We start from the raw sequence: 115343 nt of genomic DNA, 5'->3' as shown, positions 1-115343 counted from the left end.
ATGGGCTCGATACCTTGCTTGATATAGTCCTGATAAGCTTTGGTTAATCCGGTATCAAGCGAAGAGTCATATTCGGTTTTTATCGGGCGATTTTCGTACAGTTCAAAGGCTTTTCTTGATTGCTCAACGCGTTGTGCTGCTTGCTTCAGGTTGTCATTGTAGACTGCAGAATCACCAATACGCGCAGCGGAAGACGCCTGAATCAGGAGCAAACGCGCAGATCGTAGGTGATTGGAACTGTTGGAAAGCCCCATGCGCACGTCGATCTCTTGCGTGACGTCGGCGAGGTATTGATTGCTGCGTGCCAGAAAATAGCTGGAAGTCCCTATCGACAAGGCAAACATCAACATGATGCCACCAAGAATGATGACGAATAAAGGCACTAAGCGTAAATTATTCAACACACCTGTTTTCCCCTGCTGTTCAGATTGTGAAGTTATTTTCATGTCCATTCGCTCATTTTTCAGGAAAAGTGATTACAATTTACCAAACAACAAGACACATCACGCATCTTTGGTATTCAGCACCCTTACAGTAACAACGAGTGTTCCTTTTAGTGACAACCAATATAAAAGATAATCGGCATATAGTGAAAAATCTTAATTGTAGTCGTCGGGATCTCGATCACAATTTTTGCTTTTTAAAACGTATTTTCATTTTGGTTGCTGATAAAGTAGCTTGTGGAATTTCGTAACGTCGTTGTAAAAATTTTTGTTGTGAAAAAATAAATGCCGATCTGCCTACTTTTATTGTATCAGTGGGCTGTTTCTATTGGAGTCTTTTTTGAAGAATACAACCACATTTTTTACCAATGAAAAAATAGTCTTTGCGCTGGCAACACTTTGTTGCCTGTTGTGGGGAAGCGCCTATCCGGCCATCAAAAATGGCTATGCCTTGTTCCTGATTGCGGAGGGAGACATCGCCTCAAAGCTGGTGTTCGCCGGTTATCGCTTCGTGCTGGCGGGTGTGTTGCTGCTGCTGTTGGCGCTGGTAAGTGGTAAGGCGATTGCGCGGTTTAAGCCAGGGCAAATTCGGCAATTGGCGGTGCTCGGGGTCACGCAAACCACGTTGCAGTATATCTTCTTTTATATTGGACTCGCTTATACCACAGGGGTAAAAGGGTCTATTATGAATGCCACCAGTACATTTTTTAGCGTACTGATTGCACACTGTATTTATGCTAATGATAAAATAACACCGAATAAAGCATTGGGTTGCTTGTTGGGTTTTTTAGGCGTCACGATTGTTAATATAAAAGGGCTTGATGATTTCAGTTTTACACTAATGGGTGATGGTTTTGTTGTGATTGCTGCATTTATTTTGTCAGCGGCAACAATTTATGGAAAGCGTATTTCTCAAACTATGGATCCTATTGTCATGACAGGGTATCAGCTGGCGGTTGGCGGTATCATCCTTACCCTGACGGGCTATTCCAGCGGTGGCTCACTGAGTGTCCATGGTTGGAATTCTGTCCTGATTCTTTTTTATCTGGTATTACTTTCATCGGTCACCTTCGCGCTGTGGAGCCAGCTGTTAAAATATAACAAGGTCGGTACTGTCGCCCCTTTCAATTTCTTAATCCCGATTGCTGGTGCCGTACTCTCTGCGCTGTTTCTCGATGAGAGCATTCTTGAGTGGCGCTATGCTGCTGCTTTGGTGCTGGTGTGCCTGGGGATTGGGTTGGTAAACCGGGTTCCCCAGAAAAAATAAGCGGATATCCCCTTCGTGTGGCACTGTTGGTTGGGGTGGTACAACACAATATGCCGATGGGGCAAGCGGCAGAAAGCTATACGCTGCTGACCATCGGTGATGGTCTGGTTGCCCAGATACCGGCGTTGGTCATCTCCACGGCGGCGGGTGTAATAGTGACGCGCGTTAGCACTGACCAGGATGTTGGTCAGCAGATGGTCACCCAGTTATTCAACAACCCACGGGTTATGATTCTGAGTGCGGCAGTGCTGGGGCTCATCGGTATGGTGCCGGGCATGCCTAACTTTGTGTTCCTGCTGTTCACCGCCGCGTTGCTGGGATTGGCTTGGTGGATGAAGCAGCGGGAAAACACGGCGCCTGCCGTAGGGGCTGAGCCACAACAGCATGAGAAGCCGAAGATCATTGAAGCTACCTGGTCTGATGTGCAATTAGAAGATCCGCTGGGCATGGAGGTTGGCTACCGGCTGATTCCGATGGTCGATCACCAGCAGGATGGCGAGTTGTTGGGGCGCATTCGCAGTATTCGCAAAAAATTTGCGCAAGAGATGGGTTTTCTGCCACCAGTGGTGCACATTCGCGACAACATGGAATTGCCGCCTGCCAGCTACCGCATCCTGATGAAGGGTGTAGAAGTGGGGCACGGTGAAGCCTATCCTGGTCGCTGGATGGCGATTAACCCCGGGAATGCGTTTGGCGAGTTACCGGGTGACAAGACACAAGATCCCGCCTTTGGCCTGCCGGCCGTGTGGATTGAAGGTGTATTGAAGGAACAAGCGCAGACGCAAGGCTATACGGTAGTGGAAGCGAGCACCGTGGTGGTCACACACCTTAATCACCTGATTGGTCTCTATGCGAGCGAGCTGTTTGGTCGTCAGGAAGCGCAGCAACTGATGGAACGCGTTTCGCAGGAAATGCCGAAGCTGACCGAAGATTTGATCCCTGGCGTTGTTACACTGACCACCTTGCACAAGGTGTTGCAAAATCTGCTTAAAGAGAAAGTGTCTATACGCGATATGCGTAGCATTATTGAAACGCTGGCCGAACATGCACCGGTTCAACCGGATCCTTATGAACTCACCACCGTAGTACGCGTTGCCTTGGGCCGTGCTATCACCCAACAATGGTTTCCGGGGGAAGGCGAGTTGCAAGTGATTGGTTTGGATAGCTCGCTGGAGCGTATTTTACTGCAAGCGCTGCAAGGCGGAGGCGGTCTGGAGCCAGGATTGGCCGATCGCCTGTTGGTGCAGGCTAAGCAGGCACTCAGTCGTCAGGAAATGCTGGGGGCTCCGCCGGTACTGTTGGTCAACCATGCGTTGCGCGGTCTGTTAGCGCGCTTTTTGCATCGCAGTTTGCCGCAGATGGCGGTGCTGTCCAATCTTGAAATCAGCGACAGTCGCCAGATAAGGATGACCGCGATGATTGGGGAGACGCAGTGATCTTGAAACGATTTTCAGTGTTGGCCGTACTGCTTGTGCCCTTGGCTGTTTCTGCAGGGCAAGGCGGATGGAATGCCAGTAAAACCGGAGTGACGTTGACTTATCGCGGTCAGCTGTTTAACTCGGCACCTCTGGCACCAACGCCCGTTCAGGGGGGCAACCCGCAAAATTCAATCACTGTGGTTTATTGGCGTTATACCGTTGATGGGATATACGATCCTGGTTTGCGCGTTAAACTGTGCACCGTGCAGCGCTGCGTAGACATTGAAGGCGGCAGTGGAGCAACCCAAGCTTTCCGAGGGCTACCTGCCACCAGTGAATTCCGCTTTACCTATTTTCTGGAAGGGAAAGGGCGTGTTTATCGCCCGATAGACATAAGGCAAGTCGAGATCGCTGTTAATTATGAATGATGGGTTATGCGCAAGAGGTAGCGCTAGAGATTGATTTTCCTACCACCCATCACCAATCCCGCCGATTGTCCGTCAGGTCCATACAGGCTCTGACCGTGGCGCGGTTTCAATATGGCAATGGCTTCATTTGTATAACTGATATGTTGGTTTAACAGCATACCGTTGTGCTTGTTCATGTCGTGCAAGCGAGCGGTGAGTGTCTGAATCGCTTGCCAACGCTCGAACAGTTCGGTATCGGCCTCATAGGGAGCCTGAAGTTGCAAGCGCACTTCAATTTCTTGCCGGTTTTTATCAAGGTATTGCACCGTCGCTAGCGTAGCACTTTTGATATCAGTGACTTTCTGTAGTGCAACACTGTTGATATGACCCGCGCAGAGCAAAGTTTGCTCTTCAGATAAAATACCGCTCAATTGGTTCAGGTTCTCCAGAACCGCATCGAGGGTTGCTTGCAATTTTTCCATAAGTATCAATTATTCGCTAAGAAGTCTTGAGTATCTTTAATCAGCGCATCCGCGATTTTACCCGCATCAATCTGCAAAGAACCATCACGGATCGCTTGCTTCAGCGTTTCCACGCGGTTCATATCGATATCTTGCGTGCCAGGCTGCATTAAACGCGCTTGTGCGTCGCTCAGCTTAACCTGGGTCCCGGCCACTTCGCTCTGCGCAGGCGTCTGCACACGTTTTTGCTTCCTCGCTTCACTGGCATCGCGAGACTGTACTTGACTAACGGGCTTCAGCGGCTGGGTGCGTTCAATGCTCATAATGTTACCCTCTAAAATGAGGTGTCAAAAGGTTAAATAATAACCTGATTCCACTCAGGTTTACATAAACGCCACACGAAAGGAAGGGGCGACGCAAAATTTACTCTGCTTGTATCATCGGCAACAACGGCAAATACTTTAATTTATTATTGCGCAATATAAATAACACCGTCTTCACCTGCAATGCCACTGACAATTTGTCCTGATGCCACGCGCACGCGCACCGATTGTCCGGCAGCGGCGTTGCCCATCGCTTTCCCTTCGCTGTTGATGCTAAAACCCACGCCCTGTGCCAGCACCTGCACCGTTTGGCCAGACTTGACCACCCAGGCGCGACGCAGCATCGCACTGGTGAGCGGTTGGCCGGGAGGCAGGTCGCGCAATAATACCGCACCCATGGCCTCTTTGGGGAGCAACAAGGCGAGCGGTGGCAGGAGATCCAATCGTCCCGTGGATTGGCGCAGATCGGCCGCTGCCAACGTAACGCCGCGCCGCAACGGGCGGGCGCTGACCAGATAATGTCCCGTTACCTGAACTTCCGCCTGAATGAAGCGGCGCTGCTCGCCACAGCGCACGGAGACGCTGACGTTACCCCATACGCGGGTATTGTTCGCTAGCGCCAGCACCGGCGCTGCGCACTGGGGCCATTGTTCTTGTGGCGTTTTAATCTCTACCGCAAGGCTGGTCTGCTGGTCAGGGAAGCGGGCATGAAAAAACTGCTCGAGCTGCGCCTGCAAATCGGCAGCAGCAGCGACGTTTACCCCCCCGATCAGGCTGGTCAGTAATGCAAAAAAGAGAGAGTAAAACTTGGTTTTCACTGACATCACCTCTTGATAATCACGGCCCTGCCTAGTGTAAAGCTCTTGGGGGCGGCTTAAGGCAACAAATAGCGTCGCATTTTGCGCTTATTCTCGCGATGACGTTATCAGAATCGGAATTATCCTACCCACTCCAAATTCTCATTTGCGGAGGGAGCATGCTTGACAAACTTGACGCCTCATTCCGGTTTCAACAAGAAGCGTTGAATCTGCGTGCCCAACGACAGGAAATCCTGGCGGCGAATATCGCCAATGCTGACACGCCCGGCTATCAGGCACGAGATATCGATTTTGCCAGCCAACTCAATAAAGTGATGGATCAAGGCAGAGTGGACGGCACAGGTATTGCGTTGAAAACCACCTCCACTCGCCATATTCCAGCACAGAATTTTCAGCCACCAGAGCTGGATATGCTGTACCGCGTTCCCGATCAACCTGCGCTGGATGGCAACACGGTGGATATGGATCGCGAACGTACCAATTTTGCCGACAACAGCCTGAAATATCAAACCAGTCTTACCGTTTTAGGCGGTCAGATTAAAGGCATGATGTCCGTACTGCAATCAGGCTCGTAATGAGAGCGATGGAAGAGGAGGCTAAGTCGTTATGTCACTGCTAAGCATATTTGATATTTCCGGTTCCGCGCTCTCCGCGCAATCTCAGCGTTTAAACGTCAGCGCCAGTAACCTGGCTAACGCAGACAGCGTGACCGGTCCAGATGGGCAGCCCTATCGCGCCAAGCAGGTGGTGTTCGAGGTAGCAGCACCCGCAGGGCAGGCAACCGGGGGCGTGAGGGTGGCAAATGTCATCGAAGACACGTCACCCGCGCGTCTGGTGTATGAACCCGGTAATCCGTTGGCCGATGGACAAGGTTATGTGCGTATGCCAAACGTAGATCCGGTTGCAGAGATGGTCAACACCATTTCTGCATCACGCAGTTATCAGGCCAACGTTGAGGTGCTTAATACCACCAAAACGATGATGTTGAAAACATTGACTATCGGACAATAACCGGGAGATACGTGCATATGTCGGTCACGATTGGTGATACCACTTCCGCCAGCAAGACGAGCAGCACCAGCAGCAGTTCGTCAACGTCAGTAACGGCAAACACCAGTGCCGATCTTCAGAATCAATTTCTGACGCTGCTGGTCGCTCAGTTAAAAAACCAGGATCCCACCAACCCGATGGACAACAACCAACTGGTTAGTCAGTTGGCGCAGTTGAACACGGTCAGCGGCATTGAGAAGCTGAATACTACGCTGGGGTCCATTTCCGGGCAGATCAACAATAACCAATCCATTCAGGCAACATCGTTGATTGGCCATGGTGTGATGGTGCCGGGTAACGAGATTCTGGTAGGCAAAGAGACCAGCACGCCGTTTGGTCTCGAGCTGGAAAGCGCCGCGGAAAACGTGACGGTCACCATCAGCGACAGTACCGGTAAGGTGGTACGCACGCTGGAGCTTGGCGCTCAAACTGCGGGTGTACACTCCTGGGGATGGGATGGCAACGTGACCGACGGTACAGCGGCGCCTGACGGTTCATACACCTTTACTGTTGCCGCCAGCACCAGCGGCGCGCAACAAACTGTACAGCCATTACGTTATGCCCTGGTTAATGGGGTGGTTCGCAATGACTCTGGTGCCCAGCTGGATCTGGAGCTGCAAGGCAAAGCGACGTTAGATGACGTGCGGCAGATTTTGTAACTGAAAAATAACGTTGCGCACAGAATTTGGCTGACCATGAGACCTGTTCTGAAGCATGATTTAACCGATTCATCCGGAGAGCACCATGAGCTTTTATCAAGCGGTCAGCGGCTTGAATGCCGCATCGAAACAACTGGACGTCATTGGTAACAACATTGCCAACTCGTCAACCGTGGGTTTTAAAACAGGCACCATTGCCTTTGCCGACTTGTTTGCCGGCGGTACGGGCTTAGGGACTAAGGTCTCTTCCACATTGCAGGATTTTGGTGACGGTCCGTTAAACTCGAGCTCACGTGCGCTGGATGTGGCGATCAGCGGTAACGGCTTCTTCCGCCTACAGGACAGTGCTGGTACAGTCCTTTTCAGCCGTAACGGTCAGTTTACGCTGGATGGTGCGACCCGTAATATTGTCAATATGCAAGGTATGTTGCTGACGGGCTATCCGGTTGTCGGCACGCCGCCGGTTGTTCAGCAAGGGGCTGATCCAGTACCGTTGACGATTCCTGAAACGCCGATGGCTGCCCAGCAGACCACTGTAGCGTCCATTGTTGCCAACCTGAACTCCTCCGATGACGTTAAAACTTTTGACCCGGATAACCGTGAAACCGCGAACTACAAGGGCTCCATTACCGTTTACGATACCTTGGGTAATCCGCATAACATCGGGCTGTATTTTGAGAAAACGGCGGCGAACAAGTGGACCGTAAACGTGCAGGATGGCTCGGTGGCCGGATCGCCGTTTACTGAAATTGCCCTGGAGTTTTCGTCAAGTGGTGCGTTGATATCACAAACGCCAGCTGCGGATCCTACTGCCACTACGGGGGCGAGCACCATTCCTCTGCCATCACTGGATGGCTCTCTGGCATCGTCGTTTACCCTTGATTTTGCGGGCAGCGTGCAGCAGAACTTTGGCGGCAACAGCAACAAAGCGCCGGTCCAGAATGGTTACGGTCCGGGTAGCCTGATCGGCTATAGCGTCAGCGATGGCGGTGTGATCACCGGTAAATACTCTAACGATAGAACCCAACCTCTGGGCCAGATTGCATTGGCCAGTTTCTCCAACCCGGAAGGCCTGTCCATTCAAGGCGATAACACCTGGGCCAGTACCGATAAATCCGGTCAACCGGTTATCGGTCAGGCGGGCGTGGGGAGCGTGGGCACGTTGCTGGGCAATATGACAGAAAGCTCAAACGTCGACATGAGTAAAGAGTTGGTGGATATGATCGTTGCCCAACGTTTCTACCAGTCTAACGCGCAAACCATTAAAACGCAGGACTCCATCCTGCAAACGCTGGTCAGCATGCGTTAATCGATTAGCGGGGAGACTCCATGGATCACGTAATTTATACAGCGATGGGTGGTGCCAGCCAGTCACTTGAAAAGCAGGCGATTACGGCTAACAACCTGGCGAACGTCAGCACCAATGGCTTTAAACGCCAGCGTGCCGTGTTTGAAGATTTGCTGTATCAAACCATTCGTCAACCGGGTGCACAGTCTTCTGAGCAGACGACCATACCTTCCGGGCTTCAATTAGGGACAGGGGTTCGCCCGGTGTCCACTGAGCGAATCCATACTCAGGGTGGGATGACTGAAACCGGTAACTCCAAGGACGTGGCTATCAATGGCCAAGGATTCTTCCAGGTGCAGATGCCTGATGGCACCACGGCTTACACCCGCGACGGTGCGTTTCAGTTGGACGGTAATGGACAGTTGGTGACCTCAAGCGGCTATCTGGTTCAGCCGGCCATCACACTCCCTGCTAACGCCATTGAACTGGCAATCGGTCGTGACGGCATCGTCAGCGTGAAATTGCAGGGTCAGACGGCGATGAACCAGATTGGGCAAATGACGTTGGCGACCTTTATCAATGACAGTGGTCTGGAAAGCGTCGGTGAAAACCTCTATCTGGAAACCACCAGTTCCGGTGCGCCGAATGAAACCAACCCTGGTCTGAACGGTGCTGGGTTGTTGATGCAAAAGTATGTCGAAACGTCTAACGTCAACGTGGCGGAAGAGTTGGTCTCAATGATCCAGACGCAGCGTGCGTATGAGATCAACAGTAAGGCGATCTCCTCTTCCGATCAGATGTTGCAGAAACTGACCCAGTTGTAAAACCGGGCGATTGACGGGGCGGTGACAAGGATAAAACGGTGATGCTTCGGTTACCCGCTTTACCCCTGTCATTGCCCCGTTGAGCATGAATAAATGGGCAACCTTTTAAGGCGATATCCGTAGTGATGATGATGCAAAAGCCGGTTATCAAACCGTTGTGCCAGCCGCGTTCGCTGGCGTTGGTCGTGATGTTGACGCTAAGCGGTTGCGCCTATATTCCTCATGATAAAGTGGTTACCGGGCCCACGTCGGCAAATCCCGCGCCGCCAACGGCAGCCGCGCCCAACGGCTCTATCTTCCAGGCGGTTCAGCCGATGAATTATGGCTATCAGCCGATGTTTGAAGACCGGCGTCCGCGTAACGTCGGTGATATTCTGACGATTGTGTTGCAGGAAAACGTCAGCGCCAGCAAAAGCTCTTCCGCGTCTGCCAGCCGTGACGGTTCCACCTCGTTTGGTGTGACCACGGTGCCACGCTATCTGGAAGGGCCGTTTGGCAATAATCGCGCCGATCTGGCCGCCGAGGGTAAAAATGACTTCGCCGGTAAAGGCGGTGCCAATGCCAATAACACCTTCAGTGGTACGATAACGGTGACGGTGGGACAAGTGTTGGCTAACGGTAACTTGCAGGTTGTGGGTGAAAAGCAAATTGCCATTAATCAGGGAACTGAATTTATTCGTTTTTCCGGTATCGTGAACCCGCGAACCATCAGCGGTGCTAACTCAGTACCGTCCACGCAGGTGGCGGATGCGCGTATTGAATATGTGGGTAACGGTTATATCAATGAAGCGCAAAATATGGGCTGGTTGCAGCGTTTCTTCCTCAACGTTTCTCCGTTCTAAGCTAAGTAAAGAGGTACAGAATGCGGATCGCGTCGTTTTTTAGCCTGATGTTAGCCTTGGTGGCTTTCTTGCCTGCGTCTTCGCAGGCCGACAGGATCCGTGACCTTGTTGATATACAAGGCGTGCGGGAAAACTCGTTGATTGGTTATGGTTTGGTGGTCGGGCTCGATGGGTCGGGTGACCAAACGATGCAAACCCCGTTTACCACGCAAACCCTGACCAACATGTTGTCACAGTTGGGGATCACCGTGCCGGCCGGCACCAACATGCAGTTGAAAAACGTGGCGGCGGTAATGGTCACGGCAAAACTGCCTGCTTTTGGTCGTGCCGGACAAGCCATCGACGTGGTGGTTTCTTCGATGGGTAATGCCAAAAGTCTGCGCGGCGGTACGTTATTGATGACTCCGCTCAAAGGGGTGGACAATCAGGTTTACGCGCTGGCGCAGGGTAACGTTCTGGTCGGCGGTGCCGGTGCCGGTGCCGGTGCTGCCGCAGGTGGCAGCAGCGTACAGGTTAACCAGTTGGCGGGTGGGCGTATTACCAACGGAGCGGTGATTGAGCGTGAACTGCCTTCCACTTTTGGTTCTTCTAACTTGATCATGCTGCAACTGAAGCAGGATGACTTCTCTATGGCACAGCGTGTCAGTGATGCCATTAACCGCTCAGGCTTGGGCGGCAGTGCGACGCCGGTCGATTCACGCACCATTCAGGTTATTGCGCCGCGTGGAAACAGTTCTCAGGTGCGTTTTCTGGCGGATGTCCAGAATCTGGATGTTAACATTGGCGTTCAGGATGCCAAGGTTATCGTTAACTCCCGCACCGGTTCGGTGGTGATGAACCGCGAAGTGACCCTGCAAAGCTGTGCTATCGCGCAGGGTAATCTCTCTGTCACTATCAACCAGCAAAATGTGGTTAGTCAGCCGGACACCCCGCTGGCCGGGGGGCAAACGGTTGTGACGCCGCAAACCGAAATTTCGCTCCAGCAGGGTGGTGGTGCATTGCAACGGGTTAACGCCAGCGCCAACCTGAACAATGTGGTGCGTGCATTGAACTCCCTGGGTGCAACGCCGATGGAGCTGATGTCCATTCTCCAAGCGATGCAGAGTGCAGGTTGCCTGCGCGCTAAACTGGAAATCATCTAATATGGCCGATATTCAGTCGCTCAATAATGCTGCGTATGACGCGCAGTCATTGAATTCACTCAAGCGTGAAGTATCTTCCGATCCGCAAAGCAAAGAGGGAATTCGAGCGGTTGCGCGCCAGATGGAGGGTGTTTTTGTTCAGTTGATGATGAAAAGCATGCGGTCGGCGTCATTTGACGATGGGTTACTGAATAACGATCAAACGCGGCTTTATACCTCGATGTACGATCAGCAGGTCGGGCAGCAAATTGCGTCCGGCAAAGGGCTGGGTCTGGCGGATGTGATGGTCAAACAGCTGACGGCGGCGCAACATGCGGGCGTGCCTAGTGCGGCAGCGGCGGCAGAAGAAAACGCGCCTGCGGTGCCATTGCGTTTTGACGGTGCCTTGGTCAGAACCATGCCGACAGCCGAAGTGGAGCAAATGGTGCGCAAAGCGGTGCCGAAATTGCCTTCCATGGGATCGGCGTTGCCGCTGTCGAGCAGCAATTTCGTTTCGCAGCTTGCCGTGCCTGCGCAGATAGCCAGTCAGCAAAGCGGCATTCCCCATCATCTGATCATGGCCCAGGCGGCGCTGGAATCGGGCTGGGGGCAGCGTGAAATTCCGACGGCGGATGGTCGCCCCAGCCATAACCTGTTTGGTATTAAAGCGGGCAGCAACTGGGATGGGCCTGTCACCGAGATCACTACCACGGAGTATGAAGATGGCGTGGCCAAGAAGGTCAAGGCCAGTTTCCGCGTGTATGACTCCTATATGGACGCGTTGGGTGATTACGTCAAATTGCTGACCAATAACCCACGGTATAGCAACGTCGCCGCGGCGGGCACGGCTGAGCAAGCCGCCCATGCCTTGCAGCGTGCGGGCTATGCCACCGATCCGCAATATGCGCAAAAGCTGATCAATATGATTGCGCAGATGAAGAACTCCAGTGAAAAAGCGGTTAAAGCTTATACCCATGATTTAAGCCAACTGTTTTGATTTTTTCCTGAAGGTTTTCTCGGTCTTGCCGATAACTGTTATTAGCGATGAAAGTGGGCAAATCACTTTCTGTATAAAGTTTATTTGTATGGGATTCACGCCCGAGGAAAGGATGTTTACATGGCCAATTTAGTAAATACTGCGATGAGTGGGCTGAAGGCAGCGCAAGCAGCATTAAGCGCGGTCAGTAACAATATCAGTAACCAAGCGGTGACTGGATATAGCCGACAGACCGTACTGCTTGAACAAGCGTCAGGCACCATGAGCGGTAATGCTTACATTGGTAACGGTGTGAATTTGGTTTCAATCAATCGAGATTATAACGAATTTATTGCGAGCCAGTTGCGTTCAGCACAAAGCACTAGCAGTTCAGTAACTACCAGCTACGAGCAGATATCGAAAATTAATAACTTGCTGGCAACCAGTACCACCAACCTATCATCTTCTTTGCAGGAGTTTTTTACTAACCTGCAAAACGTGGCCAACAATGCTGGCGACTCTGCTGCGCGTCAAACCATGATCGGTAAAGCGCAAGGGTTGGTGAACCAGTTTCAGGTCACCGATAAATACCTGCGCGACATGGATTCCAGCATCAACGGAGAAATCCAGAGTGTACTCGGACAGATAAATACCTACTCCAGCCAGATAGCCAATCTCAACAAAGAGATCACCCGTTTACAGGGTGCTAATCAGGGAGCTCAACCCAACGATCTGCTGGATCAGCGCGATCTGTTGGTGGATGAACTTAACAAATTGGTCGGCGTGGATGTTACGGTGCAAGATGGCTCCATTTATCACGTCTCGCTCAAAAATGGCATGAACCTGGTTCAGGGTACGCGCAGCTTTGATTTGGTTCCGCTTGCTTCCAGCAGCGATCCTCAGCGTGTTTCCATAGGGTATGACGATCCTACTGTGGGCGTTAGTGAACTTCGTGACACCACCTTAACCGGCGGTAAGCTCGGGGGATTACTCTCTTTTAGAAACGATACCCTCGACACGACACGTAATCAGGTCAACCAATTGGCGTTGGCATTCTCTGATGCGTTCAATACCCAGCATAAAGCCGGCTATGACTACAACGGCGTTGTGGGCGATGACTTCTTCGAATTCGGCGGTCCGGTAGCCTATGATAACAGCAGAAATACCGGCAATGCGGTTGTAAGCGTCGCGTATACCGATACCTCCGCCGTGCAGGCAACAGATTACTCGATGCGCTTCAACGGCACATCGTGGGATGTGACTCGCACAGCGACCAATACCACGATGACGGGGCTGACGCCGGATCCTGTTACCGGCAAACTGACATTCGACGGGCTCGAAGTCACGGTTACGGCAGGTAGCACCCCCACGGCGGCTGGTGACACTTATCTGCTCAAGCCGGTTAGCGACGTTATTATTGATATGAAGGTCGCCATCACTGACCCGAATAAAATCGCGGCTGCATCGACTAAGCTTGACGCCGATGGCAATGAAGTGCCTGGCGAGTCTGGCGGCCCGAGTGATAATACCAATGCCAAGGCGCTGCTGGCCTTACAGAATCAGAAGATTGTTGGCGGCACTGCCACCTTTTCGGGAGCCTATGCGGGCATCGTGGGGGATATCGGCAATCAGACCAGCGCGCTGAAAATTAATAACACGTCACAGTTGAATGTGGTGAAACAGTTAACGGCCGAGCAGCAGTCTGTCTCCGGGGTAAACCTGGACGAAGAATATGGCGATTTGATGCGTTACCAGCAGTATTACATGGCGAATGCTCAAGTGATTCAAACTGCACAGGCACTTTTTGACGCGCTGCTCTCCATGCGCAGCTAATTGGCGATCGAACAAAGAGGAATTTATACCATGCGTTTAAGTACCAGCATGATATATCAGCAGAATATGAACGGTATTCTGAATGGTCAGTCTGCGTGGCAAAAAGCGGGTGAGCAGTTGGCCAGTGGTACGAAAGTGTCGGTACCTTCAGATGATCCGATTGCCGCTTCGCAGTCCATTATGATTGATCAAGCACAAGCGGAAACCTCGCAATATGCCTTAGCTAGAACATTTTCGCGCCAGAATATGTCGTTGGAATTGACCGCTCTGGACAGTATAGTAGTAGCGGTGACATCAGCATCTACTGCAGTGATCAGTGCGGGTGGCGTGAAAAGCAATGATGACCGCAATACGCAGGCTGAAGTATTGGAAGGTATAAAAGCTCAGTTACTGAACATCGCCAATATGACAGATGGTAACGGTAACTATATTTTTGCCGGGTTCCAGACGACAACAGAACCCTATGTGCAAGATGCCACCACCAAAGCAGTTAGTTATGTTGGGGGTCACACAGCAATTTCTCAGCAAGTTGACTCAAACCGTAGTATGGCGGTAAGTAGTACGGGGCCCCAAGTCTTCGATAGTGTGACAGGAGATGCAATAAAATCTCCGGATGGTACTATTCAGAAAGATTTATTTGAGGCTCTGGATATTTCTATTAAGGCACTAAGAACACCGATTGATGACGGAGATACTGCCGCGTTGCAAGCACTTCAAACCGCACTAGATACCACTAACAGTGGGCTGCGCAATTCGCTTAATAATGTTTCATCTGTTCAGTCAATGCTCGGGATTCAATTAAATGAACTCGATCAACTTGATGCCATCGGTGCCGATCGCAAACTGGCTAATGCGCAGGCAAAAAGTGCGTTAGTGGATACCGACTGGGTTCCCGCCATTTCGACCTATATTATGCAGCAGGCCTCTTTACAAGCGGCTTACACCACCTATCAAAATATGCAGGGACTGTCACTGTTCCAGATTAACAAGTAAAAACAGTGATGCGGCACCGATTTGAATACGCTTAAACCGGGCGTGTTCTTTGGGCATGTCATTTTTTAAATGGCGTGCCATTTTTTGTTTCTATTCTGTTATCTGTCTCAATTCATGGTCCCCCTCAAAATTGATCACTGTGCTGGCAATGCCTGAAATGATAGCCAGCCTGGGTATCAAGGGGGGCCGTGTCAGTTTAGTCAACACGTCAGCGAGAAGGTTGAAGATTTCACTGAACAGGTGCTCGGTGAAAGGGGCTAGCAGGAAAAGCAGCATACCGAGCGTCATGATTCCCACGGTCAATGTCAGTGGAAAACCAATCACAAACACGGTGAGCTGAGGCGCAACGCGGTTTAACAAACCGAGCGAGATGTTGAGTGCCAGCAGTAAGGTAATCAACGGCAGAGCCAGCATCATACCGTTGATAAATATCATGCTTCCTGCTCGAGCCAGCCCTAAAAACCCATCACCATTGAGCGGCGCGGTGCCAATTGGCAAAGTATAAAAGCTGTCGGCAATCAACGATATCATCCATAAATGGCCGTTGAAGGCCATAAAGAGCAACATCGCCATGATATTGAGAAAACGCGCAAGTACCTGCATGTTTGGCCCACCGGTGGGGTCAAAAAAGGTGGCAAAGGCCAGTCCCATTTGCATACCAATGAGCTCGCCCGATAACCTCACGGCAGCAAAGGCCAATTGCATGGTGAACCCGAGTGCCGCGCCGATAAGTAGCTGTTGCAGGATTATCCAGACGCCACCTGCGGAAAATATCGGTGTGGTATTCACCGGCAAATAGGGGGCGACCAGGAGGGTAATGACAATGCCGAGGCAGATCTTCACGCGAGCCGGGATTGCACGCTCATTGAACACCGGGCATGCAGTAATTAACGCCAGAATGCGTATCAAGGGAAACAGGAACTGATTGACCCATATCTCCCACTGTGTGCTATCAAGCGTCAGCATGGTTAGCCAATGATCGTTGGCAGTTGGCCGAACAAGGTGCGCATGTAATCCAGCATCAAGCTAAGCATCCAGGGTCCCGCAATCACCAGCGTGAAAAACACCGTCAGAATTTTCGGGATGAAGGAGAGCTTCATTTCGTTGATCTGTGTTGCAGCCTGCAACAGACTGATAATCAAGCCGCTGAACAGCGCTGAGAGCAGAGGTGGGGCTGCGAGCGCCAATGCGACCTTCATTGCTTCATAGCCTAAAGCCATTACGGATTCTGGCGTCATCGGGCGACCTTAGTAGGAATTAACTGTAAAAACTTTGCGCGAGTGAACCGAGCAACAATTGCCATCCGTCTACCAGCACAAATAGCATAAGCTTGAACGGCAACGAAATGGTGGCCGGCGGCACCATCATCATACCGAGCGCCATCAGCACACTGGCAACCACCAGGTCAATAATTAAAAATGGGATAAAAATGGTAAAGCCAATCTGGAAGGCGGTTTTCAACTCACTGGTGACAAACGCAGGAACCAACACACGCATAGGAACCGCTTCTGGCCCCTGAATTTCGCCCATCTGCGCCAGACGGGTAAACAAGGCCAGGTCGGATTGCCGTGTCTGGCGTAGCATGAATTCTCGTAAAGGTTGAGCACCGCGCTCGATGGCCGTTTGCATGCTGATCTGATCCTGACTGAACGGCACATAAGCCTCATCGTAAACCCGGTTTAGCACCGGAGACATGATGAAAAAAGTCAGAAACAGGGTCAAACCCAACAACACCTGGTTGGGGGGCGCGGTAGGCGTACCTAATGCGTTACGCAATAGGCCCAGTACGATGATGATACGCGTAAAACAGGTCATCCTCAGCATGGTTGCCGGAATAAACGTCAATGACGTCAGGAACACCAGCGTTTGAACCGGCAAGGTCCAACTCTGGCCGCCGTTGGCGAGCGGCTGGCTGATTATGCCCGGCAACTGAGCCCAGACCGCAGGTGTAAACAGCACCAGAACGGCGGCGAGTGCCGGCAATCCGCGCTTTAATGCTGATAATGGTGGAACAGGAAGACGCACTTTCATTCCGATTTTTCCGGACGTTTGATAACTTTATGTAATAATTGCCGGAAATTGGCCGGTATGGCCATCTCGCCAGCAGGCGCGTCGTCCATTTCTTGAGCGGGTAGGGTATGCAACGGCGTAATCTGCTGTGCCGTTACACCCAATACCAGCCAGGTATCCTCAATTTCGACCACCACAACGCGTTCGCGTTGTCCAACCTGGCAGCTTGAAACCACCTTGACCAGCTTATTTTGTCTGACTGGGGGGGTTAACCCCAGCTTACGCACCACCCAGGCAATCGCCAGAATGAGCATCAAAACGCCCACCAGCACAGTGCCTACCTGGGTAAGCAACGAACTGGCGGGAAAGGGAGCGGTGGCAACCTGCGTCGTGGCATGAGAGGCAGGTACCGACGGCGCAGGAGTAAGAGGTTGGGTATCGGCCATTAGCGACTCAAACGACGCATCCGCTCGGAAGGCGTAATAATATCGGTAATACGTACCCCGTATTTATCCGATACCACCACCACTTCACCCTGAGCAATCAGATAACCGTTAATCAGAATATCCAAGGGTTCACCCGCCAATCCATCTAACGCCACCACAGAACCTTGCGTTAAACGCAGCAGTTCTTTGATGGTCATCTTGGTGCGGCCGAGTTCAACGGTCAGTTTTACCGGGATATCGAGGATCAGGTCAATATCCTGCAAGCTGCCGAGTGCATCGGTAGGGTCCAGACTCTTGAAGATATTGTCCGTTGCGCTTGGTTTTTCTGCGGCTTGTTGCTCGTTAAACGCATCAGCCCACAGATCGTCCACGAATTCCTTGTCGTCGGACGGTTGCTTGGTGTCACTCATTGGGCTGTTCCTCATTATTTAGAGAATTCAAAATAGGGTTAATCAAATGTTCGACGCGTAACGCATATTGCCCATTCAGCGTACCGTATTGACTGGTCAGTACCGGAACGCCATCAACGTGTGCAATGATGCGATCGGGTTTATCAATAGGCAGCACATCACCCGGCTGAAGTTTTAATACTTTGGAAAGCCGCAGCGGTATGTCAACAAAATTGGCCACTAACTCCAACTCAGAATGTTGCACTTGCGTGGCCAGCGTTTCGCGCCAATTCTTATCTTCCTGGCGGGAGTTTTCCAAGGGGGGATTGGTTAGCACTTCGCGCAAGGGTTCAATCATCGAGAAGGGGATGCAGATGCTGAATTCACCCAATAGCGTACCGATTTCGACATGAAAAGGCGTAGTTACCACAATATCGTTCGGTGATGTCGTGATGTTGGTAAATTTTACCTGCATCTCAGAACGCACATACTCGATGTCGAGTTTGTAGATCGCATTCCAAGCCTCGCCATAGGCGTCAAGCGCCAAACGCAACATACGTTTTACGATACGCTGCTCGGTATTGGTGAACTCACGACCTTCTACTTTGGTGGGAAAGCGTCCATCCCCGCCGAACAGGTTGTCTACCGCAATGAATACCAGGCTTGGCGAAAACACGAACAGAGCCGTGCCACGCAAGGGTTTCAGGTGGATCAGGTTAAGGTTCGACGGCACCGACAAGTTGCGTGCAAATTCATGGTAAGGCTGTATTTTAATGGCACCAACGGTGATGTCCGGGCTACGTCGTAGCAGGTTGAACAACCCCATACGGAATTGACGTGCAAAGCGTTCATTGATGATCTCCAACGCTTGCATACGTTCATGGACAACACGTCGTTGCGTGTTGGGATCATAAGGCTTGACATCGCCGTCCGATTTCGCGGAGGCGTTGGCACTGCTGGCGTCATCACTACTTCCGCCATTGAGCAATGCGTCAATTTCTGCTTGAGAGAGAATGCTATCGCCCATAAGGATTACCGCAAAATAAAGGCAGTGAATAACACGTCAGTAACGACCTGATTCGGCTGTCCGGGGACAAGTGGGGGGCTTAGCACCTGCTTGATTTGTTCAATCAGCTTCTGCTTACCCTGCTCATTTGCCAAGGAGATGGCATCCTGACGCGACAACAGCAATAATAAGCGGCTACGCACCTCAGGGAGGTAATTCGTCAAACGTGTTCTGGTTTCTTCGTCTGACAGACGCAAGGTGAAACCGACATAAAGCACCCGATCCGGGTTATTGTCTGCATTGACCAAATTGACAGTAAACGTGTCCAACGGCATAAACACTGGCGCTGGGGGCGGTGGAGCCACTTGCTGCTCAGCAGAAGAGGACTTGTGGTACAAGATCCACCATGCTACGCCCGCAGCTCCTGTTGCCGCCAGCGCAATGATAATAAGCAGTATCACCCAGATAGATCGCTTACGCCGTGAACCAGCTTGCATGTCAGACATAGCCAAAGAGAATTCCTGTTATTAATCAATATCTAATGCCAATATCGTGCGGCACTAAATGAATATATGATGTTAATGATTATCCGGTCTATTCGTCTATTCAATACAAGGAATAAACCAGAAAAATCGCGCTAACTTGTTCGTTTACCTAATGTTTATGCAAAAATATCGACGCCGCTCACTGGCCTTGTGCGGACTGCGCTTGACATATCAATCTCGTTTGCTTCGTCGCCATAGGGCACGGAGGACGCAAATTGCTGCCGATAAGATGCGTTGTTATCACCGGTATCGTTGTTATTACCCGCCATGTGCTGTTGGGCCTGTTGCCAACCGCTATTATCACTCGCTACGCTGCTTTGACCGAGGTTGATACCGCTTTCTGCCATGGCGGTACGCAGATGAGGCAACGCCGCCTCAAGGGCACTACGCACCTGGCTGTTTGCCGATGCTAAATGGATTTGAGCCTGATTATCATCCAGTCGTAGCGAAATATGCAACGTGCCCAACTCTTCAGGGTGCAACCGCAATTGTACGCTTTGCTGTCCGTTACGGCTGAGCATGATGATTTGCTGACCCAGAGAATCCTGCCACTGGGTTGTGCCTAACTGTGCATTTAACTGTGCGCTGGCACCCGGTTGCGCAATGTTGTTGGTCATTGAGGTCTGCGCATTAGGTGCCAGACTCACCGGCGTCGTATGTGCGGTCAACGGTAGTTGGCCGCTATTGCTATCCTGTTTGGCCACATCGGCAATTGTGTGACTCACCAAAGCCGATTTATCCTGCATGCTGCTGTCATCCAGCTGTGCCTGTGCACGAGACGGATCGTTTGATGCCGCACGGCTGTTCTTGGCGTTGGATATCGCTGTCGCCAGCGTATCATTTGCGCTGGTTAACCCATCGCGCGGGGCGAGTGTACCGAACAAGGCTGTAGACGCGGTTGCATCGTCAGGCGTGTTCTGCTGTGCCGCCTGACTCAGGCCCGATAATGACAGCGATTGTGCTGCCTGGAGCAAAGACGACATCTCACTGCTTGATGGTGCCGCAGCCGGTGTTACTACTGGCGATAGCATCGCCATCAGCGCTTGCACCGCTTGAGTATCGTTTGAAGAAGTGCCGTCGCCACCCTTTTCCAGGGAAGTGTTTTTGCCTTGAGCAAAAGACTTGCGTAATGACGTCACCAGTTCCGACAATGTTTTGTCATCCAGATTGTCTTGCCCATTAACGGCTTTAAGCAGCGTATTCAGATCCTGCTGGCTAAGATCAATATCCTGTGCAGACAACGCATCCAACAGCTTTTGCTTACTGTCTTTGCCGCTCAGCGCCGAAGTGTTGTCAGTCGGCACCGCGGTAGTGGCTGCTTTTTTCGGCAGGTGTAGCGATAACAGTTGAACGAAATCCTGAGGCAACTGATCCGTTGCAAGTAACCCCGAAGCCGATCCTGCGGTGTCACTGGCGCCAGTGCTTGCTGTTGTGGTAACGATTGGCAGCATCATAAATCTGTTTTCCTCAGAGAGGCCCGTTGGGCAAATTCATCCATCCGTTTTTGATCGAGGCGGTTCTCGTGCGCGAGCTGCCTGATATCTTCTCTTTCTTGTAGCGTCTCAAAAGCATTGAGGCGCTTCTGCTTTTCCTGCCAGGTTTTCATCGCCAGATCCAGACGCGAATTCCAGTGTTGCAGTTGTTTCTGATGCTGATCAATAGCAACGTCCAGCGTTTGAATGAACTGCTGGAAATTCTGCCAACTGGTGTTGGCCATGCCCTCAGACATCGTCACTTGTAACCTTCCGCGATAATCTTCCTGATAGTTTAACAGCATATTCAGTTGTTGTTCAGCTTGTTGATAGGCTTTACGTACTTGCCCCAATTGGGTCGCTGCTTTTTCGACCTCTTTTTGGGCCAATTCACGTAATGTAACCAGCGGTGACTGCGTTTTCATCTGTCCTCCTACTCGCTACGGGGAAAAATGACGTTTAAAGCCTGACAAGCGGCTTCATAACCACTGCGTTCAAACATGCCCTGCTGCAAAAAATCCTGAAGTTGTGGGTAGAGGCGAATGGCTTGGTCGAGCGTCGGATCGCTGCCGGGCGCTTAAGCCCCCACGTTTATCAAGTCCCGGTTACGTTGGTAACTGGAGAGTAACTGCTTAAACAGCCTCACGGAGGCGTAGTGCTTTTCATCAATGAGCGCGGTCATGGCACGGCTGATTGATGCTTCGATATCGATAGCCGGATAGTGACCGGACTCGGCCAATTGGCGCGACAGGACTATATGTCCGTCCAGAATCGCACGCGCTGAGTCGGCAATCGGGTCCTGCTGGTCATCACCTTCGGTCAGCACCGTATAGAACGCAGTGATCGAACCGCCGCCGTGAATGCCATTGCCTGCGCGTTCAACCAGTGCAGGGAGCTTGGCAAACACCGACGGTGGGTAGCCTTTGGTGGCCGGAGGTTCCCCGATAGCCAATGCAATTTCGCGCTGCGCCATGGCATAACGTGTCAGCGAATCCATGATCAACAATACGTGCTGACCGCGATCGCGAAAATCTTCAGCAATACGCGTTGCATAAGCGGCTCCCTGCATACGCAGCAGGGGAGAGACGTCCGCCGGCGCGGCGATGACCACTGAACGGGCACGCCCTTCGTCACCCAGAATGTTTTCTATAAAATCTTTCACTTCTCGACCGCGTTCGCCGATCAACCCGACGACAATCACGTCTGCTTTGGTATAGCGTGCCATCATACCCAGCAGCACGCTTTTACCCACACCGGAACCGGCAAACAAGCCCATACGTTGGCCACGGCCCACCGTTAACAGTGCATTGATAGCGCGCACACCTACATCCAGCACATCTTCAATCGGTGTACGCTGAAGTGGGTTAAACGGCGCCGTCATCAGTGGGGCGCGATAGCCGGTTTCCGGGGGCGGTAAACCATCAAGCGGTTTGGCGCTGCCATCAAGGACGCGACCGAGAAGTTCCGGCCCTAAAGGTAATTGCTTCCCTTGTACCACACCCTGCGTCGCCGCCCGGGCATAGACTCGTGCACCTGGCGTGATGCCTTCCATCTCTTCCAGTGGCATCAGGAACAGGCTTTGCCCGTTAAAGCCGACCACCTCGCACTCAACTTCATCCGTTTTGGTACCCATGTGGCGTTCAATCAGGCAGGTAGCACCCAAGGGCATTTGCAGCCCGGTCGTTTCCAGCACGAGCCCGGTCGCACGCTTTAAACGCCCGTAACGACGCACAGACGGTGTCTCTTTGATGCGCTTTTCAAAAGCGTCCAATTCGGCAAACCAACGTGCGAGGTGATGGGTCATCATAACTCTCCCGGCGCGGCCAATCGGCATAGTTCATGCCAGCGTGTGGCAAGGCTGGCATCGAGATCGCCTTCCTCAGCGCTCACTTTGCATCCGCCGGGATGCAGTTGACTGTCGGCTAGCAACCGCCAGCCGTGCTGTTCCAGCGTTGGCCCAAGGGATGCCTCTATGCGCTCGAGATCGCTGGGGTTGACCCGCAATTGCGCTTTCCCACTGAACAGCGGTTCTTGCTGGATCAGCTGTTGAATCTGATGCTGCAACGCCGTGCCATCGCACAGCGGAGCCTGACCAATGATCTGTTTCGCCACGGTCAAGGCTAATTGCGTCAAGCGCGCTGGAATAGCACTGTCCATGGTATCCAATGTCTGCTGGAACGCGCTAACCATCTGCTGCATATGCTCAATCATCGGCTGCTGTTGCTGCAAGGCGTCTTGCGTCCCTTGTTGCGCACCGGCAGTTAGTCCTTCCTGATACCCTGCGTCATAGCCTTGTTGGCGTCCTTCGGCAAAACCTGCTTCGCGCGCTTGTCGCATGGTCTGCTCACGCATGCGTTCCAGTTCCGCCTCAAACGAGCGGAATTGATCCACCGACTCTGGTGCCGCCTCTTCCGGTTCGACGGCGTCAATTACCGGTTCAGGTTCGACATCAAACGGGGATGCCAGGTCTTTTAGCTTCCAGGGCTTCCAGGCCATGTTGTCAGCGGCATCAGACATATGAATCCTCGCCGCCACCGATGATCATCTCGCCGCTGTCGGCCAGACGACGCACAATAAGCAGGATGGCTTTCTGCTCGTTTTCCACTTGAGACATGCGAACCGGTCCACGCGTCGAGAGGTCGTCGCGCAGAATTTCTGCTGCACGTTGCGACATATTGCGCAGGAATTTCTCGCGCAATGGCTCGTCGGAGCCTTTCAATGCCAACAGCAGCGATTCCGACTCCACTTCCTGCAACAGACGTTGGATGCTGCGATCGTCCACATCGATAACCGCCTCTTCCTGCTGACTCTTCATCAGGTTGATAATCTCGGCTGCAGTACGTACACCACCCATTTTGCTGCGTTTTACGTTCTGACCATCCAGCAAGCCATTCAATACATCGGTCAGTTCTGCCAAGGCTGAAGGTTGCACGCCGCCGAAGGTAGCAATACGCAGCATCACATCGTTACGCAACCGTTCGTCGAACAGCGCCAGAATATCCGCAGCCTGTGCCCGTTTTAAATGCACCAGGATAGTCGCGATGATTTGTGGGTGCTCGTCGCGGATAATATCCGCAGCCGTTTGCGGTTCCATAAAGTTGAGGGTCTCGATGCCGCCGGTCGTTTCGCGGCTTTCGAGAATATCTTCCAACAGGCTGGATGCACGCTCTTCGCCCAGCGCTTTTACCAGCACCGAGCGCAGATAATCACCGGCATTGACGCTCAGCGCGGCGTATTGCTCTGCTTCCATTTCGAACTCTTTGAGCACTTCCGCCAACTGTTGCGGTGAGACCTGGCGCAGATTCGCCATCGCTGTACTCAAATGTTGCACTTCACGCGTAGAGAGGTGGGTAAATACCTCTGCGGCGCGATCTTCGCCCACGGTCATCAACAAGATGGCGCTCTTTTCTGTGCCTGTCATACTCATAGTTCAGTACTCATCCATTGGCGAATCACCAGGGCGACGACGCGCGGATCGTTTTCTGCCAGATCGCGGATACGCTGGCTTTGCAGCTCGGTATTGATGCGTTGTTGTGAACGACGTTGCAGTTCCTCTTCGTCTTTACTCAACTTGACCACAACATCGTTGGTGGCATTGCGCATTTGCGAGGCGGCCTGAGCCGCAGCCTGCTGTTCTTCCCGTTTCTTGATTTGCGGTCTGACCAGCTTACGCCACAAGATCCATGCGACCAGCAGTACCAGCAGCCAACGACCGGCTTCAATCATCAACTCAAAGAAGGCTTGTTTCTGCCAGAAGGGCAGTTCACTGGCCGTATCGTTGGTGGACATGAACGGTGTGTTGACCACGTTTAATGAGTCACCACGCTCTGTTGAAAAGCCCATGGCTTCACGCGTGACGCTGTCAATTTGCTTGATCTGGTCTTCCGATAACGGAATAGGTTTGCCATCTTCTCCAGGCGGTAGATAGTTGACAATCACGGCAACGGAAAGGCGTTTTACACCTCCGGTACTGTGTTTGGTATGCAGAATCGTCTTGTCAATCTCGTAGTTTGTGGTTGCATCGTTACGTGAGTTTGACGTTTGCACCACCGCATTCCCTTGGGTGCCAGCAGCGTTGTTCTGCTGATTGGCCTGAGGGTTTTGGTTGGCATTCTGATTCTGGTTTGCGTTATTGGCATTCGCGGCGTTATTGGCCGGTGTGGCAATCGGTGCCGTTGGTGCTGGGGCAGGCTGGTTAGAGAGGGCTCCCGGTACACCACCGACGTTGGGGCCGCCACGTTGCTCGCTCTGACTGGTTTGTTGCGAACGGATGGCCGCCTGATTGGGCGCAGAGTTGGGTTGATACTGCTCATCCGTTTGTTCACGCGCTGAAAAATCGACTTGTGCAGTGACCTGCGCATGTACGTTACCACCACCAACGATCGGGGAGATAATCGCCTCAATGCGCCGCTGATACATGGACTCTATTTCGGTCACGTATTTCAGCTGTGTGGCATTGACATCACGTCCTGCGGCGCCAGCCGAGGTCAGCAGGCGGCCCATCTGGTCTACCACTGTGACGTTATCTGCCGGTAAACCGGACACGCTGCTGGAGATCATGTAGACAATGGAATTGATTTGACCTTCGTCCAGGGCCCGACCCGGTTGCAAATTCAGGGTAACGGAAGCTGAGGGCGCTTTTTGTTCTCGCACAAACAATGACGGTTTCGGAATGGCCAGATGCACCCGGGCAGTTTGCACCGGTCCGAGGGTTTCAATGGTGCGTGACAGTTCACCTTCCAGTGCGCGCTGATAATTGATCTGCTCGCTGAACTGGCTGATGCCAAATTTTTCCTGATCCAGCAATTCGAAGCCTACCGCGCCGCCTTTGGGCAAGCCTAACTGTGCCAAACGCAAACGGGTTTCATACACGTTTGTCGCGGGGATCAGTATCGCATTGCCGCCTTCAGCAAATCGGTAAGGAATGTTCATTTTTGTCAGTTCACTGACAATGGCTCCACCGTCACGATCGTTGACGTTATTGTAAAGCACACGGTAATCGGGCCCTTTGGCCCATAACACCATAGCAACGACGAGGGCAACCGCAGCTGCCGCCGCAATGAGCAGGGGTATTTTAGGATTGCGCGCAAGCGGTTAAGTATCTCGCCAAACCCTTTCCCACCGGACGCAAAACCGGTTGTGGCGTTCATACTCGTTCTCTGCTTGGTTGTTGAGCGATAAAATTAACGTTGGTACGTAACAAAACAGCACTCCCTGATTGCGCAATCGTTAAGACATGCACCTACTTTTGTCGGCATAGTATTATTTTCCGTAACGGTAAAAACGATGCCCCGATAAGGTGGCATTTTCCCCGTCTTTTACGCCTTTTAGGATAAGGCTGATATGGTAGTTTAGTGCACTGTGTTAATCGGGTGATTTTTGTGCGGTGGGGAGTAAACCCTCGCGCGAGGGTTTACGGTGTCTTACGCATATGCCAAATAGCGATGCCGTCGGAAAAAGGTGAGCGATAATGTCAGTTCAAGGTATTGAGAGCGTAGTGCAGCAATTGCAGGCTACCGCGTTACAGGCGAGTAATTCCTCTGTCGCGAAACCGACTATCGAGCCTGGTTTTGCCAGCGAGCTCAAATCCGCATTGGATAACATCAGTGGTACTCAGCAAGCCGCGCGTGAGCAAGCACAGAAATTTACCTTGGGTACGCCGGGCGTTGCATTGAATGATGTGATGGTGGATTTGCAGAAATCATCAATTAATATGCAGATGGGGATCCAGGTGCGTAACAAACTGGTTTCTGCCTATCAGGAAATGATGAACCTGGCTATTTGACTTTCAGTCTTAACTATTGAGTTGTTTATATTTCCACACATAAAAAACCTTTAAAATGCTGTTTTTTTAAAGGTTTTGTTCTGCAATGTTAACTATGTGGCTCCTGAAGCCCAAGGTCGCCTGGCAGAAGTCGCTTCTCTGCAAATTCACCATATGTGGTATTGATAGATCTTTGTTTTAGTGACTGTTCCATAAGCGAGCTAATTTCTTCCATCCGCATCTGTAAAAGATTTTTTATTTGCGCTTCATTGTCAAGAATCTCTTGCAATATGTGACGAAACTGTAGTCGCATTACGCTATCAATGTCATCAGCGATGGTGATATTGGTTATGCCCTCTACCGCTCGTACGTAAATGATTTCTTGTTCAACCAACGCATCCCACTGACCACTTACGGCCAAATGCAGGATTTTATTACTTAGAGCCAACAACTGTTGATAATCTTTTAACAGAAGAGATAAAGAGCTCATCAGCGTGTTTCCTGCTCTTGAGAGCCGTTGGGGCCAATTTGCCGCCAAGCGCCAGCAATATTTTCCATTAATACTTCAACTTCCTGAATGACGTTAACATCATTGTGCAAGTTGGCTATTAATAAGCGCTGCGACATATAATCGTAAAGGGCAGACAAGTTCTCGACCAGCTCTCCACCACGATCTTGATCTAAACCGGCTTTAAGGCCGTTGTTAATGATATTAATCGCTTTAGATAGTGCCATTCCTTTACCAGCAATGTCACCCTGCTGCATAAGTATGCGTGCCCGTACCATAGCGCTCTGTGCACCATCGAACAGCAACACAATCAACGAGTGGAAAGTCGCTTTCCTCAGAGGAAGTAGCAAAAAGCATTTATAATGGATTTGAGCAAGCGGCTGAATATACTCGGAAGCGTTCAGAATATTATAACAAAACCTGGAGATTAGCATATACCTTACCATTATTGCTGGAGAGTTTACCGAAACCAACACTTAAAACGATAACCGATCAGGAACTGCAACGACTTGCTCTGCATGATTTAACGCTGAGGGATAAAACAAAGCCATTTTACTCTGTGGATAAGTGGTTAAGCGAACGTTTGATTAGCACAGCTCGTCGCGATTTTTTACACGCCTTTATCCAAGCTTATCCTGATAGCGGCAATATAAGTATTGTCATTTTGGCTCAGTCCAATGATAGTAATTCCTTAAAGATTTCATTAGCGAGCATTGCAGAGCAGTTTTATTCGCCCCGTGAAATTTACGTGTTGACCTCTAACGATTTCATTGATGCGGACACCGATGAAGGTGTTACCTGGTTATCATCTGAGCGTTCAGAAGAAAGTCCGCTCAATACTGTGCTGGCTCGCACATCAGCCTCTTATTTGTTAGTGCTACGTGCAGGGGAACGCCTTTTTCCTCATGCATTGCTGCTTCTCGCAGAGTACCGCCTACGTTTGCCTTCGGTAAAAGCCTTTTATTTTGATGAAGTGATAATGAAAGACGGCAAAGCAGAAAACCCCATGCTTAAGCCAGAGTGTAATATTGACATGTTACGTAGCTTCCCCTACATCGGGCGTAACCTGGCTGTTGATGTATCCGCCTTGCGGCAGCAAGGTATTGTTCCTGCCGTAGGTGAATTGCTTGAACTGCATGATTTTTTTTGGCAGCGCATAGAGCAAGAAGGACCGCAAGCTGTTGGTCATATTCCTGAAGTGCTGGTTTACACCACGGATGCTCTGTTTGACTGGATGAACAGTGAAGAAGTGATTCAGCACTATCCAGATATCATTCGACGCCATCTTGAGCGTTGCCATGTTGAAGCCGTGGTTTCAGCAGATGATAATCACGGAATATGCCGTATTCAATATCGTCACCCAAGTGAGCCTCTTGTCTCCATTATTATTCCTACTCGTGATCATTTGCCCGTTATCAGTCGTTGTATCGAAACTCTTATGGAGCGTACGCAATATGCCAAGTATGAACTGTTAATTGTCGATAACCAGTCAACAGAGGCAGGTGCTTGCCAATTTTTGAGTCAACTTGCTGAGATGGGATTGGCACAAATTCAGGTTTTGTCTTGGCCGCATCCCTTCAATTTTTCAGCAATAAATAATTTTGCTGCTCAAAAAGCGAAAGGCGATATTCTGCTATTTCTAAATAATGATACGGAAATTACTCATGGAGATTGGCTGGATGCTTTATTGAATCATGCATTACGCCCTGAGGTTGGAATTGTAGGCGCTAAGCTGGTATTTGGTGATGGCCGCATCCAGCATGGTGGCATTGTATTAGGTATGAGTGATAGTGCCGCGATCTCATTCCAAGGTATGCCAGAAGAATCAAAAGGTTATATTAGTCGTCTGCGTACAACTCACAATGTGAGCGCCGTCAGTGCAGCTTGTATGATGATGCGACGCGACGTTTTTATTGAACTTGGTGGATTCGATGAGCAGCAGTATCCTACTTATTTTGGTGATGTCGATCTGGCACTTAAAGCGCGGCAACAAGGGTATTTGATTGTGTGGACTCCAGATGCTCAAGTAATGCATTTAGGGGGAGCTTCGCGTTTATTTCAGCAGCACTTCAAGCTCCACCCGTTACCGCAGCAGTCTGATATTGACTCACTCTATGAGTGCTGGTTACCTCAGTTAGCTAACGATCCTTGCTACCACCCAGCCTATGGTAAGCATGCTCCTGGATTTTCTCTTACACCTGAAATGGCAAGGTGTCATCGCGCATTACCAGGGCGACCTCTGCCTGTAATTATTGGTAGTCATAGCGATTGGCATGGATGTGGCCATTATCGTGTTATTTTTCCTTTCCAAGCATTAGAACGAGAAATGCATATAGAAGGGGGATTAAAATATGGTGTACCAAAATTGGTCGATGCTGTTGATATGGAACCCGATGTAGTAATTGTTCAATCCGCAGCTGGAGCACAGACACCCGAAATGGCGGCTCGGTATCGCAAATATACGCGTTCATCGATTGTTGCGGAATTTGATGACTACATCCTTAATATCCCTATCAACAGTGGTAATAGAAGTGCGCATTCGCAAAAATTAATTAAAAATTTTCGTCGTTCTCTCGAGTCTGTCGACTGGGTTGTTGTTTCTACTCCGGCTCTGGCTGATGCTTATTCCGCGTACCATTCAGATATTCGGGTTGCTTACAACCGCCTACCGGCCTCTTGGTGGAAAGGTTTGACTAGCCTACGTCAGCAAGGGCGTAAACCTAGAGTGGGGTGGGCAGGAGGAAGCAGTCATAAAGGTGATTTGGCCATTCTCCGTTCAGTAGTGAAAGCGCTAGAAGATGAAGTTGAGTGGGTTTTTATGGGGATGAAGCCGGAAGGTGTTAAATGTGAATTTCATGCAGGTGTTCCCATCGAATATTACCCACAAAAAACGGCAAGCCTTAACTTGGATTTGGCTCTGGTACCTCTGGAACACAATCTGTTTAATGAATGTAAAAGTAACTTGCGACTCATGGAGTTAGGTGCGTGTGGCGTGCCAGTAATTTGCACTGACATAGAGCCTTATCGCTGTGGTTTACCTGTCACACGAGTCGATAATCGTTTCAAAGATTGGATGGATGCCGTGCGTATGCATATTGCGGATATGAATGCAACAGCCAGACTAGGCGATCAATTAAGAGATGCAGTGTATAAAGATTGGATACTTGAAGGTGATGGCTTGAACGATTGGATACAGGCTTGGCTGCCTAAATAGCCGACTAGCGTCATGGAACAATATGAAGATGTGATAGCGCATTGGTTGCTGAAAAGCCAAGGGCGGTAGCATGTTTCTTTTGGGTGATGATGATTGATTTTGTAAAACTTGCCAAAATCCGTTTGATTTTTAGGATAATAGATGGATAAAAAATTTAAATATCCCTATGTAATTGCTGCCCCTGGTTACACTGAATCTTCTCTAGGCATTCAAGTTGTGCATCGTCTTTGTCATCTTATCAACCAACATGGTGGTGAGGCATACCTTGTTTCTCAGGAAACTAATACTGACTGGAACACTCCACAATTAACCACTGAGCAATTAAATGAGTATAAAAACTCGGGGAGAATATTTATTGCAGTTTACCCCGAAATATATTCAGGTAACCCCTTTGATGCCCCCATTTGTGTCAGATATATGCTGAACAGAGAAGGAATCCTAAATGGTAATGCTATAAATGCTAATTTCGAAGATCTTTTTTTCTTTTACCGAAAAGAGTTTGCTGAAAATGAAGCAAATGTAAATTTGTTGATGTTATCAACTTATGATTTGTCATTGTTTTGTGACGACGTAGATGAAAAAGACCTCGACCTTTTATATTTAAACCGAGTTCCACGTAGTTGTGTCGATTTTTCAACATTGCCCGAGAATATAACAGTTCTGTCAATGGAACAGCCTTTATCGCTTAAAGAACTTGCTAATGTGCTCAAGCGTGGGCGTGTGATGTATTCTTATGAAACATCAGGCACTTGTTTTTTAGCAGGATTATGTGGCTGCCCTGTGGTTGAAAAAGTTGCTGTTGGGTATGAAAAATATGCCATAACTGAGAACACATCTAAGGATGTTGGTAATGCAGATGTTGCTTGGAGCGATGATCCCATTGAATTGCAGCGAGCAAAAGCAAGCCTCTATAAATATAGAGATTTTTATGAAAATTTAGAAGATGTTTCAACTCAACAATTTTTCAATTTTCTAGAACTAACACAAGAAAAAGCAAAAGTACTTTTCAATAAAAAGCACAAAGAAAATATCTTAGAGTGGATTAATCAGCGTAGGCTTTCCCCAGAAAACTTATCACTAATATCTCAAAAACTTAATAAAATAGAATCACCTGAAATTATTTATGTTTGTATTTATGATCAATCAAATTCATGGAGTGACGTTTTAATTACATTAAAATCGCTGTTACCTGTAAAAAGAGTGTATTCAAACATAAGTTGCATTGTTGTTAGTGCTAGTGAGCACGTTTTTCCAGAAGAGTTTAAGTGCTGGGTCTCATTGTGCTCCCCTGAAAAGATGAGTTCAGTGATAAATAATATAGCACTACAGCAGCTCTTTGACTGGCTTCAATATGTGAGAGCTGGTGCCGAAATTATTCAAGATGGATTTATTTCAGCGATAATTTATCTAAATAAGAAAAATACATATAGCGCAATCTACCCTGATAAGATATTTATTGATGAGAATAATGAATTAAATTCAGCATTTTTGCCGGACTTTAGTATTGATTTTTTTATTGGTTTTCCCAGTGCTTTTTTTGTTGGTTGTTTTTTTTATCAGGATTTTTTAAAGATTTAAATTTCTATAACGATATTTCGCCTGATTTGTTCGATTTTGATGTTATGATGAGACTTGTTATAGCAAAAGGCAATGAAAGTATTGGTCATATTTCTGAGCCAGTGTTAACAACTAAGTTGAAAAAAATAATTGATAACAGCGACGCAGTGCAATTGATTAATAGCTATATAAATGCAAAAGGGTATTCCGATAGCTTGTTTTTTAAAAATAACCTCGGCGGCGGAAGAATTGTTTATGCTCACAATAAAGCGTTACCAAAAATTAGCATCATCATTATTGATGACGGCGATGTGAGTGTATTGCAACGTTGTGTGATGGGGGTGTTGGAAAAATCTAAATATACGAATTATGAAATTCTCATTCTAAGCTGCTTCGGCGAAAATAAAGAAAATCGCTACTGGTTAGAAGAAGTTAGTACTGTTGACCCCAAAAGAATAAAAGTGACTATTTTTCCACATATGGAAAGTCGTGCAAGATTGCATAATATTGCAGCCGAGCGCGCATCAGGTGATTATTTGCTGTTGCTCGATACAACTGTTTTCCCCGCGCATGATGAATGGCTGGAAAATTTAGTTAATCATGGTCTGCGTGATGAGGTTGGGTGCGTTGGCAGTAAAATAATCAATGTTAATGAAAAAATTTATTCTGCAGGTATGGTTCTTGGACTCAATGGTGTCGCTGACAATGTTTTCGTTGGAAACCATTATTCTGCATCAAGCTACATGCACCGCCTTGAAATCGAACAAAACTATAATGGGCTTCTCTCGCTATGTTTGTTGATAAGGCGCACGATTTATCAAGAGGTTGGTGGATTCGACGCGTTGCTGCCAGAGGGATATCTTGCTGATATCGATTTAAGTTTGAAAGTGCGCAAAGCGGGTTATCTTTCTGTTTGGACTCCTTTCTCAATTGTTGCCACTACTCTTTCTCCAGAGAGAAAAAATCCTAGCAAAGAATCGTATTCTGAACAAGAACTGTTTATATTTCATAAATGGAAAAACGTCATTGCTCATGATCCTGCGTATAACAAAAATTTGTCTTTAACTAAGGATTATATCATTGAGCAACATATCAGGCCGCGAGAGTTATCTATAGGATCTCATCACCAACCACGCTTGATGGCATTCACTAGCAGCAACAGCCCACTGAGTATATATCGGTTAGAAGAACCCTTGCATAGTCTACGAGATAATGGATTGGTTGATGGAGCCGTGATATCACATTCCGCTGCAGTATCGGACTTTCTCCAGATAGAACCCGACGTAATTATTACTCAAAGTCATAAACAAAGTGAAAATATAGTTAATATTAAGTCGTTCAAAGCGTGTTTTTCGATCTGTGACATGAACTACTATGACTCCAGGAAGTTTGAAGAGGGTAAAAATAGAAAAGAACATTTAACTAAAATACAAGAGGAGTTAGCTGTTTTCGATCGTGTGATTTTCGGGTCTGAACTATTAGCTGAGCAATATAGCAAGGTACATCGAGATATTCACGTATTGCCGACGTATTTACCCTCTATTTGGAATGATCTTACCTTGACTCCAAGGTCTGATGCCAAGCCTCGCGTTGGTTGTGTGACTTTGGACCTGAGTGAGGAAGACATTGAGTTAGTTGCTAACATTGTCCGTGATTTTTCTCACCAGGTGACATGGGTTTTTCTGGGCGTTTATCCCCCTAAACTAAAACCTTTCATTCATGAATATCATCGATATAAAGGCATTACCAGCTACCCTCAACAACTGACTTCTCTTAACTTGGATTTCGCGATTGCTCCATTGGTTGATAATCATTCTAATCGCTACCGCGGCAATATCCTTTTATTAGAGTTTGGTATCTGTGGAGTGCCGATTATATGCAGTGATGTTGTTTGCTATAAAAGAAAACTCCCTATATTAGCTGTAAAGAATAGATACAAAGATTGGTCATCTGCAATGAATCAATACATCGATAATATCGACTCAACCAGAATGGTAGGCGATATGTTGAAACGTGAAATTCAAAAAAATTGGATGCTTAACAAAACAAATCTTGAAGCTATAAAGAAAATTTGGCTGCCGGATTGAAAAATATTTAAGGGATGTGTATGAAAAAAGAAATATATGTTACCAGTCCACTGCTTCCCCCTCTTGAGGAATTTATTCCTTATTTGGAAAAAGTATGGGAGAATAAAAGATTAACTAACGGTGGACCATTACATGAACAGCTTGAAAAAGAACTGGCTAATTATTTAGGTGTAAAGTATATCAGTCTTTTTTCGAACGGCACTTTAGAATTGTTGACGGCATTACAGACCTTACGTATCACCGATGAGGTTATCACTACGCCGTATTCGTTTGTTGCCACATCGCATTCACTATTATGGAATGGTCTTAAGCCGGTTTTTGTCGATATTGATCCTCTCACGTGTAATCTCGACCCAGATAAAATTGAACAAGCAATTACGTCGCACACTACAGCTATTCTGCCTGTTCATTGTTATGGGATTCCAGCCGATGTCGATAGGATTCAATCTATTGCAGATAACTATGGTTTGAAAGTTATCTATGATGCTGCTCATACTTTTGGTGTAACTAAACAGGGGCACAGTATTTTAAATTACGGTGACTTATCAATCCTTAGCTTTCATGCGACTAAAGTATTCAATACGATTGAGGGAGGGGCCATTATTTCACAAGATGCTAAAACTAAAAAACGTATTGATTTCCTTAAAAACTTTGGTTTCGCTGATGAAGTTACTGTGGTAGCACCCGGCATCAATGGGAAAAGGAACGAAGTACAGGCCGCATTTGGCTTAGTGCAATTAAAGCATATTGATGCAGCGCTTCTGAAAAGAAAGGTAATTTATCTTCGTTACAGTGAACAGTTAAAAAAAGTAGCAGGTATCCGAGTTATCAATATTCCTAAAGAGATAGAATGGAATTACTCTTATTTTCCCGTTTTTTTCGATAAAAGCATTTCATATAAAAGGGATGAGATCTATACAGCCATGAAAGGCGTCGGTATTTTAACGCGTCGGTATTTTTATCCGCTTATTAGCTCATTCCCTATGTACCGTGGTCTTGATAGTGCTAATTTTAATAATTTATCAGAAGCGAATATTTTATCTAACTCTGTATTATGTCTGCCAATATATCCTGATCTGAGTGATTTTGAGCAAGATAATATTATCTCAGTGTTTATTTCTTTATTGGTGAAGTGATTTATTATTAATAAGGCCGACAAGGGGAATGGATTAAGATATAGTAGTTCTTGCTGTGAAAATAGATAAATATTTTTTATGGTTAAATCTGTAAAAAAACTTCAATTTTAGTGGCTCATTCAATTTATTTAAATTTATAACTGATTATATCAGACGTACTAACTCTTTTTTTACTTGGGCAAACAATTCGGTATATTGAAATTAATTGAGAATAGTGCCTTGTGTATAATAATCCTACTATAAATATTTTTATTTTCCGGTGTTTTCTTGAGAAATAGAAGTGTCATTAATGCTAAGGTATTGACTTGGGACTACAAAATTATGGTATCTGATTCAACCTAGCATCGACCTTGAGAAAAGATCCCATAGAAAGATAAAAACGTATTTCATCAGTATAACGAACTTAGAATATAATTTTCACTATGATTAGAGATAATGCTAATGGGTTATACACAGAAAGATACATATAAATATCATATGAAACGACCAATACAGAGATTACTCGTTATTTCTGAAAATCAGGAACTTTCCCTTTTTTGAAAGCTGAGCTTGAAAGAAATATTTTTAGCCATCCTTTAAAAGTTGACTTTTGCTACACATCATTCAATCTTAATCCCCAACCGATGAACGATATCGGAGCAAAAAAAATTAACGTTAAAGATGAGGAAACAGTAAATAAAATTTTAGAATTCTATGATTTGGTTTTCAGCTTACACTGCAAACAAATATTCCCTAAGCGACTTGTTGATAATATGTGTTGCATTAATTTTCATCCAGGACTTAATCCATATAATCGTGGTTGGTATCCTCAGGTTTTTTCCATAATAAATGGTTACCCTGTCGGCTCAACTATTCATTTGATGGACTCGGAAGTTGATCATGGTGAAATAATTTCACAAAGAGCTGTTGAGGTAAAAATATCAGATACTTCTTTTGATGTTTATAGAAAAATAATCTCTGTCGAAAAAGATTTGATTCGTGAAAATGTTTTTAACCTTATAGAAGGTGTTTTTAATACTACAAAACCTGAGCGAAATTGTAATTATAATGGCATAAGAGAGTTCAACAATTTGTGCAAATTAAATTTAAATTCTGTTGCTACGCTCGGTGAGCATTTAAACATATTACGAGCGACTACACACGAAAACTTAAAAAATGCATATTTTAGAGACGAGAATGGTAAAAAATATTTCGTAAGAGTAGTAATTGAAGAAGATGTTTGAAGATTCTGACTTGCATCGCACAAACCGATTTTTATGTCAACAAAAAACTATTAAAATTATGGCTATTTGGCGGAGTAATTTGGGCTGGAGCCAGCCGGTGGTATCTCGACCGTTACCACTGAACAGGGCGTAATTCACTGGTTCGAGCTCGTTAGATAGGTCAATGCTTTTGATGCTGGCGTACTATACTAATATTTATTCAAAGACTTATTCAAGATGTTACACTGCTGATGGCATTCATATCACCATAAACAATCTATGATATTCTCTGGTTGTTTAAGCCAAATTCCACTGTCATGCATTGCTATGAAATTTGGAGTTTGCATGCACTGAAACCTGATTTAGGGTGGTTTGATATACGTCTCAATGTTTTATAGGCATTTTGGATACACACGCAGTTGATGATTTCAATCGTGATGATATGGACATTAAACCTAACTTGAACATCTTTTCAAAATGTAGAGTTATTATAGTCGTTAGGATAGTAGCTAGTTGTGTTCAATGGTAAGAATTTAATATATTTGATGCTAAAATAATAGGGGGAGTATAATTAAATCATGAGACTTATTAATATGACTAAACGAATACAGAATATATTTTTTTTATGAGTTAAACGAAATTCCAATATTTTTGTCGAAAATTTTTAAAAGTGAAAATATTGAATCTTGATTAAACAAGTATGACGCTAGGTGCTTCTAATTCTTTAATGATTTGACTGAATATCAATCAGTGAAAAGAATTCGAAATTTTCTTAAATATGTTGTGAGGAAAATAAATATGCTCGCAAATCAACATTCTGTTAAAAATAGGCTTTGGCGGAATTACTCTCAACATAAAGATAGCTTATTGTCACTATTTATATTTTTCGATACAATGAATAAAACTACTCTTAGTGGCTTATTAGAATCAGCTCACTCTAACTAACATACTTTACGATTTGATTCTATTTATCCCCTCAAGCGCTAACTTATAATCTCCGCATCGCTGGTAATAATCGAGAGCTTCTACTTTCATACCAACACATTCAAGTATAACTGCAATATTATAATTGGCTTTAAACGTCCCAACCCCTTGTTTCCGACCTGGCCCCATCCTTATGCATAACTGAAATGTATCGACAGCACCCTGGAAATCTGCGTTATTCATTAGTATTAATGCTTTCAAAAACATATAATCAGTTGAAGAGCAGAACGCTTCGTATTGCAAGATATCTAATGCTTTTTCATATTGCGCAGTGTTGATTAAACAGTATCCGTAGCATTCGATCAGAACTAGATTATAATCATTATGTATGTCTTTTTGTAGACGCAGTGATGTTTTAAAACTTTCAGCTGCTCGTTCGTAATCTTTTCCTAAGTAATAGCTTTTCCCTAGCTGATAGTGCAGATAGGCGTCCTCACGTGTTTTATCGATAGCTCCTTGCAATAATGAAATATTTCTAGCTATTTTATTCTTATTTGCTAAAACTTCGTTCGTGTAACCACTGTGCATTAGTGCTAATGGAGTCGTAAATCGGCCATCCGGCGCTTCACCCGTATTTTTTTTGCATATCTGTTCATGAATAGTGCCAAAAAACTCATAATATTGCCTGTTGAAGACTCGGCTTATGTGCTCATGAATTAATTCGGCTTCTCCAGAAACTTCATCATCAGTGATGCTGGCAATCTCAACAGTTCCGACTTGGGTCGGATACATCTTTATAAGATTTGAAAACGTTGTTACATCAAAGTGATTAATCACTTCATCAGCATCAATAGCTAAAACCCAATCATATTTTGCAAATTGTAGTGAATAATTTCTGGCAGCGGAGAAGTCAGCTATCCACTCGAAGTCATAAACTTTGCCAGTGAAACGTTTGGCAATATTTTTCGAATCATCGGTCGACCCAGTATCGACGACAACAATATCGTCAAAATATTTTGAAATTTCTTTCAGGGAGCGGTGCAAACTCAACGCTTCGTCTTTCACTATCATGCAAACTGATATCATCGTCCACCGCATTCCGGGCACGTAAATATATTAGGATACTATAGTATATTGTAGGCAGTATCAATCTCTGGTGAGTTTAGAACATTAGACGCTAAGGTTCATCGTGGAGGATGCCGCCGCGATAAAGAAATTTCCGTAGTAACTTTTGCATATGTGTAAAAATCTTAACGATCTGCACGCTAATGCTGCTGTATGCGAGCCTAAGAGCAAAACGTGGTTACCTTTGCGGTAATTTTGACAGCCATGATGACTGTGCTAGCGTGTCTCCGCCATCACATACCCCAAATAGCCCCCCTTTTACACCCCTATTCGCAGCATTGGACACTCTACGCAAACGCATAATAGTGTCGATAACATTATCATCGTAGGTATTTGTCACTGTGAGCGATCTGTATACCGCCGAAGGCACAATGGATAAAAATTCCCTGTGGCAGCGCTATGTTCCTTTAGTGCGCCATGAAGCCTTGCGTTTACAGGTTCGCCTTCCCGCGAGCGTTGAGTTGGACGATCTGCTGCAAGCAGGAGGCATTGGCCTGCTGAGTGCTGTTGAACGCTTCGACTCGTTGCAGGGAACCGCCTTTACCACCTATGCCGTGCAGCGCATCCGAGGCGCGATGTTGGATGAGTTACGCAGCCGGGATTGGGTGCCGCGCAGTGTGCGGCGTAATGCGCGGGAAGTGGCACAGGCGATGCAACAGGCGGAACAGCAACTTGGCCGTGCGCCCTCGGAGCAAGAAGTGGCGCAATCGTTGAACATCACGCTGGAAGATTATCGTCAGATACTGCTGGATACTAATAATAGCCAGCTGTTTTCTTATGATGAATGGCGTGAAGAACACGGCGACAGTGCTGAAGCGCTTCTGGAAGGCAATGAAGAAGCGAATCCGCTACATCAGCTGATGGAAGGCAGTTTACGCCATCGCGTGATGGACGCTATCGAGAATTTGCCAGAGCGTGAGAAATTGGTTCTGACGCTCTATTACCAGGAAGAACTCAACCTGAAAGAAATAGGGGCCGTTCTTGATGTGGGTGAATCTCGTGTCAGCCAGTTGCATAGCCAGGCGATAAAGCGACTGCGCGCGAAGCTTATGCAGGAACAGTAACCACTGCGTGCAGGAATAGTGTTATCAAAGGATATCAGGCTTTACGTATAAGCGTGTCTTGCAGCGTCATTGGCAGGTAATGTCGCCGTTGCACGTTGGTCTGCGTAAAAAGGATATCCACTCTCATGGAATGGATTCATGTTATCTACACCGCGAAAAAAACAGCTTCTTAGCCGCTATCTGAAAGACTTCAAACACAAGCAAACCCATTGCTCAAATTGCAGGAAACCCCTCGATCGCGTATCACTGGTATTTCGCAATCAGCTTATTAATAAAAAAAGCCTGGGTGATTTCGATCGCTTAATTGAAGAGGATGTATGGCTGTCGCTGCAAGATGAACTTATTCCGGTGTGTCGTTTTTGTAGCGAAGTTTTTTGTAACACACATGCCCGTTATTTCAAGATCAAGGATTTCACCCAGTATCTGATCGACCAAACGGATGTGCGCCACAGCACGATGCGCGAATATGTTATCCGGCTGCGGCGGTTGGATGACATTCTTCTGGCGAAAAATCATCCAGCAGAGACGTTTTCCCCCACCGGTGTGCAACAACGATTAGGTGACTATTTACCCGAGAAAGAGCACATGTTGTATCGTAGTGCGCTGCGTAAATATGACCAATATCTCTCCTGGCAACGCCTTTATTGATCGCATCTCGATGCCGGGTAAGTCGCCATGCTGCCCGGCATCTTGCTCTGCGTCAGGCGGGCAGGGCGGTGTCCCTGCCTAAACGCCTATCGGGTTCGTAAAAAAAATGAAGCGCTAAAAGTCTGTAACGGCAAAGGGTTATATTTATTTGTCATAGATAAATGTTATGGAACTGTAAAAAATGCTTGCCAATGCCAGGCGTTTTATTGCAATGTCATCATACTGACATCAATCCACGTTATTTTTTCCGGGTGATGAGCGGGAGTTCTAATACGGTCAATCATTATTCCGGGGAATAGTTGTTGCCACAGTGAGGAACGCACATGGTAATGTCCTTTTGGGGACCCAATGAGCAACTTCGAACATGTCATTTTCAATATCACCTCTGCTGTCGCCGTCATCAAACGCGATGGTTGATAAAGGGAGGTGAGGGGCTAACTCCCCGTGTGAATTTCTCCCGCAGCCTATCTTGTCTTTATTCTTCTCTCCTGCTTCATCGTTTTTTCACCCATGCGCCCCTCTTTTGGGACGATATTATCGTCCGCCGCGGTTATTGGCGGTGCGCTACTCATGTCTCCAGTATCGGCTTAATAAGGAAGCCAACCTCGTTTGTGAGTGAAACGTCACGCACAGTGGTTATGTGCGGTAAGTGAAACAAACTGTAAGGTGCCACTATGGGAAGACAAAAAGCAGTGATCAAAGCGCGTCGTGAAGCTAAACGCGTTATTCGTCGTGATTCACGCAGTCATCGTCAGCGTGAAGAAGAATCGGTCACTTCTCTGGTTCAGATGGGGGTAATTGAAGCTATCGGTATGGCGCGAGAAAATCGCGATACGTCACCGATTGCCGCGCGTACCATCGCCCAGGAGCATTACTTGTCTGCAATAGAAAATAAACAGTTAATCTTTGCCACCGGTGAGGCGGGGTGTGGCAAAACGTTTCTCAGTGCGGCCAAAGCGGCTGAAGCGCTGATTCATAAAGAGGTTGAAAGGATAATTGTTACCCGGCCGGTATTACAGGCTGATGAGGATCTTGGTTTTTTACCTGGTGACATTACTGATAAGTTTGCTCCCTATTTCCGCCCGGTATATGACGTATTGCAGCGACGCCTTGGCGCATCGTTCTTGCAATACTGTTTACGCCCGGAGATTGGAAAAGTGGAAATCGCGCCGTTTGCCTATATGCGCGGGCGTACATTTGAAAATGCCGTGGTCATTCTTGATGAAGCACAGAATGTCACGGTAAATCAGATGAAGATGTTTCTGACCCGTCTGGGTGAAAATGTCACGGTGATTGTTAATGGGGATATTACGCAATGTGATTTGCCCGTTGGGGTGAAATCCGGTTTGCAGGATGCATTGGATCGTTTTCAGGACGATGACATGATTGGCATTGTTTCGTTCCGCGCATCGGATTGCGTTCGCTCGTCATTGTGCCAGCGCACGCTGTTCGCCTATAACTGATATATCCTGCCGTCACGTAGTGGCTTACGCTGACGGCAGCGTTTCCTCTCTTGCTGTGCGGTCCTCCGCTCCTACGTTGATAGACCTGTGCGTCTGAAACGCCAGCGTCTTTTTTCTGTCATCACGCCGTCGCATTGCTTTCTTACCCTACGGATTCCGATATAAAGTCCCAAAGAGGATGCCCGTATGTTTATGTCTTTCCTGCTTTATTGGCAGGCGGTTTTTACACGCCTGTTCTCCCCACTGCGTTATCTCGCGTTGCCGTCATGGCAATGCCGGGTTGCACCACATCTCTATCGTGTATCACGCGGAGCAGAGCGATGAACCGCTCGGTTGATATCACGGTTAGCGGCCTTTGTTTCCACATTGCGCAGCAACCGATTCTGCGTGACATCGATCTGCACGTACCTGCCGGGACGGTGCTTGCGTTGTTAGGCCCATCCGGTTGTGGCAAAAGCACGCTGCTCAAACTGCTGGCAGGGCTGCTGCAACCGACGGATGGCAACATTGACTTCGCTGGCGTTCGGGTCGCTGAGGCGCGTTTTAGCGCACCGCCGGAGCAACGTGATTTAGGCATGGTGTTTCAGGATTATGCGTTATGGCCGCATATGACGGTGCGTGAGAACGTTGCCTTTCCGTTGAAGATGCGCGGACTAAACGCGGCGCGCCGTAAAGAGAAAACGGATGCCGCTTTGGAGCGTGTTGGGCTGGATACCTTGGCCGATCGCTATCCCGCTGCGTTGTCGGGCGGGCAACAACAGCGCGTCGCTTTGGCGCGTGCCGTCGTGGCCGAGCCACGAATCCTGCTGTTCGATGAACCGCTTTCCAATCTTGCTCGCGATCTCCGCGAGTCGCTCAGTAAAGAGATGTCGGTGTTACTTCGTCAGCTAGGCACGACAGCGGTGTATGTCACGCACGACCGCGAAGAGGCGAACACCATGGCGGATGCGATTGCGACCTTATCCGCGGGTCAACTGGTCTCCGTTTCCACCTTAAATGCAGAGTAGGGGAGTTATACGATGAACATGAACACAATAAACAGCAGCACAGTTTATCTCAGTAAAACGTTAACATCAGGAGTATTCACAGGTATGGCGCTTTCTTTGGTCATGGCAAGCAGCAGTGCGCTGGCATTGACGGTGTATACCGCAGGGCCAGGATCGTTGAGCAGTAAGCTGGCTGCTGGGTTTGAAAAGGAAACTGGCGTTAAAGTCGATATTTTTCAAGCCACCACTGGCAAAGTCATGGCCAGGCTTGATGCTGAACAAGCAAACCCACGTGCTGATGTGTTGATCTCTGCCTCATGGGATACCGCAACGGATTTGCAGCAGCGTGGCTGGTTACTGCCCTATGAAAGTAAAAATGCAGCCCAGGTGCCTGCACCGTTTAAAACCCCTTATTACGTTGCTCAGGGCATTTCTGCATTGGGCATTGTGTGGAACAGCAAGAGTGGCACTCCAGAGCCGAAAGATTGGCAGGATTTGGCACAGCTTGCATTCAAAGATAAGGTGACAACCCCCGATCCGGCACTGTCAGGGGCTTCGCTAGACCTGATTATCGGTTTACAAAATGCGCAAGGCGAGAACGCTTGGAAGCTGTTTGATGCCTTGAAGAATAACGGCATGATCGTGGCGGGTCCTAACGCGCAAGCGTTGACACCGGTGCTGCAAGGGGCCAAGGCTGCCGTGTTTGGTGCAGTGGATTACGTGGCCTATAACAGCGTTGAGCAGGGGGAGTCGATCAAAGTGATTTTCCCCACCAGCGGCACGGCGATTGCACCGCGTCCGATGATGATTCTGAAAAGCAGTCAGCATCAGGACCAAGCAAAAGCGTTTGTCGATTATGTGCTTTCACCTGCGGGGCAGGAGGCGGTTGCAGAGGCCTGGTTGATGCCTGCGCGTCAGGATATTGATGCCAAACGCCCTCTGTTTAAATCCCTGACGTTACTCCCAGAAGGCGATGCCGCCAGCACTTCACGAAACGCTATTCTGGCGCGGTTTGCGAGCCAGTTCGGGCAACGTTAAGGATCAACAGCGCCAGCGCAACGCTGGCGCAGGAGTAAAACATGAGAGGTTTTGCATTATTGCCACTGGTGACGGTGGCAATACTTTTCGTGCTGGTGGGGGTTCCCGTTATCTTTGTGGTGCTGCAAGCCGTTTTCCCTGGGCTGGATGAAGGCTCGATGCGTGAGCCGTTGAGCGCATTTGTTGCCGTGGCGCAGGATCCGCGTATTGGTCCCTTGCTCTCAAATACTTTCGGCATTGGTATCGGTGTGGCGTTGCTGAGTGGCTTATTAGGAGTAACGCTAGGCACTTTGCGCGGGTTGTTCCATATTCCCTGTGCTCGGGTGTGGGATTTGTTATTTTTAATTCCCTTTTTGATCCCTCCATATATTTCGGCGCTGTCGTGGATGCTTGCCTTGCAAACGCGCGGCTATCTGGAACAGATTTTCTCGTTCAAGTTTAATACGCTGCTGTTCTCATTGCCGGGCATGGCGATAGTGATGGCGTTGAATATTTTCCCTGTCGTCTACTTTGCCGTCTCGCGCAGTATGGCGAGTCACGGTGGGCGCCTTGCGGATGTTGCTCGGGTACATGGCGCGGGTCCGTGGGCGGCATTTTTTCGTATTACCTTACCGCTGGCATTACCGGCGATTGCAGCCAGTTGTCTGCTGGCGTTTGCGCTGGCAATCGAGGAGTACGGTGTGCCAGCCGCGATTGGACCGCATGCGGGGAATCCAGGCATTGACCACCGGTATTGAGCAGCGCCTTGCTGATTGGCCCATTGATCTTTCCGGCGCAGCCGTATTGTCGTTGCTGTTGGTTGCATTGGCATTGACGGCCTATACGGTTCAGCGCGCACTCACGGCGGCAAAAGACGTGGGCACCATTACTGGGAAGCCTGCGACGATTGTGATTCGCAATCCGGGCCGCTGGACGTTGCCTATCGTGGCGCTGTTCTCTTGCGTGGCGCTGATTGCGGTAGGCATTCCCGTGAGCGCTATGCTGGCAACCGCCTTTTCCGGCACGCTATCCGGTGGGTTATCGGCAGACAATGTGACGCTCCGGCATTTCAGTGCCGTGCTGAGTGGTGAGAATCAAGCGTTGAGTGCGCTCTCAAGCAGCATAGGGTTGGCAAGTGGCACTGCGCTACTGACAGGGATTGTCGGCACATTGGTTGCCTGGCTGGTAACGGTGAGACGCGTTCGCGGTGCAGCGCTATTGGATGGCCTCTCTCTGTTGCCTGTGGCGCTTCCTGGCATTGTGGTCGGTGTGGGGCTGATATTGGCATGGAACCGAAGCTTTTGGCCGGTTACGCCCTACAACACCTGGGTGATTCTCCTGTTGGCGTACAGTTGCTTGCTGTTGCCTTATCCCATCCGCTATGTGAGTGCGGCATTACGCCAACTTGGCCCTAACCTGGAAGCTGCTGCACGCGTTCACGGTGCCTCGACGCTGAGGGCATTGCGCTATGTGGTGGCACCGCTGGTCTTCCCCAGCGTGCTGGCGGCGATGTTACTGGTGTTTGCCGTAGCCGTTCGTGAGTTGGTGACCTCATTACTTTTGGCTCCGGCAGGGGTGCAAACCACTGCGATCTTTATCTGGCGACAGTTTGAGCAAGGGTCTGTAGGGCAGGGAATGGCGATGGCAACGGTGGCAATGACGGTAAGTCTGGCAACCATGCTGTTGGGGATACATTTGTATCAGCGCTTTCAGCCGGGGTAATAAGAATCTGGCTGTACGCTAAAAGCAAAAACGCCCCTGATTGCTCAGGGGCGTTCTTTTATATGGCGGTGAGAGAGGGGTTCGAACCCTCGATACGCTTTCACGTATACACACTTTCCAGGCGTGCTCCTTCAGCCACTCAGACACCTCACCGGGGGTTACCGTTCAAGGGCAACGGGGCGGTACTATAGGGAGTCGGCTGCTTTCGGTCAAGCAGAATTTTATGGATTTCACGCATCTGATTACACAGTGAACGCCTAAGGGGAAATGGGCTGGATAGAATGTGATAACACGGCGGTCGACATGTAAAAGCACTGGCTGGTGCATAAAAAAACCGCAGGTGTTTCCACCTGCGGTTGATAAACCGGTACCGCAATTTTCCCTTTAGGGGAATTATGCCAGCAGCGATTTGATAAAGCTGGTCAGTTCTGCATCTTTGCTGTTGGCAAAGAAGTATTCCTGGAATTTAGCACCAGAAATAGCACCTTTAACCAGATCCTGATCCAAGCCTTTCAGGATGGAGATCAGATCGTTATAGGTAACTTCTTTCACTGCGTCCAGGATCTTCTTGTTACGCTGTTGCGGAACAACGCGGTCGCTCGGGTAGCCACGGCCACCTTCTTCTTTGAACCGTTGAGTGAACAGGTTTTCCAGGTTCAGCTCAGCGCCCCAGCCGAAGCCTTTGGCATACGGCAGAGAAACGGCGTTACCGTTGTTGATCTGGGAGAACAGGTAGGCATCGGACGGGTCAACAACCAGACCACAGATCACACCCGGGAAAGAGTTACAGGCCAGCATCGCCCCCTGGCCGGTACCGCAACCGGTTACCACGAAATCAGCAGCACCAGAGTTCAGCAGGATAGCTGCCAGAATACCGTTCTGGATGTAGGTCAGTTGTGCAGCGTCATCAACGGCGTACTGACCGTAGTTGTATACGGTGTGACCTTGCGGTGCAACGGCTTTAGTCAGCGCTTCGGCAATGATAGCGTTCTTGGCAGCCTGGCTGTTCTCGTTAATCAATGCAATTTTCATGTTCGTTCCTTTATTGTGACGGACAACTAAAAATACTAAAACACTATTTCATTTCTATGGGTGCAGTATACCTTGTCAAAAATAAAGCGCAAATCATCCCAGCGCAGAATTGCCTTTCCAGTGGCAAAACCGGGCCTGTGCCACATTTTCATTGTTATACATTACCTGACAAACAACCAGCACAAGAGGCTCTACTATGCATAGATACAGGTACCGCTCGCCTGACGAGCGCAGATGATAATGATACCGACATCGGGGAGACGGCAATGAGTCAATGGATGCAACAGATACAAACACTCCTGGGGGCTGCGGGAGCAAAAACGGGCTCGGCAGCGAGCAGCGCTAAAAGTGGCAATCTGGGGGATATGCTAAAACCTGCAGCGTTTGGTGGGTTGGCGGGGGTGTTGCTGTCGAACAAATCTACAAGAAAGATGCTGGGGTCACTGGGTAAAAATGCCTTGATCATCGGTGGAAGCGCTGCGGCTGGCGTTATGCTGTGGAACCAATACAAAAAGCGGGTGCGTGATACCCACGTCGAGGATGCCGACTTCGGCGCGCAGTCATCCAGTGACAACGTGCGTGCCCGTCGTTTGATCATGGCATTGGTTTTTGCGGCCAAGAGCGATGGGCATATCGATGCTACAGAGCAGCAACGCATAAAAGAGAACGTCCATGAACTTCAACTGGGCGCAGAAGCTGAAACCTGGATACAAGACGCTATCGACCAACCGCTAGATCCCGCACGGTTAGCTAATGGGGTTAAGAATGAAGAAGAAGCGTTGGAGGTCTACTTCTTAAGCTGTGCGGTAATAGATGTCGACCACTTTATGGAGAAAAGTTACCTTAATGCCCTCGCGCAGGAACTGAAAATCCCGGCAGACGTGTGCGAGTCGATTGGTCATGAAGTGCAGATAAAGCGAGCCGCATTGTAGCTGAGCGAGGAAGGTGTGGACGGTGGGGAAACCCGTCCACATGTTGCGATTAGAACGCGGTAGTGTCTTTGAACAGGCCCACTTTTAATTCGTTAGCTGTGTAGATCTGCTTTCCATCAACCAACACTTCACCATCGGCAATGCCCATCACCAAACGGCGATTGATAACGCGCTTGAAGTGAATACGGTAGGTGACTTTTTTAGCCGTCGGCAAGACCTGCCCAGTGAATTTCACTTCACCCACGCCCAGCGCACGGCCTTTACCTTCACCGCCCAGCCAGCCGAGATAGAACCCGACCAACTGCCACATGGCATCCAGTCCCAGGCAACCAGGCATCACCGGATCGCCGATAAAGTGGCAACCAAAGAACCACAGGTCGGGAGTAATATCCAATTCGGCTTCAACGTAGCCTTTGCCGTGATTGCCACCGTCTTCCGTCATTTTGACGACACGATCCATCATCAACATGTTTGGGGCAGGCAACTGTGGGCCTTCAGGGCCGAACAGTTCACCACGGCTAGAGGCAAGAAGGTCTTCTTTCGTATAAGATTCGCGTTTATCTACCATATTCTCAGTAAGCCTTATTCTAGTGAAGCACGCAGGTTAGCTTACACCTGTAAGCTGAGCAACCCAGAAACGTCTGGTTAAACCAGTTTCTCACCGAAAAAACCACGGGAAGCGGCGTCGCTCCGGCGGTGAGAATTGTGCAATACGCTCTTTGATCAAGCCCAACAGATTGGGCTGCTGTTCATCGTCATAGAGCATATTCGTTAATAACGTGATGGCTTCCGGCACCGTTTCCACGGGAATGATATGGAATTGTCCGGCACGAACGGCCTCTACCACATCGGCATTCAGACTCAAGTGACGAAGATTAGCCGCTGGAATAATGACACCCTGATTGCCGGTGAGTTCTCGACGCTGACAAATTTCGAAGAAGCCTTCAATCTTCTCGTTGACGCCACCAATGGGTTGCACGCGGCCAAATTGATCGACAGAACCGGTGATCGCGAGCTGTTGATTTATGGGTTGCAGTGACAAGGCGCTGATTAATGCGCACAATTCCGCCAGCGACGCACTGTCACCATCAACTTCACTGTAGGACTGCTCAAACACCAGCGATGCAGAGAAGGGCAACTGTTGTTCAAGCTCCAACTCGGAAATCAGAAATGCCTGCATGATCATCATGCCCTTGGCGTGTAAATTGCCGGCCAGTTCTGCTTTGCGATCGACATCTGTAAATTCACCATCACCAGGGTGAACCACACAGCTAATGCGTGTGGGCTCACCAAATGTCACTGGATGACCGGGGTATTCGAGTACCGAGAGTCCATTAATTTGACCAACAACTTCCCCCTCGGTTTCAATCACTATCTGTCCCAGCTCAATTTCGTCATGCATACGCTCTGCCAGGTAGCCTTCTCGCCAGCGTTGGGCGGCGATTGCCTCCGTGATGGTTTGAGCGGTGATATGCGCTTCCTGAGCGTAAATGGCAATGTGCTTGAGCTGATGTGTAAGCCATTGTGGGCAAAGCGGCAGGCTGCCCTGATCGCCGCTGTAACGCACGGCTAATTGCAGCAGTGAAGGCCAGGCATCCACCGCAAGCGCAGGAAGATGATTGGCGGTGCATAGCGCATTAATGTATGCACACCAGCGTGACATGTCATCTTCGTCAATCAGCGGCAATTCGGATTCAAATTCGCCGTAAACCGCCAGGTCACGCAAGTCAGGTTCAATATCGTGCAGATCGCCAAGGCTCTCGCGGTCGCCGACCACAATCAACCGAATGTTCATCGGCATCGGCGGAATAGCGAGAAGTAAAGGACGCCTTTCATCAGGTGAAAGCCAATGATACAGGCCTTCTGCAATAATCTGCTTCAGGCGTAACCACAACAATGGCTGTGCTAACAACGTTCGTGCGGTCAGGATCAACGTACCACCATTGATACGGTGTAATAAGCCGGGTTGCAGGCTAATGCGTTCCTGAAAATAACGGACACAGCCGAATAACTGTTCTGCTTCGATCCATGCCTGGAATTCGCATGACTGCTGGGCCGCAAAATTATCATCACGTTGCTGCGCCGGTTCAATCTCAACCCGATCGTGCTCAATGCGATAACGGCTACCGCGTGGGGCTGAGATCGGTGGGCACAAATGCCTTACTGCCCCTGTAATGAGCGCGAGGTAATCGTGGGTCTCTTCGGCCTTCACCAACATATAGGGCGACGGCGATCGCGGATGGCAAAATACCTTCAGGCTATCAGCCAGTCGGGGCTGAAGCGCAGCAAAATCCAGCGGTTCAAGCTTGTCTGCCCGATCGAACAGAGACTGGTAAGGCGTGTGGTCGGGCAGCAGATGCTGCCATGCAAGTTGGTTACTGGTCAAAGTATCAAAGGTAGTTGTCGGAATGAAGAGCGTGATTATACAAGAATAATACCCGCTGCACAGACGAAGTGTTGGAACGTTATGGAAATAGATAATTGATGTGTGATGACGCCACCGCTTGACGTTGATGGCAAAAACGCGAGCCCTGAGAGGAAAGTTGACTAAAAACTGTTATGCTAAGGTAAGCGTTACACGGTCACTGAAGAATTTATCATGAAATATCAACAGTTAGAGAATCTTGAGTGCGGTTGGAAATGGAAATATCTGGTGAAAAAGCACCGGGAAGGTGAAGCCATCACACGCTTCATTGAGCAAAGTGCGGCTGATGATGCGGTAGACGCGTTGCTAAAAATGGCGAACCAACCGGTGTTGGTGCTTGCTTGGATTAAACAGTGCATGAACCCTGCCTTGGAAAATCGCCTTAAGCAAACGATACGTGCACGTCGCAAGCGCCATTTCAATGCCGAAAGCCAGCTCACGCGTAAAAAATCTATCGATCTTGAATATCTGGTGTGGCAACGGCTAGCGGCATTGGCAACCCGTCGCAATTCGACTTTGTCGGAAACCGTTGTGCAATTGATAGAAGATGCTGAGTCCAAAGAGCGCTATGCGAATCAAATGTCATTGCTAAAACAGGATCTGAAAGCGATCTTGTCTCAAGATAACAGCGACACAAAAAAGAACGGATAAAAAAGACCTGTTCAAAAATGAAGAAAAAAAACCTCGCAATCGCGAGGTTTTTTTATCAGTACAAGGTTATTCAGAAACGAGTAACTTAAGCCTGAGGCTGAGAAACAACGTCTTTGATGCCTTTAACTTCGATCTCAACACGACGATCCGGTGCCAGGCAATCGATCAGCGCTGCACGCGGTTTGGTGTTATCGCAGGTAGAACCGGTAACCGGGTTGGATTTACCCATGCCACGAGCAGAGATCTTGTTCGCCGGGATACCTTTGGATACCAGGTAAGACACGACGTTCTGCGCACGACGTTCTGACAGCGCCTGGTTAGCTTCTACAGAACCGATGCGGTCAGTGAAGCCCAGAACAACAACAGAACCGTCTTTAGGATCCAGATTGCTCAGTTGGCTGTACAGTTGGTCCAGAGACTGACGACCTTCTGGTTTCAGGGTGTCTTTATTGAAGTTGAACAGAACGTCAGAACGCAGTGTGAAACGCTTGGTTTCTACAACCGGTGCTGGTGCTGCAACAGGTGCCGGAGCAGCAACAACTGGTGCCGGAGCATCACCCTGACCGAAACGGTAGGAAACGCCAACGCTCATCAACAGGTTATCAGGACGTGCACCAACGGTGCCTGCATCGCCAATATTGTTGGTCCACTGGTAGTCAACGCGTGCAGCCCAGTCACGATCGAAAGCATATTCGATACCGACAGCAGCCAGCGGGGATACGCCAGTGTCGCTGTCGCTCAACTGATTCGGGTTAACTGTGCCATTAGCATCAACGCGCCATACCATGCCGCCCAGACGAGTATAAACGTCCAGATCTTGCATTACCGGGTAGCTTAATTTAGCAGCCAACTGAACGCCCTGAGCTTTGAAAGCGGCACTGTCAGTTGCGCTGGTCGCAGAACCTGAATATTTCAAACGGCCCAGCCAGTCATAACCTAATTCAAAGCCCAGATATTGGTTTGCCTGATAGCCGACGAATGCGCCTGCGCCCAGTTTGCTTTTGATCGGGTTGTTGTTAAGACTTTCAAAACCATTACCGTAGAAACCGGTGTCATGGAACTGGGATACACCCAGTTTACCGCCAACGTACCAGGTTTCTTCTTTGGGGGCTGCTTGTGCGACTGTAGCAAAGCCAGCCAGTGCCACTGCAATTGCGATAGCTGTTTTTTTCATTTTACGCCTCATTATCATCCAAACCGGCAATTAGCATTAATGCCAATAGGCCTTTGGTTAAATCCTTGACTGAAGCCACTGCTCTTAATTTATAACTAACTGCCAGCCAACTGGCATTATGCAAAGAGCAACTCCAGCGCGTTAAAGTCTACAACGTGATACGAAAGTTACAAGTACGATATGATCTGCCTTGTAGAAAAAACAGCGTTTCATACATACTTCCTAACAAATAATAGTTTATTTTGGCGAATCACAACGTTTATCCGTAATGGTTGACACGCATCACACCTGCATATCCGTGGTTTTGGCGTAAAACAAACCGGTATGACAATACTCAGATGAGAAAACTCTTAATTTACTTAATGGTACAGCGTTGAGTGAATTTTTAGGCGAGAAAATAGTCCATCCTCTTCTCTGCTTATGCACTGTGGTCTCATGATAAATCCGTAGGCGTTTCCTTTTTGAGCAGCTTGCCTCAAACGCATACTTTCTTCTTCCGTCAAATTGTGCTCAAGCCAGCATAAGACAACGCTGTAATTCCCCGTTAACAGCGCTTTTTCCATGGCATCTACAGTTTCATTAGGGCTGAGGTGATAAGGTTGAATCACTTTATCTAAGGGTAAACCCGATTGCTGTAACCAGTGGCGGCTGATTTTTTGTTGGGGGGCCAGCCACAGCAACCAGCGCGATTGCGCGGCTAATTGTTGCAAAAGTGGCAGTAACAGAAGCGTTGTCATTGGGTGCTCAACACTGTAGTCGATTTCGCTGATGATACCGCTGCCGTATCCTGCAACCGTGTGCCGTGGCAATGGGGCACTATGCAGTGAGGCCGGCTGATGACGTTCTGAACGAATAGAGTGCGCACGCATGATGGGTTTCATCCATAGTCGATATACTGTATGTGTATACAGTATATCGACTATGGATGAAAATCAACCTGCTTTTTTTGGAAGCGCTTCGCATAATTGGCATGGCAGTGGGCAGAGATCACATTTTGTGTTTGAAGCCTTACCAACCTTGTGATTAATTACTTTAACACGTTAAGAACACATATACAGACAGAGGATTGATTTTCAATACTAAAGGGTGTTGTATGAATCAGTTATGCAAAAAAAGGATTTTGCAATCAAAAGTTTCTTTCTCCTCATTGGGAGAAATAACCACCCGTTCTCAATTTGGCGGTTATAGCATCGCGGCAAATAAAACGATCTTTGGCCTTATCTCCAACGGAGAGCTTTATTTACGTGCGAACAAGCGCTGTGAGCCACATTTCCTTGCACTGAATATGCCGCATCTGGTTTATACCAAACGGGGCATGCCCGTACCGTTGAGTTACTATCTGGTGGGGGAGGTCTTATGGGAGGAACCGACTCAACTGCTGAAATTGGCCAAAATGTCGCTTGAGGGCGCAGAGCAGGATAAATCAGAGCGTGAGCATTGCACACGGTTGAAGGATTTGCCCAATCTGAATCACGATCTTGAGCGGATGTTATGGAAGGCGGGAATAAAAAATGCTGACGAGCTGCAACAACATGGTGCAAAGGAGAGCTACTTGAAGTTAAAAGCGGTCAGTAAACATGCCAGTGTGAATATTTTACTGGCGTTGGCGGGCGCGATTTGCAGAACGCATCAAGCCGCTTTGCCAAAAGGGGTCAGAAACGAGCTGATTGAATGGTATAAACACCATTCAGCACCGTTGCCTAAAACCTAAAACGCCAACGTGCGCGGTATCTTCAAGGCAATGATACCGCGCTACATGTTTTTACGCTTCGCATCTTCTCTGCACAATTTTTTCAGTGCGTACTTCACCAGACAGTCCCCTTCGACGGATAGCTCCTTTCAGCGGATAGTTCCTTTCAACAGCGTCAGTTCCGGCAAGACATCGATGATCAGACCGATTTGCTGCAAGACCAGTTGCTCCTTACTGTCGGGATCGGGGGCAAGCTGCTGTACCTGCTGTTGACGTGTCAACAACGCCTCTCGCTGCGCTTGTACGTCAATGTCAGGATGATGCAGTGCTGCATCAATATAGCAAATGGCATCATCGAGCAGTTGCAGCGTCTGCGGTATTACCAGCTTTTCTCGGTGGGCACCGAGCGTTGAAATATAGCTCAATAGCGTGTGGTTAAGGCACATAAAGCGAAACGCATCATCGAGCGTGTTTCTGATGGCATGAGGTTCAGAAGACATGTTTGCGACGACAGAGGCCAACTCTGCATCGCTGTTGTGCGCATCGCGGCGCGCGATACGGTAGCGCAAACTGTTGCTTTTACCTTGATGATATTGTTCAAGAATAGCATCCAGATAACGGCAGTTGGCGTTGATGGTTTTATCGATAACCGCAGGTAAACCGCGAAAACGCCAGTCCGGCCAGATAAAACTGACGGCAGCCCAGGCAATGGCACATCCAATCAACGTATCCAGAATGCGTGGCCCTGCCACTTCGAAACCCTCACCCAGTAAGTTAAAGCAGAGTAAAACCAATAGGGTAATAAACAGGGTGGCATGGGCATATTGTACGTTGCGAAAGGCAAAGAACAGCACGCCGCTGATAACAATCAGCGTGAGTTGCCCTTCAAGCGAAGGAACAAAATAGAGTACCGGTATTCCAATCAGGATGCCCGCTAACGTCCCGATGATACGCAAGGCCAACCGCCGTCGCGTCGCATTGTAGTTTGGCTGGCATACAAACAGGCTGGTGAGCAAAATCCAATAGCCGTGCTGCATGTGTGTCAGTTGAATAAGCGCATAACCTCCGCAGAGCAGGGCGGACATGCGGATCGCGTGGCGGAACAGTGCTGAACGGGGGGTAAGATGACGGCCAATGCGTAGCCGAATATCGCTCCAGCCCGTCAACCCGTCATCAGCCAGACTTTCTTCCATCTGCTGTTGCGATTCGAGCCATTGCTCTGATTCAATATTCATTAGCTGAGCATCAATGGCGCGCAGGTTATTCAGCAGATGGCGTAGCGCTTTTCCTTGGGCTGTATTTGCCCCCTCTTTGGTAAAAAAAGCGTGCAGTGCAGCATCCAGATAAACAAACGCCCGCTCAATACGCCCATCGTGCTGATATTTTTGCTGTAACAGAATGGATTGCGCCAATTGGCGACAGGCGCGTGCCTGCATCGTCAGTAAACGTTGAAAACGAAAAAGAATATCACTGTGGCGAAAGGTTTCACGTAACTGAGCGTATTGCACGTGCGAGGAACTGGCGCGTTCGTGAATATCTTGTGCTGCAAAATAGTAGTGCAGCGTGCGGCGGGTGCCCCGCTGTCCGCGATCGCCGCGTAGCCGGGTTAATAAAGAGGCTTTGGCTTGATTGAGCGTTGCCACCACATCACTGTTAACCAGTGCCACATCGATCAATGGGTTATCGGTCGAATCATCAATATCGGGATCAAACAGTGTCGCTTTGGCATCCAGATAGTGGGAAATCTGCTCAAAGCATCGCGCCAGACTGTCCTGCAAAGGACGAATGGGAAAGACAACATGCCCCAGCAACGTCAGCAGGTTGTACCATAACGCACCCGCGAGCAGCAAAAGCGGCTGTTGATACCAATTGTCATACAGGGACACGCCCAGCATAGTGTAAATGGCAATCAGCAGAGCGCCAAAAGCAATAGTGGCGTAGCGTTGACCCAATGCACCGAGCAGGATAAAACCAGCCGTTGAAAAGGCCAGTCCGACGCCGAATAACCACGGGTAAGGAAAAAGCAGTTCTATAGAGACTGATGCGATAAAGAAACAGAGCAGCGTTATAAACAGATTGCGTAATCTGCCGGTAAGACGATCGTCGAGATCGGTCAGCGCAGCGGCCACCACGCCGAGCGTTAACGGAATGGTGGTGGTGGGTTGGCCCATCCACCAGGGCAGCAATGCTGCGCCAGCCAGGGCTATAAAAATACGCGCGTTGTACAACCAACCGCTATTGTATAGGTAACGCCGGAATCCTGAAATGAAAGTCAACAACGTCTGTTCCTTACCGACGGTTAGCGATAGCGACGGCGTGCGTTTCTTTCACGTATCGCCTGCGCCTCTTCAATGGAAACCACACGACGACCTACAGGCCACAGTGCGATGACCGCCAGTTTGAAGTTGGCGATACCGACAGGAATACCGATAATTGTTAGGCATTGCGCAATGCCGCTGGCAATGTGCGATATACACAGCCACCATCCAAAAAGAATAAACCAGAAGACATTGAGGACTGTCCCGCCCGCACTTAATACGGCATTTTTACGCTCAGGCTCTACCTCATCGATGTGAACGGCCTCATTGCCGTAGGGGAACAGCGATAGCTTGGTGATTTCCCAGCATGACCGGGTCAGTGGCAATGTGAAAATCAGAACGATGCTAATTAGCGTTGCAATAAACCAGGCCAGCGTAGTGAAAAATCCGCCCAGCACAAAATTAAGAATGTTCAATACGGCGCGCATTATTGCTCCATGATGTCAGGCGTAGCGAAGGTCTCGTAAATAGGGCATCTATTATTACAAAATACAGACATCTGATGGCATTGCTTCAGCACACATCGCGTATGATGTCACCAGAAAGAATATTACATCAAGCGCAGGGATATCTTAACGTGTTTTAACACTGGAGAAGGGGTCTGTGTCGCAGGTAAACTACCGAAAAGCCGTTTTTTTCATGGCGTAACGAAAATGGAACTGAAAGCAACCTCTTTAGGCAAACATCTGGCACAGCACCCCTATAATCGGGTGAAGCTGCTCAATGCGGGCGTTCAGGTGAGCGGTGAGAAACACGAGTATGTCATTCCCTTTAACCAATTGCTGGATATTCAATGCAAGCGTGGTCTGGTTTGGGGGGAGTTGGAGTTTGTGCTGCCAGAAAACCAGGTGGTACGACTGCATGGCACCGAATGGCAGGAAACCCAGCAGTTTTACCGCTACCTGATGAAAATGTGGCGGCAGTGGAGTGACGACATGAGCGCGGTGTGCGCCGACGCGTTGCAGCACCAAGTCACTGATATCGAGCAAATGCTGAACCAGCACGGGTGGGTTTCACGTCAGGCGCTGGCGGCGTTACAGACAGATATTCGTGCAACGCTCGCGTCCTTGCCGCTGCCTGTCGCCAGGCTGACGGAGTTTGTGAACTGTTGTGACCGCTACACGCTTTGTCAGCAGTGGCTCGCTGAGGGCGAATCGTGCAGAACCGCCTGTAATCACACCTGGATGGAAAAAACGCTCTCCTCAGAGCAGGCATTTTTTGACGGCGTTGAAACGACTCCGCTTAATGTTTCGCAGTGTCGCGCCGTCATCAACGGTGAAGATTCCGTATTGGTGCTGGCCGGTGCTGGCAGTGGAAAAACGTCCGTACTGGTGGCGCGCGCTGCCTGGTTGCTGCACCGCAACGAAGCGATGCCGGAACAAATTCTGTTACTTGCCTTTGGCCGCAAAGCCGCGCAGGAGATGAACGAACGTATTCAGGCGTGCTTGCACACGGACGCTGTACAGGCCAAAACCTTCCATGCGCTGGCACTGCATATTATTCAACATGCTACGCGTAAAGCGCCGTCTATCAGCCAATTGGAAAGCAATGGCGCGCTACGACATGCGTTGCTGATTAAAACCTGGCAGCAGCAGTGCGCGGAAAAGAAAGCGCAAGCCAAAGGATGGCGGGAGTGGCTGAGCGAGGAGATGGCGTGGGATGTGCCTGACGGCGAGTTCTGGCTTGATCCGCGTCTGGCTGCGCGCTTGAGCGGTCGTTTGGATCGCTGGCTCGGACTTATGCGCATGCAGGGCGGGAGCCAAAATGAGATGCTGGTGCTGGCGGATGATGAGCAGCGCCCACGATTGCAGCGTGGTTTGCGCTTGATGGCCCCTTTGCTTAAAGCATGGAAAGCCGCATTGAAAGAGGAAGGCGCGGTAGACTTCTCCGGCCTGATACACCAGGCGGTGAATCTACTGGATAAAGGGCGCTTTATCAGCCCCTGGAAGCATATTCTGGTCGATGAGTTTCAGGATATTTCACCCCAACGTGCGCAACTGTTGGCCGCGCTGCGCAGGCAAAATCTGCGTACCCGCCTTTTTGCTGTCGGTGATGACTGGCAGGCGATTTACCGTTTCAGTGGCGCGGAACTGACGCTGACTACCGCATTTGAGCATCACTTTGGGCGCGGTGAACGCTGCGCGCTGGATACAACCTACCGCTTTAATGGTCGCATTGGTGAGATTGCCAATACCTTTGTGCAGCAAAATCCGCATCAATTAAAGAAACCCCTCAACAGCCTGCGTGCCGGTGATAAAAAAGCGGTCATGCTGCTGCCTGAAACACAGTTGGAAGCGTTGTTTGATAAGCTCAGCAGTTACGTCACGCCTGATGAGCGTATTCTTGTGCTGGCGCGCTATCACCATTTGCGGCCAGCCATGCTGGATAAAGCGAGTGTGAGGTGGCCAAACCTGGTTATTGAGTTTATGACGATTCATGCCAGCAAGGGGCAACAGGCTGACTATGTGGTGATTGTGGGGTTAAACGAAGGCAAAGAAGGTTTCCCTGCCTTACCGCGTGAAAGTTTGCTGGAGCAGGTCTTGTTGCCCCGGCCAGAGCCTTTTGCTGATGCGGAAGAACGGCGTTTACTTTATGTGGCACTCACCCGTGCGAAACACCGGGTCTGGTTGCTCTACGATCGTGACGCACCGTCTGTCTTTGTTGAGCAATTACAGCGTATCGGTGTGCCGCTTCACAGGAAACCTTAATAACAGCGCTGCCAGCAACCAGGTAGCGCTGATGTACCGCGTTACTTCAGACGCTCATTCAGATAGCGTTGGTAGTCGGGAATGGCGATCTCAACGGGCTGTTTAAAAAGGGCTGAGTTAACCAAAAAGTCAGCGGTGGAACGGTTGGTTGCGACCGGAATATTCCAGACGGTCGCCAAGCGAAGCAGAGCCTTGACATCAGGATCGTGTGGAACCGCATTCAGTGGGTCCCAAAAGAAGATCATCAAATCGATTTTTCCTTCCGAAATCAAGGCTCCAACCTGCTGGTCTCCCCCCATCGGGCCGCTCAGCATGTTCTTGACCGGAAGCGCGGTAGTGCGTTGGATCAGGTTCCCCGTGGTGCCTGTCGCGTAAAGGTGGTGCTCAGACAGCGTGTTCTTGTGTGTACTCACCCAATCCAGCAGAGCCTGCTTACAGTGGTCGTGTGCCACTAAAGCAATGTGCTTATGTTCAGGAATAGTACGGGTGGTGAGTTCCATGTTTACGTCCTTTCATCAGAATAATAAACACAGATTACGAGAACACTATTTCGCTGAAAAGATGTAGATGAAAAAAATGCGACTAACACCCAGCGCATTGATGCAACTGCGGTTAAAATAATCAAAACAGCGGTGCGATTTTATTACTTGTCCTTTTCCTTTGCCCATTTCAGAAAACGATCCTGGGTGTCTTTGTCTGCCTGCCGAAACCAGTATTTGAGAATAAGAAAAGGGTCAATGCTGTCTTGGGCATTGGCTGCGTTATTCTCAGGCCAGGTTTTTGCGTTCTGTTTGGGCGAAGTAAAGGCGGTGACGGATGCATTTTTATTGGCAGCATTGTACTGTGCCAGAATGGGCTCCAACTGGTGAGCGAGCTCATCACTGCTCAGTTCAAGCCTGTCGAGGCGTGCGCTGATAGGGTTATTGTGGTTATCCACAAGTTGATAGTGCGTGTCGAGGTCGAAATGTTCGCGTGCCTTGGGCGTGTCGAGTGCGGGTAACTGGATGGTAATAACGTCCTGATTACGCATATTGAACGCGGCCAACAACAGCGGCGATGAGTACGTGCGTTTTTCACTGCCAGTGGTAGACGTCGTTTTTACCACCCGAAACAACAATTGATGTTGCCCGTTATCCAGTTCCAGACTGTCGGCACCTTTCAACAGTGAACTGGACACCTTTTGCCCATCAACGGCGAGAGTTCTATATCCTGATGTAACTTTAGGGTGGTGGCAGCGCTGGCCATACTGCTCGTGACGAAGAAAAGCAACACTAAAACACGATACAATTTCATCAGCTTTCCTCCGGCATCATTTAACTCGCCATTGTTGAGTATTTGGCTAAATGTGTCAAAGTTTTCATTTTTTAACAGTTTTTTATCGGTGCCAGGATTTACCGCCCCATTTGTGTTTACTGCTTTGTTTATCTGAAAATTCTACTTCAGACATGCCAAATTGAATACCCGCGTTCCCGGCAAGGTAAGACAAAAATTAGGCGGCACGGTGGTGTACACTGTAAAAGAGTCCATAGTATACGAGGTAACAACAATGAAGGATGCAGAGATTAAATCGGTGTTGGAGAGAGTAAAAACGATTGCGTTGGTCGGTGCCAGTGAGAAAGTCTCTCGTCCCAGTTACGGTGTGATGGCTTATTTATTGGAGCAAGGGTACGAGGTGATCCCCGTCAGCCCTAAACTGGCAGGGCAAGAACTCCACGGTCAACGGGTTTATGCGTCACTTGCCGATATTCCTGGCAAAGTGGACATGGTCGATGTTTTTCGCCAGCCAGAGGCGGCTTACGAGGTGGCTAAAGAGGCCATTGCCATTGGCGCAAAAGTGCTGTGGCTGCAAATTGGCGTCATCAACGAGCAAGCGGCGGTGCTGGCAAAAAATGCCGGACTTGAGGTTGTGATGGATCGCTGTCCCAAAATCGAAATTCCGCGCTTGGGTCTTGCTAAGTAATAAGCCTGTACGTAATGCCGGCCACAGCGGCCGGTATTAATGCTGTAAGCGAGGCGCTCGCTGTTTGATCTCTTTAGCAAGCTCATTCAGAGAAGGGTGTCTGTCATCATCGGGCGCTTCTTGCATCAACTGTGCTTCCGCCAGATAAGTATGAATGGTTTCCCCTTGTTCATCTTCCATCACAACATGATACCAAGGTGCAGAACGCAGCGTATCATGGGCATCAAGTTCCTCCCACGCCGGGCTCACCAGCGAGTATTCAGGATCGATATCAATCACGACACCAGGGTACCCCAGCAGTTTATGACGAATCTGTTCTCCAATACCGAATTTACAGATAATCATAATGCCTCCTGAGATAATCTGACTCTGTAACCTTACTTTTATATGGGCGCGAATGCCCAGATTTCAAGCCGCAGGTAGAAAGGTAACGTCGGGTATTTGCTACCGGATTAAGATTATTTTACTGTTAATAGTATGATGCATATTGCGTTGCCGTGCAGGAAATAAATGTGCCTGTCCATTTCTGATTGAGGAGGCGTTTAGATGTCAGAACACGGTGTCACAGCCTATGTGTACGGTGTGGTGCAAGGTGTTGGTTTTCGTTATCACACTCAACAACAGGCGCGACAACTGGGTATAAAAGGGTATGCCAGAAATTGTGAGGATGGCAGTGTGGAAGTGGTAGCCTGTGGTGAGCCGCAGCAGGTTGAGCAACTTATCGCTTGGCTAAAAGCAGGTGGGCCGCGTAGCGCTCGTGTTGAGCGTGTTCTTACCGAACCCTGCGCGATGATGGATTACACTGGTTTTTCAATCCGCTATTAGCTGAGCATCAGATACATTTTACCGGTTTAGGTAGTCCTGCAATTTTGGTGGCCTGTTTGGCCGGGCCTTTCGGGAATAGCCGATACAGGTAGCGGCTATTACCTTTTTCTTCACCGTACTTTTGCGCCATTGCTTTTACCAGCATGCGAATTGCCGGTGAAGTATTGAACTCCAGATAGAAGTGGCGAACAAAACGCACCACTTCCCAATGCGCGTCCGTTAACGTGATATCTTCCTGCTTTGCCAGTAGCGGTGCGAGAGATTCGCGCCAATCAGCGCTGTTAAGCAGGTATCCTTGTGCATCCGTTTCTATAATACGCCCTTCGAACTCCAACATAATGCCTCGTAACCCTTGTTTTAAGCGAAGTGTAGCAAAGAAATTTAGCCGGAAGAATGGGGTAGGCGGGGAATAAAAAGGCCTGAGCGCAAACCCAGGCCTGTTACATCAGTGGAACGACAAAGGCAAAAGCCTCTATTCGGTTAGTTGTTGCGCATGATACCCAAAATGCTCAACAAGCTTACGAACAGGTTATAAATGGAAACGTACAGGCTCACCGTGGCGCGAATATAATTCGTTTCACCACCGTGAATGATGTTGCTGGTTTCCCAGAGAATGGCGCCTGCCGAGAACAGAATAAACAAGCCGCTCAACGCAAGATGCAACGCAGGGAGTTGCAGGAACAGATTGGCAATTACCCCGACGATCAGAACAACAAATCCCGCCATCATCATTCCGGACAGGAATGACATGTCCTTACGCGTTGTCAGAACATAGGCAGAGCAACAAAAAAAGACCAACGCCGTGCCGCCCAATGCAAGCATGATAATGTCAGAGGCGCCGGAGGCAATCAGTGAGCTCAGGATTGGGCCCAGCGTGTATCCCATAAATCCGGTGAGCGCAAATGCTGCCAGAATACCTGCGGGACTGTTAGCGAGTTTGTGGGTCAAAAACATCAGCCCGTAAAACCCTATCAGCATCAACAACAAGCCCGGCGCGGGGAGGTTTAGCACGGTGCTGGCGGTAGCAGTAAGTGCGGAAAAACCCAGCGTAAGCGATAAAAGGAAATACGTGTTACGCAGCACCTTGTGCGTGCTGAGCAGTGAGCTTTCCTGTCTGGAAGAGACAACAATACGATCCATGGCAGCGACTCTCTCTGTTAACTGATTATTATGACTCAGGATATCAGCATAGATAGTTGCACAGGGTTATTAAAGACGTTTTACCCTTCTTTACGCTGTGAGGTGCTAATTTTATAAGCATTATGATGATATTACGTCCAGTTAACGCTAAATAGGTTATTTTTAGCGCAGTTGAGCATTATCATGCTTTACAACCTCGCAGGCTGTGTTTATAGTTCGCTTCGTTGTGGAGGGGTGGCCGAGTGGTTTAAGGCAGCGGTCTTGAAAACCGCCGAGCGTAACAGCTCCGTGAGTTCGAATCTCACCTCCTCCGCCACTCATTCAATAGAATCGATACGTTAACAATAGTCTTCGGTTTTATCCTGCATAAGATGCAGCATCAAAGTCCCTTAGCAGGGACTTTTTTGTTTGCGCTTTATCTGCTTTTTATTATTACCTGCTCTGATTATCCATCTATCCGCTACAGCGTGGTGCCTAATGATTTGAGGTTACTACGGCTGTCCCGTCTATCATGCACAGGCAGTTTTCGTTGATAAAATCAGTAAATACCGTCATCCGTGCTGGATAGTGTCCGTCAGTGAAAAATTCGCGAAAAGTATCACGGACCGCAGGGAAATCGTGTCGGTGTTTTAGATAAAGCGTCAACTGAACCATATCATCTAGACTTGCGTCGACCGACTGAAGTGTTTTTTGCAGAGCGTTCAGGGATGCTTTTGCCTGATACACTGCATCCGCTTTCTCATGACCGCCACTGTGGTGCGCCAGGAAAATAAACCCTCCTGCTACTACGCATGCTGGGCAAGTATCATCCTTCGTGTGGGATGCTGCTCTTACTATCATCACGTCGTCCTCAGAGTAAATTGTGTCTGAACTGTATTTATATACAGTTAAAGGGGCAAGGTTTTTTTTGCGATAACCACATTGAAGATGTGAGGTTGTGAACGCGCTCTGATTTTCCCCATATCCTGATGTAAAAGGTGGAGATGGCTGAGTCACGGTCAAAACCTAAATAATGACAAAACAGCTTTCGTTTTTTGACAGAAACTCATCATATTCCTAAAGAACGAAATATTGCCTGTGACATGATCGGCGCTTATTTCGAATTAACGATTTTACTCATAGAAATTTAGGTGATGTCATGCAATTAGGTAAAACTATAGTGGTATTAGCGCTGGGGGTGTTATCAGGATGCGATGCACAACAAGCAGAAAACAGCGACAAGAACAACAATCGTGCGCAGGCTGATAATTCAGTGCCGATCATTATCGCGTTAAAAGACAGAGGGGAAGGGTTTCAGGAAATTCCTTCGACGTTGCTTATCAAGCAGACGGTGTCCGGTGATTCCGTTGAATCTCCCGAGCGTGCAACCGTGACCATCGAGGAGGATATTCCTACTGATGATTCAGTGGCTGCAATGCGTTATGTCTATCAGTTATCTAAGAGAGATGACACCTGGAAAATAGACAGTAAAGATATCAGCCAGCGGTGTGTCAGTGGGCGAGGGAGTGCCGATTTTTCCAAGGAGCTTTGCCGCTAATCTCATTCGGATAATGGCACTCGGTGAGCTCGATTATCATGCTTAAAAAAGGTGCGTCGCGTGCCACCCGTGCTGTTTCCAGGTGGCCCTATTCGCGCCTCCACAGTCAGGCAATCTCTGTTTGCAGACCTTCCTTTGCCCTCTCTTTAATGCTTTCCTGAACTCTGTGAGTGACACGACTCTTGTCTTCGGGCGACATGGCCTCAAACTCTTCTTTGGAGATCCCCATTGAAGCCAGAATCGAGAAAAAGAGTCGCTCTTGCGCAGACATATCAAGCCATTCCTGCAATTCTTGTGCGGCGGCAGACTGTTGAGACACTTGCGTGGGTTGAGCACTGACCGCATTTTCTTGTTGAGTCGGATGCTCTTTCGCTACCGCTTTTTTTAACTCAATATCGAAAGCATTTCCTTGCGAAGCAATCAGGCGTGATGCTGATGATGTCAACGCGGTATGCGTAGCCAATGTTTCAGTGATGGACATTCATATTTTCCTGTGCAAAGAGAGGAAATACGATAATGCTACTTTTTTAGAGATTCCATTCGGAGGGTAACCGCGCTAATTATGGCTAAATTACCGGATAGGCACGCAGTATTGGTGACGTAAGAGTAACGGTGAGATGGTTAAGCTGAGGGTAATGAGTAGACGGTATAGTTAGGATGCAAATTGAAAATTGCCTCCTCTCTGCCATGATGGCACGAGAGGAGTCATCGATTGGGGGGATCAGTGTTCATTAGTCATCCCATTTAGGGATAAAGAAGGCGATAATAAAACCTACCGCTACGATAACAGCGAGTACGCTGATAAATACATTTTCGTTTGCCAACATAGTAAAACTCCTTGGGTTAAGTAATTCGATAGATAATCCTCTGCGATAAAAACAGCCTGACTAAATTTCAAGGAGAATTCTAAGATATACACCTTAAACGGGCTTTAAATAATCGCTACTTTTGGCCGTGCAGTTGGAATAAGGGCGAAATTGAACATAGTGGGATCTTTCTTTGATCGCGATCTCACTTCATTTTCACCACCTCGGGTAATCTTCTCGGCCCTTTTTGTTGAGGAAGCATTAGTGATGAGTAAGATAAGAGCGAAATCGGTCTGCCTATTCCGCCACAACGGGCGAGTGCTGCTAGCGGAAGGACACGATCCGGTCAAGGACTCGCATTATTTGTTACCCATCGGCGGTGGCGTTGATTTTGGTGAAACCTCTGAGGCTGCGGCTATCCGTGAAGTCAAAGAGGAGATTGGCGCTGATGCCGTTGATCTGACGCTGTTGGGCATATCCGAAAATGTTTTCGAATACAACGGAAAGCCGGGTCACGAAATCGTTTTTGTTTATGAAGGTCTGTTTGCCGATAAGGCGTTTTATCAGCAAGAGGTAGTTCACGGCGTTGAATCCAATGGCATGCCAATTGTGATGCGCTGGATCGATCAGACCGCCGTGCTGAGTGATGCGTTTACTGTGTTTCCTAATGGCATAAAGGGCATGTTATAGCCTGTCTTGCCGCGACGTAAATCAGCGCCAAGCGTCGTACTTTTTGGCGGCACACCGTTGTTATCTCTGTGCCAGTGGTTCTCGCTTGGCGATTTCTCGTTCCAACCATGCCATCACGACGCTCACGATATAGTCTTGTTCTTGTTGGCTAAGCGCTTGGTGTGCGGCAATGCCATGCCATTTTGTTAAACATCCCCGGCAGCAGGTCGCCGTGGCATGTTGCGCAATAAATACAGGATGGCCGCGCATTGGGGTTTGTTTGCCATCATTGCGCGGTTCGGCGGGCGCTAAACGTTGTGCAATGAAATCAGTAGCATGTTGTTTGATAACATCGAAGCCCTTTTGATTCATATAGCTAAACTCTTTTGGCCCGAGTGCAAAACGTTGTCGAAATGCCGAACGAGACAATCGTAAGAAAAGATCGTCCATAGAAAACCTACCTCACAGATTTATAAAGCGTTATTTTACATCATACCGAGGTGGGATATGCTTTTCTTAAGCGGGAATCTGCAATAAGGAGCTGCTATGTATACGACGATACTGGTCCCTATCGATCTGGAAGAAGATGAGTTAACGCATAATGCCTTGCAGCATGCGGTACAACTGGCAAAGGCGTCGGGTGCCACACTTCACTTGTTTCATGCCTTGCCCGATGCCTCTGCGTTTATGTCTGCCTACTCATTTGGTATCAAAGAGTTTGAAAATCAAGCCGTGGTCAAAGCAAATGAGGTACTTAAAGCACTGGTGGCAAAGACCGGTCTTCCGGTAGAGCATGTGCACTATAGCGTCAGCTTCGGTTCTCCCCGAGATGAGACCTTGCAACTCGCGCAAGAGATTGGTGCGGATCTGATTGTGGTCGGTTCACGCAGACCCAATGTGAAAACGTATTTGCTCGGTTCTAACGCCGCCGCCATCGTCCGTCATGCAACAACCACGGTACTGGTGGTCAGATAGTCAATCGCTGTTGTGCGGCGCTGTCGGTCGGTAGGCGCCGCTACAGCAGTGAAAACAGTAATACCAAAGGAAAGCTCAGTGGCCAGGTTAATCCAATCAGTATCGAGGCCAGAAAACGCATCAGCAGGGATTTATCTCGGCTTAGCAAAAACGTTATTACCATCGCAATGATGGCACCCAACATGTAGGCATGCTTGATAAATTCCCAGACGGCGTGGTGTGACACAGCAGGTTCCTTTTCGTGGCGGCGCGCCATTCTAATGTGTTAATATATTATGATCAACGCGTTAAGTCTGATGTTGTGGCTTCGATCGCAAGTCATTTACCTTCTTTTCATTGTAAGTAAAATAATTGGCTTACCAATAATTATTATTGTCATCTCTTTTCGCAATAATTCAGGTTGCAGACTGACGATGCTGCCATGATGACTCGAAATCACACAGCGGTGTCAAAATGGGTAACTGGCGGAGTCTGCATAGCGTGGTGTCTTTTTCATGACGGAAATATTAAATTTTTGTGTCATGCTAGACTTTACCATACGACTAACATACCGTGTCCTTTTATCTCTTAAAGAAAGGTAAGAAAATTAGTGAGATATCCAGTTTATCTTTAAAAATCCCCCAAGAGTTGAAAGAGCAAATTAAGGCGGCTGCCTTAGAAAATCAGGTTTCCATTAGTGCAGAAGTGGCAGCGCGTTTGGCGAAAAGTTTTGCTATTGCCGCTAAGGATAGCGTCGATGCAGAACAGGCTGATGTAGATAACCAGCATACCGAAGAGGTTGTTGAACAACCATTGAGTCAAAAAGAATTGAAAAAAATCAGACAGTTGATAAAAGATAAGAGCAAAGGCACTTCCAAGAAAAAGTGATGTTGCCAAATGAAACCTCACCGTATTGCTGATGACGGTGGGGTTTTTTTATTGTCAGTAGCGATCGATGTCGTGTTTTTGAAGCCTTGTTTTAAGGTTTTCCCCGCTCTGGCCGATGAAAAAAGTTTAGGCATTGGGAGGGGCGAATATGTTACTGGGGATATTAAAAGAAACACTGATTTTTCAGCATCGGGATAACAATCGATTCTATCGTTATGAGATTTTAAAAAATGAGCACCGTGGTGGCTATTTTGCTATTATTTATTTATCTGAAGCTCACACTCAGCAGAGTAAGAAAACATCAGGTTGGGAAATAATCGCTCCCTTTATGCAATTGAAGTCAAATTATCTTCCTAATGCCAGAGTAGAGTGCGAATTACATTTTAATTAAATGCACAAAATGGCTGTTTTGCAATAATATTAATGTTTAAATATTACCTGACGTATCCTGTGATTATTATATCAATAATATTGCTCTCTTGCTTAAAGGCAATAGAGCAATATTAGCATTAACGGCTGTGTATTTTCTTATGTTCCTCTCTGCAATGGGTAATCCTCCGAGATTATTTATTTGATAATGTTTTAAATTTGTTAATGCGAAATCGACGCGGCCAGTGGTTATAATTTACCTTGAATTTAGATAAATATTTCCATAATGATCGATTATGGTGATATATGGGTTTTGTAAATAAAAATAGACATATAAATTTCATTCAATCAGTAAAGAAATCGTATAATATGCCGTTGAACATAAGTCTCTGGCTTTGCGTGAATACAACCGTACCCAGAATGAGAGTATGGTTTTTTTCGTAACTATCAGAAAGAAGTGCTATGTTTATCTTAATGATTTTTATTAATTTATTTTATTAAAAGGACGCGATGTGTCAATGCGTAACAAGGATTGTTCTAATGAACGGGTTTCATACAAGATTTAATGCCGCACGCGCGCAGCTAACATATTCGATTATCTCGCATGTGTGTCGCCATCCATCGGGTGATGCTATGTGTTGATGTCATATCTACAGGGATAAATAGCGCATACCGCTATTCAGTGAATAGACTTCTGTTGAACGAAACGGTCAACACGGGGGCCGTGACGTTTATAGTAAAGATGAATAAAGGAATTTATATGAATCTGTCAAATTGGCGTATTGGATATCGGCTAGGGATAGGGTTTTCACTTCTGGTATTAATGCTATTGATCGTCGGCGTGATGTCATTGGGACGACTGGCCGATTTCAACACTCAGATAGACCGGATTGTGTCCAGTGACTATCCGCTCACGGTAAAGGGAAACCAACTGATTGGTGAACTTAATGGTTATGCACTTAGCCAACAGCGCGTATTGTTGACGACATCAGAACAGAATATCAAAAAAGAGATGGAGTCGATGAAACAGCGCACTGTCACTGTTTCAGCGTTGATGGAAGAGTTACGTAAATCCGCCAATGACACGCGCTCACAAGCGATATTACAAGAGATTAATCAGGCGCGTGGGGATTTTCATACCTCTAGCACCAAGTTCGCTGGATATATCAATGCCGGTGATACTGCTGCCGCGCTCAACGAGTTTATGACGGCAACCGAGAAAAGTATTCAGGCTTACAAAGCCGCCATTAGCGCGTTTATTGACCACCGTGATGACCAGATGTCGGTCTCGCAGCAGCAGGTGGCGCAAAGCTATACCAACACCCGACTGTTGCTGGTGGGGATGATCCTTGCAGCCATTCTGGTCAGCGTGATCGTAGCTGCCGCTATCACTCGCAGTGTCACGCATCCACTTAACGAGGCATTGTCTATTGCTGAGCGTGTTTCGACCGGGGATCTCACCTCGGATATTCTTGTCACGCGCAAGGATGAAACCGGTTTATTGCTACAGGCATTGAGGAATATGAATGACAGCCTGCGCCATATTGTCAGCCAGGTGCGGGATGGTGCGGAAAGCATATCCAGTGCCGCAGGCCAGATCGCCGCAGGCAATCAGGATTTGTCAGCGCGTACCGAAGAGCAGGCGAGCTCGCTAGAGCAGACGGCATCCTCGATGGAGCAATTAACGGCAACCATTAAAAACACCGCAGATAATACGACGGAAGCGACACAGCTTGCCGCACAGGGGTCACAAACGGTACGCGAGAGCGGTGAGTTGATGAATGATGTCACCACCGAAATGCGTGGCATTCGTGAATCCTCACAGCGGATGGCGGAAATTATCGGCGTGATCGACAGCATTGCTTTTCAAACCAATATTCTCGCGCTGAATGCGGCCGTTGAAGCGGCGCGTGCCGGTGAGCAGGGGCGCGGTTTTGCCGTGGTAGCAAGCGAGGTCCGCGCGTTGGCACAGCGTAGCGCGACGGCGGCGAAAGAAATTAAAGAGCTGATTGATGGCTCCGTGGAAAAGGTGCGCCAGGGTATGGTACTGGTGGAGAAAACCGCCGTTTCCATGCAGACGCTGGTGACTAACGTTGAGGGGGTTAACGGCATCGTCACGGAGATTGCTCAGGCAAGCCGTGAGCAGAGCGATGGGGTTAATCAGATCAACTTGGCTGTGGGGCAGATAGACACCACGACCCAGCAAAATGCGGCGCTGGTAGAAGAATCAGCGGCGGCGGCATTGTCGTTACAAGAGCAAGCCCAGGCGCTGACCAGTACGGTCAGCATTTTTAAACTGGGCAGCTATCACGAAGGCCCTGTAGCGCATCAAGAGACGCTACGCATGTTGCCCGGTGCATAAGAACATTGCGGCTCTGTACCTCTGTCAGCGCCGCAATGCCCCCTCAGCGAACCGTCACTGTGGTGCGTGTGGCAGCGCGTCGGCGTTTTGTAGCGCTTGATGGCGTCGCCACCGCACGATATCTATCAGCAAGAACATCAGCGAACTAACGCCCATGACGGGCAAACTCCCGCCCAGTAACAGTGCGAGGCAGCCGACAAGTAGGCGTACCGCGAGCGGCAACGTGGTGAAGGCGGCGCAAAGCGTGTTAGCCGGATGAGGTTGGCCTCCAGGGCGCTGTCGACGTAGCCACCACAGACGGTATCCCCATACTATCAGGGTGCACAGCCCCAATCCGAACGCGGCCAGAATCAGTTGATTGGGCAACCCGAACAATACACCCATATGGGCATCTACGCCCCAGCGCGTCAGTTTTGCAGCAACAGGATAATCTGCAAATCTGATGTAATCGACGACAGCACCGCTGTCAGGATTGATAGCGACCATATCGGCCTGGGTCGGCCACCGTCGCTCAATTTCCGTCACGGTCCAGGCATTATGTGCGCTTTTTGCCGGCCGGATCTCCAGTTTATTGGCGCTGATCCCCGCGTGTCGTGCTATCGCCAATACGCTATCGACATTATCTAACACCAAGGGGGGAGCGGCGTGATGAGCCATGGCCGCACCGTGGTGTTCGGCATGTGCATCCTGTACTGCGGTGGCGGAATGGGTTCCTTGCGCGGTGTTCAGGGTTGGCGTTTGCCAACCTAATGCGTTGCGCCATACGCCAATATTATTGCCTGCCCATTGTGACCAGGTCAGCCCGGTGGCGGAGAAAAATAGCATCCCGATGAGTAACGTTAGCCCCAACGTGCTGTGTATGGCGCGCAAGCGGGCAGTGAGCGGCAATTTACGGCGCGGAGCGGTTCGTGCAGGCTTACGCGTTCTCCACCACAGATAAACGCCGCCGAGTGCAGCGATCCACAGCCAGGATGCCGCCAGTTCACTGTAGAGACGGCCAATGGAACCGAGGAATAGCCCCTGATGCAAACGATCGAGCCAGGTTCGCAAAGGCAATATTCCTGATGTGCCATATACCGTGAGCTGGCCCTGTATGGCCAGTGTGCTTGGATTGACAAACACGGCGAGGTATTCAGAAGGGGCGGCGTCAGGGAATCGGAATAGCACACGACTGGTGTCGTGCGGTGTGGGCGCAGGGCGTATGGCCAGCCATTGGGCTGAGGGTTGATCAGCCAGTACAGCCTGAGCGGCGGCTATCTGTGCGGCGAGCGGCTGTGCTGCGCCGGGCATATCAACATGCAACTGTTGCGTATACAGGCGTTCTTCAATCTGCGGTGTCAGCACATACAGCGTACCGGTGAGCGCAGCAACAAAGATAAACGGCCCAACGAACAGACCAATATAGAAATGCAAGCGTAATATCAGCGCCATTACCGCCGCAGAGAGGGACTTTTTGTCAGCGTTTACGGTATCCATAGCATGGGAGCCCTTGTCATCGTAACAAGAAGAAAATAAAGGAAAAGACGACATCGTCTTGTGACGGGACGTTATCCAATATCAAATTTTTGTGCTTAGGGGTGTGTTATATGACTGTCGGCGGTGCGCGAGGTGATTGGATGCGATAACACTCGGTGACAATGTTGTGCCGTGGACGTGGCTCATTCACCGTGGACTGCGTGATAAATCGCGGATCGAGAGGCGAAGAGTTATCAGGAAACAGCGCTGGGTGATGGGATAACAGCCCACAGTAACCACAGGCGTCGTGGCCTATTGTTACGCCGGATGACAGGGGTAACGGTGTTGCCGGTTTACTGTGAGAATGATGGTGCTGAGTAAGAGTTGGCGGAGTATAATCATGCCGCATTAACGCCTGTGAAACGATGGGCGCGATGAAAATCATCAGCAACGCGAAGAGGCTTAGCGTGGTGGCAATTTTGTTATGGCGCAATGCGTTCATGTAAGAATCAGTAAGCGTCGATGCAAGTAGGTGGACTGGCTTGAATATGTCATCCTACTGTACCTGATTTAACGCAATTTTGTTATCAATGGGAGTTATCCGTGTTGCACCCGGTTTTTTTAAAGCAGAAGCGTGCAACGGTTCGGATTATTCTTGAAAGTTGCATGCGCGTAAACGTCATGGCCGTCGTGTTAACAAAAGAAGCAGGTATTCTCTGCAACTACAGCATAAATAGGGTGTTTTGCTAACAGTGCAACAGGTAGAATTGTCGATAAGCAGTACACCGCTGGCATAAATAACCCCAAGGGGTTGCCAACGGCTGACCGGTGACGGAATATCCTCGCTAATTTTCGATTTTTTACAGAAATTTATCGGGGTTGCAGTTTGCGTTGTTTAAACGCTGACCTATCATGATGAACCGGGCTTTTATCAAGTTGTCGGAAGGTTAACTTATCCATTAATATGGATTTTAGTTGATTTAAGCACACGAACAGGGGGAGCTGTGCTGGTTAATAATTTTGGGGTTGAACGTCGAGTAGCGAATCTGCGCTGGTTATCCGCAGCGATTGTGTTGTCTTTCACTGCGTTGCCTGCCTGGGCATTCTCGCTGGATGATGTGGCGGCGCAAGCTGAAAAACTGGCAGCGAAAGGCTATGAAGCGCCGAAGAGCAATCTTCCCGCCCAGTTCCGTGATATGAAATTTGCTGATTATCAGCAGATTCGGTTTAATCAGGAGAAGTCATACTGGAATAACCTGCAAACGCCGTTTCGCATTCAGTTCTATCACCAGGGCATGTATTTCGATACTCCGGTGAGAATCAATGAAGTGACGGCCACTGAGGTTAACGAGATCGCCTATTCGCCGGAATATTTTAATTTCGGTACGGTGAATCACGATGCAGAGACCGTGAAAAATCTCGGTTTTGCAGGCTTCAAAATCCTGTATCCCATCAACAAGCTTGGCAAGGATGACGAAATTGTCAGCATGCTGGGTGCCAGCTATTTCCGTGTGATCGGTAAAGGGCAGACTTACGGTCTTTCTGCGCGCGGTTTGGCTATTGACACGGCATTGCCCTCTGGGGAAGAGTTCCCACGCTTCCGCGAGTTCTGGATCGAACGTCCAAAACCCAATGACAAGCACCTGCTGGTCTATGCGCTGCTCGATTCACCGCGTGCTACGGGCGCATACCGTTTCGTCATTTATCCAGGTCGCGACAGCGTGGTCGATGTTCAGGCTAAAGTATTCCTGCGCGCTCGCGTTGGTAAACTGGGGCTGGCACCGTTAACCAGTATGTTCCTGTTTGGGCCGAACCAGCCTTCTCCAACCTTGAACTACCGTGGGGCGCTGCATGACTCTAACGGCTTATCTATCCATGCGGGCAACGGTGAGTGGATCTGGCGTCCGCTGAATAACCCGAAACACCTGTCGGTCAGCACCTATTCGATTGAAAACCCGAAAGGCTTCGGTTTGCTGCAACGTGGGCGTGACTTCTCCAACTATGAAGACCTGGATGACCGTTACGATCTGCGCCCAAGCGGCTGGGTTGAAACCAAGGGCGAGTGGGGCAAAGGGAAAGTTGAACTGGTTGAAATTCCGACCGCTGATGAAACCAACGATAATATCGTTGCGTTCTGGACGCCGGAAGTACTGCCTGAAATCGGTCAGCCGCTGGAAGTGGGTTACCGTTTGCACTTTACCCGTGACGAAGAACAATTGCATTCACCTGAATTGGCCTACGTTCAGCGCACCATGCGTTCCACTGGGGATGTGAAACAGTCTAACCTGATTCGCCAACCGGATGGCACCGTTGCGTTCCTGGTCGATTTTGCCGGCCCGATGATGAAAGAGATGGAAGAGGCGACGCCTGTGACCTCTCAGGTCAGCATCGGTGACAACGGTGAAATCGTTGAGAACAATGTTCGCTATAATCCGGTAACGCGCGGCTGGCGTTTAACTCTGCGTCTGCGCGTGAAAGATCCTAAACAGCCAACCGAGCTGCGCGCTGCGTTGGTGAACGGCGAAACGCTGTTATCGGAAACCTGGAGCTATCAGCTACCTGCAAATGAATAAGTTAATCTCGAGCCCTGATTATATCGGGAAATTGCCTCTGTCCGCGCAAGCGGCGGAGGCGTTGCAGCATGCGTTGCCTCAGGCTGAGAGTGAAAGTTTCTCGGTCATACATCGGGCGCTGTCGCAGGGGGAATCCCCTGCGACGCTGTTGACGGAAGAGGATTCGCCGCTGCAATCCGTTAAGGCGCGTCTGGATGCCGCCTGGCCCGACACGGCAACGGCGGTTAAACCGGTGGCTGCTGACAAAGAAGGGCGAACCGCATTACAGGCGATGCCCACCATCAAACGTGCGTCGATGTTTCCTGATATGTGGCGCACTAACCCGCTGGTACGCTGGTGGGAAAGTATGCTTGGGCGCTCCCCGGCACCGAGTCGCCCTCATGCCAGTCCGGAAGAGAAGATTGCCGAGAATCGTTGGAGAATGGTGGGGACGCTGCGCCGTTACACCCTGCTTATCTTGACTCTGTTCCAAACAGCCATCGCCACCTGGTACATGAAGACCATTTTGCCTTATCAGGGATGGGCGCTGATCGATCCGTTCGCAATGGTGAATCAGCCTTTCCTGCGTTCCTTTATGCAGGTTCTGCCTTATGTCCTGCAAAGTGGCATTCTGGTGTTGTTTGCCGTGCTGTTCTGTTGGGTCTCTGCCGGTTTTTGGACTGCGCTGATGGGCTTTTTACAACTGCTGATCGGCAAGGACAAATACAGTATCTCGTCAACGACGGTAGGGGATGAGCCTCTCAATCCCGCGCACAGAACGGCATTGATCATGCCTATCTGTAACGAAGACGTTGAGCGCGTGTTTGCCGGGTTACGGGCGACCTACGAATCTGTAGCGGCTACTGGACAGCTCGATCACTTCGATCTGTATGTATTGAGTGACAGTAACGGCCCGGACAAATGTGTCGCAGAGCAGAAAGCCTGGATGGATCTGTGCCGTGAAGTGGACGGGTTTGGCCGTATCTTCTATCGCCGCCGCCGCCGTCGCGTGAAACGCAAGAGCGGTAACATCGATGATTTCTGCCGCCGTTGGGGCAGCCAATATAGCTACATGGTGATATTGGATGCCGACAGCGTGATGAGTGGTGAATGTCTGACGCAATTGGTGCGACTGATGGAAGCCAATCCCAATGCGGGGATTATCCAGTCCTCTCCCAAAGCGTCTGGCATGGATACCCTGTATGCACGCTGTCAGCAGTTTGCCACACGTGTGTATGGGCCGTTGTTCACCGCAGGTCTGCACTTCTGGCAACTGGGTGAGTCGCACTATTGGGGCCATAACGCCATCATCCGCGTGAAGCCGTTTATCGAGCACTGTGCGCTGGCACCGTTGCCTGGTGAAGGTTCTTTTGCGGGCGCGATTTTGTCCCACGACTTTGTTGAAGCTGCGCTGATGCGCCGTGCGGGCTGGGGGGTGTGGATCGCCTACGATCTGCCCGGTTCCTATGAGGAACTGCCGCCCAACTTGCTCGATGAGCTTAAACGCGATCGTCGCTGGTGCCACGGTAACCTGATGAACTTCAGGTTGTTCCTGGTGAAAGGGATGCACCCGGTTCACCGTGCCGTATTCTTGACTGGGGTGATGTCTTACCTTTCCGCGCCGCTGTGGTTTATGTTCCTGGCACTGTCAACCGCACTGCAAGTGGTGCATACGCTGATGGAGCCGCAATACTTCCTTCAACCGCGTCAGCTTTTCCCTGTGTGGACGCAGTGGCGTCCTGAATTGGCGATAGCCTTGTTCTCGACCACGTTGGTGCTGTTGTTCCTGCCAAAGTTGCTGAGTGTGATTCTGGTATGGGCAAAGGGGGCGAAGCCTTACGGAGGGGCAGTACGCGTTTTCCTGTCACTATTGCTGGAGATGCTGTTTTCGGTATTGCTGGCCCCGGTGCGTATGCTGTTCCATACCGTTTTCGTGGTCAGTGCCTTCTTGGGATGGTCAGTGCAGTGGAAATCACCGCAGCGTGATGATGACGCCACGCCGTGGAGCGAGGCCTTTACTCGTCACGGCTCTCAACTGGTGTTGGGGCTGGTCTGGGCGATTGGTATGGCCTGGCTGGATTTACGCTTTCTGTGGTGGTTGTCGCCGATCGTTTTCTCGCTGATCCTCTCGCCTTTTGTGTCGGTGATGTCAAGCCGCGCGTCGATCGGGTTGGCCTGCAAACGTGCCAATCTCCTGTTGATTCCGGAAGAGTACGAGCCGCCGCGCGAACTGGTAGCGACGGACACCTATTTCCGCGCCAACCGTGCCCGCAAATTGGAAAATGGTTTCGTGCAGGCCGTGTTCGATCCTTCACTCAATGCGTTGGCGAGTGCAATGGCAACAGCGCGTCATGGTTTTAGCCGTGCGGTAGAACAGGGCCGGGTTCAGCGCGTGACGGATGCGCTGAAACAGGATCTGGAGGCACTCAGTGACAATCAGCGTCTGGTGCTGTTAAGCGACCCCGTGACGATATCCCGTTTGCACTATGCGGTGTGGCACGATCCGCAGCAGTTTGCCAGTTGGCATCAGCGTTATCGCGTGTTGGAGTCCTGACGGTTATACCGTAACAGTGTGCTTCATCAATAAAAAAACAGCGGCTTGGCCGCTGTTTTTTTATTGCACTGTCGGTGACAAATGACGATTCAGTACAGCGCAGGTTCGCCTTCCGGACGTGTTTTAAAGCGGCGATGTAACCACATATATTGATCGGGCGCCAGCAGCACATTCTGTTCTACCAGCGCGTTCATCCAGCTGGCCGTTGTGGCCTCGTCGTCTAGCGGTACGCTGAGTTCGGCAGGTTGGATGATCAATTCATAGCCTTTCCCTCCCTCACGCCGGCGAGGGACAAATGGCACAATGGCAGGTTTGGCCACTTTTGCCAACAAATAGCTTCCGCTGGTGGTTGCTGCACTTTCCATGGCAAAGAAGGGAACAAACACGCTGCTGCGTGGGCCATAGTCATGGTCGGGGGCATACCAGATAATTTCCCCCTGTTTGAGCGCCCGAATCATGCCCTTGAGATCTTTACGATCCAGCATGGTTTTGTTGGAGCGCATACGGCCCCAGGTTTGCAACCAGTCAATCAGTTTATTGTCATTGGGCCGATAAACGCCGATCCCCGGGTTATGCATGCCAAAAATGCGAGCCCCCAGTTCCAGCGTAAGAAAATGCAAGCCAATCAATAGTACGCCACGTTTTTCGGCACGTAGCGGTTGCAGATGCTCAAGGCCCGTGACGGTAAACCAGCGTGCGATACGCCAGTCGGGCCAAAACCAGGCCATGCCGGTTTCTAATAGTCCCATGCCTACGGATTCGAAGTTTTTACGTACCAACGCGGCGCGTGCTTGTTCTGTCATCTCGGGAAAACAGAGTGCCAGATTGCGCTCGGCAATGCACACACGGTACTTCATTACGTGCATGGCGATACGCCCTAGCACGGTGCCGAGGCGATAGATAACTGGGTAAGGCAGTAGCACGACAAGATAGAGTATGGCGATCCCCAGCCAGGTTAGCCAGTAACGAGGGTGCAACAATGAACGGGTGAATGATGGGAGTTGTGTCATGAGTTCCAGTATCAAAAAATGCAGGCGCAGTCATCCGCGCTTGTCGTTAAAAGAAATCAGTCACACCAAGGTGATAGTGTTTAATGTGGTGCGGTGCATCAACTATCGTAATGATGATGCAGTAAAGCGTTCCAAAGCAGGAAGACTAACCCTGCGTAAGGCTATGTGGAATACGCTAAAAATCAATATCCGTCTTTTATCTTAGCATCGACGAATAATGATGTTTAACCTTTGGTGGGATGCCAGTGCGAAGATACCCCCTCCCGTTTACGGCGGGAAGGGGAGATTGCTCAATGCTGGAACAGATTTTTTATGTGATGCGGTTCACTACGCCAGAATTGCGGTGGCGTTGCTACTTGTGCGCCCAATCGAGCGGCGGCGTGCCATGGCCAACGCGGGTTATAGAGCACGGCACGCGCGATGCCGATGGCATCTGCCTGACCTGTTGCCACAATGCCTTCAGCCTGCTCGGCTTCAGTGATGAGGCCAATCGCGATGGTGGTGATCCCCACCTCGCGCTTAATGCGTTCAGCATAGGAGACCTGATAATTGGGGCCCGGCTGAATACGCTGTGCTGGAGAGAGACCACCGCTTGAGACATGCATAAAATCACAGCCAACGGCATGCAGCGCGTGGCTGAGCGCAACAGACTGCTCGAGATCCCATCCGCCTTCCACACCATCGGTAGCCGAAATGAGCACGCCAACGGCTTTGTGTGCGGGGACAACCTCACGTACAGCGCGGAACACCTCAAGTACCAGACGCATACGGTTATTCAAATCCCCACCGTAGCTATCGTCACGCGCATTCGACAACGGTGACAGAAATTGATGCAGCAAATAGCCGTGTGCAGCATGAATTTCGAACACATCAAACCCAATGCGATCGGCGCGCTGCGCGGCAGTGGCAAAGGCCGTGACGACATCCGCTATCTGCTGCGTCGTCATTGCTGTTGGTGGCGCGTCATTGTCATCATAAGGCAGGGCTGAAGGGGCAACAGGTTGCCAGCCTCCTTGCTGTTCACTCACGCGAGCCCGGCCCTGCCACGGCACGGCGGCGGATGCTTTGCGTCCGGCGTGGCCCAACTGGATACCAAGCGGCATAGCGGAGTAGGCCTTAACGGCGTTGACTGCCGTGGCGAGCGCCTGCTCGGTTTCATCATTCCACAGGCCCAGGTCCTGAGGGGATATACGGCCTTCAGGTACAACCGCAGTGGCTTCAATGATCAGCAATCCGGCACCGGAATGGGACAGGTTACCTAAATGCATGGTATGCCAGGGCGTAGCCAAACCGTTCTGGGCCGCATACTGACACATGGGGGCAATGATAATGCGATTGGGCAGTGTCACGGGGCCTAGCGCGAGTGGGGTAAATAGCCGACTCATGGTGGTTTCCTTATCCAAGAAAAAACGACTAAACCATCATACGCCGAGATATTTTTACTGTGTCGACGATTTTCTCCATGTCGCACGAATTCCTCCTCTGGTGTAATTGCCGCGATCGGCTATAATCCCGCGCGTTACGCACATGTCGCCGTAACGTTATAATCTGGTTAACCCTCGCTGAAGACAGGAACGTACACCATGCCAGTGTTACACAACCGTGTTTCCAATGAGGAACTGAAAGCGCGTATGCTTGCGGAAACCGAGACGCGCACCACAGTTTCCTTTTATCAATATTTCGTGCTTGATGATGCACAAGCGTTTCGCGATAACCTTTACGTGAAATTTATGCAATGTCAGGTATTTGGCCGTGTCTATGTGGCGGCTGAAGGCATCAATGCGCAGGTGAGCGTGCCTGCCAGTCGCTTCGACGACTTTAAGGCGGCGTTGTTCGGTGCGCATCCGGCGCTGGATCGTATCCGGCTGAATGTGGCACTGGATGATGACGGGAAATCCTTTTGGGTGCTGCGCATGAAAGTGCGCGATCGCATTGTCGCGGATGGCATCGATGATCCAACCTTTAACCCCAGTGATGTTGGCACCTATCTGAAAGCCGAGGCGGTTAACGCCATGGCGGACGATCCCGACACGCTGTTTGTCGATATGCGTAATCATTACGAATATGAAGTGGGGCATTTTGAAAATGCCCTTGAAGTGCCCTCCGATACTTTCCGTGAGCAGTTGCCGATGGCTGCAGAAATGTTGGCTGATGCGCGGGACAAAAATATCGTGATGTATTGCACTGGCGGCATTCGCTGTGAAAAGGCCAGTGCCTATATGCGCCATCAGGGTTTCAAAAACGTTTACCATGTGGAAGGCGGCATTATTGAATATACCCGTCAGGCCAAGGCCCAGGGCTTACCGGTAAAATTCATTGGTAAAAACTTTGTCTTCGATGAGCGCATGGGAGAACGTATCACCGAGGATGTTATCGCCCACTGCCATCAATGTGGTGAACCGTGCGATACCCATACCAACTGCCGCAATGCAGGGTGTCACTTATTGTTCATTCAGTGCTCCCGCTGTCAGGCGGCCTATCAGGGCTGTTGTAGTGACGACTGTCAGCGCGAACTGGCGTTGCCCCTGGAAGCGCAGCGTGAGCGACGTCGTGGACGGGAAACCAGCATGAAGATTTTTAATAAATCACGCGATCGGCTCAGAGGAGCGTTGCGTATCCCGGCTCCTGATGAAAACGGCAGTAGTGAACGGTGACAGCGTATTCTTGACGTAACTCATCGGGAAACTTAAGCGCGCTGAATATGACGACACCGCCATCAGGCGGTGTCGTCAAGGGATAATCGATTACTGTGAAATCGGGAGACTAGTGTTTAAGTAGATCGTGTGGCTGAAAATCTGTCGACTCAATTTTAGCGATACCGGCTTCAAGAATATAAATAAGTTGCCTTGCTACATCGGTAGTAAGCCATAAGGTTCGGCCTACGTTTGCATCTGCGGGAGCCTGGTCTGGGGTGGTTAAATAATGCAAGCGGATCATCATGGCGTCATAACTGTCAACGGTGCTGATATCCCATCCTACAAGAGGATGTGTCTGAATAACTTCATTTTTTCTGTCCATACATACCCCTTATTGACTAGTTACTAACATGAGTGACTAACGAGGCTTGGGCGGCTCCTTATTGACAAGAGCAACTTAAGTATACTGTGACTTTTGTACAGCAGGTGAGTTATTTTGACTCTTTTTGCAAAGAAAAATTTCTGGATATGATATCCCCGAATTTCAAAGGGATATCAATCAGGTGAGCGCAACACAGATTAGTCTGCGCTGATACCGGCATGCTTTTCAAACACAGCAATAAGCAGCGCCAGGTGTTTTTTGGTCTGCTCTGCGCGATGTTCGTTGTGTGATTCCAGTTTCAAATTATGTAGCAACAGCTGTGCCGTTCTTTCATCCAGTGCAAATGCCAGGGAGGAAAACGCCAGTTCCAACGCATCAATCTTATGCTGCTGGTCGCCAATCAGCGCCAATAATTCGCCGAACGTCATGGCTTGTTCTGGTTTCTCTACCGTCATTGTCATGTCCCTCCGTCATCGACCATCTTCCGGCTAGTGTGAAGACTACAAGGATAAAATAGAAGGTCTCGATTATTAATGCCAGTGATTATTCTGCACTAAACCAATCGTCGGCACTTTCCCAGGTTTCCTGAAGGATTTCTGAAATTAACGCTTTATCATCCTTGTTGCCACCTAACACGCTCAGGTTGTTGGCCGCGGCGTAACGCACCTGAATGGCGCTATCGGGATAATGACGGTGTACGCGCTGGGTCAATTCCTGCGTCAAGGCTTCAATGGCGCCAGCGGGTAAGGGGGCTGATTTGGCTAATGTGAGTTCTACGCGCATGATACTCTCCTTTAATTAACTGGTTATTTATACAGTTAAAGGTGAGGGGGAGCAAGAGGGGTGATACAAATATGTGGTAGTGAAACGCAAAGGCCGTTAAAAGCCCGTGCAGCGCGACTAAGCAGCGCACGGGCGGGAAGATTAACGCACTTGCCAGTTCAGGGTTTGACCGGCGAGGAAGGGCACCAGCGCGTCATCACCTAACGCGATGCTTTCCGGGAAGGTGGTGGGAGCCTTATGCAGTTCAATCCAGCTTTCATTGACGGGTAAACCATAAAAGGCGGGTCCATTGAGCGAGCAGAACGCTTCTAACTTATCCAGCGCGCCAATCTCTTCAAACACGGTAGCATAGGCGCAGAGTGCGGCCTGCGCGTTAAACACCCCGGCACAGCCGCAGCTTGCCTCTTTCTTGTGGCGTGCGTGGGGGGCTGAATCCGTACCGAGGAAGAAACGGTCAGAACTGCTGGCGACCGCATCGCGCAATGCCTGTTGATGAATATTGCGTTTCAGAATCGGCAGGCAATACAAGTGTGGCCGCACACCGCCCACCAGCATATGATTGCGGTTAAACATCAAGTGTTGCGGCGTCACGGTGGCGCCCAGATAGCGATCGCCGTCCAACACGTACTGTGCGGCTTCACGGGTCGTGATGTGTTCAAACACGATTTTCAGCGTAGGGAAGCGTTTGCGCAGCGGCTCCATGACGGATTCGATAAAACGGGCTTCACGGTCGAAAATATCGATCGCCGGATCGGTCACTTCGCCGTGAATCAGCAGCGGCATGCCGATGTCTGCCATCTGCTCAAGAAGAGGGAAGATATTGGCGACATCGGTAACACCAAAACTGGAATTGGTCGTCGCGTTCGCCGGATAGAGCTTGGCGGCGGTAAATACCCCTTGCTGGAAGCCTGTAACAACCTCTTTCGCGTCCAGCGAGTCTGTCAGATAGCATGTCATCAACGGTTGAAAATCGTCCCCCGCCGGGATCGCGGCAAGAATGCGTTCGCGATAGGCTAGCGCACTGGCAATGCTGGTGATAGGCGGTGTCAGGTTGGGCATTACGATCGCGCGGCCAAAATGGCGACTGGTAAACGGCAACACGGTTGCGAGTACGTCATCGTCGCGCAGGTGAAGATGCCAGTCATCAGGACGGCGAATTTTTAATACGGTAGACAGTGTTGTCATGAAAAGCGCTCCAACGGGCTAAATGCTAAATGTCACGAGCAGATACGGCGGGACACAAGCATAAGCGTAAAGGGCTGGTAATGCACCCGTTTGTTGCTGACGACTCTTTATTCGAAGCGAGTGGCGTTCTGTGCTAACGACTGCGGTACAGGGTACACGGCAGGGAAAGAGTAGCGTATGGTAAGTCCCATCGCTAATTTCTCAGTCAGGCCCTTTAAGGCCCACTGGGATACCTAACAGGAGCAACATATGGAATTGCGTATTGTCGCCAGTATTCAGGCCAAACCAGAGCACGTCGATGCTGTAGCACAAGCGGTGAAAAAGGTGGTGGCACCCAGTCGGGCCGAAGCGGGAAACCTGCAATACGATCTGCACGAATCTCTGGAAACGCCGGGTACGTTCGTCTTTTTTGAGCGTTGGGCAAGTCGTGAGGTCTTGACGGAACACGAAGCAACCCCGCACTTTCAGCAATTGGTGGCCGAGTTGGAAGGCAAAACGCTGGGTATGGTGATCACCCCGCTGCGCGCGCTGATTTGAGTTGCGGTATTTTACTGCGGCCATAAAAAAAACCCTCTAAAGAGGGGTTTTTTGTGCCTGGACGGCGTATTTACTCAAACGCAGCGGGTTTTGCTGCTGCTGCGGTCGCATGGTTGACGGCAGAGTGCCCACCCGCGCTGCCTTTACCGGCGAACTCGGTGGTGGGGCGTACCCAATTGCTGTGGCGCGGTGCTTCCGCCTCATAGGCAGGCGCTGGCGCTTTGGTCATCGGGGCGGAAGCAGCGTGCTGCTGTTTAGCCGCGCTGCGTAACGGCTGTACCGAACGAGTCGTGGGCGGAACCGAAGACTCGGCTACCACAGGTACAGCTTCAACAGCGGCGACCGGTGCAACGGCCTCAATCACGTCGGCGGCTTCTGTCGTTTCAACATCAACAGGTTCAACGTCAGCAACCGCTGGCGCTGTGTCTTCCGTTGCCTGCGCGACTTCCGCTACCGCGGCGTGTTCTTCGACGGCTTCGACAGCCGCCTGCTCAGCGCTCGCTTCGGGTGCCGTTGGTGTTACCACCGGCTGTTCCTCGACAACGGGACTTTGCTCCAAGGCCGTTTCCACGACAGCGACAGGCTCAGTCACCTCTGCATCAGCAACCTCAACGGGTGCTGTTGCTAACACTGCCTCAGGGACTACGGCCTGTTCAACGGTAACAGGTGCTTCGACCGCGTCTTGTGCGACATCTTCAGGGGTAACCGGCTCGGTACTCGCCGTGTCGGCGACAAGCGGTGCGGTGACGATGTCAGTCGCAGGCGTAGCAACAGGTTGCACTTCAGCGTCAAGGGCAGCAATGACCGGCAGTGCCGCAACCGGTGCTTCGATAGCGGGTACCAGCTCAGTGGTTTGTTCGTCGTTTTGTGCCAATGCAGCCACCGGATAGCGGACCCACACTTTACCGGACGCCATTTCCGGCGAGGCAGAAGCCTGTGCCAACGGCATCGGAGATTGTGTCGGATAGCGCTCATCACGATAGCGACGACGACGTTGACCACTCACGCGTAAATGACGCGGTGAACGGCGTGAACGGCGTGGCATGTTGGCATCATTACGACCCGCCTCGGCCTGCTCAGCGTTGGCTTCGGTCTCCGCAGGCGCGTTTGTCACGGCATCGGTCAACAACGGCAGCGCGTGTTCTGCCACCGGTGTCGGGGATGCAGAGGCTTCAACCTGGCTATCCGCCTGAGCTGTGTCACCGTCAATGATACGCACTTTCTGTGTTAACTGGCGGCGCTGACGGCGCGGCATTACCGGCGTCGGTTTCTCCTGTTCACTCTCTTCCTGTACGCTTTCTTCATCACGGTTCAGGGCTTTAACATCTTGCTGAGCCTGACGTTTCTCATCCTGACGACGACGTTGACGCTCAGCACGTTGTTCACGGCGTTGCTGATCGTCACGCGGCGCTTTTTCTACCGCTTCTTCAACGGGGGCGACCGCTTCCGTTACCGCTGGAGCGTTCTGGCGTTTGTTGCGACGGTTCTCATCGCGTGATTCGCGGTTGCCGTCACGGCTTTCCTTGTTGCCATCACGGCTGTCACGCGCGCCGTCACGTTGATTACGATCGCGACGGTTGTTTGAGCCTTGACGACGACCGGAACGACGCTCTTGGCGCTGCTCCGTAGACGCTGCTTCTTGTGTATTGGTGCTTTCCGGTTGGCTTTCCGCGCTGGCAAACATGTTTTTCAACGCGCCGAACAGACGGCCAAACAGCCCAGGTGTTGCAGGCGCAGCGGCTTGCTCCGGTGCAGCTTTCGCCGCTGGCTTCGGAGTAATGACCGGTGATTCAGGCAGATCAGGCATGGTAAACGTGGCCAAGGCCGGTTGCTCAGGAACCTTACGCTCCAGAGATTGCTCTTCCTGAACCTGTTGTGCCTCAGCATCAAGACGCTGTGGCAGCAGATAGCTGAGCGTGGTCTTTTCTTCACCTTTACGCACGCGCAGAACTTGATAATGCGGCGTTTGCATACTATCGTGCGGCACGATAACGGCGCGCACACCACCCTGACGCTTCTCAATGGCATTCACGGCTTCGCGCTTTTCGTTCAACAGATAAGACGCGATAGGCACCGGCACGATAGCGTGAACTTCACGGGTGTTCTCTTTCAGCGCTTCTTCTTCAATCAGACGCAGGATAGAGAGCGACAGCGATTCGTTATCACGGATAGTGCCCGTTCCGCTACAGCGCGGACAGACGTGATGGCTGGATTCACCGAGCGACGGGCTCAAGCGCTGACGGGACATTTCCAGCAGGCCGAAGCGGGAGATGCGACCAATCTGAATACGGGCGCGATCCTGACGAACGGCATCGCGCAGGCGGTTTTCCACTTCGCGTTGATGGCGAACGGGCGTCATGTCGATAAAGTCGATAACAATCAAACCACCGAGGTCGCGCAGACGCAATTGGCGGGCGATTTCGTCAGCCGCTTCGAGGTTGGTGTTGAAGGCGGTTTCTTCAATATCGCCGCCGCGTGTTGCGCGGGCGGAGTTGATGTCGATCGCTGTCAACGCTTCCGTCGTATCGATAACGATCGAGCCGCCAGAAGGCAGACGCACTTCACGCTGGAAGGCCGATTCAATCTGCGATTCGATCTGGTAGTGGCTGAACAACGGGATTTCACCGCTGTACAATTTGATTTTGCTGCTGAAATCCGGACGACCCAGGGCAGAAATATGCTCTTTGGCAAGGTCGAGGATTTTCGGGTTATCGATAAGAATTTCACCGATATCCGGGCGCAGGTAGTCGCGGAATGCACGAACGATAACATTGCTTTCCTGATGAATCAGGAAAGGGGCAGGGCGACCTTCCGCCGCTTTTTGGATGGCGTCCCAGTGTTTCAGACGGAATGCCAGATCCCACTGGAGCGCATCGGCAGATTTGCCAACACCAGCGGTACGCACGATAAGCCCCATGCCATCAGGCAGTTCGAGCGAGCTCAGTGCTTCTTTCAGTTCAGTGCGATCGTCGCCTTCAATGCGACGAGAAATGCCACCCGCGCGCGGGTTGTTCGGCATCAACACCAGATAGCTGCCTGCCAGGCTGATAAACGTGGTCAGCGCTGCGCCTTTGTTGCCACGCTCTTCTTTGTCCACCTGAACAATTACTTCCTGCCCTTCGCGCAACACGTCTTTGATGTTGGGACGACCGTGGGAGGCATAGTTACTGGGGAAGTATTCGCGAGCAATCTCTTTTAACGGAAGGAAACCGTGTCTTTCAGCGCCGTAATCGACAAAAGCAGCTTCAAGACTGGGTTCGATGCGGGTGATTTTTCCTTTATAGATATTGGCTTTTTTCTGCTCATGGCCTGGGCTTTCAATATCCAGATCGTAGAGCCGTTGGCCATCAACCAAAGCAACACGCAACTCTTCTTGCTGAGTCGCGTTAATTAACATTCTTTTCATCTTAACTTACTCGTTATTTTTACTTGCATCATTGATAGAGCTACGGACAAAGATGCTGAATGACCGGGTTCACCGATGGCCTCGTGGCTTATCGCAGGGACGTCAACCTCCCGGTTGTCGCCTGCATAGAGGCGCATATTTCGGTAGCCTGTATTTCCTGGTGGAAAACAGCACATTTATTGAGGGAACAGCTTCTGAAGAAGGGTCACCAGATCTGATTCCATTTACCGGCCAAGCCGCCATCCGCAGCCCGCTAACTGCTTGATTACACATTACGTCTTACGCCATTGCTGCGTTTATGCGTTATCAGGCAAATTTACCTATTTTGCCTTTTCCACTGTTTCAGGAAGATAGGCGGGTAAAACCACAGCATTATTCCATTGCTGGTACTGTTATAGCAAGGTGACTTTACGGATGTGCAACAAGATTGTTGTCCTGATTTTTACCAAATGTGCGAGCCGTATGACTGAAGTCCGCACCTTCGATGGCAATCTGAGGGTCCACTATCTCGGTAACCGCCCATTAAGTACCTGACAGACAGTTAAGCACATAAAAAGGAGTGGCGCTATCCGCACGGGCTATTTAGAATCGCGCATCATGAAAACAGAGAATCCATCAGTACAATTTATCGCAGTTTCTGCCGATGAAGCAGGGCAGCGTATCGACAACTTTTTGCTGGCGCGGCTTAAAGGTGTGCCGAAAAGCATGATTTACCGCATCTTGCGTAAAGGCGAGGTGCGCGTGAATAAAAAACGCACCAAGCCGGAATATAAGCTTCTGGATGGCGATGTGGTGCGCGTTCCTCCCGTACGCGTGGCCGAGCGCGATGAACCGGCGGTGTCTGCCAGTCTCGATAAGGTGGCCGCATTAGCCGATTGCATTCTGTATGAAGATGACAGTCTGATCGTACTCAATAAACCCTCCGGCACGGCGGTGCACGGCGGCAGCGGGTTGAGTTTCGGTGTCATCGAAGGGCTGCGCGCGCTGCGGCCTGAAGCGCGCTTTCTGGAATTGGTGCACCGGCTCGATCGTGATACGTCTGGCGTATTGCTGGTAGCAAAAAAACGCTCGGCGCTGCGTGCGCTGCATGAGCAACTGCGGCTCAAGGGAATGCAGAAAAATTATCTGGCGCTGGTACGCGGTCAGTGGCAATCCCATTGCAAAGTGGTGCAGGCACCGCTGTTAAAGAATATGTTGCAAAGCGGTGAGCGCGTGGTGCGTGTCAGTAGCGAAGGGAAACCCTCCGAAACCCGTTTCAAGGTAGAAGAACGCTTTGAGCAGGCGACGCTGGTGCGCGCCAGTCCGGTGACGGGGCGTACCCACCAGATCCGCGTACATACGCTGCACGCCGGTCATCCTATCGCGTTCGACGATCGCTATGGCGACAGAGAATTTGACCGGCAACTGGCTGCCACTGGGCTGTCACGGTTGTTCTTGCATGCGCAATCATTGAGCTTTGAGCACCCCGGCACCGGTGAGATGATGCGTGTCGAAGCGCCGCTTGATGCGGCATTACGTCACTGCTTGCAGGTATTGCTGCAGCAGAAATAGCATCAGTAATGTTTGATAAGCAAAACCGCCCGCTTCGCGCTGGCGGTTTTATTGGTGAGCGTTAGCCTAATCCGGTCAGGGTTAACGCATTCACACCCTCCTGACGCAGCATCTCGCACAGCGCAATGAGCGGCAGGCCGACCAAGGTATTCGGGTCGCGTCCGGACAGTTTATCAAACAGCGCAATCCCTAATCCCTCACTTTTGAAACTGCCTGCACAGTGCCACGGCTGCTCTCGCGCCAGGTAGGCAGCTATCTCTTCTTCACTCAGCGTACGAAAATGCACGTCAAAGGGCTCGACCTGCGATTGCAACGCGCCACTGGCGCTGTTGAGCAGCGCCAACCCGGTATAAAAGGTGACGCGATTACCGCTGGCCTGACGCAGCTGCTGCACAGCCTTCTCCGCTATCAGCGGTTTTCCGGTAATGACACCGTCAAGCACGCAGACTTGGTCGCCACCGATTATCAGGTGTGCCGGATAGCGGGTAGCCAGCGCTTGCGCTTTTTCCCGCGCTAATCGCTCAACCAGTGCGACGGCGCTTTCTTGCGGGCGGGGCGTTTCATCGATATCAGGATTGGCGCATTGAAAAGGCAGTCCCAGCTTGGCGAGCAGGCTTTTACGGTAAGGAGAGGTGGAGGCAAGCACAATCTGAGACATAATTTTTACGATAAACCGTAGCGTAATCAAAAAAGGCATTTTACACTGTGCGCCGCTGAGAAAGCGAATCTGGGCGATCGCGAATCTTGATAAAATAGTAAGACAACGCCGCCTTTTCCTTTGACTCTACGTCGTTACGACGTTAATATACGCGCCCTATGCAAAAGGTAAAATTACCCCTGACCCTGGATGCGGTTCGCACGGCTCAAAAACGTTTAGATTATGTTGGTGTCTACACGGTTGAACAAGTTGCACGCATTGCCGAGTCTGTGGCCAGTGTGGATAGTGATGTACAGGTCTCTTTATCGTTTAATATCGATAATCAGCGCCTGGCGGTGATTAACGGCAGTGCACAAGTGGCCGTTACGCTGATGTGCCAGCGTTGCCAAAAGCCGTTTGAACATCAGATTCACACCACATTTTGTTTCAGTCCTGTCTGTCGTCAATGACGAGCAGGCAGAGGCTCTGCCGGAAGCGTATGAGCCAATCGATGTCGATGAGTTTGGCGAGGTCGATTTGCTGGCGATGGTTGAAGATGAGATTATTCTCGTATTGCCCATCGCTCCGGTACATGATTCTGAACACTGTGAAGTGTCCGAAGCGGACATGGTGTTTGGTAAACTGCCTGAAGAGGCGGAGAAACCAAACCCGTTTGCCGTATTAGCCAGTTTAAAGCGTAAGTAATTAAGGAGTAAGGTCCATGGCCGTACAACAGAACAAACCTAGCCGTTCCAAACGTGGTATGCGTCGTGCTCACGATGCGCTGACCACCTCTTCTGTTTCCGTAGACAAAGTTTCTGGCGAAACTCATCTGCGTCACCACATCACTGCGGATGGCTACTACCGCGGTCGCAAGGTTATTGCCAAATAATTCTCACGAATTATTAGCAAGGCAATACCTTGACACACCTCACATTGGCGTTAGATGCAATGGGCGGGGACGTCGGTCCCTGCGTAACGGTGCCTGCGGCATTGCAGGCACTGGCTTCTAATCCGGGTCTTCACTTGTTATTGGTCGGCGATCCCGCTGCGCTTCATCCATTACTCGCCAAAGTCGATTCTGCGTTATTGTCCCGGTTGGAAATTGTGCCGGCTGAATCGGTTATTGCGAGTGATGCGCGTCCGTCGCAGGCGATCCGTGCCAGTCGTGGTACGTCGATGCGCATTGCGCTGGAACTGATAAAAACGGGTAGGGCACAGGCGTGCGTGAGTGCAGGAAATACCGGTGCCCTGATTGGGCTGGCGAAACTCCTGCTCAAGCCGTTGGAAGGTATCGATCGTCCTGCTTTGGTGACGGTGTTGCCGCATCAGCAGCAGGGCAAAACGGTGGTGCTGGATTTGGGTGCCAACGTCGAGTGTGACAGCGCGCAATTGGTTCAGTTTGCCGTGATGGGTTCAGTGATGGCCGAAGAAGTGCTGTCGCTGCGCAATCCGCGCGTTGCCCTGCTGAACATCGGCGAAGAAGAGACCAAAGGCCTGGCCGCGATTCGCGATGCGGCCGCGCAGTTAAAGAATACGCCCTCGATTAACTATATTGGTTATCTTGAAGGCAATGAGTTGCTGACGGGTAAAACCGACGTGATGGTCTGTGACGGCTTTGTGGGTAATGTCACATTGAAGACGATGGAAGGCGTGGTAAGGATGTTCCTGTCACTGCTTAAATCGTCGTCGACGGATGTCGGACGTAAAGCAAAGCAAGCGTGGTGGCTCACGTTGATCGGCCGTTTTATCCAAAGACGATTGGCGAAACGGTTCGGTCATCTCAATCCTGATCAATATAATGGCGCATGTCTGTTAGGGCTGCGGGGCACCGTGATAAAAAGCCATGGCGCGGCAAACCAGCGGGCGTTTGCCGTCGCTATCGAACAGGCAATGCAGGCGGTGCAGCGGCAACTTCCCGACCGGATTGCGGCGCGCCTGAAAACTGTATTACCCAAGAGTGACTGAGCGTACATGTATACTAAAATAATCGGAACGGGCAGCTTTTTGCCTGAACAAATCAGGACGAACGCTGATTTAGAACAATTGGTCGACACTTCCGATGAGTGGATTGTGACGCGCACCGGTATCCGTGAGCGCCGCATTGCCGGGCCGGATGAAAACGTGGCGACCATGGGACATCAGGCCGCGCTAAACGCGCTGGAGATGGCGGGCATCGATAAGGACAAAATTGGTTTGCTGATTGTCGCAACCACGTCCTCGACGCACGCGTTTCCGAGTGCCGCGTGTCAGGTTCAGCAGATGCTGGAGATCCGTGACACCATCGCCTTTGACGTTGCTGCGGCTTGCGCAGGGTTTACCTATGCGCTCAGCATTGCCGATCAATACATCAAAAACGGCGCGGTAGATTACGCGCTGGTGATTGGCTCAGACACGCTGGCGCGCACGCTGGATCCGGCCGATCGCGGTACCCTCATTCTGTTTGGTGATGGTGCGGGCGCGGTCGTGTTGGGTCAGTCTGAACAACCCGGTATCCTGTCAACCCACCTGCACGCGGATGGCCGCTACGGTCATTTATTGACGCTGCCTCATCAGGATCGTGCGCATCAGGATCAGCCTGCCTATCTGACCATGGCTGGCAACGAAGTGTTCAAAGTCGCCGTGACGGAATTGGCGCATATCGTTGAAGAAACGCTGCATGCCGCACAACTCGATAAGAGCGAGTTGGACTGGTTGGTGCCGCATCAGGCGAACCTGCGCATCATCAGTGCCACGGCGAAGAAATTGGGTATGGGCATGGACAAGGTTGTGGTGACACTCGATCGCCACGGCAATACGTCGGCCGCTTCCGTACCCAGCGCGCTGGATGAAGCCGTGCGCGATGGTCGGATAAAACCCGGTCAGTTGATCCTGCTGGAAGCCTTTGGCGGCGGGTTCACCTGGGGTTCTGCGCTGGTTCGTTTTTGATCAAACGGGACGTTTAATATGACGCAATTTGCAATGGTATTTCCGGGGCAAGGTTCCCAGACAGTCGGCATGCTGGCTGAGCTGGCAGCACAATACCCGGTAGTACAAGACACCTTTGCTCAGGCTTCTGAGGTATTGGGTTATGACTTGTGGCAGCTCACTGCACAAGGCCCGGCGGAAGAACTGAATAAAACCTGGCAAACCCAACCAGCACTGCTGACAGCGTCGGTGGCGATTTGGCGGGTGTGGCAGCAGCAGGGCGGCAAACAGCCCGCGCTGATGGCCGGCCACAGTCTGGGTGAATATTCGGCGCTGGTGTGCGCCGGTGCTCTGGACTTTCAGGAAGCGGTGCGTCTGGTTGAGTTGCGCGGCAAACTGATGCAGGAAGCCGTGCCGGAAGGCACGGGCGCGATGTACGCCATCATTGGTCTGGATAATGATGCCATTGCCGCTGCCTGTGAAGCGTCTGCTGAGGGGCAAGTGGTTTCTCCGGTGAATTTCAACTCGCCGGGACAGGTAGTGATTGCGGGTAACAAAGAAGCCGTTGAGCGTGCCGGTGTCGCTTGCAAAGCTGCCGGGGCCAAGCGTGCGTTGCCGCTGCCGGTCAGTGTGCCCTCCCACTGCGCGTTGATGATGCCTGCGGCAGAAAAACTGGCAGAAGCGTTAAAAACAATTACAGTTACTACGCCAGCCATTCCTGTGGTCAACAATGTTGACGCGCGTAGTGAAACCGATCCTGATGCCATTCGTGCGGCGCTGGTGAAACAGCTTTATAGCCCGGTACGTTGGACCGAGTGTGTCTCCTACGTTGCAGCTCAAGGCGTTGAGAGCCTGCTGGAAGTGGGGCCGGGCAAAGTGTTGACCGGGCTGACAAAACGTATTGTTGACACCCTGAGTGCGGCGGCGTTTAACGACCCGGCCTCACTGGCTGCGGCCCTGGAACAATAAAACGGAGAGTACCATGAGCTTTGAAGGAAAAATCGCCCTGGTAACGGGTGCAAGCCGCGGTATTGGCCGTGCGATCGCAGAAACGCTGGTAGCGCGCGGTGCCACTGTAGTGGGAACCGCGACCAGCGAAAATGGCGCGCAAGTCATCAGTGAGTGGTTGGGTGCCAATGGCAAAGGGTATATGCTTAACGTCGCCGATCAGGCGTCCGTTGAGGCTGTATTAACAGCGATTCGTGCGGATTTCGGTGAAATCGACATTTTGGTCAACAACGCTGGCATTACGCGTGATAACCTGTTGATGCGAATGAAAGACGACGAGTGGCAAGATATCATCGACACCAACCTGACATCGGTATTCCGTCTGTCAAAAGCCGTGTTGCGTGCCATGATGAAAAAACGTTTTGGTCGTATCGTTACCATCGGCTCCGTCGTCGGGACCATGGGGAACGGCGGACAGGCGAACTATGCGGCGGCGAAAGCGGGCCTGATTGGCTTTAGCAAGTCGCTGGCGCGTGAAGTGGCCTCACGCGGCATTACTGTCAATGTGGTTGCGCCAGGTTTTATTGAAACCGATATGACGCAGGCATTGACAGAAGAACAACGTGCAGGCATTTTGAGCCAGGTTCCTGCGAACCGTCTTGGGGACGCGAAAGAGATCGCCAGTGCTGTTGCTTTTTTGGCCTCCGATGAGGCTGGTTATATTACGGGTGAGACATTGCATGTCAACGGCGGCATGTATATGATCTAAATAGCTCGGAATTTATTTGCGTTATTTGCGGTGAAAACCGCAAAATAGCACAAAATCGTGGTTAGACCAGCCGGGATTTTGTTGCATCTTTTTCAACATTTTATACACTACGAAAACCATCGCGAAAGCGAGTTTTGATAGGAAATTTAAGAGTATGAGCACTATCGAAGAACGCGTTAAGAAAATCATCGTTGAACAGCTTGGTGTTAAACCGGAAGAAGTGGTTAACAACGCTTCCTTCGTTGATGACCTCGGCGCTGATTCTCTTGACACCGTTGAGCTGGTAATGGCGCTGGAAGAAGAATTTGATACTGAAATTCCAGACGAAGAAGCAGAAAAAATCACAACTGTTCAGGCAGCCATTGATTTTATTCAGGCTAACCAGCAGTAAGCGAACATATCTAGGCGGTCATTCGACCGCCTAAGTTTTCTTTGTCCCGCAGTGTCATATTTTCCCTCCCTGGAGGACAAGCGTGTCTAAGCGTCGTGTAGTTGTGACCGGACTGGGCATGTTAACTCCTGTCGGCAATACAGTTGAGTCCACCTGGACTGCTCTTCTTGCCGGTCAGAGTGGCATCAGCCCGATCGACCATTTCGATACTACTGCCTATGCAACTCGTTTTGCTGGCTTAGTAAAGGATTTCAATAGTGAGGATTTCATCTCGCGCAAAGAAGCGCGCAAGATGGATGCCTTTATCCAATACGGTGTTGCCGCGGGCATTAACGCCATGCGCGATTCCGGTATTGAAGTAACGGAAGAAAACGCGACGCGCTTCGGTGCGGCGATCGGTTCCGGCATTGGTGGCTTGGGGCTCATTGAAGAGAACCACAGTTCACTGGTGAACGGCGGTCCGCGTAAAATCAGTCCGTTCTTTGTCCCTTCTACCATTGTTAACATGGTTGCAGGGCATCTGAGCATCATGTTCGGACTGCGTGGTCCGAGTATTTCCATTGCCACCGCCTGTACTTCTGGCGTGCATAATATCGGCCATGCGGCGCGCATCATTGCTTACAACGATGCAGATATCATGCTGGCTGGTGGTGCAGAAAAAGCCAGTACGCCTCTGGGCGTTGGTGGCTTTGGCGCAGCTCGTGCGCTGTCCACGCGTAACGATAATCCTCAGGCGGCAAGCCGTCCGTGGGATAAAGATCGTGACGGTTTCGTGCTGGGTGACGGCGCCGGGATCATGGTGCTGGAAGAGTATGAACATGCGAAGAAACGCGGCGCGAAAATTTACGCTGAAATCGTTGGCTTCGGCATGAGCAGCGATGCCTATCACATGACGTCACCGCCGGAAAACGGTGCTGGTGCAGCGTTGGCGATGCAAAATGCCCTGCGCGATGCCGGTATCACGCCGTCTCAGATTGGGTATATCAATGCGCATGGCACCTCAACGCCAGCGGGCGATCTGGCGGAAACGCACGCAGTGAAATCTGTGTTTGGTGAACAAGCGAGCCGTGTAATGGTAAGCTCAACCAAATCCATGACCGGTCACCTGTTAGGGGCTGCGGGTGCTGTGGAATCTATCTTCACGGCGCTGGCGTTGCGCGATCAGGCTGTTCCGCCGACCATCAATCTGGATAATCCCGACGACGGTTGCGATCTGGACTTTGTACCGCATGAAGCTCGTCAGGTTTCCGATATGGAGTACACGCTGTGTAACTCCTTCGGTTTTGGCGGCACTAACGGTTCGCTGGTATTCCGCCGCGTGTAATGGCGCTGCGATACCGCTAAAAGCCCGGGCAACCGGGTTTTTTTTTGCCTGTCACTCGCCATTGTGGACAGGGCATAATTCAGAACGCGCCCCTTGTTGGCGTCATGGGTTACTGGCACTCTGGACGTCACGCGGTTGCCTCTACCCTCGGGGGGGGGACATCGGCGTTCATGAACCTGTTGGGTGAGGACAGCGAATGTTTTGGATAAATGGCCAGGCGCAAGCGCAGATAGCCGTTATTGATCGTGGCCTTCAGTATGGTGACGGGTGCTTCACCACGGCACGCGTGCTGGACGGCAAGATCGTATGGCTGCCATTGCATATGGCACGGTTGCGGCAGGACACGGCGCGTTTACAAATTCCGTATGCGGCATGGGATATACTGCATGTCGAAATGGAACGGGCGGCGCAGGGCGTGGAGCAAGGCGTAGTGAAAACCATCTTGACGCGTGGCAGTGGCGGCCGAGGTTACAGTACGCTGTCGTGTAGCGAACCAACACGTATTGTCATGCAGACTGGCTATCCTGCTCATTACACCGCCTGGCGCAGGCAGGGTATTGCCCTTGGTATCAGCCCGGTCGCGTTGGGGCGCAACCCACGACTGGCAGGCATTAAACACCTGAACCGGCTGGAGCAGATCCTGATACGCCAGGAGATGGAGGCGCAAGGTGTCGATGATGTGGTGGTGCTTGACACTGAGGGCTGCCTGGTGGAATGCTGTGCGGCTAATTTGTTTTGGCGCAAAGGCTATCAGGTATTTACGCCGGATTTGTCATTCGCGGGCGTGAACGGCGTGGCGCGTCAGCAGGTGATGACCCGCTTGGCCCAGTACCCCGATTATCAGCTACAGGTAGTGCGCGAACCTGTGACGACGCTCGCCGATGCTGATGAAGTGTTTGTTTGTAATGCATTGATGCCGGTGCTTCCGGTCAATCAAATTGATACCTGGTGTTATCGCTCCAGAGCGTTGTACCAACTACTGAGCCCTAACGGTTAGTCGATGGTTGAATGATGAAAAGAAAGAAAACGCTATTTTTCCTGCTGGGGGTGATGGTACTCGCCTCGGCACTCGGCGCTGCATGGCATAACCTGCAACAGTTTGCCCGTTCACCGCTGCTGATTGAACAAGAGACCATTTTCACCCTCCCAGCCGGAACCGGTAGAGAAGCGCTGGAAACCTCGCTGACAGAACAGCAGGTGATCCCTCCAACGGTGCTGTTTCAATGGTTGTTGCGCGTGGAGCCCGAATTGGCAAAGTTCAAAGCGGGCACCTATCGCTTGATGCCGGGCATGACGGTGCGGGAGATGTTAGCGCTGCTGGCGAGCGGCAAAGAGGCGCAGTTCTCTATTCGTTTTGTCGAAGGATCGCGGCTGCGTGACTGGCTGGAAACGTTGAAAACCGCACCCTACCTGACGCACAGCGTGCAGGATAAAACGCCGCAAGAGATTGCTGCTCTGTTGGACATCAAAGAGACGGAAAATCCGGAAGGGTGGCTCTACCCTGACACCTACCTCTATACCGCAGGCACGCGCGATAGCGATCTGCTGCTGCGCGCGCATCATCGCATGCGTAATGCGGTGGATGGCGTGTGGAAAAATCGCGAAGCGGGCTTGCCTTATGCATCGCCGGAAGAACTGCTGACCATGGCTTCCATCGTGGAAAAAGAGACGGCAGTCAAAGAGGAGCGCCCTCAGGTCGCGTCGGTGTTTGTGAATCGTCTACGCGCCGGCATGCGTCTGCAAACCGATCCTACCGTGATTTATGGTATGGGTGAGGATTATCATGGTGTGATAACGCGTAGCGCGCTGGACACCGCCACGCCGTATAATACCTATGTGATTGCCGGGTTGCCGCCGACGCCAATCGCCATGCCGAGCCGAGCTGCACTTGAAGCTGCCGCGCATCCGGCAAAAACAGATTATCTTTATTTTGTGGCGGACGGGAAGGGGGGGCACCGTTTCACGACCAACCTTGCCGATCATAACCGTGCAGTGCGCGCTTACCGCTCAACGCTGAAGGACCGGGATGAACAGTAAATTTATCGTGATTGAAGGATTGGAAGGCGCAGGTAAAACCAGTGCGCAGAATACCGTATTAGCAACCTTACGGGCGCACGGCGTGCAGGATGTGGTTTTTACCCGCGAGCCGGGCGGTACGCCGCTGGCCGAGCGACTCCGTGACCTGATAAAACAGGGGGCCGACGACGAGAGAATCACCGATAAAGCGGAGTTATTGATGCTTTATGCCGCACGTGTACAACTGGTAGACAACGTCATCAAACCTGCCTTGGCGCGTGGCAGTTGGGTGATTGGCGATCGCCACGATCTCTCCTCGCAGGCTTATCAGGGCGGCGGACGCGGTATGGATCAACCGCTCATGCAGTCACTGCGTGATACCGTGCTGGGCACATTTCGTCCCGATCTTACGTTGTACCTTGATATTCCCCCGGAGCAGGGACTGGCGCGCGCGCGCCAACGCGGTGCGCTTGACCGTATTGAGCAAGAATCGCTGGATTTCTTCGCCCGTACCCGTGCACGTTATCAGGCGCTGGCTGCCACCGATGCCACCATCGTTACCATTGATGCCTCACAACCGTTGAACAGGGTGAGTGCGGATATTGAAGCCGCGCTGGTGCAGTGGCTTGGTCAGCAACAGGCACCTGATGCCGCGCCGTTGTCGGTACAGGAGCGCTAAGCATGGAATGGTATCCCTGGCTGAATGGGCCCTATCGACAACTGATTGAGGGATATCAGGAGGGACGGGCGCACCACGCGGTATTGCTGCACGCGTTGCCGGGTATGGGACGCGAATCGCTGGTGTATGCGTTATCAAGACGCGTTCTGTGCCAGAAGCCCGAGGGCATGAAAAGCTGCGGTGAATGCCATTCCTGTAAATTGATGATGGCGGGCACGCACCCGGACTGGTATGCCCTAAGCCCGGAAAAGGGCAAACAGACGTTAGGGGTTGATGCGATACGCAGCGTATTGGAAAACCTCTATCAGCGTTCGCGGCAGGGCGGTGCCAAGCTGGTATGGATTGAAAACAGCGAGCAGTTGACGGAAGCGGCGGCCAATGCGTTGTTAAAAACCCTGGAAGAGCCGCCAGAAGCGACCTATTTTTTGCTGGGTTGTCATGAACCAACGCGTTTGCTGGCGACACTGCGCAGCCGCTGCCTGCACCTTTATCTGCCTACGCCTGACGAAGCGCAGAGCGTGGTCTGGCTCAATAAACGACACCCTGCTTCTGAGCAGGCGCTGCAAACCGCGCTGCGTTTGCAGGCCGGTGCACCGCTAGCGGCTGAGCACCTGCTGCAAGACGATACCGCACGCCAGCGCACGGCATTATGTCAGGCGCTGGCAAACGCGGTGCCAGCACGTGCGTTTTATTCGTTGTTGCCACAACTGAACCACGACGATGCACCGGAGCGTATTCACTGGCTCTCCTCGCTGCTGCTGGATGCGTTAAAAATACAGCGTGGAGCCGCGAGTGCGCGCGTCAACCTCGATCAGGATGCGCTGATCGCGCTGTTAGCCAACCAGTTGTCCGCGGCGGAAATCGACGCCGTGCTTGCTCGTTGGCTGCGCTGCCGCCATCAACTCCTGACGGTGACAGGCGTAAACCGTGAACTCCTGCTGGCTGATGTGTTACTGGAATGGGAACAACGGTTCCAGACGGCAAGCCTTAATGTCCTCCCTTCTTTCTCTGTTTGATAAGCGTTGAGTAAATAGCATGTTATTAGTGGATTCGCATTGCCACCTTGATGGCCTGGATTATCAATCTTTGCATAAAGATGTGTCTGATGTGTTGGCTAAAGCGCGGGCGCGTGACGTCGGCTTTGTGCTGGCGGTAGCAACCACGCTGCCGGGTTTTCGCACCATGCGTGAACTGATCGGCGATCGCCCGGGAGTGGCCTATTCATGTGGTGTACACCCTCTCAATCAGGACGCGCCGTATGATTATGCCGAGTTACGCCAACTGGCAGCCGATGCGCGCGTGGTGGCGATGGGAGAAACCGGTCTTGATTACCATTACCAACCGGAAACACAGGTGCAGCAGCGTTATTCCTTTCGGGAACACATTCGCATCGGCTGTGAGTTAAACAAGCCGGTTATCGTACATACCCGTTCGGCGCGTCAGGATACCCTTGATATCCTGAAAGAAGAGGGAGTAGAGCGCTGTGGCGGTGTGCTGCACTGCTTCACTGAAGATATCGCGACGGCGCGTACGCTGCTGGATATGGGCTTCTATATCTCATTTTCAGGCATTGTGACCTTTCGTAATGCAGACGAACTTCGTGACGTTGCCCGCTTTGTTCCGCTGGACCGCCTGCTGGTTGAAACCGATTCACCCTGGTTGGCGCCGGTGCCGTTTCGTGGCAAAGAGAACCAGCCGGCCTATGTGCGCGATGTTGCCGAGTATCTGGCCGTGCTAAAAGGGGTTGATATCGCACAATTAGCGGCAACGACCACAGACAATTTCTCCCGCCTGTTCCACATCGATTCACAGCGGTTGACCGCCGCAGTCTAGTGTTTACAATGGCCGAGTTTTTTTGTGCCGCGTAATTAATTGATGCTTACCTGTGCGCTGGTTGGTGATTTCACCACCAGTGACAGAAGCTCTGCCTGCCTGTTACGTACAGAAATAGTGATTTTGTGCGCTACTCGACCTGCTGGCGCAATGAAACGTGATAGCAGTCAAACATTGAATGATTCATTTATTTTACTCTGCGTAAAAATTAAAAGAGGGATAAATCCCTCAAATAACAAAGGGTATCCTCCCCGCCTTTTGTTGCTATAACGCCGTAAAGCACTATTACTCAGGAGCACACTCAATTATGTTCAAGAATGCATTTGCCAACCTGCAAAAAGTAGGTAAGTCGCTGATGCTGCCTGTTTCCGTACTGCCCATTGCAGGTATCCTGCTGGGCGTCGGATCGGCCAACTTTAGCTGGCTGCCGGCCATCGTCTCAAGCGTGATGGCGCAAGCGGGTGACTCCGTATTCGCCAATATGCCACTGATTTTTGCCATCGGCGTTGCCCTCGGTTTTACCAATAACGATGGGGTTTCAGCGCTGGCGGCCGTTGTTGCCTACGGCATTATGGTGAAGACGATGGCTGCGGTGGCTCCACTCGTGCTGCAACTGCCGCCTGAAGTGATCATCAAACAGCACCTGGCGGATACCGGGGTACTCGGCGGGATCATCGCAGGCTCGATTGCGGCTTACATGTTCAACCGTTTCTACCGCATCCAGTTGCCGGAATACCTGGGCTTCTTTGCCGGTAAGCGCTTTGTGCCGATTATCTCTGGCCTGACGGCGATCATCACCGGCGTGGTGCTCTCCTTTATCTGGCCACCGGTAGGGACCGCAATCCAGACGTTCTCGCATTGGGCAGCCTATCAGAACCCGGTGCTGGCATTTGGTCTGTACGGTATTGTTGAACGTTCGCTGGTGCCGTTTGGGTTGCACCATATTTGGAACGTGCCGTTCCAGATGCAGATCGGTGAGTTCACCAACGCGGCGGGCCAGGTGTTCCATGGTGACATCCCACGTTACATGGCCGGAGACCCGACTGCGGGTAAACTGGCAGGCGGCTTCCTGTTTAAAATGTACGGTTTGCCTGCGGCAGCGATTGCCATCTGGCACTCAGCCAAGCCGGAGAATCGGGCTAAAGTGGGCGGCATTATGCTCTCTGCGGCGCTGACCTCGTTCCTGACCGGGATCACTGAACCGATTGAGTTCTCCTTCCTGTTTGTGGCACCGATCCTGTACGTGATCCATGCCATTCTGGCGGGCCTGGCGTTCCCCATCTGTATCCTGCTGGGGATGCGTGATGGCACCAGCTTCTCCCACGGATTGATCGACTTCGTGGTACTGAGCGGTAACGGCAGCAATCTGTGGCTGTTCCCGATCGTTGGCTTGTGCTATGCGCTGGCTTACTACACCATCTTCCGCGTACTGATTGCCAAACTGAATCTTAAAACGCCGGGCCGCGAAGAGAGTACTGCTGAACAGTCTGCGCAGAACAACAGTGAAATGGCCGCGGCACTGGTGACGGCATTCGGTGGCAAAGCGAACATCACCAATTTGGACGCTTGTATTACGCGTCTGCGCGTCAGCGTCGGTGATGTAGCCAAAGTGGATCAGGCAGGTCTGAAAAAACTGGGTGCAGCCGGCGTTGTTGTTGCAGGCTCCGGTGTACAGGCGATTTTTGGTACTAAATCTGACAACCTGAAAACGGATATGGACGATTACATTCGTAATCATTGATTCGTTGTCCGGGGAGTGATAAAGGGAGCGTAAGCTCCCTTTTTTATTGGGCGCAAGCCCGTGGTGAACGCGCTGAAATTCAAACGTCTGAATAAGAAAAAACAGAAAGAAGGTTGAAAGCAACCGAAAGAGTCACTCATACTGCCGTAACCGTTCGGCATTACACGTTTACAAGGAACTCAAACATGGCTGAAGAAACCATTTTCAGTAAAATTATCCGCCGGGAAATTCCTTCCGACATCGTCTATCAGGATGAACTGGTGACTGCCTTTCGTGACATCGCTCCCCGTACACCAACGCACGTTCTGATCGTGCCTAACGTGCTGATTCCGAACGTAAACGATGTGTTGCCTGAGCATGAGCAGGCGCTCGGGCGATTGTTTACTGTTGCGAGCAAGATTGCGCACGACGAAGGCATCGATGAAGACGGTTATCGTCTGATCGTTAACTGCAATCGCCATGGCGGCCAGGAGGTCTATCATATTCATATGCACCTGCTGGGTGGACGTCCTTTGGGGCCGTTGTTGTCGGACTAACTTCATGAACTTCCAGATTGTGCGTGGCCTGTTATCTGCGGTATTGGTGTTGGGGGCCGTTGCGTGTTCCAGCAAACCGCCCGTGTTGACCATCAACGAGCGGCAAACGTTAGTGCTTGATGCCTCTCTGCTGTCCGCAGGGATTACGGCATCAAAACCCGATCTGACCACGCGCAGTGAGGGGGGAAGTGCCTGGGCGGTGCTGCGCAATACCTCATCCCAGGCCGTGGCGGTGCAGTACCGTTTCTACTGGTATGACGGAAAAGGGTTAGATGTGCTGCCTTATGACGAGGTGCGCAGCGTTCTGGTGCAAGCACAGAGCGAAGTGCGTATCTCCGGCGCGCATGAGGGGCAGAATGTTCAGCAAGTCCGCCTCCATCTGTTTCTGTAAAAGCGTTTAGAGAGGAAAGCATGAAAAAGTATCTTGTGCTGCTGTTCGGGGCGATGGTGTTGACCGGATGTATGACCCGTCCGCCAGAACAACAGCCACCGGCGCAGATCGAACCGGTGCAACCGTCGCTGCCGGAAGTTGTCACCCCGCCGCCGGGACAGCCAGTGCCTACGCCTCCGAAAATTCAAACCCTGAACTGGGATGACAGCGTCGGACCGTTAGTGGCACAAATGCGGCAGGCCAGCGGCGTCGCACCCGGCAGTATCCTGCTGGTTGACAGCGTGAAGAACAACACCAACGGTTCGCTGCCGGTCGCGAAGGCAACAGCGGCAATTTACGCAGCGCTAAGCAACGGCAACGCGTTCACACTGGTGCCGCGTGAACAGGTGGCCGTGGCGAAACAGACGCTGGGGTTATCGGCAGAGGACAGTCTGGGCTCGCGCACCAAGGCGATTGGCCTGGCGCGCTACGTGAGCGCGCAGTATGTGCTCTACAGCGATGTAAGCGGTGATGTGAAAACCCCGCAGTTGGATATGCAACTGATGCTGGTGCAAACCGGCGAAATCGTGTGGTCGGGAAATGGTGCCGTCCAACAGTAAAGTGGCGCTTGAACGTCTGCTTGCGCAACACTTTCCGGCGGTCGATACCGCCGGTTTTCATTTCGATGCCGTGAACGGTTCGGGACGCGGTTGCTGGCGCGTTCGCGTGGGTGATCGTCAACTGCTGGCGCGGCCGCAAACCACCGGGGCAGCGCAGCTCGGTGTCTTCAGGCAGCGTGAATACCGGGTGTTACGTCAACTCTCAGCACGGCAGCTTGCCCCTAAACCTGTTGTATACCGCGACGGCTGGCTCATTGTGGAATGGGCCGAAGGGACGACGACGTCTGCGCAGGATTTTTCCTGCGTATTGGAAAACGGATCGCTGTCACAACTGCTCAGCCAACTTCATCGCCTACCGTGTTGTGGTTTTCGTTTGAATTTGCCGATGCAGTTTACCCACCATTGGCAAAACATGGATCCGCGTCGGCGCTCGCCTGCGCTGTTGCGCTGGCACCACCATTTTCAGCGTAAAGCTCCGCCTGACTTGCTCGCGTGGGCACCTTTGCATCTTGACGTGCATAGCGAAAATGTCTTGATCACGCCGCAGGGGTCGCTGCTGCTTATCGATTGGGAATACGCTGCCGATGGTGACATTGGACTGGAACTGGCGCTGCTGGTGCGTGGCAACGGACTTGATGTTGAGTCACAACGGCACTTGCTGCGAACCTACCAACAGCAGCGCCCGGGGTTGTGCGCGCAGGCATTGAACGCATCGGTTCAACAGTGGCTGCCCTGGGCCGATTATCTTATTCTGATGTGGTGTGAGGTGTGCTGGCATCAAACGGGACAAACGGCGTTTTTAGCGGCAGGTTCTGCATCGCGTCGTGCTCTCGGACTTAATGTGTAATCTGGATGAGTGATCCACACCTGCGCGTCAGATAACCTGTCATCGGTCAATGCAGGCACGATCCATCAGGTGTATTATCAAAAAGCGTTTGCTCGCGGTAATGAGGCGACGTCTGGCATTGGCCGTAACCGGAGGATGGAGTTCAGATGATTATCTACTTGCATGGCTTTGATTCCACTAGCCCTGGTAACCATGAAAAAGTGTTGCAGTTGCAGTTTATTGACCAGGACGTTGAGCTGTTGAGCTACAGTACGCTTCATCCCCGGCATGATATGCAACATTTACTCAAACAGGTCGACAAGCTGATCCAGCGTGCGCAGGACGAGCGTCCGCTGATTTGTGGTGTAGGGCTGGGTGGTTTTTGGGCTGAACGTATCGGCTTTTTATGTGATATTCGTCAGGTCATTTTCAATCCAAACCTGTTCCCGCAAGAGAATATGGCAGGAAAAATCGACAGGCCTGAAGAGTATGCCGACATTGCCACCAAGTGTGTCGCCAATTTCCGTGAGAAGAATCGCGATCGCTGTCTGACCGTGCTGTCGCGCAACGATGAAATGCTGGACAGCCAGCGCAGTGCCGCGCTGTTGGGGTCGTTCTACGAAGTGATTTGGGACGATCTCCAGACACATAAATTCAAGAGTATCTCGCCGCACCTTCAGCGCATTAAGGCGTTTAAAACGCTCGGTTGATCGCTAACAACCCCTTCCATTTTTCCCTGCCACGGCGTTTGACGTGCATCGTCTAACGTCGTGTGTCCTATACTGACATCACCACCTACAAAATAATTTGATGAATTCAAAAGAAAATTTTTTGCTGCGAATCAAGTGGATAAAAAATAAATTGATATATATCAATTTTGGTATGACCAAATGACCTGGCGTGCTATTCTTCCCTCAGATTTTGCATTTAACTTATGAGAACCCTATGTAATATAAGGATATTATTTTTTACGCCTTATTAACTATTGGTTCACAATCAGGGGGTCGTTTTGACATCAGCACTTAAAAAAATTGTTATTGTCGGCGGTGGAGCCGGCGGTTTGGAATTAGCCACCAGCCTGGGCCATAAGCTGGGGCGTAAAAGCAAAGCTGAGATCACCTTGGTCGATCGTAATCAAAGTCATTTATGGAAACCATTGCTGCATGAAGTGGCAACAGGCTCGATGGATGATGACATTGACGCGCTGAGCTATCTGGCGCATGCCCGCAACCACGGCTTCCACTTTCAGTTAGGTACGCAGATGGATATCGATCGTGAAAACCAGTGCATTCGACTGGCCGAAATCGATAACGATCAGGGTGAAATGCTGGTTGCTGAACGTTCGCTGTCCTATGATATTCTGGTGATCGCGCTGGGCAGTATCTCCAACGATTTCGGCACCACCGGCGTGAAAGACAACTGTATTTTTCTCGACAGCCCCAAACAGGCGCGCCGTTTCCACAATGAAATGCTTAACCTGTTCCTGAAATTCACCTCAAACGCTAATGACGACAAAGAGAAGGTTAACATTGCTATCGTCGGCGGCGGCGCAACTGGGGTGGAACTCTCCGCAGAACTGCACAATGCGGTCAAGCAACTGCACAGCTACGGCTTTGACGGGCTGGATAATCAGGCATTGAACGTGACGCTGGTAGAGGCCGGTGAGCGTATTTTGCCCGCGTTGCCGCCGCGTATTTCTGCTGCTGCACATCAGGAATTGACCAATATCGGTGTACGCGTTCTGACCAAAACCATGGTCACAGAAGCGAAACCCGGTGGTTTACACACCAAAGAGGGCGAGTTTATCGAAGCCGATTTGATGGTGTGGGCCGCAGGGATCAAAGCACCCGATGCCATGAAAGAGATAGCCGGTCTGGAAACCAACCGCATCAACCAGTTGGTGGTGGAACCGACGCTGCAAACCACGCGCGATCCGAATATCTATGCCATCGGCGATTGTGCATCGTGCCTGCAACCGAGTGGCGGTGTGGTCCCGCCGCGCGCCCAGGCGGCGCACCAGATGGCGACGCGTTGCTATCACAATATTCTGGCCCAGCTTAACGGTCAGGCGTTGAAGCCTTATGTCTACAAGGATCACGGTTCGCTGGTATCGTTGTCCAAGTTCAGCACTGTCGGCAGCCTGATGGGTAACCTGATGCGTGGATCGGTGATGGTGGAAGGGCGCATTGCGCGTGTGGTGTATATTTCACTGTACCGTATGCACCAGATTGCCTTGCACGGCTATACCAAAACCGGTTTGATGATGCTGGTGGGCGGTATTAACCGCGTGATTCGTCCGCGCTTGAAACTGCATTAATCGACGGGATTCTACAACGTGCTGCCTGTTGGGGTGGCGCGTTGTCTTGTCCTGAAAGGTTCAAACATCGCGTCTTTTTACGCGCAGAATAACATCTCGCCTTAACGCCAATTCCCCCTAAGAAAAATCCCAAATAACCGCATTTTATTAACATATCTAGGCTTTTGGTTAACTAATCTGATTGTCACTTTTTCTCTTCGAATGCACACTTTCGTCAGTTATTAACGAAACAACGCACGCTGTAATGGCTGATACCGACGTTAAGGGCACTATCCTCTGACGCTCATGGATACAGCGAATAAAGCAGGTGCGAGCGGTCATTCAGGAGGTTTCTGTGAACAAATCCATGTTAGCGGGGGTGGGTATCGGTGTGGCTGCTGCTCTGGGCGTAGCGGCGGTAGCCAGCATGGAAGTTTTTTCACCCGAGCCGCAGTTTGCCCAGGTTATTTCGGCAACACCCATTAAAGAAACGGTGAAAACACCGCGTCAGGAGTGCCGTGATGTTAGCGTAACCCATCGTCGTCCGGTGCAAGATGAGAATCGTCTGGCGGGGTCGGTACTCGGTGCGGTGGCCGGTGGCGTCTTGGGCCATCAGGTCGGCGGTGGTCGAGGCAGGATATTGCCACGGTGGCGGGGGCGTTGGCGGGCGGGTATGCAGGCAATCAGGTTCAGGGCCATATGCAGAATAATGATACCTACACTACGACGCAACAGCGTTGCCAGACGGTATATGACAAATCCCAGAAAGTGTTGGGCTATGACGTCACCTATAAAATTGGCGCACAGCAAGGCAAGATCCGCATGGATCGCGATCCCGGCACCCAAATCCCGTTGGACAGAAATGGGCAATTGGTACTGAATCAAAAGGCATAAGTGGAAATCTGACACGCCCGTCAGGGCGTGCCATTCCTCGTTTAACGCTCAAACAGTAATTCCGCCCAGCGAGCTAACCCTGCGGTGACGGAACCAAAATCATCACCGCTGGCGATAGCCACATCAGGCAATGCTTGTTGTACCGCCAGACGCAGCTGCGGCGCGCGCGCGCTTCCACCGGTCAGATAGACGACGTCTGGACGTGTTGCGCTGTCATCCAACGCCTGGCGAATTTGGGTTTGAATCTGCGACACGGGTTGCGCAATCGCCTGCACCATCTCTTCGGCAGAAACGCGTGTTGCCAGCGCGGTTTCAATAAACGCCAGTGCAGCCTCGGTCAGGGAGGCATCGGATAAGGCAATTTTGCAAGCCTCCGCTTGTTGCACCAAACGATAGCTCAAGCGCTGCTGCCATACGCTCAATAAACGTTTGACCTGTGCCGGTTCACGCGCATCGCGGATCATCTCGTTGATCAGTGTGCGGGTTGCATAGTTGTAAAACGCACTCTGCGCCGGCACATCGTTAATAGCGACCGCATTCCACCAGGGCAAGGTTGGTAGTGCAATGCCTTTTTCTGTCATGCCATTCATACCGAGCAGCGGCATAAACTGTTTGAAGGCCAGTTGGATATCGAGATCGTTGCCACCGGTACGGCACCCGCTGTGTCCCAGCAGACTGTCGTGGCGCTCTTGCTTGCGGTGCCACTCAGGCCCCATCAGCAGCATTGAGCAGTCGGTCGTTCCCCCGCCGATATCGACTACCAGCACCCGCGTTTCCTGCTGAAGCGTCGCTTCAAAATCCAGCCCGGCGGCGACAGGTTCAAACTGAAATGCGATATCACGAAACCCGGCACGCGTTGCTGCGCGCTCAAGAATGTCCTGTGCTTGCTTATCCGCAGCATCACCACCGATGCTTTGGAAATGGATTGGACGACCAATCACCGCCTGCGTGATGGTATCTCCCGCCTGTAGCTCTGCCTGCTGGCGAATATGCAGCATCATGGCGCACACCAGATCTTCAAAAAAGGCGATCTGCTGTGCTTTTAGCCCTACCGCACCTAGAAATGACTTGGGGGATTTCACAAACCACACTTCTTGCGGGTCATCCATATAACGCGCCAGTGCCGCTTGTCCGAAGTGTACACTGTGAGAGTCAACGGCAATATCTTCATCGCGGTTATAGCTGATGGCGCGCCGCAGCAGTTGCGCATTTTCGCCCTGGGCATCCACGTGATGATGGCGCCACAACCACTCGCTGACGGCTTCACGCGTTGGCGCGCACAGCATGGATGAGAGATAGGGAGAGTCGTTTTCCAGTGGCAACAGGCGTGGCGTGCCATTTTGCATCAGTGCAACGGAACAGTTGGCCGTGCCGTAGTCGAAGCCGATAAACATGTTATCCCTCCCGGTAACAAGAAAAAGGCGGGGATTTTACTGCGTGTGAAGCGGCTTGTATAGAGGCACATCCTTTCAGGATACGCTGGATTGCGCATCCATCGTCGTTACCGCTTTATTCAATCGCTGAGCGACTGCTTTGCGTACACTACCCGTCTCAATGCGCTGTTTGCACTGTTTTATCGGCAGCCAGCGTGACGATGAGTGCACGACGGGCCTCCTTTCGTCGATATGCAGTTGCTATCGCAATGCCGTTCTCCACCGGGGTGTTGCTTATACCGTGTTGGCCTATGTGCTCTTGCTGTTGCTGGCTAAAACACGGTTATGAGTGGGCAAGAGGGGAGTTCCTCGCGGTGATTGAGTATTACCTTGGCGTTATTATCCCTTCACTGTTAAAGATAAAGGGTTCACTGGGCAACCAAGTCCATATTTTCTTGTAAATAATAACATATTGGCATTGCCACTAATGCGCTATTATTTCCCCTGGTGTTTCATCATTAATTGAAGATGACACTCATTGAAATAGTTATCATCGTAATGATGCCAATGATTAATTACATGTTCAACTGATGAAAACTACAGTGCAAAAAAAATACCTAATCATAAGGTTATGAAAGGTTATGAAAGGTTATAGAGTATTTATGGTAGTCATTGAGAAACAAAAAGGAATATTATCTGAGTACGGTCTTTACTGCGTAAAATAGCTACTTTTCTTTGACGACTTAGCGGTCTGCTCAGCGCGGGTAAATTAGATGAGACGGATTGGCGTCAATGCCGCTAACTATTCCTTGCATGTTGAACCCTTTGAAGGCATTAGTGACTGGTCGACATTTTATATTTATTTAAACATTGGATAGTTTTACGCCGTTAAGATTCATTCAGTGAATTATGTGAATTATTAGCAACTGCAGGGGGGACGATGAATTATCAATTACATAGCACACCTGATGAAAATGAAGAGAAACAGATACTTGATGGTTTGTGGAAACATAATGACCATTTTGCACCCGCTGATATTCAACCGTTGAGAATCACGCTTAAAGATGAATCAGGGGACATAAAGGGCGGAATAATTGCCAGAACATGGTGGGGTGGATTAGATATTCAATACCTTTGGGTTGCGGCTGAATATCAAAGAAACGGCGTCGGACGAGAATTGATGCAAATGGCTGAGCGTGAGGCGATAGAGAGAGGTTGTCATTTTTCTTATGTTGATACATTCAGCTTTCAGGCGCGTGGGTTTTATATAAAACTGGGCTATTCGGAATATGGCAGCCTTGATGGGTTTTCTCTGAAATTTTCAAGACATTACTTGGTAAAGCAACTTGTCTGATCTTAAAGGAGAAGCGATGTGCGTTGCAGCAGATTTTTCTAAGGCCATTTTTCTCATAGAAAATCTTGATGAGCCATGGGGGATAAAAGACGCTGAATCGCGGCATGTTTATCTGAATCATGCAGCAAGGCGGTACACTAACACACCAAAAAATTTTTCAGTTGAAGGTCTGTATGATATTGAATTTCCAACAGCATGGCATGAATTATACTTTGATTTGATTAAAAACGATCAAGATACAATGCGCAGTAGAAAAAGCACTAGCGTATTAGAAGTACACTGTTGGAACGGAAATCATAAACCGATTGCCTCTATTAGCACAAAAATCCCCCTTTATGATGATGTTAATAAATGCATAGGTGTTCTTTGAGATGCCAAACCGGCATGCTGTATTCACCCAATGCTAAAATCATTAAATAATGATAACTATCAAATAACATCAGCAGGAATAGGGCTGGTAACAGAAAAAGAACTCGAAGTGGTTTGGTTACTTATCCATGGGTATTCACCAAAAGAAGTATCACGCATTCTTAACCTATCCACACGCACCGTAAATCATAGCGTGCACTCGGTGTTTGATAAAATTGATATTCATAACATAGCACAACTACGCGCAATTTATGTCGACCAAGACATGGACAATTTTATACCGGCGGCAATTTTAAAAATGGGTGTTTATAATTTATGAATCGAAATGAAAACTACTCATACAGTCGAGCGCCACCGGAATGCCGTTTACCATTATTAGGTATAATGCTGGTCCATGCGGGTATGTTAACTGTGCTTGACCAATTTATGTTAGGGGCGATTTTGGGTCACTCGATGATCCTACGGGAGGCTTTTATCGCCATTACGATGGCGAGTATTGTATTTGGTGCAATCACATTCGCGCTTGGCTACGCGGTAATGAAAGAAGGATTAACCGGGACCCTACTGGCTCGTTGATCAGGCTTCGGACGATTGGGGTCAGTATTGATCAGTGCAATCGTAGCCATCAGTCTGTTAGGCTGGTTTGGCGTACAAAACGCGGTGTTTGCTAAAGGTATCGATCATGCATTGAATGGCATGCTCGGATTTGAATTCTCTGCTGCATTGTCAGGCTTATGCCTTACTCTCCTCGTCGTACTTGGCATTCGCACGATTAAAATTGCCGCCTCAATTGCAGTTCCACTATTCATTGCTGTTATCGCTTTCATCTCTATTCAGGTCCTTTCGTCGCTTAACGTGGCAACCCTTTTTCACGCGGCTTCACAGGGGGATCCTTTAACAGTAGCGAATGCAATAACCAGGATTATTGGCGGTTGTATTGTCGCCGCATTGATGACCCCCGATATAGCACGATATGCTAAAAGAACATCTCATAATAGGTTGGGTCGCTATTTTTTGCTGTTTGTTAGGCAGTGCTGTGGGGGCTATCGATAGATGGGGCGTTCCCGCGATTAACTCATTATTGGTTGCTATGGTGTCTTATTGGGGAATGTATAAAATTAAATTTTTTACCAGCACCGTTTCCCGCTAGTGCCGTGCAATCAGGTCATACCTCACCCCGCACACCAGTGGTGGCTACGCGATAGTAGCCACCACTGTCGAGGCTTATGCCGCCAAGGTGTGCTGGGCCATGTCCGTCAGAAGTCCAGCGATGAAATCGATACGCTGTGGCCTTTCGCTGAGGTCTTTCATAAATCTTAAGCGGGTGGGGCCATCCAGGCGATAGACACGAGGATCGCGCTGTAACAGGCCAATCAGGTGCGTAGGATCGACCCGATTGTGGGCGCTGAACTCGATAAATCCCCCTTTTTCGTTGCCCTCGATACGCCTGATTCCCAGCGATTGTGCCTGCTGGCGCAACGCGGCAATCTGCAACAGATGGCGCGTGGCATCTGGCAGGGTACCAAAGCGATCGATAAGTTCCACTTTCAGCTCTTCCAACGCGTTATCATCCTTGGCGCTGGCAATGCGCTTATAGAACGACAACCGCGTGTTGACGTCAGGAATAAAGGCTTCCGGCAGCAAGGACGGTAGGCGCAGTTCCACCTCGGTCTGGCTACTGATCAGATCTTCCAATGAGGGCTCGCGCCCGGCTTTGAGTGCATCGACTGCACTTTCCAGCAGTTCCATATAGAGCGAAAAACCGACGGTGGTCATCTGCCCACTTTGATCTTCGCCAAGCAGTTCACCCGCACCGCGAATCTCCAAATCATGAGTTGCCAGCGCAAAGCCTGCACCCAGGTCTTCCAGTGAGGCGATGACTTCCAGTCGTTTGTGCGCATCCGTACTCATCGCCTTCGGGTTCGGCGTCAGCAAATAGGCATAGGCCTGATGGTGCGAACGTCCTACGCGACCGCGCAACTGGTGCAACTGGGCCAAACCAAAATGGTCGGCACGCTCAATGATGATGGTGTTGGCGCTGGGGATATCAATGCCGGTCTCGATGATGGTGGTGCACACCAGTACGTTAAAGCGCTGATGGTGGAAATCGCTCATCACGCGTTCCAGATCCCGTTCGCGCATTTGGCCGTGACCAATCGCAATGCGCGCTTCAGGGACTAACTCCGCCAGACGTTGAGCGGCTTTTTCGATGTTCTCTACGTCGTTATAGAGGTAGTAAACCTGTCCACCGCGCAGAATTTCACGCAGCATCGCTTCGCGCACCAACAATCCATCATACTCGCGTACAAAGGTTTTTACCGCCAGACGGCGAGCAGGCGGTGTGGCAATAATCGAAAGATCGCGCATCCCGCTCATCGCCATGTTCAGCGTTCGCGGGATCGGTGTGGCGGTCAGCGTCAGGATATCCACGTCGGCACGCATCGCTTTGATACGCTCTTTGTGGCGCACGCCAAAGCGGTGCTCTTCATCCACAATCAGCAGCCCAAGGTCACGCCAGTGCACGTCACTTTGCAGCAGTTTGTGGGTGCCAATCAGAATGTCTACCTTGCCTTCCTGCGTTTGTTCCAGCACCTGCGTCTGTTCTTTGGCGCTGCGGAAACGGGAAAGCATTTCGATTCGGATAGGCCAGTTGGCAAAGCGATCGCGGAAATTGTCGTAATGCTGTTGTGCCAACAGGGTGGTTGGCACCAGCACGGCCACTTGTTTGTGGTTTTCTACCGCGAGAAACGCGGCACGCATCGCGACTTCGGTTTTGCCGAAGCCAACGTCACCGCACACCAGCCGATCCATTGCCAGCGGCTGGCACATGTCGCTCAGCACGGCATTAATGGCTTGCGCCTGATCCGGCGTGGTTTCAAACGGGAAACCCTCGCAGAAAAGTTGGTATTGCTCGCGATCGTGCTTAAAGGCAAAGCCGCTTTTTGCGGCGCGTTGCGCATACACATCCAGCAGTTCGGCTGCCACATCACGCACCTTCTCCGCCGCTTTTTGCCGCGCACGTGACCAGGCATCGCCGCCCAGTTTGTGCAACGGCGCGTTATCATCCGTCCCGCCGGAATAACGGCTGATAAGGTGCAATGATGAAACCGGAACATAGAGTTTATCTTCTCCGGCATAGGTCAGGATCATGTACTCAGCGGTGATGCCGCCGGCTTCCAGCGTAGTGAGGCCGACGTAAAGGCCAACACCGTGTTCCAAATGCACCACCGGCTGGCCCGGATGCAGTTCGGCCAGGTTGCGGATCAGCGTGTCGGTATTAATGGTACGGCGGCTGTCTTGGCGTCGACGTGCAACGCGTTCGCCGAGCAGATCGCTTTCACAAATCAACGCGCGCTGGCGCAGCGTGTCGATAAAACCGTGCTCGCTGGCACCGATAATCAGATAAGCGCCGGGCTTATCCGCCTGATCCAACCGAGCGATCGGCGTGGGTGCCAATTTGATACGCGTCAGTAATTCCTGAAGGGTTTCACGGCGCCCCTCGCTTTCGACGGAAAAGATAACCTGTCCGGTAAAGCCTTCCAGAAAACGTCGCAGTGCATCCAGCGGCGCTTTGTGCTGATGCTGGATGGCAATGTCCGGCAGCGTTTGGTAACCGAGGTTGCGGTGCGCCGCTTTATCCGTCAGCGTTTCTTTACTGAGTTGAACGCGCGGCCAGGCTTTCAGTTCGCTGAACAAGGCATCGACGCGCAGCCACAAGGCTTCCGGCGCTAACAGCGGACGCATCGGGTCTATGCGGCGACTTTCAAAGCGTTGTTGAATATCGGCCCAAAAGCGGGTGGCGCTGGCCTCAAGATCGCCGGTATTAACCAGCAGTGCATTGCTGGGGAGATAGCTGAATAGCGTGCTAAGCGGCTGTTCAAAAAACAGCGGCTGCCAATATTCAATGCCTGCAGGCCAGGTGCCTTTGCTGACCTGTTGGTAAATATGCTCGGCATCACGACGCACTTCAAAGGTTTCGCGCCATTGGCTGCGAAAGCGCTCGATGGCATTTTTGTCGGTAGGAAATTCGTGCGCAGGCAGCAGGCTAATCTGTGCCACTTCTTGCAGCGTGCGCTGGCTATCGACATCAAATACGCGCAGGCTGTCTATGTCATCATCGAAAAAATCGATGCGGTAGGGTTCTTCGCTGCCCATGGGAAAGAGGTCCAACAGCGCACCGCGTGTGGCAAACTCCCCGTGCTCCATCACCTGGTCGACACTGCGATAACCTGCTTGCTCCAACTGCGCGCGCAGTTTATCGCGCGACAAGCGTTGCCCCTTTTTCACCATCAACGCATGACCGTGCAAGAACGTGTGTGGGCACACCAATTGCATCAGCGTATTGACGGGCAACACCAACACGCCGCGCGTCATCTCAGGGAGGTGATACAGCGTGGAGAGGCGAGCGGAGATTATCTCCTGATGCGGCGAGAAACTGTCGTAGGGCAGCGTCTCCCAGTCAGACAGCGTGGTGACCGGATGCGACGTAAACTGCTGAAGTTCATCGCGTAGCCGCAGCGCGTTTTGCATATCGGGTGCGATAAGCACCACTGGTCCGGCGTGGCGTTCAATGATGTCGGCACACTCGACGGCGCAGGCAGCGCCGGTTAGTTGGCCTAACAGACGTTGTTCACCCGCTTTTACGGGCAGAGCATAGCGATTTTTTTCAGGCATATTCCGAATATCTGGTGTTGCCCCGTTCCAGCATAAGAAAAAGCAGTGTAGAAAGCGGGGTAGGGTTCCATAAAGTGATATGACCCTTTATTATCCTTGATCACTTTGCTTTAGCAACCTTATCCAGACGGATTTCATGTATCAACCTGTCGCTTTATTTATTGGCCTGCGTTATATGCGTGGGCGAGCAGTGGATCGCTTTGGGCGATTTGTCTCCTGGTTATCGGCTATTGGCATCACGTTAGGCGTCATGGCACTGGTGACCGTATTGTCGGTGATGAACGGTTTTGAACAGGAGCTTGAGGAGAGCATCCTGGGACTGATGCCGCAAGCGGTGGTGACCACTGCGGGCGGTTCACTCGATCCGCAGGCGTTGCCCGCCTCATCGTTGAGCACCTTACAGGGCGTGACGCGCATTGCCCCTATCACCACGGGGGAAGTGGTGCTACAAAGTGCGCGCAGCGTTGCCGTGGGCGTGATGCTGGGCATTAATCCCGATGAACCCGAGCCTTTGTCGCGTTTTTTGAAAAATACCTCGCTCACGCAACTTCAGCCGGGTGAATACCTGGTGATCCTGGGTGAGCAGTTGGCCTCTCAACTTGGGGTTAAGCGCGGTGAACAACTGCGTATTATGGTTACCGGTGCCAGCCAACTCACGCCGATGGGGCGCATTCCCAGCCAGCGTTTATTTACCGTGGCGGGTACCTTTGCCGCAGGTAGCGAAGTGGATGGTTACCAGATGCTGGTGAATCAGCAGGATGCATCGCGTCTGATGCGTTACCCGACCGGGCACATAACTGGCTGGCGCCTGTGGCTGGAAAATCCGTTGGATATTGTGGCGTTCAGTGCGCAGCCAGTGCCACAAGGATGGGTGATGAAAGACTGGCGTGAGCGCAAGGGCGAACTGTTTCAGGCTGTTCGCATGGAAAAAAATATGATGGGGCTGTTGTTGAGCCTGATCGTCGCCGTCGCGGCGTTCAATATCATTACGTCGTTGGGGTTGTTGGTGATGGAAAAGCAGGGTGAGGTGGCCATTTTGCAAACGCAGGGGCTGACTCAACGCCAGATTATGGCGGTGTTTATGGTGCAGGGGGGAAGCGCCGGGGTGGTTGGCGCGCTGTTGGGCGCCGTGCTCGGTACGTTGCTGGCTAGCCAGCTTAATACGCTGATCCCGGCATTGGGGCTGTTGCTGGATGGTGCCGCGTTGCCCGTTCATATTGATCCGGTGCAGGTGGTGACCATCGCGCTGGTGGCGATGATCGTTGCCTTGCTGTCTACCCTTTATCC

113 protein-coding genes, 2 tRNA genes and 7 pseudogenes (2 of these 122 only partly in view) are annotated in these 115343 nt (G+C 50.5%); 71 read left to right on the top strand and 51 right to left on the bottom strand.

The genetic code is table 11. The annotated features are described in order from the left end of the window. A protein-coding gene (locus tag K6K13_RS13270; RefSeq protein ID WP_222157453.1) for a methyl-accepting chemotaxis protein crosses the window boundary here: on the bottom strand, positions 1–452 show its 5' portion. 1270 nt of this gene lie to the left of the window's left edge; the window shows 452 of its 1722 coding nt (coding positions 1–452); its start codon is at positions 450–452; the stop codon falls past the left edge of the window. 331 nt (positions 453–783) lie between these two features. On the opposite strand from K6K13_RS13270, the gene K6K13_RS13265 reads away from it, so the two are divergent. From K6K13_RS13265 to K6K13_RS13255, 3 genes and pseudogenes are all read left to right on the top strand, one after another. Further along, complete coding sequence (locus K6K13_RS13265; RefSeq protein WP_222157452.1) at positions 784–1710, top strand: DMT family transporter; 927 nt, start codon at positions 784–786, stop codon at positions 1708–1710. A 23-nt stretch (positions 1711–1733) separates the two neighbouring features. Continuing rightward, positions 1734–3146 (top strand): annotated as a pseudogene (locus tag K6K13_RS13260) (flagellar biosynthesis protein FlhA); the annotation flags it as partial. Positions 3147–3148: 2 nt separating this feature from the next. Further along, the gene (locus K6K13_RS13255; RefSeq protein ID WP_222157451.1) at positions 3149–3556 is read left to right on the top strand and encodes a flagellar protein FlhE; all 408 of its coding nucleotides are present in this window, start codon (positions 3149–3151) and stop codon (positions 3554–3556) included. A gap of 23 nt (positions 3557–3579) precedes the next feature. Here the strand turns inward: K6K13_RS13255 and K6K13_RS13250 are convergent, their stop codons facing one another. From K6K13_RS13250 to flgA, 3 genes are all read right to left on the bottom strand, one after another. Further along, positions 3580–4017, bottom strand: coding sequence for a flagella synthesis protein FlgN (locus tag K6K13_RS13250; protein ID WP_222157450.1), 438 nt, complete (start codon positions 4015–4017; stop codon positions 3580–3582). 5 nt (positions 4018–4022) lie between these two features. Next, positions 4023–4319, bottom strand: coding sequence for a flagellar biosynthesis anti-sigma factor FlgM (gene flgM, locus K6K13_RS13245; protein ID WP_222157449.1), 297 nt, complete (start codon positions 4317–4319; stop codon positions 4023–4025). A gap of 146 nt (positions 4320–4465) precedes the next feature. Continuing rightward, entirely contained in the window at positions 4466–5143 is a 678-nt protein-coding gene (flgA, locus tag K6K13_RS13240) for a flagellar basal body P-ring formation chaperone FlgA (RefSeq protein WP_222157448.1), read from the bottom strand. A gap of 152 nt (positions 5144–5295) precedes the next feature. On the opposite strand from flgA, the gene flgB reads away from it, so the two are divergent. The 11 genes and pseudogenes from flgB (at position 5296) to flgL (ending at position 14723) form a co-directional block, all read left to right on the top strand. Next, complete coding sequence (gene flgB, locus K6K13_RS13235) at positions 5296–5712, top strand: flagellar basal body rod protein FlgB (RefSeq protein ID WP_222157447.1); 417 nt, start codon at positions 5296–5298, stop codon at positions 5710–5712. A gap of 31 nt (positions 5713–5743) precedes the next feature. After that, positions 5744–6148: a flagellar basal body rod protein FlgC gene (flgC, locus tag K6K13_RS13230; protein ID WP_222157446.1), complete on the top strand. Its 405-nt coding sequence runs from the start codon at positions 5744–5746 to the stop codon at positions 6146–6148. Positions 6149–6165: 17 nt separating this feature from the next. Beyond that, positions 6166–6846 carry a flagellar hook assembly protein FlgD gene (flgD, locus tag K6K13_RS13225; RefSeq protein WP_222157445.1) on the top strand — a complete coding sequence of 227 codons (681 nt, stop codon included), beginning with the start codon at positions 6166–6168 and terminating at the stop codon, positions 6844–6846. A gap of 85 nt (positions 6847–6931) precedes the next feature. Continuing rightward, complete coding sequence (gene flgE, locus K6K13_RS13220; RefSeq protein ID WP_222157444.1) at positions 6932–8155, top strand: flagellar hook protein FlgE; 1224 nt, start codon at positions 6932–6934, stop codon at positions 8153–8155. Between the two features lie 20 nt (positions 8156–8175). Continuing rightward, a pseudogene (locus K6K13_RS23590) lies at positions 8176–8238 on the top strand (hypothetical protein); the annotation flags it as partial. Beyond that, a pseudogene (flgG, locus tag K6K13_RS13215) lies at positions 8239–8958 on the top strand (flagellar basal-body rod protein FlgG); the annotation flags it as partial. 128 nt (positions 8959–9086) lie between these two features. Beyond that, positions 9087–9800, top strand: coding sequence for a flagellar basal body L-ring protein FlgH (gene flgH, locus K6K13_RS13210; protein ID WP_222161084.1), 714 nt, complete (start codon positions 9087–9089; stop codon positions 9798–9800). Positions 9801–9820: 20 nt separating this feature from the next. Beyond that, on the top strand, positions 9821–10942 hold the full coding sequence (locus tag K6K13_RS13205; RefSeq protein WP_222157442.1) for a flagellar basal body P-ring protein FlgI: 1122 nt from the start codon (positions 9821–9823) through the stop codon (positions 10940–10942). A gap of 1 nt (position 10943) precedes the next feature. Continuing rightward, positions 10944–11918 (top strand): flagellar assembly peptidoglycan hydrolase FlgJ, encoded by a 975-nt coding sequence (gene flgJ / locus K6K13_RS13200; protein ID WP_222157441.1) that lies wholly within the window; start codon positions 10944–10946, stop codon positions 11916–11918. A gap of 120 nt (positions 11919–12038) precedes the next feature. Further along, entirely contained in the window at positions 12039–13730 is a 1692-nt protein-coding gene (gene flgK, locus K6K13_RS13195; protein WP_222157440.1) for a flagellar hook-associated protein FlgK, read from the top strand. A gap of 30 nt (positions 13731–13760) precedes the next feature. After that, positions 13761–14723, top strand: a complete 963-nt coding sequence (gene flgL / locus K6K13_RS13190; RefSeq protein WP_222157439.1) for a flagellar hook-associated protein FlgL — start codon at positions 13761–13763, stop codon at positions 14721–14723. Between the two features lie 90 nt (positions 14724–14813). Here flgL and fliR read toward each other — a convergent pair whose 3' ends face one another. The 13 genes and pseudogenes from fliR to fliF all read right to left on the bottom strand — a co-directional run bounded on the left by fliR (position 14814) and on the right by fliF (position 25741). Next, the gene (fliR, locus tag K6K13_RS13185; RefSeq protein ID WP_222157438.1) at positions 14814–15689 is read right to left on the bottom strand and encodes a flagellar biosynthetic protein FliR; all 876 of its coding nucleotides are present in this window, start codon (positions 15687–15689) and stop codon (positions 14814–14816) included. A gap of 2 nt (positions 15690–15691) precedes the next feature. Then, complete coding sequence (gene fliQ / locus K6K13_RS13180) at positions 15692–15961, bottom strand: flagellar biosynthesis protein FliQ (protein WP_222157437.1); 270 nt, start codon at positions 15959–15961, stop codon at positions 15692–15694. 19 nt (positions 15962–15980) lie between these two features. Beyond that, complete coding sequence (gene fliP, locus K6K13_RS13175; protein ID WP_222157436.1) at positions 15981–16754, bottom strand: flagellar type III secretion system pore protein FliP; 774 nt, start codon at positions 16752–16754, stop codon at positions 15981–15983. Next, positions 16751–17179: a flagellar biosynthetic protein FliO gene (gene fliO, locus K6K13_RS13170; RefSeq protein WP_222157435.1), complete on the bottom strand. Its 429-nt coding sequence runs from the start codon at positions 17177–17179 to the stop codon at positions 16751–16753. Before fliO ends, fliP begins: the two co-directional genes overlap by 4 nt. Further along, positions 17179–17589, bottom strand: coding sequence for a flagellar motor switch protein FliN (gene fliN, locus K6K13_RS13165; protein ID WP_222157434.1), 411 nt, complete (start codon positions 17587–17589; stop codon positions 17179–17181). The genes fliO and fliN overlap by 1 nt, the downstream gene beginning before the upstream one ends. Beyond that, a complete protein-coding gene (gene fliM, locus K6K13_RS13160; protein ID WP_222157433.1) occupies positions 17582–18595 on the bottom strand; it encodes a flagellar motor switch protein FliM in 1014 nt (337 codons plus the stop codon). The genes fliN and fliM overlap by 8 nt, the downstream gene beginning before the upstream one ends. Before the next feature lie 5 nt (positions 18596–18600). Next, positions 18601–19080, bottom strand: a complete 480-nt coding sequence (gene fliL / locus K6K13_RS13155; protein WP_222157432.1) for a flagellar basal body-associated protein FliL — start codon at positions 19078–19080, stop codon at positions 18601–18603. A 155-nt stretch (positions 19081–19235) separates the two neighbouring features. Then, positions 19236–20573: a flagellar hook-length control protein FliK gene (locus K6K13_RS13150; protein WP_222157431.1), complete on the bottom strand. Its 1338-nt coding sequence runs from the start codon at positions 20571–20573 to the stop codon at positions 19236–19238. Continuing rightward, entirely contained in the window at positions 20570–21016 is a 447-nt protein-coding gene (fliJ, locus tag K6K13_RS13145) for a flagellar export protein FliJ (RefSeq protein ID WP_222157430.1), read from the bottom strand. Before fliJ ends, K6K13_RS13150 begins: the two co-directional genes overlap by 4 nt. Positions 21017–21024: 8 nt before the next feature. Continuing rightward, positions 21025–22432: pseudogene (fliI, locus tag K6K13_RS13140) on the bottom strand (flagellar protein export ATPase FliI). Then, positions 22395–23108, bottom strand: a complete 714-nt coding sequence (gene fliH, locus K6K13_RS13135) for a flagellar assembly protein FliH (RefSeq protein WP_222157429.1) — start codon at positions 23106–23108, stop codon at positions 22395–22397. The pseudogene fliI and the gene fliH overlap by 38 nt, the downstream one beginning before the upstream one ends. Continuing rightward, positions 23101–24018 (bottom strand): flagellar motor switch protein FliG, encoded by a 918-nt coding sequence (gene fliG / locus K6K13_RS13130; RefSeq protein WP_222157428.1) that lies wholly within the window; start codon positions 24016–24018, stop codon positions 23101–23103. Before fliG ends, fliH begins: the two co-directional genes overlap by 8 nt. Next, positions 24015–25741 (bottom strand): annotated as a pseudogene (gene fliF / locus K6K13_RS13125) (flagellar basal-body MS-ring/collar protein FliF). Before fliF ends, fliG begins: the two are co-directional and overlap by 4 nt. 320 nt (positions 25742–26061) lie before the next feature. On the opposite strand from fliF, the gene fliE reads away from it, so the two are divergent. Then, entirely contained in the window at positions 26062–26376 is a 315-nt protein-coding gene (fliE, locus tag K6K13_RS13120; protein ID WP_222157427.1) for a flagellar hook-basal body complex protein FliE, read from the top strand. Positions 26377–26464: 88 nt separating this feature from the next. On the opposite strand, the gene fliT is transcribed toward fliE, so the two are convergent. Together fliT and fliS are read right to left on the bottom strand one after the other, a co-directional pair. Continuing rightward, positions 26465–26845 carry a flagella biosynthesis regulatory protein FliT gene (gene fliT / locus K6K13_RS13115; RefSeq protein ID WP_222157426.1) on the bottom strand — a complete coding sequence of 127 codons (381 nt, stop codon included), beginning with the start codon at positions 26843–26845 and terminating at the stop codon, positions 26465–26467. Further along, entirely contained in the window at positions 26845–27141 is a 297-nt protein-coding gene (gene fliS / locus K6K13_RS13110; protein ID WP_252120281.1) for a flagellar export chaperone FliS, read from the bottom strand. Before fliS ends, fliT begins: the two co-directional genes overlap by 1 nt. Before the next feature lie 8 nt (positions 27142–27149). Between fliS and K6K13_RS13105 the strand changes: the two genes are divergently transcribed. The 5 genes from K6K13_RS13105 to K6K13_RS13085 all read left to right on the top strand — a co-directional run bounded on the left by K6K13_RS13105 (position 27150) and on the right by K6K13_RS13085 (position 36080). Then, on the top strand, positions 27150–30077 hold the full coding sequence (locus K6K13_RS13105) for a glycosyltransferase (RefSeq protein WP_252120280.1): 2928 nt from the start codon (positions 27150–27152) through the stop codon (positions 30075–30077). Between the two features lie 141 nt (positions 30078–30218). Then, positions 30219–31655, top strand: coding sequence for a hypothetical protein (locus K6K13_RS13100; RefSeq protein ID WP_222157423.1), 1437 nt, complete (start codon positions 30219–30221; stop codon positions 31653–31655). 44 nt (positions 31656–31699) lie between these two features. Next, positions 31700–33721: a glycosyltransferase family 2 protein gene (locus K6K13_RS13095; RefSeq protein WP_222157422.1), complete on the top strand. Its 2022-nt coding sequence runs from the start codon at positions 31700–31702 to the stop codon at positions 33719–33721. A gap of 20 nt (positions 33722–33741) precedes the next feature. Further along, on the top strand, positions 33742–34857 hold the full coding sequence (locus K6K13_RS13090; RefSeq protein WP_222157421.1) for a DegT/DnrJ/EryC1/StrS family aminotransferase: 1116 nt from the start codon (positions 33742–33744) through the stop codon (positions 34855–34857). A 536-nt stretch (positions 34858–35393) separates the two neighbouring features. Further along, entirely contained in the window at positions 35394–36080 is a 687-nt protein-coding gene (locus K6K13_RS13085; protein ID WP_252120279.1) for a dTDP-4-amino-4,6-dideoxyglucose formyltransferase, read from the top strand. 930 nt (positions 36081–37010) lie between these two features. On the opposite strand, the gene K6K13_RS13080 is transcribed toward K6K13_RS13085, so the two are convergent. After that, the gene (locus K6K13_RS13080) at positions 37011–38054 is read right to left on the bottom strand and encodes a glycosyltransferase (RefSeq protein WP_252120278.1); all 1044 of its coding nucleotides are present in this window, start codon (positions 38052–38054) and stop codon (positions 37011–37013) included. A gap of 395 nt (positions 38055–38449) precedes the next feature. Between K6K13_RS13080 and K6K13_RS13075 the strand changes: the two genes are divergently transcribed. The 6 genes and pseudogenes from K6K13_RS13075 to K6K13_RS13050 all read left to right on the top strand — a co-directional run bounded on the left by K6K13_RS13075 (position 38450) and on the right by K6K13_RS13050 (position 45008). Beyond that, on the top strand, positions 38450–39172 hold the full coding sequence (locus tag K6K13_RS13075; protein WP_222157420.1) for an RNA polymerase sigma factor FliA: 723 nt from the start codon (positions 38450–38452) through the stop codon (positions 39170–39172). Positions 39173–39310: 138 nt separating this feature from the next. After that, positions 39311–39820: a flagella biosynthesis regulatory protein FliZ gene (gene fliZ, locus K6K13_RS13070; RefSeq protein ID WP_222157419.1), complete on the top strand. Its 510-nt coding sequence runs from the start codon at positions 39311–39313 to the stop codon at positions 39818–39820. A gap of 674 nt (positions 39821–40494) precedes the next feature. Then, positions 40495–41283 carry a phosphate starvation-inducible protein PhoH gene (gene phoH, locus K6K13_RS13065; RefSeq protein WP_222157418.1) on the top strand — a complete coding sequence of 263 codons (789 nt, stop codon included), beginning with the start codon at positions 40495–40497 and terminating at the stop codon, positions 41281–41283. A gap of 320 nt (positions 41284–41603) precedes the next feature. After that, positions 41604–42290 (top strand): ABC transporter ATP-binding protein, encoded by a 687-nt coding sequence (locus K6K13_RS13060; RefSeq protein ID WP_222157417.1) that lies wholly within the window; start codon positions 41604–41606, stop codon positions 42288–42290. An 18-nt stretch (positions 42291–42308) separates the two neighbouring features. Continuing rightward, positions 42309–43307, top strand: a complete 999-nt coding sequence (locus K6K13_RS13055) for an ABC transporter substrate-binding protein (RefSeq protein ID WP_222161081.1) — start codon at positions 42309–42311, stop codon at positions 43305–43307. Positions 43308–43348: 41 nt separating this feature from the next. After that, a pseudogene (locus tag K6K13_RS13050) lies at positions 43349–45008 on the top strand (ABC transporter permease). A gap of 63 nt (positions 45009–45071) precedes the next feature. Here K6K13_RS13050 and K6K13_RS13045 read toward each other — a convergent pair. After that, a tRNA-Ser gene (locus K6K13_RS13045) sits at positions 45072–45161 on the bottom strand. A 240-nt stretch (positions 45162–45401) separates the two neighbouring features. Continuing rightward, entirely contained in the window at positions 45402–46040 is a 639-nt protein-coding gene (locus K6K13_RS13040) for an RpiB/LacA/LacB family sugar-phosphate isomerase (RefSeq protein WP_222157416.1), read from the bottom strand. A gap of 266 nt (positions 46041–46306) precedes the next feature. On the opposite strand from K6K13_RS13040, the gene K6K13_RS13035 reads away from it, so the two are divergent. Next, positions 46307–46972, top strand: coding sequence for a tellurite resistance TerB family protein (locus K6K13_RS13035; RefSeq protein WP_222157415.1), 666 nt, complete (start codon positions 46307–46309; stop codon positions 46970–46972). A 49-nt stretch (positions 46973–47021) separates the two neighbouring features. On the opposite strand, the gene fabA is transcribed toward K6K13_RS13035, so the two are convergent. Both fabA and K6K13_RS13025 read right to left on the bottom strand, forming a co-directional pair. Beyond that, complete coding sequence (fabA, locus tag K6K13_RS13030; protein WP_222157414.1) at positions 47022–47540, bottom strand: bifunctional 3-hydroxydecanoyl-ACP dehydratase/trans-2-decenoyl-ACP isomerase; 519 nt, start codon at positions 47538–47540, stop codon at positions 47022–47024. Between the two features lie 90 nt (positions 47541–47630). Next, positions 47631–49358, bottom strand: coding sequence for an AAA family ATPase (locus K6K13_RS13025; RefSeq protein WP_222157413.1), 1728 nt, complete (start codon positions 49356–49358; stop codon positions 47631–47633). Positions 49359–49571: 213 nt separating this feature from the next. Here K6K13_RS13025 and matP point away from each other — a divergent pair, with 213 nt between their 5' ends. After that, entirely contained in the window at positions 49572–50048 is a 477-nt protein-coding gene (gene matP / locus K6K13_RS13020; protein ID WP_222157412.1) for a macrodomain Ter protein MatP, read from the top strand. Positions 50049–50133: 85 nt separating this feature from the next. Here matP and ompA read toward each other — a convergent pair whose 3' ends face one another. After that, positions 50134–51222: a porin OmpA gene (gene ompA / locus K6K13_RS13015; RefSeq protein WP_222157411.1), complete on the bottom strand. Its 1089-nt coding sequence runs from the start codon at positions 51220–51222 to the stop codon at positions 50134–50136. A 359-nt stretch (positions 51223–51581) separates the two neighbouring features. Continuing rightward, positions 51582–52091: an SOS-induced cell division inhibitor SulA gene (gene sulA / locus K6K13_RS13010; RefSeq protein WP_222157410.1), complete on the bottom strand. Its 510-nt coding sequence runs from the start codon at positions 52089–52091 to the stop codon at positions 51582–51584. Positions 52092–52315: 224 nt separating this feature from the next. Here sulA and K6K13_RS13005 point away from each other — a divergent pair, with 224 nt between their 5' ends. Then, positions 52316–52933 (top strand): TfoX/Sxy family DNA transformation protein, encoded by a 618-nt coding sequence (locus tag K6K13_RS13005; protein ID WP_222157409.1) that lies wholly within the window; start codon positions 52316–52318, stop codon positions 52931–52933. A 128-nt stretch (positions 52934–53061) separates the two neighbouring features. On the opposite strand, the gene yccS is transcribed toward K6K13_RS13005, so the two are convergent. Continuing rightward, entirely contained in the window at positions 53062–55191 is a 2130-nt protein-coding gene (gene yccS / locus K6K13_RS13000; protein ID WP_222157408.1) for a YccS family putative transporter, read from the bottom strand. Positions 55192–55211: 20 nt separating this feature from the next. After that, positions 55212–55658, bottom strand: a complete 447-nt coding sequence (locus K6K13_RS12995) for a YccF domain-containing protein (RefSeq protein ID WP_196908619.1) — start codon at positions 55656–55658, stop codon at positions 55212–55214. A 225-nt stretch (positions 55659–55883) separates the two neighbouring features. On the opposite strand from K6K13_RS12995, the gene helD reads away from it, so the two are divergent. Further along, the gene (helD, locus tag K6K13_RS12990) at positions 55884–57938 is read left to right on the top strand and encodes a DNA helicase IV (protein WP_222157407.1); all 2055 of its coding nucleotides are present in this window, start codon (positions 55884–55886) and stop codon (positions 57936–57938) included. A 41-nt stretch (positions 57939–57979) separates the two neighbouring features. Here the strand turns inward: helD and K6K13_RS12985 are convergent, their stop codons facing one another. Both K6K13_RS12985 and K6K13_RS12980 read right to left on the bottom strand, forming a co-directional pair. Then, on the bottom strand, positions 57980–58438 hold the full coding sequence (locus K6K13_RS12985; protein ID WP_222157406.1) for a methylglyoxal synthase: 459 nt from the start codon (positions 58436–58438) through the stop codon (positions 57980–57982). A 143-nt stretch (positions 58439–58581) separates the two neighbouring features. Further along, the gene (locus K6K13_RS12980; RefSeq protein ID WP_252120276.1) at positions 58582–59115 is read right to left on the bottom strand and encodes a DUF2057 family protein; all 534 of its coding nucleotides are present in this window, start codon (positions 59113–59115) and stop codon (positions 58582–58584) included. A gap of 369 nt (positions 59116–59484) precedes the next feature. On the opposite strand from K6K13_RS12980, the gene K6K13_RS12975 reads away from it, so the two are divergent. Next, on the top strand, positions 59485–59898 hold the full coding sequence (locus K6K13_RS12975) for a CoA-binding protein (RefSeq protein WP_222157405.1): 414 nt from the start codon (positions 59485–59487) through the stop codon (positions 59896–59898). 36 nt (positions 59899–59934) lie between these two features. On the opposite strand, the gene hspQ is transcribed toward K6K13_RS12975, so the two are convergent. Then, positions 59935–60243 carry a heat shock protein HspQ gene (gene hspQ / locus K6K13_RS12970; RefSeq protein WP_222157404.1) on the bottom strand — a complete coding sequence of 103 codons (309 nt, stop codon included), beginning with the start codon at positions 60241–60243 and terminating at the stop codon, positions 59935–59937. Between the two features lie 201 nt (positions 60244–60444). Here hspQ and yccX point away from each other — a divergent pair, with 201 nt between their 5' ends. Then, positions 60445–60723 carry an acylphosphatase gene (gene yccX / locus K6K13_RS12965; RefSeq protein WP_222157403.1) on the top strand — a complete coding sequence of 93 codons (279 nt, stop codon included), beginning with the start codon at positions 60445–60447 and terminating at the stop codon, positions 60721–60723. A gap of 7 nt (positions 60724–60730) precedes the next feature. Here the strand turns inward: yccX and tusE are convergent, their stop codons facing one another. After that, positions 60731–61060: a sulfurtransferase TusE gene (gene tusE, locus K6K13_RS12960; protein ID WP_222157402.1), complete on the bottom strand. Its 330-nt coding sequence runs from the start codon at positions 61058–61060 to the stop codon at positions 60731–60733. Between the two features lie 143 nt (positions 61061–61203). Further along, positions 61204–61863 (bottom strand): FtsH protease modulator YccA, encoded by a 660-nt coding sequence (gene yccA / locus K6K13_RS12955; protein ID WP_222157401.1) that lies wholly within the window; start codon positions 61861–61863, stop codon positions 61204–61206. Positions 61864–62091: 228 nt separating this feature from the next. Here yccA and K6K13_RS12950 point away from each other — a divergent pair. After that, a tRNA-Ser gene (locus tag K6K13_RS12950) sits at positions 62092–62179 on the top strand. A gap of 158 nt (positions 62180–62337) precedes the next feature. Here K6K13_RS12950 and K6K13_RS12945 read toward each other — a convergent pair. Further along, positions 62338–62859, bottom strand: a complete 522-nt coding sequence (locus tag K6K13_RS12945; RefSeq protein WP_252120275.1) for a RidA family protein — start codon at positions 62857–62859, stop codon at positions 62338–62340. A gap of 142 nt (positions 62860–63001) precedes the next feature. Between K6K13_RS12945 and K6K13_RS12940 the strand changes: the two genes are divergently transcribed. Continuing rightward, positions 63002–63400, top strand: a complete 399-nt coding sequence (locus K6K13_RS12940; RefSeq protein ID WP_222157400.1) for a hypothetical protein — start codon at positions 63002–63004, stop codon at positions 63398–63400. Between the two features lie 106 nt (positions 63401–63506). Here K6K13_RS12940 and K6K13_RS12935 read toward each other — a convergent pair whose 3' ends face one another. Together K6K13_RS12935 and mgtS are read right to left on the bottom strand one after the other, a co-directional pair. Then, positions 63507–63881: a hypothetical protein gene (locus tag K6K13_RS12935; RefSeq protein WP_222157399.1), complete on the bottom strand. Its 375-nt coding sequence runs from the start codon at positions 63879–63881 to the stop codon at positions 63507–63509. A gap of 250 nt (positions 63882–64131) precedes the next feature. Further along, positions 64132–64227, bottom strand: coding sequence for a protein MgtS (gene mgtS, locus K6K13_RS12930; RefSeq protein WP_222157398.1), 96 nt, complete (start codon positions 64225–64227; stop codon positions 64132–64134). Positions 64228–64473: 246 nt separating this feature from the next. On the opposite strand from mgtS, the gene K6K13_RS12925 reads away from it, so the two are divergent. Next, complete coding sequence (locus tag K6K13_RS12925; RefSeq protein ID WP_222157397.1) at positions 64474–64896, top strand: NUDIX hydrolase; 423 nt, start codon at positions 64474–64476, stop codon at positions 64894–64896. Between the two features lie 60 nt (positions 64897–64956). Here the strand turns inward: K6K13_RS12925 and K6K13_RS12920 are convergent, their stop codons facing one another. After that, a complete protein-coding gene (locus tag K6K13_RS12920; RefSeq protein ID WP_222157396.1) occupies positions 64957–65325 on the bottom strand; it encodes a DUF4186 domain-containing protein in 369 nt (122 codons plus the stop codon). 96 nt (positions 65326–65421) lie between these two features. Here K6K13_RS12920 and K6K13_RS12915 point away from each other — a divergent pair, with 96 nt between their 5' ends. Next, positions 65422–65850 carry a universal stress protein gene (locus K6K13_RS12915; protein ID WP_222157395.1) on the top strand — a complete coding sequence of 143 codons (429 nt, stop codon included), beginning with the start codon at positions 65422–65424 and terminating at the stop codon, positions 65848–65850. Positions 65851–65890: 40 nt separating this feature from the next. Here K6K13_RS12915 and K6K13_RS12910 read toward each other — a convergent pair whose 3' ends face one another. Then, positions 65891–66076: a GhoT/OrtT family toxin gene (locus K6K13_RS12910; protein WP_222157394.1), complete on the bottom strand. Its 186-nt coding sequence runs from the start codon at positions 66074–66076 to the stop codon at positions 65891–65893. Positions 66077–66435: 359 nt separating this feature from the next. On the opposite strand from K6K13_RS12910, the gene K6K13_RS12905 reads away from it, so the two are divergent. The 3 genes from K6K13_RS12905 to K6K13_RS12895 all read left to right on the top strand — a co-directional run bounded on the left by K6K13_RS12905 (position 66436) and on the right by K6K13_RS12895 (position 69448). Next, positions 66436–66717, top strand: a complete 282-nt coding sequence (locus tag K6K13_RS12905) for an Arc family DNA-binding protein (RefSeq protein ID WP_222161078.1) — start codon at positions 66436–66438, stop codon at positions 66715–66717. Positions 66718–66865: 148 nt separating this feature from the next. Next, a complete protein-coding gene (locus K6K13_RS12900) occupies positions 66866–67108 on the top strand; it encodes a hypothetical protein (RefSeq protein WP_222157393.1) in 243 nt (80 codons plus the stop codon). A 738-nt stretch (positions 67109–67846) separates the two neighbouring features. After that, positions 67847–69448 (top strand): methyl-accepting chemotaxis protein, encoded by a 1602-nt coding sequence (locus K6K13_RS12895; protein WP_222157392.1) that lies wholly within the window; start codon positions 67847–67849, stop codon positions 69446–69448. Between the two features lie 54 nt (positions 69449–69502). On the opposite strand, the gene K6K13_RS12890 is transcribed toward K6K13_RS12895, so the two are convergent. Further along, positions 69503–70924 (bottom strand): PepSY-associated TM helix domain-containing protein, encoded by a 1422-nt coding sequence (locus K6K13_RS12890; protein WP_252120274.1) that lies wholly within the window; start codon positions 70922–70924, stop codon positions 69503–69505. A gap of 106 nt (positions 70925–71030) precedes the next feature. Continuing rightward, on the bottom strand, positions 71031–71405 hold the full coding sequence (locus tag K6K13_RS23585; RefSeq protein ID WP_222157390.1) for a DUF2946 domain-containing protein: 375 nt from the start codon (positions 71403–71405) through the stop codon (positions 71031–71033). 502 nt (positions 71406–71907) lie between these two features. On the opposite strand from K6K13_RS23585, the gene K6K13_RS12880 reads away from it, so the two are divergent. Both K6K13_RS12880 and mdoH read left to right on the top strand, forming a co-directional pair. Then, on the top strand, positions 71908–73476 hold the full coding sequence (locus K6K13_RS12880; RefSeq protein WP_222157389.1) for a glucan biosynthesis protein G: 1569 nt from the start codon (positions 71908–71910) through the stop codon (positions 73474–73476). Beyond that, complete coding sequence (mdoH, locus tag K6K13_RS12875; RefSeq protein ID WP_222157388.1) at positions 73469–76009, top strand: glucans biosynthesis glucosyltransferase MdoH; 2541 nt, start codon at positions 73469–73471, stop codon at positions 76007–76009. The genes K6K13_RS12880 and mdoH overlap by 8 nt, the downstream gene beginning before the upstream one ends. An 89-nt stretch (positions 76010–76098) precedes the next feature. Here the strand turns inward: mdoH and K6K13_RS12870 are convergent, their stop codons facing one another. Further along, on the bottom strand, positions 76099–77019 hold the full coding sequence (locus K6K13_RS12870; RefSeq protein ID WP_222157387.1) for a Kdo(2)-lipid IV(A) acyltransferase: 921 nt from the start codon (positions 77017–77019) through the stop codon (positions 76099–76101). On the opposite strand from K6K13_RS12870, the gene K6K13_RS12865 reads away from it, so the two are divergent. After that, positions 77018–77224 carry a hypothetical protein gene (locus K6K13_RS12865; protein ID WP_222157386.1) on the top strand — a complete coding sequence of 69 codons (207 nt, stop codon included), beginning with the start codon at positions 77018–77020 and terminating at the stop codon, positions 77222–77224. The two genes, K6K13_RS12870 and K6K13_RS12865, sit on opposite strands and share 2 nt — an antisense overlap. An 85-nt stretch (positions 77225–77309) precedes the next feature. Here K6K13_RS12865 and K6K13_RS12860 read toward each other — a convergent pair whose 3' ends face one another. Beyond that, the gene (locus K6K13_RS12860; RefSeq protein WP_222157385.1) at positions 77310–78404 is read right to left on the bottom strand and encodes an NADH:flavin oxidoreductase/NADH oxidase; all 1095 of its coding nucleotides are present in this window, start codon (positions 78402–78404) and stop codon (positions 77310–77312) included. Between the two features lie 198 nt (positions 78405–78602). On the opposite strand from K6K13_RS12860, the gene trhO reads away from it, so the two are divergent. Then, positions 78603–79673, top strand: a complete 1071-nt coding sequence (trhO, locus tag K6K13_RS12855) for an oxygen-dependent tRNA uridine(34) hydroxylase TrhO (RefSeq protein ID WP_222157384.1) — start codon at positions 78603–78605, stop codon at positions 79671–79673. A gap of 109 nt (positions 79674–79782) precedes the next feature. On the opposite strand, the gene bssS is transcribed toward trhO, so the two are convergent. The 4 genes from bssS to pyrC form a co-directional block, all read right to left on the bottom strand. Next, complete coding sequence (gene bssS / locus K6K13_RS12850) at positions 79783–80037, bottom strand: biofilm formation regulator BssS (RefSeq protein ID WP_222157383.1); 255 nt, start codon at positions 80035–80037, stop codon at positions 79783–79785. 197 nt (positions 80038–80234) lie between these two features. Beyond that, positions 80235–80492 carry a hypothetical protein gene (locus tag K6K13_RS12845; protein ID WP_222161077.1) on the bottom strand — a complete coding sequence of 86 codons (258 nt, stop codon included), beginning with the start codon at positions 80490–80492 and terminating at the stop codon, positions 80235–80237. A gap of 88 nt (positions 80493–80580) precedes the next feature. Continuing rightward, entirely contained in the window at positions 80581–80820 is a 240-nt protein-coding gene (gene dinI, locus K6K13_RS12840) for a DNA damage-inducible protein I (protein ID WP_222157382.1), read from the bottom strand. 141 nt (positions 80821–80961) lie between these two features. Further along, on the bottom strand, positions 80962–82005 hold the full coding sequence (gene pyrC, locus K6K13_RS12835) for a dihydroorotase (protein WP_222157381.1): 1044 nt from the start codon (positions 82003–82005) through the stop codon (positions 80962–80964). 249 nt (positions 82006–82254) lie between these two features. On the opposite strand from pyrC, the gene K6K13_RS12830 reads away from it, so the two are divergent. Continuing rightward, the gene (locus K6K13_RS12830) at positions 82255–82542 is read left to right on the top strand and encodes a putative quinol monooxygenase (protein ID WP_222157380.1); all 288 of its coding nucleotides are present in this window, start codon (positions 82255–82257) and stop codon (positions 82540–82542) included. 70 nt (positions 82543–82612) lie between these two features. Here the strand turns inward: K6K13_RS12830 and rne are convergent, their stop codons facing one another. Beyond that, on the bottom strand, positions 82613–85948 hold the full coding sequence (gene rne, locus K6K13_RS12825; protein ID WP_222157379.1) for a ribonuclease E: 3336 nt from the start codon (positions 85946–85948) through the stop codon (positions 82613–82615). A gap of 597 nt (positions 85949–86545) precedes the next feature. On the opposite strand from rne, the gene rluC reads away from it, so the two are divergent. Beyond that, on the top strand, positions 86546–87499 hold the full coding sequence (gene rluC, locus K6K13_RS12820) for a 23S rRNA pseudouridine(955/2504/2580) synthase RluC (RefSeq protein ID WP_222157378.1): 954 nt from the start codon (positions 86546–86548) through the stop codon (positions 87497–87499). A gap of 61 nt (positions 87500–87560) precedes the next feature. Here the strand turns inward: rluC and K6K13_RS12815 are convergent, their stop codons facing one another. Continuing rightward, positions 87561–88157 carry a Maf family protein gene (locus K6K13_RS12815; protein WP_222157377.1) on the bottom strand — a complete coding sequence of 199 codons (597 nt, stop codon included), beginning with the start codon at positions 88155–88157 and terminating at the stop codon, positions 87561–87563. A 396-nt stretch (positions 88158–88553) separates the two neighbouring features. Between K6K13_RS12815 and K6K13_RS23455 the strand changes: the two genes are divergently transcribed. The 21 genes and pseudogenes from K6K13_RS23455 (at position 88554) to K6K13_RS12710 (ending at position 106286) form a co-directional block, all read left to right on the top strand. Further along, a complete protein-coding gene (locus K6K13_RS23455; protein ID WP_286206769.1) occupies positions 88554–88841 on the top strand; it encodes a YceD family protein in 288 nt (95 codons plus the stop codon). A 16-nt stretch (positions 88842–88857) separates the two neighbouring features. Continuing rightward, positions 88858–89028 (top strand): 50S ribosomal protein L32, encoded by a 171-nt coding sequence (gene rpmF, locus K6K13_RS12805; RefSeq protein WP_009112338.1) that lies wholly within the window; start codon positions 88858–88860, stop codon positions 89026–89028. 29 nt (positions 89029–89057) lie between these two features. Then, a complete protein-coding gene (gene plsX, locus K6K13_RS12800) occupies positions 89058–90104 on the top strand; it encodes a phosphate acyltransferase PlsX (protein WP_222157376.1) in 1047 nt (348 codons plus the stop codon). Between the two features lie 6 nt (positions 90105–90110). After that, entirely contained in the window at positions 90111–91064 is a 954-nt protein-coding gene (locus tag K6K13_RS12795; RefSeq protein ID WP_222157375.1) for a beta-ketoacyl-ACP synthase III, read from the top strand. 18 nt (positions 91065–91082) lie between these two features. Further along, on the top strand, positions 91083–92012 hold the full coding sequence (fabD, locus tag K6K13_RS12790) for an ACP S-malonyltransferase (protein ID WP_222157374.1): 930 nt from the start codon (positions 91083–91085) through the stop codon (positions 92010–92012). A gap of 13 nt (positions 92013–92025) precedes the next feature. Further along, a complete protein-coding gene (gene fabG / locus K6K13_RS12785; RefSeq protein WP_222157373.1) occupies positions 92026–92760 on the top strand; it encodes a 3-oxoacyl-ACP reductase FabG in 735 nt (244 codons plus the stop codon). A 154-nt stretch (positions 92761–92914) separates the two neighbouring features. Next, positions 92915–93151 carry an acyl carrier protein gene (gene acpP / locus K6K13_RS12780; protein WP_012765204.1) on the top strand — a complete coding sequence of 79 codons (237 nt, stop codon included), beginning with the start codon at positions 92915–92917 and terminating at the stop codon, positions 93149–93151. Positions 93152–93233: 82 nt separating this feature from the next. After that, the gene (gene fabF / locus K6K13_RS12775; RefSeq protein WP_222157372.1) at positions 93234–94475 is read left to right on the top strand and encodes a beta-ketoacyl-ACP synthase II; all 1242 of its coding nucleotides are present in this window, start codon (positions 93234–93236) and stop codon (positions 94473–94475) included. Between the two features lie 196 nt (positions 94476–94671). After that, complete coding sequence (pabC, locus tag K6K13_RS12770) at positions 94672–95472, top strand: aminodeoxychorismate lyase (RefSeq protein ID WP_222157371.1); 801 nt, start codon at positions 94672–94674, stop codon at positions 95470–95472. Between the two features lie 14 nt (positions 95473–95486). Further along, complete coding sequence (gene mltG / locus K6K13_RS12765; protein WP_222161076.1) at positions 95487–96512, top strand: endolytic transglycosylase MltG; 1026 nt, start codon at positions 95487–95489, stop codon at positions 96510–96512. Next, the gene (gene tmk, locus K6K13_RS12760; protein WP_222157370.1) at positions 96502–97170 is read left to right on the top strand and encodes a dTMP kinase; all 669 of its coding nucleotides are present in this window, start codon (positions 96502–96504) and stop codon (positions 97168–97170) included. Before mltG ends, tmk begins: the two co-directional genes overlap by 11 nt. 2 nt (positions 97171–97172) lie before the next feature. Then, the gene (gene holB / locus K6K13_RS12755; protein ID WP_222157369.1) at positions 97173–98186 is read left to right on the top strand and encodes a DNA polymerase III subunit delta'; all 1014 of its coding nucleotides are present in this window, start codon (positions 97173–97175) and stop codon (positions 98184–98186) included. Positions 98187–98205: 19 nt separating this feature from the next. Further along, the gene (locus tag K6K13_RS12750; protein WP_222157368.1) at positions 98206–99003 is read left to right on the top strand and encodes a metal-dependent hydrolase; all 798 of its coding nucleotides are present in this window, start codon (positions 98206–98208) and stop codon (positions 99001–99003) included. A gap of 307 nt (positions 99004–99310) precedes the next feature. Next, positions 99311–100744 (top strand): PTS glucose transporter subunit IIBC, encoded by a 1434-nt coding sequence (gene ptsG, locus K6K13_RS12745; protein ID WP_222157367.1) that lies wholly within the window; start codon positions 99311–99313, stop codon positions 100742–100744. Between the two features lie 185 nt (positions 100745–100929). Further along, positions 100930–101280 carry a purine nucleoside phosphoramidase gene (hinT, locus tag K6K13_RS12740; RefSeq protein WP_222157366.1) on the top strand — a complete coding sequence of 117 codons (351 nt, stop codon included), beginning with the start codon at positions 100930–100932 and terminating at the stop codon, positions 101278–101280. Positions 101281–101284: 4 nt separating this feature from the next. Beyond that, a complete protein-coding gene (locus K6K13_RS12735) occupies positions 101285–101671 on the top strand; it encodes a YcfL family putative periplasmic lipoprotein (protein ID WP_222157365.1) in 387 nt (128 codons plus the stop codon). 20 nt (positions 101672–101691) lie between these two features. Further along, on the top strand, positions 101692–102270 hold the full coding sequence (gene lpoB / locus K6K13_RS12730) for a penicillin-binding protein activator LpoB (RefSeq protein ID WP_222157364.1): 579 nt from the start codon (positions 101692–101694) through the stop codon (positions 102268–102270). Continuing rightward, on the top strand, positions 102251–103117 hold the full coding sequence (locus tag K6K13_RS12725; RefSeq protein ID WP_222157363.1) for a phosphotransferase: 867 nt from the start codon (positions 102251–102253) through the stop codon (positions 103115–103117). The genes lpoB and K6K13_RS12725 overlap by 20 nt, the downstream gene beginning before the upstream one ends. Before the next feature lie 146 nt (positions 103118–103263). Further along, positions 103264–103806 (top strand): alpha/beta hydrolase YcfP, encoded by a 543-nt coding sequence (gene ycfP / locus K6K13_RS12720; RefSeq protein WP_222157362.1) that lies wholly within the window; start codon positions 103264–103266, stop codon positions 103804–103806. A gap of 299 nt (positions 103807–104105) precedes the next feature. Further along, entirely contained in the window at positions 104106–105413 is a 1308-nt protein-coding gene (locus K6K13_RS12715; protein ID WP_222157361.1) for an NAD(P)/FAD-dependent oxidoreductase, read from the top strand. A gap of 334 nt (positions 105414–105747) precedes the next feature. Next, a pseudogene (locus K6K13_RS12710) lies at positions 105748–106286 on the top strand (glycine zipper 2TM domain-containing protein). A 41-nt stretch (positions 106287–106327) separates the two neighbouring features. Here K6K13_RS12710 and yegD read toward each other — a convergent pair. Both yegD and K6K13_RS23450 read right to left on the bottom strand, forming a co-directional pair. Continuing rightward, a complete protein-coding gene (gene yegD, locus K6K13_RS12705; protein WP_222157360.1) occupies positions 106328–107680 on the bottom strand; it encodes a molecular chaperone in 1353 nt (450 codons plus the stop codon). Positions 107681–107755: 75 nt separating this feature from the next. Then, positions 107756–107890, bottom strand: a complete 135-nt coding sequence (locus K6K13_RS23450) for a hypothetical protein (RefSeq protein ID WP_286206768.1) — start codon at positions 107888–107890, stop codon at positions 107756–107758. Positions 107891–108599: 709 nt separating this feature from the next. On the opposite strand from K6K13_RS23450, the gene K6K13_RS12700 reads away from it, so the two are divergent. The 4 genes from K6K13_RS12700 (at position 108600) to K6K13_RS12685 (ending at position 110435) form a co-directional block, all read left to right on the top strand. Further along, entirely contained in the window at positions 108600–109013 is a 414-nt protein-coding gene (locus tag K6K13_RS12700; protein ID WP_222157359.1) for a GNAT family N-acetyltransferase, read from the top strand. Then, on the top strand, positions 109006–109383 hold the full coding sequence (locus K6K13_RS12695; RefSeq protein WP_222157358.1) for a PAS domain-containing protein: 378 nt from the start codon (positions 109006–109008) through the stop codon (positions 109381–109383). The genes K6K13_RS12700 and K6K13_RS12695 overlap by 8 nt, the downstream gene beginning before the upstream one ends. 30 nt (positions 109384–109413) lie before the next feature. Next, a complete protein-coding gene (locus K6K13_RS12690; protein WP_222157357.1) occupies positions 109414–109701 on the top strand; it encodes a helix-turn-helix transcriptional regulator in 288 nt (95 codons plus the stop codon). A 284-nt stretch (positions 109702–109985) separates the two neighbouring features. Then, on the top strand, positions 109986–110435 hold the full coding sequence (locus tag K6K13_RS12685) for an SLC5/6 family protein (protein ID WP_222157356.1): 450 nt from the start codon (positions 109986–109988) through the stop codon (positions 110433–110435). A gap of 171 nt (positions 110436–110606) precedes the next feature. Here K6K13_RS12685 and mfd read toward each other — a convergent pair whose 3' ends face one another. Then, positions 110607–114056, bottom strand: a complete 3450-nt coding sequence (gene mfd / locus K6K13_RS12680) for a transcription-repair coupling factor (protein ID WP_222157355.1) — start codon at positions 114054–114056, stop codon at positions 110607–110609. Positions 114057–114192: 136 nt separating this feature from the next. On the opposite strand from mfd, the gene lolC reads away from it, so the two are divergent. Beyond that, positions 114193–115343, top strand: partial view of a lipoprotein-releasing ABC transporter permease subunit LolC gene (gene lolC / locus K6K13_RS12675; protein WP_222157354.1) — the 5' portion only. Its footprint extends 52 nt past the window's final position; only the first 1151 of its 1203 coding nucleotides appear in the window; it begins with the start codon at positions 114193–114195; its stop codon lies beyond the right edge, outside the window.

The sequence above is a fragment of the Symbiopectobacterium purcellii genome (assembly GCF_019797845.1).
Classification (GTDB): domain Bacteria; phylum Pseudomonadota; class Gammaproteobacteria; order Enterobacterales; family Enterobacteriaceae; genus Symbiopectobacterium; species Symbiopectobacterium purcellii.
This window is presented reverse-complemented; position numbering and strand designations above follow the sequence as displayed.

Bases quoted from the DNA above. Each gene is read 5' to 3' on its own strand.
- K6K13_RS13250 (WP_222157450.1), bottom strand. From the start codon at position 4,017: ATGGAAAAATTGCAAGCAACCCTCGATGCGGTTCTGGAGAACCTGAAC.
- flgM (WP_222157449.1), bottom strand. From the start codon at position 4,319: ATGAGCATTGAACGCACCCAGCCGCTGAAGCCCGTTAGTCAAGTACAG.
- flgA (WP_222157448.1), bottom strand. From the start codon at position 5,143: ATGTCAGTGAAAACCAAGTTTTACTCTCTCTTTTTTGCATTACTGACC.
- flgB (WP_222157447.1), top strand. From the start codon at position 5,296: ATGCTTGACAAACTTGACGCCTCATTCCGGTTTCAACAAGAAGCGTTG.
- flgC (WP_222157446.1), top strand. From the start codon at position 5,744: ATGTCACTGCTAAGCATATTTGATATTTCCGGTTCCGCGCTCTCCGCG.
- flgD (WP_222157445.1), top strand. From the start codon at position 6,166: ATGTCGGTCACGATTGGTGATACCACTTCCGCCAGCAAGACGAGCAGC.
- flgE (WP_222157444.1), top strand. From the start codon at position 6,932: ATGAGCTTTTATCAAGCGGTCAGCGGCTTGAATGCCGCATCGAAACAA.
- flgH (WP_222161084.1), top strand. From the start codon at position 9,087: ATGATGCAAAAGCCGGTTATCAAACCGTTGTGCCAGCCGCGTTCGCTG.
- K6K13_RS13205 (WP_222157442.1), top strand. From the start codon at position 9,821: ATGCGGATCGCGTCGTTTTTTAGCCTGATGTTAGCCTTGGTGGCTTTC.
- flgJ (WP_222157441.1), top strand. From the start codon at position 10,944: ATGGCCGATATTCAGTCGCTCAATAATGCTGCGTATGACGCGCAGTCA.
- flgK (WP_222157440.1), top strand. From the start codon at position 12,039: ATGGCCAATTTAGTAAATACTGCGATGAGTGGGCTGAAGGCAGCGCAA.
- flgL (WP_222157439.1), top strand. From the start codon at position 13,761: ATGCGTTTAAGTACCAGCATGATATATCAGCAGAATATGAACGGTATT.
- fliR (WP_222157438.1), bottom strand. From the start codon at position 15,689: ATGCTGACGCTTGATAGCACACAGTGGGAGATATGGGTCAATCAGTTC.
- fliQ (WP_222157437.1), bottom strand. From the start codon at position 15,961: ATGACGCCAGAATCCGTAATGGCTTTAGGCTATGAAGCAATGAAGGTC.
- fliP (WP_222157436.1), bottom strand. From the start codon at position 16,754: ATGAAAGTGCGTCTTCCTGTTCCACCATTATCAGCATTAAAGCGCGGA.
- fliO (WP_222157435.1), bottom strand. From the start codon at position 17,179: ATGGCCGATACCCAACCTCTTACTCCTGCGCCGTCGGTACCTGCCTCT.
- fliN (WP_222157434.1), bottom strand. From the start codon at position 17,589: ATGAGTGACACCAAGCAACCGTCCGACGACAAGGAATTCGTGGACGAT.
- fliM (WP_222157433.1), bottom strand. From the start codon at position 18,595: ATGGGCGATAGCATTCTCTCTCAAGCAGAAATTGACGCATTGCTCAAT.
- fliL (WP_222157432.1), bottom strand. From the start codon at position 19,080: ATGTCTGACATGCAAGCTGGTTCACGGCGTAAGCGATCTATCTGGGTG.
- K6K13_RS13150 (WP_222157431.1), bottom strand. From the start codon at position 20,573: ATGATGCTGCCAATCGTTACCACAACAGCAAGCACTGGCGCCAGTGAC.
- fliJ (WP_222157430.1), bottom strand. From the start codon at position 21,016: ATGAAAACGCAGTCACCGCTGGTTACATTACGTGAATTGGCCCAAAAA.
- fliH (WP_222157429.1), bottom strand. From the start codon at position 23,108: ATGTCTGATGCCGCTGACAACATGGCCTGGAAGCCCTGGAAGCTAAAA.
- fliG (WP_222157428.1), bottom strand. From the start codon at position 24,018: ATGAGTATGACAGGCACAGAAAAGAGCGCCATCTTGTTGATGACCGTG.
- fliE (WP_222157427.1), top strand. From the start codon at position 26,062: ATGTCAGTTCAAGGTATTGAGAGCGTAGTGCAGCAATTGCAGGCTACC.
- fliT (WP_222157426.1), bottom strand. From the start codon at position 26,845: ATGAGCTCTTTATCTCTTCTGTTAAAAGATTATCAACAGTTGTTGGCT.
- fliS (WP_252120281.1), bottom strand. From the start codon at position 27,141: ATGGTACGGGCACGCATACTTATGCAGCAGGGTGACATTGCTGGTAAA.
- K6K13_RS13100 (WP_222157423.1), top strand. From the start codon at position 30,219: ATGGATAAAAAATTTAAATATCCCTATGTAATTGCTGCCCCTGGTTAC.
- K6K13_RS13095 (WP_222157422.1), top strand. From the start codon at position 31,700: ATGATGAGACTTGTTATAGCAAAAGGCAATGAAAGTATTGGTCATATT.
- K6K13_RS13090 (WP_222157421.1), top strand. From the start codon at position 33,742: ATGAAAAAAGAAATATATGTTACCAGTCCACTGCTTCCCCCTCTTGAG.
- K6K13_RS13080 (WP_252120278.1), bottom strand. From the start codon at position 38,054: ATGATAGTGAAAGACGAAGCGTTGAGTTTGCACCGCTCCCTGAAAGAA.
- fliZ (WP_222157419.1), top strand. From the start codon at position 39,311: ATGTTATCTACACCGCGAAAAAAACAGCTTCTTAGCCGCTATCTGAAA.
- phoH (WP_222157418.1), top strand. From the start codon at position 40,495: ATGGGAAGACAAAAAGCAGTGATCAAAGCGCGTCGTGAAGCTAAACGC.
- K6K13_RS13060 (WP_222157417.1), top strand. From the start codon at position 41,604: ATGAACCGCTCGGTTGATATCACGGTTAGCGGCCTTTGTTTCCACATT.
- K6K13_RS13055 (WP_222161081.1), top strand. From the start codon at position 42,309: ATGAACACAATAAACAGCAGCACAGTTTATCTCAGTAAAACGTTAACA.
- K6K13_RS13040 (WP_222157416.1), bottom strand. From the start codon at position 46,040: ATGAAAATTGCATTGATTAACGAGAACAGCCAGGCTGCCAAGAACGCT.
- K6K13_RS13035 (WP_222157415.1), top strand. From the start codon at position 46,307: ATGAGTCAATGGATGCAACAGATACAAACACTCCTGGGGGCTGCGGGA.
- fabA (WP_222157414.1), bottom strand. From the start codon at position 47,540: ATGGTAGATAAACGCGAATCTTATACGAAAGAAGACCTTCTTGCCTCT.
- matP (WP_222157412.1), top strand. From the start codon at position 49,572: ATGAAATATCAACAGTTAGAGAATCTTGAGTGCGGTTGGAAATGGAAA.
- ompA (WP_222157411.1), bottom strand. From the start codon at position 51,222: ATGAAAAAAACAGCTATCGCAATTGCAGTGGCACTGGCTGGCTTTGCT.
- sulA (WP_222157410.1), bottom strand. From the start codon at position 52,091: ATGCGTGCGCACTCTATTCGTTCAGAACGTCATCAGCCGGCCTCACTG.
- K6K13_RS13005 (WP_222157409.1), top strand. From the start codon at position 52,316: ATGAATCAGTTATGCAAAAAAAGGATTTTGCAATCAAAAGTTTCTTTC.
- K6K13_RS12995 (WP_196908619.1), bottom strand. From the start codon at position 55,658: ATGCGCGCCGTATTGAACATTCTTAATTTTGTGCTGGGCGGATTTTTC.
- helD (WP_222157407.1), top strand. From the start codon at position 55,884: ATGGAACTGAAAGCAACCTCTTTAGGCAAACATCTGGCACAGCACCCC.
- K6K13_RS12985 (WP_222157406.1), bottom strand. From the start codon at position 58,438: ATGGAACTCACCACCCGTACTATTCCTGAACATAAGCACATTGCTTTA.
- K6K13_RS12975 (WP_222157405.1), top strand. From the start codon at position 59,485: ATGAAGGATGCAGAGATTAAATCGGTGTTGGAGAGAGTAAAAACGATT.
- hspQ (WP_222157404.1), bottom strand. From the start codon at position 60,243: ATGATTATCTGTAAATTCGGTATTGGAGAACAGATTCGTCATAAACTG.
- yccX (WP_222157403.1), top strand. From the start codon at position 60,445: ATGTCAGAACACGGTGTCACAGCCTATGTGTACGGTGTGGTGCAAGGT.
- tusE (WP_222157402.1), bottom strand. From the start codon at position 61,060: ATGTTGGAGTTCGAAGGGCGTATTATAGAAACGGATGCACAAGGATAC.
- yccA (WP_222157401.1), bottom strand. From the start codon at position 61,863: ATGGATCGTATTGTTGTCTCTTCCAGACAGGAAAGCTCACTGCTCAGC.
- K6K13_RS12940 (WP_222157400.1), top strand. From the start codon at position 63,002: ATGCAATTAGGTAAAACTATAGTGGTATTAGCGCTGGGGGTGTTATCA.
- K6K13_RS12935 (WP_222157399.1), bottom strand. From the start codon at position 63,881: ATGTCCATCACTGAAACATTGGCTACGCATACCGCGTTGACATCATCA.
- mgtS (WP_222157398.1), bottom strand. From the start codon at position 64,227: ATGTTGGCAAACGAAAATGTATTTATCAGCGTACTCGCTGTTATCGTA.
- K6K13_RS12925 (WP_222157397.1), top strand. From the start codon at position 64,474: ATGAGTAAGATAAGAGCGAAATCGGTCTGCCTATTCCGCCACAACGGG.
- K6K13_RS12920 (WP_222157396.1), bottom strand. From the start codon at position 65,325: ATGGACGATCTTTTCTTACGATTGTCTCGTTCGGCATTTCGACAACGT.
- K6K13_RS12915 (WP_222157395.1), top strand. From the start codon at position 65,422: ATGTATACGACGATACTGGTCCCTATCGATCTGGAAGAAGATGAGTTA.
- K6K13_RS12900 (WP_222157393.1), top strand. From the start codon at position 66,866: ATGTTACTGGGGATATTAAAAGAAACACTGATTTTTCAGCATCGGGAT.
- K6K13_RS12895 (WP_222157392.1), top strand. From the start codon at position 67,847: ATGAATCTGTCAAATTGGCGTATTGGATATCGGCTAGGGATAGGGTTT.
- K6K13_RS12890 (WP_252120274.1), bottom strand. From the start codon at position 70,924: ATGGATACCGTAAACGCTGACAAAAAGTCCCTCTCTGCGGCGGTAATG.
- K6K13_RS23585 (WP_222157390.1), bottom strand. From the start codon at position 71,405: ATGAACGCATTGCGCCATAACAAAATTGCCACCACGCTAAGCCTCTTC.
- mdoH (WP_222157388.1), top strand. From the start codon at position 73,469: ATGAATAAGTTAATCTCGAGCCCTGATTATATCGGGAAATTGCCTCTG.
- K6K13_RS12865 (WP_222157386.1), top strand. From the start codon at position 77,018: ATGAGTTCCAGTATCAAAAAATGCAGGCGCAGTCATCCGCGCTTGTCG.
- K6K13_RS12870 (WP_222157387.1), bottom strand. From the start codon at position 77,019: ATGACACAACTCCCATCATTCACCCGTTCATTGTTGCACCCTCGTTAC.
- K6K13_RS12860 (WP_222157385.1), bottom strand. From the start codon at position 78,404: ATGAGTCGGCTATTTACCCCACTCGCGCTAGGCCCCGTGACACTGCCC.
- trhO (WP_222157384.1), top strand. From the start codon at position 78,603: ATGCCAGTGTTACACAACCGTGTTTCCAATGAGGAACTGAAAGCGCGT.
- bssS (WP_222157383.1), bottom strand. From the start codon at position 80,037: ATGGACAGAAAAAATGAAGTTATTCAGACACATCCTCTTGTAGGATGG.
- K6K13_RS12845 (WP_222161077.1), bottom strand. From the start codon at position 80,492: ATGACGGTAGAGAAACCAGAACAAGCCATGACGTTCGGCGAATTATTG.
- dinI (WP_222157382.1), bottom strand. From the start codon at position 80,820: ATGCGCGTAGAACTCACATTAGCCAAATCAGCCCCCTTACCCGCTGGC.
- pyrC (WP_222157381.1), bottom strand. From the start codon at position 82,005: ATGACAACACTGTCTACCGTATTAAAAATTCGCCGTCCTGATGACTGG.
- K6K13_RS12830 (WP_222157380.1), top strand. From the start codon at position 82,255: ATGGAATTGCGTATTGTCGCCAGTATTCAGGCCAAACCAGAGCACGTC.
- rne (WP_222157379.1), bottom strand. From the start codon at position 85,948: ATGAAAAGAATGTTAATTAACGCGACTCAGCAAGAAGAGTTGCGTGTT.
- rluC (WP_222157378.1), top strand. From the start codon at position 86,546: ATGAAAACAGAGAATCCATCAGTACAATTTATCGCAGTTTCTGCCGAT.
- K6K13_RS12815 (WP_222157377.1), bottom strand. From the start codon at position 88,157: ATGTCTCAGATTGTGCTTGCCTCCACCTCTCCTTACCGTAAAAGCCTG.
- rpmF (WP_009112338.1), top strand. From the start codon at position 88,858: ATGGCCGTACAACAGAACAAACCTAGCCGTTCCAAACGTGGTATGCGT.
- K6K13_RS12795 (WP_222157375.1), top strand. From the start codon at position 90,111: ATGTATACTAAAATAATCGGAACGGGCAGCTTTTTGCCTGAACAAATC.
- fabD (WP_222157374.1), top strand. From the start codon at position 91,083: ATGACGCAATTTGCAATGGTATTTCCGGGGCAAGGTTCCCAGACAGTC.
- fabG (WP_222157373.1), top strand. From the start codon at position 92,026: ATGAGCTTTGAAGGAAAAATCGCCCTGGTAACGGGTGCAAGCCGCGGT.
- acpP (WP_012765204.1), top strand. From the start codon at position 92,915: ATGAGCACTATCGAAGAACGCGTTAAGAAAATCATCGTTGAACAGCTT.
- pabC (WP_222157371.1), top strand. From the start codon at position 94,672: ATGTTTTGGATAAATGGCCAGGCGCAAGCGCAGATAGCCGTTATTGAT.
- mltG (WP_222161076.1), top strand. From the start codon at position 95,487: ATGAAAAGAAAGAAAACGCTATTTTTCCTGCTGGGGGTGATGGTACTC.
- tmk (WP_222157370.1), top strand. From the start codon at position 96,502: ATGAACAGTAAATTTATCGTGATTGAAGGATTGGAAGGCGCAGGTAAA.
- holB (WP_222157369.1), top strand. From the start codon at position 97,173: ATGGAATGGTATCCCTGGCTGAATGGGCCCTATCGACAACTGATTGAG.
- K6K13_RS12750 (WP_222157368.1), top strand. From the start codon at position 98,206: ATGTTATTAGTGGATTCGCATTGCCACCTTGATGGCCTGGATTATCAA.
- ptsG (WP_222157367.1), top strand. From the start codon at position 99,311: ATGTTCAAGAATGCATTTGCCAACCTGCAAAAAGTAGGTAAGTCGCTG.
- hinT (WP_222157366.1), top strand. From the start codon at position 100,930: ATGGCTGAAGAAACCATTTTCAGTAAAATTATCCGCCGGGAAATTCCT.
- K6K13_RS12735 (WP_222157365.1), top strand. From the start codon at position 101,285: ATGAACTTCCAGATTGTGCGTGGCCTGTTATCTGCGGTATTGGTGTTG.
- lpoB (WP_222157364.1), top strand. From the start codon at position 101,692: ATGAAAAAGTATCTTGTGCTGCTGTTCGGGGCGATGGTGTTGACCGGA.
- K6K13_RS12725 (WP_222157363.1), top strand. From the start codon at position 102,251: ATGGTGCCGTCCAACAGTAAAGTGGCGCTTGAACGTCTGCTTGCGCAA.
- ycfP (WP_222157362.1), top strand. From the start codon at position 103,264: ATGATTATCTACTTGCATGGCTTTGATTCCACTAGCCCTGGTAACCAT.
- yegD (WP_222157360.1), bottom strand. From the start codon at position 107,680: ATGTTTATCGGCTTCGACTACGGCACGGCCAACTGTTCCGTTGCACTG.
- K6K13_RS12700 (WP_222157359.1), top strand. From the start codon at position 108,600: ATGAATTATCAATTACATAGCACACCTGATGAAAATGAAGAGAAACAG.
- K6K13_RS12690 (WP_222157357.1), top strand. From the start codon at position 109,414: ATGCTAAAATCATTAAATAATGATAACTATCAAATAACATCAGCAGGA.
- mfd (WP_222157355.1), bottom strand. From the start codon at position 114,056: ATGCCTGAAAAAAATCGCTATGCTCTGCCCGTAAAAGCGGGTGAACAA.